Origin of the sequence: Bacillus sp. TH19, assembly GCF_016651075.1 — a bacterium.
GTDB lineage: Bacteria > Bacillota > Bacilli > Bacillales > Bacillaceae_G > Bacillus_A > Bacillus_A mycoides.
Map to the genome: position 1 here is coordinate 173,014 of NZ_JAEKEO010000010.1, position 115,343 is coordinate 288,356.

Annotated in this window: 92 protein-coding genes, 16 tRNA genes, 3 rRNA genes and 3 pseudogenes (2 of these 114 only partly in view); 91 read left to right on the plus strand and 23 right to left on the minus strand. The window is 35.9% G+C overall.

Annotated features, from left to right (window positions below):
- The 7 genes from JFU54_RS18635 to JFU54_RS18665 all read left to right on the plus strand — a co-directional run.
- On the plus strand, positions 1 to 1,119 hold the 3' portion of the coding sequence (locus JFU54_RS18635) for a nucleotide sugar dehydrogenase (protein ID WP_002140284.1). It extends 126 nt beyond the left edge of the window; 1,119 of the gene's 1,245 nt are visible here — the last part of the coding sequence; its start codon lies beyond the left edge, outside the window; its stop codon occupies positions 1,117 to 1,119.
- The gene (locus JFU54_RS18640) at positions 1,116 to 2,081 is read left to right on the plus strand and encodes an NAD-dependent epimerase/dehydratase family protein (RefSeq protein ID WP_201065804.1); all 966 of its coding nucleotides are present in this window, start codon (positions 1,116 to 1,118) and stop codon (positions 2,079 to 2,081) included. The genes JFU54_RS18635 and JFU54_RS18640 overlap by 4 nt, the downstream gene beginning before the upstream one ends.
- Positions 2,074 to 3,618: a glycosyltransferase family 2 protein gene (locus JFU54_RS18645; RefSeq protein ID WP_201067290.1), complete on the plus strand. Its 1,545-nt coding sequence runs from the start codon at positions 2,074 to 2,076 to the stop codon at positions 3,616 to 3,618. Before JFU54_RS18640 ends, JFU54_RS18645 begins: the two co-directional genes overlap by 8 nt.
- Positions 3,590 to 3,808 carry a hypothetical protein gene (locus tag JFU54_RS18650; protein WP_201065806.1) on the plus strand — a complete coding sequence of 73 codons (219 nt, stop codon included), beginning with the start codon at positions 3,590 to 3,592 and terminating at the stop codon, positions 3,806 to 3,808. Before JFU54_RS18645 ends, JFU54_RS18650 begins: the two co-directional genes overlap by 29 nt.
- Before the next feature lie 152 nt (positions 3,809 to 3,960).
- Entirely contained in the window at positions 3,961 to 6,210 is a 2,250-nt protein-coding gene (gene pflB / locus JFU54_RS18655) for a formate C-acetyltransferase (RefSeq protein ID WP_002029623.1), read from the plus strand.
- Positions 6,211 to 6,279: 69 nt separating this feature from the next.
- The gene (pflA, locus tag JFU54_RS18660) at positions 6,280 to 7,011 is read left to right on the plus strand and encodes a pyruvate formate-lyase-activating protein (RefSeq protein ID WP_201065812.1); all 732 of its coding nucleotides are present in this window, start codon (positions 6,280 to 6,282) and stop codon (positions 7,009 to 7,011) included.
- A 411-nt stretch (positions 7,012 to 7,422) separates the two neighbouring features.
- Positions 7,423 to 8,589 carry a diglucosyl diacylglycerol synthase gene (locus JFU54_RS18665; protein ID WP_088038355.1) on the plus strand — a complete coding sequence of 389 codons (1,167 nt, stop codon included), beginning with the start codon at positions 7,423 to 7,425 and terminating at the stop codon, positions 8,587 to 8,589.
- 451 nt (positions 8,590 to 9,040) lie between these two features.
- Here JFU54_RS18665 and JFU54_RS18670 read toward each other — a convergent pair whose 3' ends face one another.
- The 4 genes from JFU54_RS18670 to JFU54_RS18685 all read right to left on the minus strand — a co-directional run bounded on the left by JFU54_RS18670 (position 9,041) and on the right by JFU54_RS18685 (position 12,252).
- The gene (locus JFU54_RS18670) at positions 9,041 to 9,160 is read right to left on the minus strand and encodes a YfhE family protein (protein ID WP_002029627.1); all 120 of its coding nucleotides are present in this window, start codon (positions 9,158 to 9,160) and stop codon (positions 9,041 to 9,043) included.
- Between the two features lie 110 nt (positions 9,161 to 9,270).
- Positions 9,271 to 9,828 (minus strand): GNAT family N-acetyltransferase, encoded by a 558-nt coding sequence (locus tag JFU54_RS18675; protein WP_002091129.1) that lies wholly within the window; start codon positions 9,826 to 9,828, stop codon positions 9,271 to 9,273.
- Between the two features lie 240 nt (positions 9,829 to 10,068).
- Positions 10,069 to 11,199 (minus strand): amidohydrolase, encoded by a 1,131-nt coding sequence (locus JFU54_RS18680; RefSeq protein WP_002010318.1) that lies wholly within the window; start codon positions 11,197 to 11,199, stop codon positions 10,069 to 10,071.
- A 147-nt stretch (positions 11,200 to 11,346) separates the two neighbouring features.
- On the minus strand, positions 11,347 to 12,252 hold the full coding sequence (locus JFU54_RS18685; RefSeq protein WP_088031336.1) for a TIGR01777 family oxidoreductase: 906 nt from the start codon (positions 12,250 to 12,252) through the stop codon (positions 11,347 to 11,349).
- A gap of 81 nt (positions 12,253 to 12,333) precedes the next feature.
- Here JFU54_RS18685 and recX point away from each other — a divergent pair, with 81 nt between their 5' ends.
- On the plus strand, positions 12,334 to 13,146 hold the full coding sequence (recX, locus tag JFU54_RS18690; RefSeq protein WP_002029629.1) for a recombination regulator RecX: 813 nt from the start codon (positions 12,334 to 12,336) through the stop codon (positions 13,144 to 13,146).
- 9 nt (positions 13,147 to 13,155) lie between these two features.
- A complete protein-coding gene (locus JFU54_RS18695; RefSeq protein WP_002029631.1) occupies positions 13,156 to 13,473 on the plus strand; it encodes a YfhH family protein in 318 nt (105 codons plus the stop codon).
- Positions 13,474 to 13,537: 64 nt separating this feature from the next.
- Here JFU54_RS18695 and JFU54_RS18700 read toward each other — a convergent pair whose 3' ends face one another.
- The gene (locus JFU54_RS18700) at positions 13,538 to 13,690 is read right to left on the minus strand and encodes a YpzG family protein (RefSeq protein WP_002010325.1); all 153 of its coding nucleotides are present in this window, start codon (positions 13,688 to 13,690) and stop codon (positions 13,538 to 13,540) included.
- 32 nt (positions 13,691 to 13,722) lie between these two features.
- Positions 13,723 to 13,881 (minus strand): small, acid-soluble spore protein K, encoded by a 159-nt coding sequence (locus tag JFU54_RS18705; protein ID WP_002010326.1) that lies wholly within the window; start codon positions 13,879 to 13,881, stop codon positions 13,723 to 13,725.
- 122 nt (positions 13,882 to 14,003) lie between these two features.
- On the opposite strand from JFU54_RS18705, the gene JFU54_RS18710 reads away from it, so the two are divergent.
- On the plus strand, positions 14,004 to 14,270 hold the full coding sequence (locus JFU54_RS18710; protein WP_002010328.1) for a YfhJ family protein: 267 nt from the start codon (positions 14,004 to 14,006) through the stop codon (positions 14,268 to 14,270).
- A gap of 24 nt (positions 14,271 to 14,294) precedes the next feature.
- Here the strand turns inward: JFU54_RS18710 and JFU54_RS18715 are convergent, their stop codons facing one another.
- Positions 14,295 to 15,275 (minus strand): metal-dependent hydrolase, encoded by a 981-nt coding sequence (locus JFU54_RS18715; RefSeq protein WP_098636265.1) that lies wholly within the window; start codon positions 15,273 to 15,275, stop codon positions 14,295 to 14,297.
- A gap of 149 nt (positions 15,276 to 15,424) precedes the next feature.
- On the opposite strand from JFU54_RS18715, the gene mutY reads away from it, so the two are divergent.
- On the plus strand, positions 15,425 to 16,522 hold the full coding sequence (gene mutY, locus JFU54_RS18720; protein ID WP_002091125.1) for an A/G-specific adenine glycosylase: 1,098 nt from the start codon (positions 15,425 to 15,427) through the stop codon (positions 16,520 to 16,522).
- A gap of 240 nt (positions 16,523 to 16,762) precedes the next feature.
- Here the strand turns inward: mutY and JFU54_RS18725 are convergent, their stop codons facing one another.
- Positions 16,763 to 16,939 carry a hypothetical protein gene (locus JFU54_RS18725; RefSeq protein ID WP_201065814.1) on the minus strand — a complete coding sequence of 59 codons (177 nt, stop codon included), beginning with the start codon at positions 16,937 to 16,939 and terminating at the stop codon, positions 16,763 to 16,765.
- A 125-nt stretch (positions 16,940 to 17,064) separates the two neighbouring features.
- Here JFU54_RS18725 and JFU54_RS18730 point away from each other — a divergent pair, with 125 nt between their 5' ends.
- The 4 genes from JFU54_RS18730 (at position 17,065) to JFU54_RS18745 (ending at position 20,453) form a co-directional block, all read left to right on the plus strand.
- Positions 17,065 to 17,346, plus strand: a complete 282-nt coding sequence (locus JFU54_RS18730; protein ID WP_002125062.1) for a gamma-type small acid-soluble spore protein — start codon at positions 17,065 to 17,067, stop codon at positions 17,344 to 17,346.
- Positions 17,347 to 17,533: 187 nt separating this feature from the next.
- Positions 17,534 to 17,788, plus strand: a complete 255-nt coding sequence (locus JFU54_RS18735; protein WP_098636266.1) for a YgaB family protein — start codon at positions 17,534 to 17,536, stop codon at positions 17,786 to 17,788.
- Between the two features lie 319 nt (positions 17,789 to 18,107).
- Positions 18,108 to 18,638 (plus strand): nucleoside tri-diphosphate phosphatase, encoded by a 531-nt coding sequence (ntdP, locus tag JFU54_RS18740; protein ID WP_000506630.1) that lies wholly within the window; start codon positions 18,108 to 18,110, stop codon positions 18,636 to 18,638.
- Between the two features lie 54 nt (positions 18,639 to 18,692).
- Positions 18,693 to 20,453: an ABC transporter ATP-binding protein gene (locus JFU54_RS18745; RefSeq protein WP_002091119.1), complete on the plus strand. Its 1,761-nt coding sequence runs from the start codon at positions 18,693 to 18,695 to the stop codon at positions 20,451 to 20,453.
- A 13-nt stretch (positions 20,454 to 20,466) separates the two neighbouring features.
- Here JFU54_RS18745 and JFU54_RS18750 read toward each other — a convergent pair whose 3' ends face one another.
- The 3 genes from JFU54_RS18750 to hemL form a co-directional block, all read right to left on the minus strand.
- The gene (locus JFU54_RS18750) at positions 20,467 to 21,555 is read right to left on the minus strand and encodes an aromatic acid exporter family protein (RefSeq protein ID WP_002063696.1); all 1,089 of its coding nucleotides are present in this window, start codon (positions 21,553 to 21,555) and stop codon (positions 20,467 to 20,469) included.
- A 269-nt stretch (positions 21,556 to 21,824) separates the two neighbouring features.
- On the minus strand, positions 21,825 to 26,261 hold the full coding sequence (locus JFU54_RS18755; protein WP_201065816.1) for a glutamate synthase-related protein: 4,437 nt from the start codon (positions 26,259 to 26,261) through the stop codon (positions 21,825 to 21,827).
- Between the two features lie 203 nt (positions 26,262 to 26,464).
- A complete protein-coding gene (gene hemL, locus JFU54_RS18760) occupies positions 26,465 to 27,763 on the minus strand; it encodes a glutamate-1-semialdehyde-2,1-aminomutase (RefSeq protein WP_002010346.1) in 1,299 nt (432 codons plus the stop codon).
- A gap of 127 nt (positions 27,764 to 27,890) precedes the next feature.
- On the opposite strand from hemL, the gene JFU54_RS18765 reads away from it, so the two are divergent.
- From JFU54_RS18765 to perR, 6 genes are all read left to right on the plus strand, one after another.
- Positions 27,891 to 28,904 carry an ABC transporter ATP-binding protein gene (locus JFU54_RS18765; protein WP_002010347.1) on the plus strand — a complete coding sequence of 338 codons (1,014 nt, stop codon included), beginning with the start codon at positions 27,891 to 27,893 and terminating at the stop codon, positions 28,902 to 28,904.
- Positions 28,897 to 29,688 carry an ABC transporter permease gene (locus JFU54_RS18770; protein WP_002140292.1) on the plus strand — a complete coding sequence of 264 codons (792 nt, stop codon included), beginning with the start codon at positions 28,897 to 28,899 and terminating at the stop codon, positions 29,686 to 29,688. Before JFU54_RS18765 ends, JFU54_RS18770 begins: the two co-directional genes overlap by 8 nt.
- 4 nt (positions 29,689 to 29,692) lie before the next feature.
- Complete coding sequence (locus JFU54_RS18775; RefSeq protein ID WP_002091114.1) at positions 29,693 to 30,478, plus strand: ABC transporter permease; 786 nt, start codon at positions 29,693 to 29,695, stop codon at positions 30,476 to 30,478.
- A gap of 72 nt (positions 30,479 to 30,550) precedes the next feature.
- The gene (locus JFU54_RS18780) at positions 30,551 to 30,955 is read left to right on the plus strand and encodes a potassium channel family protein (RefSeq protein ID WP_201065823.1); all 405 of its coding nucleotides are present in this window, start codon (positions 30,551 to 30,553) and stop codon (positions 30,953 to 30,955) included.
- Positions 30,956 to 30,999: 44 nt separating this feature from the next.
- A complete protein-coding gene (gene bcp, locus JFU54_RS18785; RefSeq protein ID WP_201065825.1) occupies positions 31,000 to 31,455 on the plus strand; it encodes a thioredoxin-dependent thiol peroxidase in 456 nt (151 codons plus the stop codon).
- A 301-nt stretch (positions 31,456 to 31,756) separates the two neighbouring features.
- Positions 31,757 to 32,185: a peroxide-responsive transcriptional repressor PerR gene (gene perR / locus JFU54_RS18790; RefSeq protein ID WP_165762387.1), complete on the plus strand. Its 429-nt coding sequence runs from the start codon at positions 31,757 to 31,759 to the stop codon at positions 32,183 to 32,185.
- A gap of 86 nt (positions 32,186 to 32,271) precedes the next feature.
- On the opposite strand, the gene JFU54_RS18795 is transcribed toward perR, so the two are convergent.
- The gene (locus tag JFU54_RS18795; protein ID WP_201065827.1) at positions 32,272 to 32,628 is read right to left on the minus strand and encodes a YgzB family protein; all 357 of its coding nucleotides are present in this window, start codon (positions 32,626 to 32,628) and stop codon (positions 32,272 to 32,274) included.
- Positions 32,629 to 33,075: 447 nt separating this feature from the next.
- On the opposite strand from JFU54_RS18795, the gene JFU54_RS18800 reads away from it, so the two are divergent.
- The 18 genes from JFU54_RS18800 to JFU54_RS18885 all read left to right on the plus strand — a co-directional run bounded on the left by JFU54_RS18800 (position 33,076) and on the right by JFU54_RS18885 (position 39,286).
- Positions 33,076 to 34,627: ribosomal RNA gene (locus JFU54_RS18800) — 16S ribosomal RNA — on the plus strand.
- 146 nt (positions 34,628 to 34,773) lie between these two features.
- A 23S ribosomal RNA gene (locus JFU54_RS18805) occupies positions 34,774 to 37,695 on the plus strand.
- 100 nt (positions 37,696 to 37,795) lie between these two features.
- Positions 37,796 to 37,911, plus strand: a 5S ribosomal RNA gene (gene rrf, locus JFU54_RS18810).
- Together the 16S, 23S and 5S rRNA genes with 15 tRNA genes alongside form the textbook arrangement of a ribosomal RNA operon.
- Before the next feature lie 8 nt (positions 37,912 to 37,919).
- Positions 37,920 to 37,994: transfer RNA gene (locus JFU54_RS18815), tRNA-Asn, on the plus strand.
- Positions 37,995 to 37,996: 2 nt separating this feature from the next.
- Positions 37,997 to 38,088 (plus strand) — tRNA-Ser (locus JFU54_RS18820).
- 19 nt (positions 38,089 to 38,107) lie between these two features.
- Positions 38,108 to 38,182 (plus strand) — tRNA-Glu (locus JFU54_RS18825).
- Between the two features lie 5 nt (positions 38,183 to 38,187).
- Positions 38,188 to 38,263: transfer RNA gene (locus JFU54_RS18830), tRNA-Val, on the plus strand.
- Between the two features lie 24 nt (positions 38,264 to 38,287).
- A tRNA-Met gene (locus JFU54_RS18835) sits at positions 38,288 to 38,364 on the plus strand.
- Between the two features lie 3 nt (positions 38,365 to 38,367).
- Positions 38,368 to 38,443: transfer RNA gene (locus tag JFU54_RS18840), tRNA-Asp, on the plus strand.
- A 9-nt stretch (positions 38,444 to 38,452) separates the two neighbouring features.
- A tRNA-Phe gene (locus JFU54_RS18845) sits at positions 38,453 to 38,528 on the plus strand.
- A 14-nt stretch (positions 38,529 to 38,542) separates the two neighbouring features.
- Positions 38,543 to 38,618 (plus strand) — tRNA-Thr (locus tag JFU54_RS18850).
- Between the two features lie 10 nt (positions 38,619 to 38,628).
- Positions 38,629 to 38,712 (plus strand) — tRNA-Tyr (locus tag JFU54_RS18855).
- An 8-nt stretch (positions 38,713 to 38,720) separates the two neighbouring features.
- Positions 38,721 to 38,794 (plus strand) — tRNA-Trp (locus JFU54_RS18860).
- 19 nt (positions 38,795 to 38,813) lie between these two features.
- Positions 38,814 to 38,889, plus strand: a tRNA-His gene (locus JFU54_RS18865).
- A gap of 66 nt (positions 38,890 to 38,955) precedes the next feature.
- Positions 38,956 to 39,030 (plus strand) — tRNA-Gln (locus JFU54_RS18870).
- 5 nt (positions 39,031 to 39,035) lie between these two features.
- A tRNA-Gly gene (locus tag JFU54_RS18875) sits at positions 39,036 to 39,110 on the plus strand.
- 14 nt (positions 39,111 to 39,124) lie between these two features.
- Positions 39,125 to 39,195: transfer RNA gene (locus JFU54_RS18880), tRNA-Cys, on the plus strand.
- Positions 39,196 to 39,204: 9 nt separating this feature from the next.
- Positions 39,205 to 39,286: transfer RNA gene (locus JFU54_RS18885), tRNA-Leu, on the plus strand.
- A gap of 209 nt (positions 39,287 to 39,495) precedes the next feature.
- Here the strand turns inward: JFU54_RS18885 and JFU54_RS18890 are convergent.
- Positions 39,496 to 39,816 carry a DUF3884 family protein gene (locus tag JFU54_RS18890; protein ID WP_201065829.1) on the minus strand — a complete coding sequence of 107 codons (321 nt, stop codon included), beginning with the start codon at positions 39,814 to 39,816 and terminating at the stop codon, positions 39,496 to 39,498.
- Between the two features lie 660 nt (positions 39,817 to 40,476).
- On the opposite strand from JFU54_RS18890, the gene JFU54_RS18895 reads away from it, so the two are divergent.
- From JFU54_RS18895 to JFU54_RS18980, 19 genes and pseudogenes are all read left to right on the plus strand, one after another.
- Positions 40,477 to 41,196 carry a YebC/PmpR family DNA-binding transcriptional regulator gene (locus JFU54_RS18895; RefSeq protein WP_002113875.1) on the plus strand — a complete coding sequence of 240 codons (720 nt, stop codon included), beginning with the start codon at positions 40,477 to 40,479 and terminating at the stop codon, positions 41,194 to 41,196.
- Between the two features lie 150 nt (positions 41,197 to 41,346).
- On the plus strand, positions 41,347 to 41,808 hold the full coding sequence (locus JFU54_RS18900) for an NUDIX hydrolase (RefSeq protein WP_002010362.1): 462 nt from the start codon (positions 41,347 to 41,349) through the stop codon (positions 41,806 to 41,808).
- 529 nt (positions 41,809 to 42,337) lie between these two features.
- On the plus strand, positions 42,338 to 43,114 hold the full coding sequence (locus tag JFU54_RS18905) for a transglycosylase domain-containing protein (protein ID WP_002029649.1): 777 nt from the start codon (positions 42,338 to 42,340) through the stop codon (positions 43,112 to 43,114).
- Positions 43,115 to 43,300: 186 nt separating this feature from the next.
- Positions 43,301 to 43,954 carry a DsbA family protein gene (locus JFU54_RS18910; RefSeq protein ID WP_002091101.1) on the plus strand — a complete coding sequence of 218 codons (654 nt, stop codon included), beginning with the start codon at positions 43,301 to 43,303 and terminating at the stop codon, positions 43,952 to 43,954.
- 115 nt (positions 43,955 to 44,069) lie between these two features.
- Positions 44,070 to 44,143, plus strand: a tRNA-Gly gene (locus tag JFU54_RS18915).
- A gap of 200 nt (positions 44,144 to 44,343) precedes the next feature.
- The gene (gene queG / locus JFU54_RS18920; protein ID WP_201065836.1) at positions 44,344 to 45,486 is read left to right on the plus strand and encodes a tRNA epoxyqueuosine(34) reductase QueG; all 1,143 of its coding nucleotides are present in this window, start codon (positions 44,344 to 44,346) and stop codon (positions 45,484 to 45,486) included.
- A gap of 44 nt (positions 45,487 to 45,530) precedes the next feature.
- Positions 45,531 to 46,418 (plus strand): amidase domain-containing protein, encoded by an 888-nt coding sequence (locus tag JFU54_RS18925; protein ID WP_002029655.1) that lies wholly within the window; start codon positions 45,531 to 45,533, stop codon positions 46,416 to 46,418.
- A 58-nt stretch (positions 46,419 to 46,476) separates the two neighbouring features.
- Positions 46,477 to 46,965 carry a tRNA (uridine(34)/cytosine(34)/5-carboxymethylaminomethyluridine(34)-2'-O)-methyltransferase TrmL gene (gene trmL / locus JFU54_RS18930; protein ID WP_002029656.1) on the plus strand — a complete coding sequence of 163 codons (489 nt, stop codon included), beginning with the start codon at positions 46,477 to 46,479 and terminating at the stop codon, positions 46,963 to 46,965.
- 123 nt (positions 46,966 to 47,088) lie between these two features.
- Positions 47,089 to 49,158 (plus strand): sensor domain-containing protein, encoded by a 2,070-nt coding sequence (locus tag JFU54_RS18935; RefSeq protein ID WP_201065838.1) that lies wholly within the window; start codon positions 47,089 to 47,091, stop codon positions 49,156 to 49,158.
- Between the two features lie 403 nt (positions 49,159 to 49,561).
- Positions 49,562 to 51,457, plus strand: coding sequence for a PrkA family serine protein kinase (locus JFU54_RS18940; RefSeq protein ID WP_002029658.1), 1,896 nt, complete (start codon positions 49,562 to 49,564; stop codon positions 51,455 to 51,457).
- A 448-nt stretch (positions 51,458 to 51,905) separates the two neighbouring features.
- Positions 51,906 to 53,081: a sporulation protein YhbH gene (gene yhbH, locus JFU54_RS18945; RefSeq protein WP_002029660.1), complete on the plus strand. Its 1,176-nt coding sequence runs from the start codon at positions 51,906 to 51,908 to the stop codon at positions 53,079 to 53,081.
- Positions 53,082 to 53,208: 127 nt separating this feature from the next.
- On the plus strand, positions 53,209 to 55,920 hold the full coding sequence (locus JFU54_RS18950) for a leucine-rich repeat domain-containing protein (RefSeq protein ID WP_201065840.1): 2,712 nt from the start codon (positions 53,209 to 53,211) through the stop codon (positions 55,918 to 55,920).
- 303 nt (positions 55,921 to 56,223) lie between these two features.
- Positions 56,224 to 59,121: a collagenase ColA gene (gene colA, locus JFU54_RS18955; RefSeq protein ID WP_201065848.1), complete on the plus strand. Its 2,898-nt coding sequence runs from the start codon at positions 56,224 to 56,226 to the stop codon at positions 59,119 to 59,121.
- Between the two features lie 246 nt (positions 59,122 to 59,367).
- On the plus strand, positions 59,368 to 59,916 hold the full coding sequence (locus JFU54_RS18960) for an NfeD family protein (RefSeq protein ID WP_002134284.1): 549 nt from the start codon (positions 59,368 to 59,370) through the stop codon (positions 59,914 to 59,916).
- A gap of 12 nt (positions 59,917 to 59,928) precedes the next feature.
- The gene (locus JFU54_RS18965; protein ID WP_201065850.1) at positions 59,929 to 61,503 is read left to right on the plus strand and encodes a flotillin lipid rafts scaffold protein FloT; all 1,575 of its coding nucleotides are present in this window, start codon (positions 59,929 to 59,931) and stop codon (positions 61,501 to 61,503) included.
- 262 nt (positions 61,504 to 61,765) lie between these two features.
- Positions 61,766 to 62,803: pseudogene (locus JFU54_RS30380) on the plus strand (HAMP domain-containing protein); the annotation flags it as partial.
- A 120-nt stretch (positions 62,804 to 62,923) separates the two neighbouring features.
- Positions 62,924 to 63,745, plus strand: a complete 822-nt coding sequence (locus tag JFU54_RS30385; protein WP_374100996.1) for a methyl-accepting chemotaxis protein — start codon at positions 62,924 to 62,926, stop codon at positions 63,743 to 63,745.
- A gap of 306 nt (positions 63,746 to 64,051) precedes the next feature.
- Entirely contained in the window at positions 64,052 to 65,662 is a 1,611-nt protein-coding gene (locus tag JFU54_RS18975) for an ATP-binding protein (RefSeq protein WP_201065854.1), read from the plus strand.
- Positions 65,662 to 66,354, plus strand: coding sequence for a response regulator (locus JFU54_RS18980; protein WP_201065856.1), 693 nt, complete (start codon positions 65,662 to 65,664; stop codon positions 66,352 to 66,354). Before JFU54_RS18975 ends, JFU54_RS18980 begins: the two co-directional genes overlap by 1 nt.
- Positions 66,355 to 66,423: 69 nt before the next feature.
- Here the strand turns inward: JFU54_RS18980 and JFU54_RS18985 are convergent, their stop codons facing one another.
- Positions 66,424 to 67,728: a CitMHS family transporter gene (locus JFU54_RS18985; protein ID WP_113937858.1), complete on the minus strand. Its 1,305-nt coding sequence runs from the start codon at positions 67,726 to 67,728 to the stop codon at positions 66,424 to 66,426.
- Between the two features lie 256 nt (positions 67,729 to 67,984).
- Here JFU54_RS18985 and JFU54_RS18990 point away from each other — a divergent pair, with 256 nt between their 5' ends.
- The 20 genes and pseudogenes from JFU54_RS18990 (at position 67,985) to JFU54_RS19080 (ending at position 88,501) form a co-directional block, all read left to right on the plus strand.
- A complete protein-coding gene (locus JFU54_RS18990) occupies positions 67,985 to 68,239 on the plus strand; it encodes a hypothetical protein (RefSeq protein ID WP_201065858.1) in 255 nt (84 codons plus the stop codon).
- 136 nt (positions 68,240 to 68,375) lie between these two features.
- Complete coding sequence (locus JFU54_RS18995; RefSeq protein WP_201065860.1) at positions 68,376 to 68,879, plus strand: nitrous oxide reductase accessory protein NosL; 504 nt, start codon at positions 68,376 to 68,378, stop codon at positions 68,877 to 68,879.
- A 289-nt stretch (positions 68,880 to 69,168) separates the two neighbouring features.
- On the plus strand, positions 69,169 to 70,041 hold the full coding sequence (locus tag JFU54_RS19000; RefSeq protein WP_002029673.1) for an ankyrin repeat domain-containing protein: 873 nt from the start codon (positions 69,169 to 69,171) through the stop codon (positions 70,039 to 70,041).
- Between the two features lie 170 nt (positions 70,042 to 70,211).
- Positions 70,212 to 70,892: pseudogene (locus JFU54_RS19005) on the plus strand (GNAT family N-acetyltransferase).
- Positions 70,893 to 71,199: 307 nt separating this feature from the next.
- The gene (locus JFU54_RS19010) at positions 71,200 to 71,766 is read left to right on the plus strand and encodes a glycerol-3-phosphate responsive antiterminator (protein WP_002169199.1); all 567 of its coding nucleotides are present in this window, start codon (positions 71,200 to 71,202) and stop codon (positions 71,764 to 71,766) included.
- Positions 71,763 to 72,860: an ABC transporter ATP-binding protein gene (locus JFU54_RS19015; RefSeq protein ID WP_113708913.1), complete on the plus strand. Its 1,098-nt coding sequence runs from the start codon at positions 71,763 to 71,765 to the stop codon at positions 72,858 to 72,860. The genes JFU54_RS19010 and JFU54_RS19015 overlap by 4 nt, the downstream gene beginning before the upstream one ends.
- Positions 72,860 to 73,792 carry a carbohydrate ABC transporter permease gene (locus JFU54_RS19020; RefSeq protein WP_000573576.1) on the plus strand — a complete coding sequence of 311 codons (933 nt, stop codon included), beginning with the start codon at positions 72,860 to 72,862 and terminating at the stop codon, positions 73,790 to 73,792. Before JFU54_RS19015 ends, JFU54_RS19020 begins: the two co-directional genes overlap by 1 nt.
- Complete coding sequence (locus tag JFU54_RS19025; protein ID WP_002125118.1) at positions 73,789 to 74,610, plus strand: carbohydrate ABC transporter permease; 822 nt, start codon at positions 73,789 to 73,791, stop codon at positions 74,608 to 74,610. The genes JFU54_RS19020 and JFU54_RS19025 overlap by 4 nt, the downstream gene beginning before the upstream one ends.
- A gap of 27 nt (positions 74,611 to 74,637) precedes the next feature.
- On the plus strand, positions 74,638 to 76,014 hold the full coding sequence (locus tag JFU54_RS19030; RefSeq protein ID WP_002029681.1) for an ABC transporter substrate-binding protein: 1,377 nt from the start codon (positions 74,638 to 74,640) through the stop codon (positions 76,012 to 76,014).
- 419 nt (positions 76,015 to 76,433) lie between these two features.
- Positions 76,434 to 77,138, plus strand: coding sequence for a metallophosphoesterase family protein (locus JFU54_RS19035; RefSeq protein ID WP_016093375.1), 705 nt, complete (start codon positions 76,434 to 76,436; stop codon positions 77,136 to 77,138).
- 212 nt (positions 77,139 to 77,350) lie between these two features.
- On the plus strand, positions 77,351 to 78,022 hold the full coding sequence (locus JFU54_RS19040) for a response regulator transcription factor (RefSeq protein WP_002091066.1): 672 nt from the start codon (positions 77,351 to 77,353) through the stop codon (positions 78,020 to 78,022).
- Between the two features lie 11 nt (positions 78,023 to 78,033).
- Positions 78,034 to 79,272: a sensor histidine kinase gene (locus tag JFU54_RS19045; protein WP_201065863.1), complete on the plus strand. Its 1,239-nt coding sequence runs from the start codon at positions 78,034 to 78,036 to the stop codon at positions 79,270 to 79,272.
- Positions 79,273 to 79,505: 233 nt separating this feature from the next.
- On the plus strand, positions 79,506 to 80,327 hold the full coding sequence (locus JFU54_RS19050; protein WP_033708233.1) for a hypothetical protein: 822 nt from the start codon (positions 79,506 to 79,508) through the stop codon (positions 80,325 to 80,327).
- Positions 80,328 to 80,370: 43 nt separating this feature from the next.
- Positions 80,371 to 81,099 carry a C39 family peptidase gene (locus JFU54_RS19055; protein WP_033730989.1) on the plus strand — a complete coding sequence of 243 codons (729 nt, stop codon included), beginning with the start codon at positions 80,371 to 80,373 and terminating at the stop codon, positions 81,097 to 81,099.
- 436 nt (positions 81,100 to 81,535) lie between these two features.
- A pseudogene (locus JFU54_RS30485) lies at positions 81,536 to 82,438 on the plus strand (HAMP domain-containing protein); the annotation flags it as partial.
- 120 nt (positions 82,439 to 82,558) lie between these two features.
- Complete coding sequence (locus JFU54_RS30490; protein WP_434088031.1) at positions 82,559 to 83,377, plus strand: methyl-accepting chemotaxis protein; 819 nt, start codon at positions 82,559 to 82,561, stop codon at positions 83,375 to 83,377.
- Between the two features lie 78 nt (positions 83,378 to 83,455).
- Complete coding sequence (locus tag JFU54_RS19065) at positions 83,456 to 85,060, plus strand: sensor histidine kinase (protein WP_201065871.1); 1,605 nt, start codon at positions 83,456 to 83,458, stop codon at positions 85,058 to 85,060.
- Between the two features lie 2 nt (positions 85,061 to 85,062).
- The gene (locus JFU54_RS19070) at positions 85,063 to 85,770 is read left to right on the plus strand and encodes a response regulator (protein ID WP_002063727.1); all 708 of its coding nucleotides are present in this window, start codon (positions 85,063 to 85,065) and stop codon (positions 85,768 to 85,770) included.
- A 122-nt stretch (positions 85,771 to 85,892) separates the two neighbouring features.
- The gene (locus JFU54_RS19075; protein ID WP_002167073.1) at positions 85,893 to 87,239 is read left to right on the plus strand and encodes a 2-hydroxycarboxylate transporter family protein; all 1,347 of its coding nucleotides are present in this window, start codon (positions 85,893 to 85,895) and stop codon (positions 87,237 to 87,239) included.
- A 59-nt stretch (positions 87,240 to 87,298) separates the two neighbouring features.
- Complete coding sequence (locus JFU54_RS19080; RefSeq protein WP_002167074.1) at positions 87,299 to 88,501, plus strand: NAD(P)-dependent malic enzyme; 1,203 nt, start codon at positions 87,299 to 87,301, stop codon at positions 88,499 to 88,501.
- Between the two features lie 293 nt (positions 88,502 to 88,794).
- Here JFU54_RS19080 and JFU54_RS19085 read toward each other — a convergent pair whose 3' ends face one another.
- Positions 88,795 to 89,319, minus strand: a complete 525-nt coding sequence (locus tag JFU54_RS19085) for a DUF4871 domain-containing protein (RefSeq protein WP_002167075.1) — start codon at positions 89,317 to 89,319, stop codon at positions 88,795 to 88,797.
- 266 nt (positions 89,320 to 89,585) lie between these two features.
- Positions 89,586 to 90,512: a DMT family transporter gene (locus tag JFU54_RS19090; RefSeq protein ID WP_002091048.1), complete on the minus strand. Its 927-nt coding sequence runs from the start codon at positions 90,510 to 90,512 to the stop codon at positions 89,586 to 89,588.
- Between the two features lie 120 nt (positions 90,513 to 90,632).
- On the opposite strand from JFU54_RS19090, the gene pdxR reads away from it, so the two are divergent.
- On the plus strand, positions 90,633 to 92,033 hold the full coding sequence (gene pdxR, locus JFU54_RS19095) for a MocR-like pyridoxine biosynthesis transcription factor PdxR (RefSeq protein WP_002167076.1): 1,401 nt from the start codon (positions 90,633 to 90,635) through the stop codon (positions 92,031 to 92,033).
- Between the two features lie 34 nt (positions 92,034 to 92,067).
- Here the strand turns inward: pdxR and JFU54_RS19100 are convergent, their stop codons facing one another.
- From JFU54_RS19100 to JFU54_RS19110, 3 genes are all read right to left on the minus strand, one after another.
- Positions 92,068 to 92,580 (minus strand): GNAT family N-acetyltransferase, encoded by a 513-nt coding sequence (locus JFU54_RS19100; protein ID WP_002029700.1) that lies wholly within the window; start codon positions 92,578 to 92,580, stop codon positions 92,068 to 92,070.
- 143 nt (positions 92,581 to 92,723) lie between these two features.
- Positions 92,724 to 94,187, minus strand: a complete 1,464-nt coding sequence (locus tag JFU54_RS19105; RefSeq protein WP_201065873.1) for a HAMP domain-containing sensor histidine kinase — start codon at positions 94,185 to 94,187, stop codon at positions 92,724 to 92,726.
- A gap of 77 nt (positions 94,188 to 94,264) precedes the next feature.
- Positions 94,265 to 94,936, minus strand: coding sequence for a response regulator transcription factor (locus JFU54_RS19110; protein ID WP_002010439.1), 672 nt, complete (start codon positions 94,934 to 94,936; stop codon positions 94,265 to 94,267).
- Positions 94,937 to 95,269: 333 nt separating this feature from the next.
- On the opposite strand from JFU54_RS19110, the gene JFU54_RS30090 reads away from it, so the two are divergent.
- Positions 95,270 to 95,392 carry a hypothetical protein gene (locus JFU54_RS30090; protein ID WP_002010441.1) on the plus strand — a complete coding sequence of 41 codons (123 nt, stop codon included), beginning with the start codon at positions 95,270 to 95,272 and terminating at the stop codon, positions 95,390 to 95,392.
- Positions 95,393 to 95,754: 362 nt separating this feature from the next.
- Here the strand turns inward: JFU54_RS30090 and JFU54_RS19115 are convergent, their stop codons facing one another.
- Entirely contained in the window at positions 95,755 to 96,261 is a 507-nt protein-coding gene (locus JFU54_RS19115; protein ID WP_002010444.1) for a GNAT family N-acetyltransferase, read from the minus strand.
- 500 nt (positions 96,262 to 96,761) lie between these two features.
- Positions 96,762 to 97,568, minus strand: a complete 807-nt coding sequence (gene fdhD / locus JFU54_RS19120) for a formate dehydrogenase accessory sulfurtransferase FdhD (RefSeq protein ID WP_002125147.1) — start codon at positions 97,566 to 97,568, stop codon at positions 96,762 to 96,764.
- Positions 97,569 to 97,863: 295 nt separating this feature from the next.
- Between fdhD and fdhF the strand changes: the two genes are divergently transcribed.
- The 8 genes from fdhF to JFU54_RS19160 all read left to right on the plus strand — a co-directional run bounded on the left by fdhF (position 97,864) and on the right by JFU54_RS19160 (position 109,986).
- Positions 97,864 to 100,806 (plus strand): formate dehydrogenase subunit alpha, encoded by a 2,943-nt coding sequence (gene fdhF, locus JFU54_RS19125; protein ID WP_201065875.1) that lies wholly within the window; start codon positions 97,864 to 97,866, stop codon positions 100,804 to 100,806.
- A 12-nt stretch (positions 100,807 to 100,818) separates the two neighbouring features.
- Positions 100,819 to 101,301, plus strand: coding sequence for a helical membrane plugin domain-containing protein (locus tag JFU54_RS19130; RefSeq protein ID WP_002010449.1), 483 nt, complete (start codon positions 100,819 to 100,821; stop codon positions 101,299 to 101,301).
- Between the two features lie 154 nt (positions 101,302 to 101,455).
- Positions 101,456 to 103,327, plus strand: coding sequence for a glycerophosphoryl diester phosphodiesterase membrane domain-containing protein (locus JFU54_RS19135; protein ID WP_002167077.1), 1,872 nt, complete (start codon positions 101,456 to 101,458; stop codon positions 103,325 to 103,327).
- Between the two features lie 369 nt (positions 103,328 to 103,696).
- On the plus strand, positions 103,697 to 104,830 hold the full coding sequence (gene ald, locus JFU54_RS19140) for an alanine dehydrogenase (protein WP_002010453.1): 1,134 nt from the start codon (positions 103,697 to 103,699) through the stop codon (positions 104,828 to 104,830).
- A gap of 103 nt (positions 104,831 to 104,933) precedes the next feature.
- Entirely contained in the window at positions 104,934 to 106,349 is a 1,416-nt protein-coding gene (locus JFU54_RS19145) for an amino acid permease (RefSeq protein WP_002063741.1), read from the plus strand.
- Positions 106,350 to 106,472: 123 nt separating this feature from the next.
- Positions 106,473 to 107,024 carry a class I SAM-dependent methyltransferase gene (locus tag JFU54_RS19150; protein WP_201065878.1) on the plus strand — a complete coding sequence of 184 codons (552 nt, stop codon included), beginning with the start codon at positions 106,473 to 106,475 and terminating at the stop codon, positions 107,022 to 107,024.
- Between the two features lie 209 nt (positions 107,025 to 107,233).
- Positions 107,234 to 107,611 (plus strand): ArsR/SmtB family transcription factor, encoded by a 378-nt coding sequence (locus JFU54_RS19155; RefSeq protein ID WP_002010461.1) that lies wholly within the window; start codon positions 107,234 to 107,236, stop codon positions 107,609 to 107,611.
- A gap of 20 nt (positions 107,612 to 107,631) precedes the next feature.
- Positions 107,632 to 109,986, plus strand: a complete 2,355-nt coding sequence (locus tag JFU54_RS19160; protein WP_201065880.1) for a heavy metal translocating P-type ATPase — start codon at positions 107,632 to 107,634, stop codon at positions 109,984 to 109,986.
- Between the two features lie 224 nt (positions 109,987 to 110,210).
- Here the strand turns inward: JFU54_RS19160 and JFU54_RS19165 are convergent, their stop codons facing one another.
- Positions 110,211 to 111,674 (minus strand): nicotinate phosphoribosyltransferase, encoded by a 1,464-nt coding sequence (locus JFU54_RS19165; RefSeq protein WP_002010465.1) that lies wholly within the window; start codon positions 111,672 to 111,674, stop codon positions 110,211 to 110,213.
- Positions 111,675 to 111,873: 199 nt separating this feature from the next.
- On the opposite strand from JFU54_RS19165, the gene JFU54_RS19170 reads away from it, so the two are divergent.
- The 3 genes from JFU54_RS19170 (at position 111,874) to JFU54_RS19180 (ending at position 115,144) form a co-directional block, all read left to right on the plus strand.
- Positions 111,874 to 113,133, plus strand: coding sequence for a tetratricopeptide repeat protein (locus tag JFU54_RS19170; protein ID WP_002010467.1), 1,260 nt, complete (start codon positions 111,874 to 111,876; stop codon positions 113,131 to 113,133).
- Between the two features lie 14 nt (positions 113,134 to 113,147).
- A complete protein-coding gene (locus JFU54_RS19175; RefSeq protein ID WP_000733136.1) occupies positions 113,148 to 113,276 on the plus strand; it encodes an NprX family peptide pheromone in 129 nt (42 codons plus the stop codon).
- 167 nt (positions 113,277 to 113,443) lie between these two features.
- Complete coding sequence (locus JFU54_RS19180) at positions 113,444 to 115,144, plus strand: M4 family metallopeptidase (protein WP_201065882.1); 1,701 nt, start codon at positions 113,444 to 113,446, stop codon at positions 115,142 to 115,144.
- Positions 115,145 to 115,207: 63 nt separating this feature from the next.
- Here JFU54_RS19180 and JFU54_RS19185 read toward each other — a convergent pair whose 3' ends face one another.
- Positions 115,208 to 115,343 carry the 3' end of a TVP38/TMEM64 family protein gene (locus JFU54_RS19185; protein ID WP_201065884.1) on the minus strand. 413 nt of this gene lie beyond the right edge of the window, so only the last 136 of its 549 coding nucleotides appear in the window; its start codon lies beyond the right edge, outside the window — the gene reads right to left on this strand; the stop codon is at positions 115,208 to 115,210.

Consider the following 115,343-nt stretch of genomic DNA (forward strand, 5'->3'; position numbering starts at 1 on the left):
ATAATTAAAGGAGAAAGTTATATTCCTGATGTTTCTTCTAACGTATTACAAAATTTATTGAACGAGAGAAAATTAATAGTAAATACACCAGATAAAGGTTTTGCGGAGTTCCAAAATAGTGAGTATGTTATTGTGACTGTGCCTACGCCAATTAATGAGAATAAAGAACCCGATTTAAGTGCACTCGTTTCAGCCTCCCATTATATACAACAACACCTTCAAGAAGGACAAACCTTCATTTTTGAAAGCTCCACATATCCAGGTACACTGGAGGAAGTTATCATTCCTATTATTTCTCAAACAGGTAAAAAGGTAGGAGAAGATTATTATATTGGGTATTCTCCAGAGCGAATTGATCCAGCGAATAGCCAGTATTCAGTTGAAACAATTCCAAAAGTTATTAGTGGACAAACCGAGCAGTGTAAACAAAAAGTACAGGATTTGTATAGCACTATATTTGATGTAGTTGTTCCAGTTAGTTCTCCGAAAGTAGCGGAGATGTGTAAGCTATTTGAAAACATTCAGCGCTTAGTTAATATTTCATTAGTAAATGAGTTAAATATACTTTGTGAAAGTTTGAATATTAATTTTTATGAGGTGCTTGAAGCGGCATCTACAAAACCGTTTGGATTTACTCCGTATTGGCCAGGACCAGGAATAGGAGGACACTGTATTCCGGTAGATCCTTTATATTTTCAATGGAGAATAAGAAAGGCTGGAGCAATTAGTCAATTAATTGAGGCAGCACATGTAATTAATGAAGAAATGCCAGCGAAAATAATCGGGAAAGTAAAAGGTGTGGTGCAATCACCCGCAACGGTTTTAATAGTAGGGATTGCATATAAGAAAGATGTAAATGATTTGAGAGAATCACCGGCGTTGCCAATTATTCAATTATTAATAAAAGAAGGATACAAGATAGAATATCATGATCCGTATATTTCTACAGCGAAAATTGGAGATACACTATATCAATCTGTTCCATTAGATGAACAAAGAATTAAACAAGCAAATTGTATTTTAATTGTAACGGATCACTCTAGCATCGATTGGAATCTTTTTAAAGGGATTGAGCGATTAATAGATACACGTGGAATCGTAAAGAAGGTGAGTGTATGAGTGAAAAATGTTTAATTACAGGTGGAGCAGGATTTATTGGTTCGCATTTAGCTGAAGAGTTGGTGAAAAGAGGTTATGAAGTTACTATTGTGGATAACTTCTATAAAGGAAAAAATAAATATCATAATGAGTTAATGAAAGAGCTCCGGGTTATTCCAATAAGCGTTTTAGATAAAAATTCAATTTATGAATTAGTGAATCAACATGATGTGGTGTTTCATTTAGCTGCAATTTTGGGAGTCAAAACTACAATGGAAAAAAGTGTAGAGCTTATTGAAACAAATTTCGATGGAACGAGAAATATTTTACAAGCAGCGTTAAAAGGGAAGAAGAAAGTAGTATTTGCATCTACTTCTGAAGTATATGGAAAGGGAGAGCCGCCATTCTCTGAAGAAGGAGATCGTTTATACGGTGCAACTTCCAAAATACGTTGGAGTTATGCAATTTGTAAAACGTTAGAGGAAACATTATGTTTAGGGTACGCATTAGAAGGTTTACCTGTAACGATTGTTCGTTATTTTAATATTTATGGTCCAAGAGCGAAAGATGGTCCGTACGCAGGAGTAATTCCACGATTTATTCGTGCGGCTTTGCAAGGTGACGATATTCTCGTGTATGGAGATGGAAAGCAGACACGCTGCTTTACGTATGTAAGTGATGCGGTCGAGGCAACAATTCGTGCAATGGATGAGAAGGTAAATGGTGAAATTATTAATATAGGTTCTGAGAATGAAAAAAATATAAGGATAGTAGCGGAAGATATAAAAAAATTAACGAAGTCTATTTCCAAAATTGTGCACGTTCCATTTGAGGAAGTATATCCACATGGATTTGAAGAGATTCCAAATAGAAGACCAGACGTAACGAAATTAAGAGAACTCGTTCAGTTTCAAGCGAAAGTAACGTGGGAACAAGGATTGAAAGAAACTATTAAATGGTTTCGTGAAGAAAACAATGGCTAAGTCGTTATCAGTTATTATTCCCGTATGTAATGAAGTGGATACGATTTCAGATGTGGTTCAATCGGTAAAACCATTGAATCCAGTAGAGATTATTGTAGTAGCAAATGGTTGTAATGATGGTACAGAAGCGATTGCTGAGAGCTTAGGATGTACAGTAATCCAGCATAAAGAGTCACTTGGTAACGACGTTGGACGCGCAGTTGGTGCAAAACATGCGATAGGTGATGTATTACTGTTTGTAGATGGAGATTTTGCTATTCAAACTTCAAAATTACAATTATTCCTTAATCCGATTTTACATGATCAGGCGGACATCGTTTTAAATAATTTGGACGCATTATTTTTAAAGAAACAAAAACCGCACTCCGTGACAGTATGGCGCCAGATATTAAATGCAATGTTAGAGCGTGAAGAATTAAAAATTGATTCTTTATTATCTGTACCTCATGCGCTGACGAAGGAATTTGTGCAAAGTATTGGAGACGAATGTTTTGTTAATCCTATTGTGGCTCATCTACGCCTAGCACAAAGTAAATGGAGAATTAGTCGTCATTGTGCAATTGACGTTATTACGCCAAATAAATTTCGTCCATTCGAGCATGCTGCATATGGCACGGATCTTTCTCAATCTGAAAAACGAATGATAGGTGATCATATAGAAGCTGTAGCAGAGCGGATATTAGGCAGCGATGGGCGCGGAGGATATTATGATGGAAATAGGAAAAGAGAGAGTGTCTATCATACTCTAAATTTTGAAGATTTTTATCAAGGATGGGGCGTTACATCTAATTTGTATAAAGGAGAGCAATTATCGGTAATTATTCCTGTACAAAATGAAGAGAAAACAATTGGAAACGTTATAGAAGAGCTTCGCAAAATTGAACCTTTTGAAATCATCGTTGTTGTAAATGGTTCGTCCGATAAAACGGCAACAATTGCAAAAGACAAGGGAGCAACAACAATTGTGTATAAAGAAGCACTTGGAAACGATGTGGGGCGTTCGCTTGGAACTTATTTTGCAAAAGGAGAAATTGTTTTATTTATAGACGGTGATTTTGTTATTCCAGCTAGTGAGCTATATCCCTTTGCAAAAGCTATTGCAGATGGAACGGATGTCGCATTAAATGATTTAAATCATTATTTAGATTTGAGAGTACCACTTCATCTTGTAACAGCATTTAAATATGCATTAAATTTAGCTTGTGATAGAAAAGATCTAGGAGTAGGCTCTCTTATTGCTGTACCTAATGCGTTTAGTCGTACTTGTTTGAAGGAAATAGGGTATAAATCATTATTGTCACCTTGTGTAGCACAAGTTAAAGCTGTACTTTCAGGTTTTGAAATCGCTTGTGTAAGTCGTGTCGATGTTGATAAGATGAACCGTATTCGTCCCAGTGAACATTTCGCAAAAATAGGTCATCCTCCAGCTGTCCTTCGAATTATTGGTGATCATATAGAAGGATTAGAGCAATTAATTGCATTAACAAACAGTCGTGGTGGATTTTACGATGGAAATAGAAAAAGAGATGTTTTATAGTGGTAACAAAAAAAGTGTACAACGTATGTACACTTTTTTGCTCTGTTATAAAAACTATAACAGATTAGGAGATAAGAGTATTACAGCTCTACAATGGGTATCGTTCTTATATTACAAAATAGGACTCGTATATAAGAATACCAAAAAAATACAATTAAAGAAAGGGTTAATTCTAAAGAGTTTTATGTGAGGTTAACACTATGTATGTAGTAGTTTGCTCAACATTTCACAAACATGTCACAACTATTTCGTCCACTTCCGAAAAAAAGTAGTATTCTAAGTGTGTAAGCTGTTATATAAAAAAACGTAGTCCTGTACTAATCAAAAATGGAGGAGATTAGGATGACTCAAGTATTAGAAAATGTAAAAAGCGCGTGGGAAAACTTTAAAGGTGAAAAATGGAAAGCAGAGATTGATGTTCGCGATTTCATTTTAAATAATGTAAACGTTTACGAGGGAGAAGACTCTTTCTTAGCGGAAGCAACTGAAGCAACGAAACAACTTTGGGATCAAGTAATGGATTTAACAACAAAGGAACGTGAAAACGGTGGCGTTCTTGATATGGATACAAAAATTGTTTCTTCTATTACATCACATGAACCAGGATATTTAAATAAAGATATTGAAAAAGTGGTCGGTTTCCAAACTGATAAACCATTTAAACGTTCTTTACAACCATATGGTGGTATTCGTATGGCAGAACAAGCTTGTGAAGCGTATGGATATGAAATGGATAAAGAACTTAGCAAGATTTTCAGAGACTGGCGTAAAACTCATAATCAAGGTGTATTTGATGCATACACACCAGAAATGAAAGCGGCTCGTAAATCAGGTGTTATTACGGGTCTTCCAGATGCGTATGGACGTGGACGTATTATCGGTGACTATCGCCGCGTAGCGCTATATGGTATAGATCATTTAATTGAAGCGAAAAAAGCGGATTATAATTTAACTGGCGGTGTAATGAGCGAAGATACAATGCGTTTACGTGAAGAATTATCTGAGCAAATGCGTGCACTTCAAGAGTTAAAACAGATGGCTGCTTCTCATGGATTCGATATTTCTAAGCCAGCTACAAATGCACAAGAGGCCTTCCAATGGTTATACTTTGCTTATCTTGCAGCAATTAAAGAGCAAAACGGGGCAGCAATGAGCCTTGGACGTACCTCTACATTCTTAGATGTTTACATTGAAAGAGATTTAGCAAATGGTACTTTAACAGAAGAAAAAGCACAAGAAATTGTTGACCATTTCATTATGAAATTACGTCTTGTGAAATTTGCAAGAACACCTGATTATAATGAACTATTCTCTGGAGATCCAACTTGGGTAACTGAATCTATCGGTGGTATGGCGTTAGACGGTCGTCCGTTAGTAACAAAAAACTCATTCCGTTTCTTGCATACATTAGATAATTTAGGACCAGCACCAGAACCAAACTTAACAGTTCTTTGGTCTAAACAATTACCAGAGAACTTTAAAAACTACTGTGCAAAAATGTCTATTAAAACATCAGCAATTCAATACGAAAATGATGACATTATGCGTGCTGACTACGGTGATGACTACGGTATTGCTTGTTGTGTATCAGCAATGAGAATTGGTAAACAAATGCAGTTCTTCGGAGCACGTGCAAACTTAGCGAAAGCATTACTATATGCGGTTAACGGTGGTAAAGATGAAAAGTCAAAAGCACAAGTTGGTCCTGAATACGCACCAATTACTTCTGAAGTATTAGATTATGAAGAAGTTATGCGTAAATTCGATATGACAATGGAATGGTTAGCTGGTCTATACTTAAATACATTAAATGTAATTCACTATATGCACGATAAATATAGCTATGAACGTATTGAAATGGCACTTCACGATACAAATGTTCTTCGTACAATGGCAACAGGTATCGCTGGATTATCTGTAGTAGCAGACTCTTTAAGTGCAATTAAATATGCACAAGTAAAACCAATTCGTGATGAAAATGGTATTGCAGTTGATTTCGAAATTGAGGGAGATTTCCCTAAATACGGTAACAATGATGATCGTGTAGATGAAATCGCAGTAAATCTTGTGAAAACATTTATGAACAAGATTCGCAAACATAAAACATACCGTAATTCTGTTCATACAATGTCAATCTTAACAATCACATCTAACGTTGTATACGGTAAGAAAACTGGTAACACTCCAGATGGACGTCGTACTGGAGAACCATTTGCACCGGGCGCAAACCCAATGCATGGCCGTGATACAAAAGGTGCATTAGCATCATTATTATCTGTAGCTAAATTACCATATGAAGATGCACAAGATGGTATTTCAAATACATTCTCTATTATTCCAAAAGCACTTGGTAAAGAAGATGATGTACAAGTACGCAACTTAGTATCTATGCTTGATGGATATGCAATAAAAGAAGGACACCACTTAAATATTAACGTATTTAACCGTGAAACATTAATGGATGCAATGGAGCATCCTGAAAAATATCCACAATTAACAATTCGTGTATCTGGTTACGCTGTTAACTTTATTAAATTAACTCGTGAACAACAAATTGATGTAATAAACCGTACAATGCATGAAAGCATGTAAGTGAAAAAAGTGTCCCTCTGCTTTTAATATATAGCGGAGGGAGGCTGTTTCAATAAAGGAGGAAGTAACATGGTAAAAGGAAGAATACATTCTGTAGAGTCTTGTGGTACTGTTGATGGCCCAGGGATTCGTTATGTCATATTTACACAAGGGTGTTTATTACGTTGTCAATATTGTCATAATGTTGATACATGGGAAATCGGTAAAGGTAAAGAAATAACAGTTGAAGAAGTGATGCAGGATGTGACATGTTACCTTCCATTTATTGAAGCTTCTGGAGGCGGTATAACAGTTAGCGGTGGAGAGCCACTATTACAGCTAGACTTCTTAACCCAGTTGTTTAAAAAGTGCAAAGAAGCTGGTATCCATACAACAATCGATTCTTCTGGCGGTTGTTATTCTGAAGAACCAGAATTCCAAAATAAGCTAGATATTTTAATGGAGTATACAGATTTAGTTTTATTGGATTTGAAGCATATTGATTCAAAGAAACATCGTAAATTAACAGGGAAACCAAATGAACACATTTTACAATTTGCTCGTTATTTATCGGATATAAAGAAACCAATTTGGGTAAGACATGTATTGGTTCCCGGTGTTACCGATGGTGAAGAGGATTTGCAAAAATTATCAAACTTTATTCAAAGTCTATCTAATGTTAAGAAAGTGGAAGTGCTACCATATCATAAGCTCGGTGTTTATAAATGGGAGGCACTTGGACATAAGTATCCACTTGCGGATGTGAATCCACCGACAGAAGAAAATGTTGAACATGCAAAACATATTTTACAAGCAGTCTAACCTAAACATTTGGTTAGGCTTTTTGTTTCTTCATAATAAAATCTAGAGTATATATTTAGAAAAGAGTATACTGAAAAGGGAATATCCATATTTTTGTAAAGAATAAGCGGAGAAATTTACATAATTGTAAAGGGAAATCAAAATAGTAAAAAGAATTAAGAAGTAAAAGAGTGAGTATTATGGAATATAGAACATTTGTAAGTTATTGCGAAAGCTCTTATAGGAAAGTATAATGTAAAGATATGAGCACAGATAGGATTAAGGGGTCAATCTTATATGCTTTGCATATCCACGACAGATACATAGCTAACAGGAAAGTATTAGAATCCGAGTATGTAGTTTTTAAGGAAAATGTTTTTCCTATTGTCGTATATGCAATATGGAGAAACAAAAAGCTAGGAGTGGATTTGTTTGATAAAAAACCCCAAGGTTTTAATATTAACTGCACATTACGGTAACGGTCATGTGCAAGTGGCAAAAACATTAGAACAAACATTTCGCCAAAAAGGAATCGAAGATGTAATTGTATGCGACTTGTTTGGAGAATCACATCCAGTTATAACCGATATTACAAAATATTTATATTTAAAAAGCTATACGGTAGGAAAAGAATTATATCGTTTGTTTTATTATGGTGTAGAGAAAATTTATGATAAAAAAATAGCATCTTGGTATGCGAATTTTGGGAGAAAGCGTTTGAAGACGCTATTACAGGTGGAGAAACCGGATATTGTTATTAATACCTTTCCAATCATCGCTGTACCAGAATTGAAAAAGCAAATAGGTATTTCTATTCCTGTTTATAACGTATTAACGGATTTTTGCGTGCATAAAATATGGATCCATCGAGAAGTAGATCGTTATTTTGTAGCAACCGATCATGTGAAAAAAGTGATGGTTGATATCGGTGTACCTGCAGAACAAATTGTTGAAACAGGGATTCCGATTCGTAGCAGTTTTGAGCTAAAGATAAATCCAGCAATTATATATAATAAATATCAGTTATGTAAGGATAAAAAGATGTTACTAATTGTAGCAGGTGCTCATGGTGTGCTAGGGAGTGTAAAAGAGCTATGCCAGTCATTTATGTCAGTACCAAACTTACAAGTAGTTGTCGTTTGTGGGAAAAACGAAGCTTTAAAGCAGGATTTAATGGAACTACAGGAACAAAGTTCTGATGCTTTAAAAGTATTTGGTTATGTTGAAAACATTGATGAATTGTTCCGTGTTACTTCTTGTATGATTACGAAGCCAGGTGGTATTACATTAAGCGAAGCAGCAGCATTACAAGTACCCGTCATTTTATATAAACCTGTCCCAGGACAAGAGAATGAAAATGCGTTGTATTTTGAAAAAAAAGGGGCTGCAGTTGTAATTCGTGATGATAGTGAAGTTTTTGCAAAAACAGAGGCGTTATTAAAAGATGATATGAAGCTTCTTCAGATGAAAGAAGCAATGAAAAGTATTTATCGTCCTGAGCCAGCTGGTCATATTGTGGATACAATTTTGGCAGAAAATCATGCAGAGCCGAATCATATACCTATTAAATCACCAGTTCTTGCCGAATCTTTTACTTAATATGAAACCCTCTTTTAAGCATTTAAAGAGGGTTTTTTTTATTGTTGTAAAAAAATAAACGTGAATTATTAACTTATCCCGCAAAAGCCCGATTGGTGAGGGCTAATAATCAGTGGGGATAAACAAAACTCCGACTGATTAAAGTTTCACTTTATCCACAAGGGATTACGCCTTCATTAGACAGTAAAATCGGAATATTAACAGCTATATCCACATAATCCACAATTTTTAGAAAATTATCCACAATTCTCACGTTACGAATTCATTTAAATAAATGAATTCGTAAAATACTTTTGTAATTTATGCACAATTCTACGTTTTTTGTGGATAAGGTTGTCCACAAAAAAAGGTTCCTTATAAATAAGGAACCTTTTTTACTAATTCATTGGAAAATCTTATGTAATGAAACTGAATAATTAGGGGGGAAACCTTCTAATTATTCAGTTTCACTTTAAATACTTTTTGAGCGATAGCCCGCTGCACGATCTGCTTTTCGAAATTCTCGCTGATAGAGAACTTCTTGTGTACTAGATAATGTGTTTTTTGCTTTATCACGTTTCCTTTTATCCATTACAAATCACCTCGTGTCCTAAAGTCACTATCTATCGTTTCCAAAGACATGGGGTGATATACATATATGTCAAACTAGTAATGATTAATTATCATTTCTGAATTTTTAGATTACGCTTCTTTTAATTGGTGTGCTTCTTGGAATGTTGTATCTCGCATTGTTGCAAGTGTATACTGATCTTTTGGAATTTCATATAAATTATATACTTCTTCATGCGCGTTAATTTCATCATAAACGGCTTTTCTTGTTTCGTTTGCTAGATTTACATATTGTAGTTTTTCGGCAGCTTTAATAGACCGAATATTTATTTTACGAATACGCATAAAAATCGTTTCAATATCTAATTCATAGAAAAGTTCGCTAAAAAATGAATCTTTCGCCAATTTATTATATCCTTTACCATGATATGGTTTGCCAAGCCAAGTTCCGAGGAATCCAGCTTTTTCTTGCACATCAAATAAAGTAATTGTGCCGATGGGGTTACCCCATTCATCTAAAATTGTGCGTGAGATTAATTCTCCACGCTCTTCGGCTTCGATTGTTTGTTTCGTTAAAAATAAATATTCTTCATAAGAATAGGCCTTTTGACGCACAAAAGGGAAGACAGCAGGATCCACCATTAATTCGTATAGAACGTGGCTGTCGTGTAAGTCGCGTTTTTTCAACACACTAACTCCTCCTCACACGAGGGTAGCATGACGAAAAAGCACCCACCCTCGAAATTTTTATATCAATCTTTAAAAAATTTCGGGGTGGGAATCGAACCCACTAGAACCAGTTTCTAACGCTGGTGGCGCACCATTTGCCTTCCCCATTCATCAATTTGAAAATGATAATCACGACACAAATTGATTATGGTTTCATTCAGTTTATAATCGTATAATACTGTATCTAGTCAAAAAAATAAACTAGTTTTTTTTATTTTTTTTGTAAATTATTTTTCCGTCAATCATAGTGAGTACAGGCTTGGCTAAATAATGGAAAGGATGATGTGTCCATAACACGAGGTCAGCATCTTTTCCAACATCAATGCTTCCAATTCTATCCTCCAAACGTAAATTTCGAGCTGGGAAAATAGTGATTCCTTCCAACGCTGTTTTCTCATCTAATCCTTCTCTTACTGCAATGGCAGCGCAAACATTTAAATATTGAATGGGTGTATAAGGGTGGTCGGTTGTAATAGAAACTTCTACTCCATTTTTCGATAAAATATGATAAGTATCCCACGTTTTGTTTTTAAGTTCGATTTTCGAACGTCGCGTAAGAGTAGGTCCAACTGAAACTTTTAAATTGTGTTTCGAAAGCTCTTCAACAATAAAGTGCCCTTCTGTACAATGTTCAATACGTAAATCAAGATTGAATTCTGTCGCAAAGCGTAAGGCTGAAGTGATATCATCTGCGCGGTGAGCGTGGATACGTACCGGTATTTCTCGGCGGAGTGCTTTTAAAATAGGTAGCATTCGAAAATCAGCTTCATGCCCGTAGTGTTGTGCGTCATAGAATGATTCACGAAGTAACCCCATAATTCCCATACGTGTTATTGATTCTTTTGTGCCGTTGCTATGGAACTTTTTAGGATTTTCTCCAAAGGCAATTTTTAAACCAGCAGGTTCCTGAATAATCATATGATCAATACAAGTTCCAGCAGTTTTTATTACGCAAGTAGTACCGCCGATAATGTTTTGGCTTCCGGGCATCACGTGAACAGTCGTAACACCATTTTGTACAGCGTCTTGAAATGCAATATCAAAAGGATGAATCCCGTCTAAAGAACGGATATGTGGTGTTGAAACTTCGGATGTTTCATTTGCATCATTACCAGCCCAACCAGTACCTTCATCGTAGAGGCCAAGGTGAGTATGAACATCAATAAATCCAGGCAAGAGATGAAGAGCTCGTGCATCTATAACGGTCATATCCTGAGTAGTATCAATATGAGGTTTGACCGCGGCAATGCGTTCTCCTATAACGAGTACATCTCCTTGAAACTTTTGGGATGTAATAGGATATACAATGGCTTGTTTGAGCAATATTTTCATAGAGACCTCATTTCCGTCACCTTGTAATGTGTAGAATAGGTTTAGACAAAGTAACTGAAAGGTTTTTCGTGTAGTAATGCTCCGGTGTTTAAAAAGTAAGAAGTCTTGGAAGAGATAGACTACCCGTAAAACTGTATTTTAAAAGTACTACATTGTATGCAAGAGGATATTTTGTAATGCATGGTTAACTGTTGGAAATGTGTATTGATATCCATGTTTAATAGCTTTATTGGGTAATACATGTTGCCCTTCTAATACAAGTATACTCATCTCACCGAGTAAAGCGCGAAGTACAAATGAAGGAACAGGTAGCCAATGAGGTCGCCTAGTTATAGTGGCAATAATTTCACCGAACTCTTTCATCCGTATTGGCGTTGGCGCTGTAATATTAAAAGGTCCGTCAATTTCTTTTTTGTGAATGATGAAATCAATCATGCGAACGACATCGTCTATATGAATCCATGATAACCATTGGTTTCCAGATCCAAGTGTACCGCCGATATATAATTGATAGGGGAGTAGCATTTTTGGAAGAGCTCCTCCATCTGCGCCCAATACGACTCCAAATCTTGTGTAGACAGTTCTTATTCCAATGGAGCGGGCTTTAGATGCTTCTTGCTCCCACAAATATACTGTGTTTGCTAAAAAGTCATCTCCTGGAGTCTCTTGCTGTTCTGTAAAAGATTCGGTTTCAGATGTCCCATAGTATCCAATGGCACTTGCATTAATAAATGTGTGTGGCTTTGTTTCAAGGGTTTGTAATTGTTTAATGAGTCCTTTTGTTGTTTGAATTCTACTGTTTAAAATTGATTCTTTTTGTTTTTTTGTCCATCTACTATTAATAGATTCTCCAGCTAGATTAATAACTACATCGATAGATGAGAGAGGGAAGGTCTGTAAATCCGGTGTCCACTGTACGTATTGAAGGTTAGTGTGTGAAGTTTCAGTAATTTTTTTTCGAGTAAGAATGTAAACAGTAAATCCCTTTTGAATAAAAAAACTAGAAAGGGATTTGCCTATAAAGCCAGAGCCACCAGAAATTGCGATTTTCACAATTATTTCCTCCTCATTATATATATTCTTGAAAAGAAAAAACGTTCCTTGACTATGTTAAAATAATAGAGAGGTGAGAGTATGACTGTCATTACAAAAATAGAAGTGCAAAAACGATCGAAAGAACGATTTAATATTTATATTGATAAAGGTCAAGGCGAAGAGTACGGGTTTAGTGTGAATCAATCAATCTTAATGAAACATGGGTTACAAAAAGGCTTAGAAATTGATGAAGTAGCGTTAGGGAATATTTTGTACAATGAAGAGGTACAAAAAGCATATTTACAAGCGATTTCCTATTTATCCTATCAAATGAGAACAAAACAAGAAATAGAAGATTTCTTACGAAAAAAAGAAGTGGGACAGGCCATCATCTCTGAAGTCGTTTCGAAATTATTACATGATCGATATATTAATGATAAAGAGTACGCTATTTCATACGTGCGAACGCAAAGTAATGTGAATCAAAAAGGTCCAACTGTTATTAGGAGAGGGCTATTAAGTAAAGGTGTTCAGGATTTAATCATTACACATAGTTTACAAGAGTATCCAAAGGAGAAGCAAATGGAGAATGCTTTGTTTCTTATAGAAAAGAAGAAAAAATCTTATCAAAAGCATTCATTTTTACAAATGAAGCTAAAGTTAGATGAAATGCTTGTTCGTAAAGGATATTCTAGAGATGTGATTCAAATTTGCTTGGAAGAATTGAAAGACGAAAAAGATGACGAACAGCAACAAGAAGCGTTACACTATCATGGGAATAAATATTATGAGAAATATAAGAAGTATGATGGTTGGACATTCGAAAATAAGGTGAAGCAAGCGTTATATCGAAAAGGATTCTCTATTGATGAGATAGATATATTTTTACAAATGAAACGTGAAGAGGGATGAGGAAATAAGATGGGTACGCCAAAACGCTACAGTGAAATGACACCACATGAGTTAAGGGAAGAAATTGGGGTTTTGAAGGAGCAAGCAGTAAAGGCTGAGCAACTTGGAATTGTAAATGAATTCGATGTATTAATGAGAAAAATGGCTATGGCTCGTGCTTATATGATAGATATAAATAAATTCCATATTGGTGAGACATATGAATTAGTAGAAGAACCTGGTGTGGTATTTAAAATTACGTATTTCAATGGGGTATTTGCTTGGGGATATAAGCAAAATGATAATGAAGAGATTGGAATACCAATTTCCTTGCTGCAGGAAAAATAAAAACCAGAGAGTGAATATCTCTCTGGTTTTCATCTTTGGTAGGCGTTAAAGGAGATAGGAGATTCTAAAATTGGCGTTTTTTACATTCGTTTGCCAGTATAATGAGAGACTGGGTTTGTTGCGTCTGTCCATTAACTTGCGCTTTCGCATGTTTTGGACGAGTCCACGTATGGTTAAATAATTCAGAACGACGATCTAAATGGTCACGGTAGCTCATCTTTATCACCTCGTGTAGGAATTTAATTTGTACTACTCTTCCTGCTGATTTGCAGCACGCATACGCTCTTGTGGGTGCGTGTTAATTGTGCCGTTAGGTCGTTTCGAAGCGAAGCGTGATTTCGCTTTCGGTTGACCGTCGATTTTGCTGTTGTTTTTTGACTCAGACCAAAATTCGGCTTGTCTACCCATTAAGAACGCCCCCTCACTATCAGTCGATACCCCTTTAAGAAGTATCACTTATAGAATGTGCAAAATAGAAGAAACTATCCTTTAGAAATTAAGGGAATAAATAGGTAAAAGGAGAATAGAACATGAATGATATTTATGAAACATTAACGAAAGAATTATTAGATAAAAATGACAACCTTTCTTACGCCCAAGCTCGTGCATGGGTTGAATTACTGTGGGAAGACTTCCGAACAACTTATGCTAAATCAGGTCGTTACCAAGGTGAGGAAATGACTGAACAAGTGGTACGAACATGGGTTAATAATCATGGAGGGCGCCTTCATGAAATGCGTACAAATAATCCGAAGTATAGCCATTTAATCAATCAAGAAGATCATTTGAAACATTAAAAAAAGCGACGTAGGTCGCTTTTTTTAATGTGGAAGCAATTCCAGTTTCTTTCGAAGTTTCTCTTCGCTGAAAATCCATCCTGTATATGAACTAATAATATTTAAATTTTGATCGAGCTGAACGATTGCGACGAATGGATAATAATCTTTACTTCGATACCGCAAATCAATAAATCGAACTTCATAATAGTTATCATAATCGAAAATATCCCAGCGATATACAGGCGAGAAAGATAAGAAAGCAGATATATTTTCATCTCGCACAGCGGCTTGCATAATGGCGGTATTCGGGAACGGCACGCGATTAAATTTATCGTATACAAGGATGTTACCGCGGTGCCATCTTGCTACGTAGTAATATTCAGTTGTAACGACGGCTAAATGATAATGATAAAATTTGTAAGAAGGAGAAATAATTACTTTCTCTACATTTTTGAAACGTTTGTATACTACACTTTTAATATTTCGATGCATCATAATGCGGCCAATGTAGTAAACAAACATTAATATATACGCTGCTAAAGCAGTATAGCCTTTATGTGCTCCGACAAGCATACAGGCGATAGCAAGTATATGGATAAAGAAAATGACAGTATCAAACGTATTAATTATGCCGAGCGCTACCCATTTTTTTGTGAAGGGCCTTAATGCCTGTGTACCATAGGCATTGAAAATATCCACAAAGACATGAAGAAAGACGGCAATAAATGACCAAAGTAGTAGATGCAGATAGGGAGCGTCTGAAAAGAAGGCGAAAGAGATGCCACTTATAAGGAGTGACCAAAGGATCACTGCAGGGATGGAATGAGTAATCCCGCGATGATTTCTTATATATTTAGCGTTATTACGCAATTTTAAAACTGTATCGATGTCAGGAATATTGGAACCGGCAATTGTTGCAAGCATCACTGCTTGTGGCCCAATATCACTTTGTGCTATAGCTGGATCTAATGTTGCCAAACTGCCTAGAGTAACGCCCATAACAAGGTGAGTGGCTGTGTCCATAGAAATCCACCTCCGTTTTTTATTAATGTAACTCTTTTTATTCGATACCTCAAGTCCTTTGCCTTCTATTTCCTATGTCATCTTACTTAAATTTTTTCCTAAAATCTTTATAATAGTACGTATATGCAAAAAAATGAGGGGGATCAAGTTTGACACTTGAAATATTAAATGAGTTTAACATAGAACAGTTTCAAAATGATTTAATTGGTTGGTTTGAAAAAGAACAACGTGATTTACCGTGGCGAAAAAATAAAGATCCATACCGTGTTTGGGTTTCAGAAATTATGTTACAGCAAACAAGGGTAGAGGCTGTAAAACCATATTACGCAAATTTTATGGGGAAGTTTCCTACGCTTGAAGCGCTAGCAACTGCCGATGATGAAGAAGTATTAAAAGCATGGGAAGGCTTAGGTTATTATTCTAGAGCACGAAATTTACATGCTGCAGTAAAAGAGGTAAAAGAAGTATACGGCGGGACAGTACCGAGCGATGTAAAGAAAATTGAAAAATTAAAAGGAGTGGGACCATATACAAAAGGTGCCATTTTAAGTATTGCATATGGCATACCAGAGCCAGCGGTTGATGGAAATGTTATGCGCGTATTATCTCGTATTTTATCAGTGTGGGATGATATTGCAAAACCGAAAACGAGAAAAGTTTTTGAAGAGATTGTGCGTGAAATTATTTCTATAGAAAATCCATCTTATTTTAACCAAGGTTTGATGGAATTAGGGGCATTAATTTGTATACCGAAAAATCCATCTTGTTTACTTTGTCCTGTACGTGAACATTGCAGAGGGTATGCTGAAGGTGTTCAAAAAGAACTACCAGTGAAGAGTAAAGCGAAAGCACCTACAATGGTACCGCTCGTTGCGGGAGTACTTCAAACTGAAGATGGCCGTTACGTAATTAATAAACGCCCAAGTACGGGATTACTGGCTAATATGTGGGAGTTCCCGAATATTGAACTAAGTGAAGGTATTCGTAATCAAAAACAACAGCTTACGGATTATATGAAGGAGAGCTTTGATCTCTCTGTTTCTATTGATGAATACGCGATGAATGTACAACATACTTTTACACATCGTACTTGGGATATCTTCATATTTTACGGAAAAGTAACAGGTAATATTGTCGAAACGGATACATTAAAGTTTGTATCGAAAGAAGCGTTTGAACAGTTACCTTTCTCGAAATCACATCGTACAATTTACGAAAAGTGTGTTGAGAAAATTACAATGCAGTAAAGTGAAACTTTAATCAGTGGGGGTTTTCTTCATCCCCCACTGATTATTAGCCCTCACCAATCGGGCTTTTATGGGCAGCAAGGCCCCAACCTAACTTCTTTGCTTTCGCTGCATTTTGAGGTGGGGTCTTACTGCCCGGCAAATAGCGGGATAAATAATAAAAAACGTGTTCCAGAACTTTGGAACACGTTTTTTTATATTGAAAATAAATTTGTATTTTGAGGTTGAAAATCCACGCGTTTATAATCGGCCCCGTGACTCGATTTCTTTCACAACTTCTTTATAAATCGTTTGTCCCTCTACATTTAGATAAGGCATAATTTGCTGAAATGAATGATGAAAATAAGCTAATTCATCCTCTTTCCATTCATTTTTGGAAATCATAGTTAGCTCAGTCATATCACGTCCAGTATACATATTCCCACCTCCATCATATGTAGTTTGAATGAGTGATAAGAGATATATACGTGAATTTTCAAAAAGAAAATTAGGGATAACTTCTAAGTGAATTGGTTACATTATTGATTGTGGAGGTGAGAAAGATGAGTAAAAAACAACAAGGTTATAATAAGGCAACTTCTGGTGCTAGCATTCAAAGTACAAATGCTAGCTATGGTACAGAGTTTGCAACTGAAACGAATGTACAAGCAGTAAAACAAGCGAACGCACAATCAGAGGCACAGAAAGCACAAGCTTCTGCTGCTCAAAGTGCAAATGCTAGTTATGGTACAGAGTTTGCAACTGAAACAGATGTGCATGCAGTGAAAAAACAAAATGCACAATCAGCTGCAAAACAATCACAATCTTCTAGTTCAAACGAGTAATGAAAGAAAAACACTTCTCCAATTCGAGAGAAGTGTTTTCTTTGTGTGCGTGTCACTGTAATGAAAATAAAGGGAACGACATAACTTCTAATAAGTCAACAAATGTAGTCAAAGGAGAAAGAAGTTCACGATTAGAAATATGTAATAGGAATTATAAATGGCGAATGAATCAAAAAGGGGGTAAGTGATGAACGATTTTGATAAGTTGGTAGGAGAGCAGTTGGAAACGATGGATGAGCTTTTAAAGTTACAATCACATTTAGAGAAGTATCAGCAAATTGAAATGAGTGGAAGGGATACGTGCGATAAAAAAGAATTGCATTTTATCCGTCAAGAAATATACAGAACAGAAATAGCATTAAAACTTTTACATGAAAAATTTGAACAGCAAACGAATAATGTGATTCAATCTTTTGAAATCGAAAAAATAATTTCAAATTAAGGGTGAGATATGTTGTTGATTTTAGGTGAAAAGTCCTTTCTTAAACAGAGGTGAGGGGGCTTTTCTTTTTGTTATATCTTCGTTTAATCTTCTAAAATACGTATTGCTAATTCATAGGAAATGTTCCTTCGTTAAAAGGGTTAGTGATGTGGTATTCAATAATACAAACTTCATTATATTCCTCATGAAAACAAGTGTCCTATCGCTTTAGTTTTAAAATTTTGACAAAAAAGTTATAATAGAAAAAAAGTGAATGCAGTTCAAGGGGTAGTTAAGACAACTTAAGAAAAGCATTTGCGGTTGAAAGAAGGGAGCATATATGGGATTTCCCAAAGAAGGAGAAAAGGTACAAATACATAGTTATAAACATAATGGCTCCATTCATAGAATGTGGGAAGAGACAACAATTTTAAAAGGGACGCAGAGCCTTGTGATCGGAGCAAATGATCGTACAGTAGTTACAGAATCAGATGGTCGAACATGGGTTACTCGCGAACCTGCGATTTGTTACTTCCATGCTAATTATTGGTTTAATGTAATTGGAATGCTGAGAGAAGAAGGAGTATATTATTATTGTAATTTAAGTTCTCCTTTTGCATATGACTCTGAAGCATTAAAGTATATTGATTACGACTTAGACATTAAAGTGTATCCAGATATGACATATACACTTTTGGATGAAGATGAGTATGAAAAGCATAGTCAAATCATGCAGTATCCACCTGTTATCGATACAATTTTAAAACGAAATGTAGCACATTTAACACAGTGGATTCATCAAAGAAAAGGTCCATTCGCACCGGATTTCGTAGATATGTGGTACGAAAGATATTTAATGTACAGAAATTAAAACAAACCTGCAGGGAATTTCCCGGCAGGTTTGTCCTATTAGAGGGGGGATTATGTGCAAGGTATAAAAAGATATTTACAATTTGTTAAACCATATCGATGGCTTATTGCTATTACAATTATTATTGGTCTTGTGAAGTTCGGTATCCCGCTTATTATGCCATGGTTATTAAAGTATATTATTGATGATGTTATTCAAGGCACGGGATCGCTTCAAGAAAAAACGTCTCAATTAATAACCGCAATTGGGATTGCTTTTTTTATTTTTGCAGTAGTAAGACCGCCGATAGAATATTATCGTCAATATTTCGCGCAGCGCATTGCCAATACAATACTATACGATTTACGAAAATACATTTTTGGGCACTTGCAAAAATTGAGCTTACGTTATTATTCGAACACAAAAACAGGGGAGCTTATTTCACGTGTAATCCATGATGTAGAACAAACGAAGGACTTTGTAATTACTGGTCTTATGAATGTCTGGTTAGATACTGCAACAATTGTTATTGCCATTATCGTTATGTTTTCTATGAATATAAAATTAACCTTTGTTGCTTTATTAATCTTACCTATTTATGTAGTTGCAGTGAAATATTTTTTCGGGCGCCTTCGAAAATTGACGAAAGAGCGCTCGCAAGCGTTAGCAACTATGCAAGGGTATTTACATGAACGTATTCAAGGGATGCAAGTGACACGTAGTTTTGCATTAGAAGAGTATGAAAGAGGACAGTTTGAAAAGAGAAATAATGAATTTTTAACGAAAGCACTAACTCATACGAGTTGGACAGCGAGAACGTTTTCGGTAGTGAATACGTTAACGGATTTAGGGCCGTTACTTGTTATTGGTTTTGCGGCATATGAGGTAATTCAAGGGTCGTTAACACTGGGTACGATGGTTGCTTTTGTTGGATATATGGATAGTTTATATAGTCCGCTTCGTCGCCTTGTTAATTCATCTACAACATTAACACAGTCTTTCGCCTCGATGGATCGAGTGTTTGAATTGTTGGATGAAAAATACGATATTGTTAATGTGCCAAATGCGGTGCAAACGAAAAGGCTAGATGGGGAAGTTATATTTGATAATGTTTCTTTTCGTTATAATGCGGATGAAAAAGAAATATTGCATAATCTGTCATTAACTATGCGCCCGGGAGAGAAGGTTGCGCTTGTAGGGGCAAGCGGAGGAGGAAAGTCATCTCTTGCTAGTTTAATTCCGCGTTTTTACGATGTTTCTGAAGGTGCAGTTTATATAGACGGGATAGATGTAAGAAAGTATAATATGAGAAATTTACGTAGTCATATTGGAATTGTGCTACAAGATAATTTATTATTTAGCGATACAATCGGGGCTAATATTTTATATGGCAATCCGAAAGCTACAGAGGCGGAAGTGATTTCAGCTGCCAAAGCTGCACAAATTCATAATTTTATTACAGAGTTGCCAGAGGGCTATGATACTGTCGTTGGGGAACGTGGTGTGAAATTATCTGGTGGACAAAGACAGCGTGTAGCAATCGCACGGGTTTTTCTAAAGAATCCGTCTTTACTTATATTAGATGAAGCAACTTCCGCTTTAGATTTAGAAAATGAACGATATATTCAAGAGGCACTGCAAACGTTAGCTGCAGATCGGACAACAATTATTATTGCACATCGATTAGCGACGATTACGCATGTTGATACAATTATTTATGTTGAAGATGGTGAAATAAAAGAAAAGGGTTCTCATGAAGAGTTAATGAAAAAGAGGGGATTTTATTACAATCTATATCAACTTCAGCATATAACAGAAACAGCTCCTTTAGCGTAAAAGGAGCTGTTTTTTATTCGTCTTCTTTTTTATCTTCGATTTGGAGTTCGCTTTCTGGTTTATGGTATGTGTAGAAGCTATCCACAAGTAAATCTAAATGCTCTACTTCCTCACTGTAGTTAATAATTGAAGAAATAAGAGGGAAGAGGTGTAACCATATTTTATATGCTTCCTCATCGTCTTTATTTTGATAATCCATAAAGATATCAATCAATTCTTGTTTACCGGTTTCAACTTCATCAAGCATCTCAACGGATTGTTGTTTCTTTGCTTTACCAATAAATTTTAATAACACTTGTTCGTGATAATGCGTTAATGAATCAAGTTCGTTTTGAATAGATTCCTGAAACTCTTCTGGCATATAGCGCAGTTCATTTTCGGTGCGATGTAATGATTTTAACGTGCTTAAAGCGCGGCTTGTTGTCGCTAACATTTGTCTGAATAAAACGAGCTTACGAATTTTCGCGAATTGTATTTTTTTCGTATAGCTTCTTTCTTCTTTATACAGCAAATAGTAATGATTTAGTTTAATCATTTTTTCTTTCATGCGATCAATATCGGTTTTTAGCGTTGTAAAATCAGAAGCTTGCCTACTGTTCATACGAATCCATTTAACAATTTCCTCTGTATTATCAACGATGCGATGGTAAAGTTTTGTTTCATATTTTGGCGGCATAAATACTAAATTTACAAGCGAAGCCGCAATAATTCCAATCATAATCGTCGCGAATCGAAGTAAGGCAAAATTAAAGAAATCTTCGCCTTGATACTCCATAATGGCGATAACTGTTACTAAAGCGAGTGATATTGTTTTTTCTAAGCGTAATTGTAAAGTAAGAGCAATTACTAATATACACGTTAATCCAATAATAAAAGGATTATGTCCAAAAGCAGTAGCAAATACGATAGCGAATACAGCACCAATTACGTTTGCTTGAATTTGCTCAAGAGCAGTTAAATACGAGCGGTATACAGACGGTTGAACAGCAAAGATAGCTGAGATTCCCGCAAATACAGGACTCGGTAATTGAAGTAAAATACAAGCAAATAAAGCTAATGTAATGGCAATACCCGTTTTTAAAATGCGAGCACCAAGTTTCATACCCTTATTGATATCCTTTCTCTTGTCATAATGAATGTACAACATGATACTATACATTCATTACAATATGTTAGCAAGTGATATTTTAGTGACGTTAAAAAGTTTAATAAATAAATTACAATCAATTTATAATTTCTCCAAATTCTCTTTAAACATCTATTCTTTAATAAAAAAACCTGCTGAATTTCAGCAGGTTTCAAATTGTTATTCTAGATTACTATGCGATGCTCGCTTCGTCAATTTTTTTATGAAAATAAATATTGTACATATCATTCAGTTGAAATAGATGGATCCGCCTGTTCTTTTTTCGGGATAATTTCATAGAAGTGAAGCTGGATATCATCTAATAATGGTGTTAACAAAGCGACTTCTTCATATTGTTCGTGCTCATTTAATACACGAATGTAGTCTAATAATAATTCATTCACATCTTGCAAACCATTTTTACTAATTGGCTGCAATGTTACATTTGCACCTTTAGCAATTCTTCTTTTTAAAGCGTGCTCTGTTAAACCTAAGTTTGGCTCATGATGTAAATAAACAACACCACCAGTCATGCCGGCACAAATCCATGGACCAGGATCTCCTAAAACAAGAGCGCGACCATTTGTCATATATTCAAAAGCAAATCCTTTTATATTAGAATATACTCCGATATTTCCTTGTTCTTTTTCGCGGAGTGGTTTTGTAATTCTGCCTCCAATTATCATATCTGCTCCAGAAAGGCGAATGCCAGCACGAGCATCAGCGTTACCTTGCACGTATAATGCACCTTTTTGAGCACCGTATCCAAATCCTTTTCCGACAGAACCGTTATAATATGTTCCATCTGTTCCTTTTGCTTTAGTTATATAAATGCCACCGCCAAATGAAGTTTTTCCAATTCCATCTTGCGCGCCACCATTTACGTGTATAAATAAGTTCTCGCTATTGTACGCGCCTAATCCGTTTCCAGGAACAGATCCGTTTGTATACTTTAATGTAAGTGGTTCAAGATGAGTGTTTTCATATAATTTGCTACGAATACGATAACAGGATTCTAGACCGCCCATTACGCGTTGCTCTACGCCGACGCTTACTAATTCTTTTGACTGGAGAGAATTTGTTGTTTCAAATTGTTTTTCTTGTACAGATGCCATTATTTTCACAGATGAATCTTCTATCGTTTGTATTAAATTACGTAAGTCTAATAAGTCCTTGCCTCGAGTTTGTTCTAATAAATCCGATCGTCCGATAATATCTTGTAAGTTTGTGTAACCGAGCTGCCCTGTTAAACGTTTCAATTCTGTACCGAAAGTAGTGAATAAGCTTAATAGCCCTGTAACTGCGCTTTCTAATTCACGTGGAACGAAACGGCGCAGTCCATGTTCTTTCGCTTGAGCTTCAGATTCAATTTGTGTTGCAATTCCGACGTGGCACGTATCAAGATGACAACCACGGCAAGTTGTACAGCCAATTGCAATCATTGATAATGTGCCAAATCCGATCCGGTTTGCTCCGAGGAGCATGATTTTTAAGGCGTCATTTACACTTCGAATACCGCCATCTGCCCAAATCTCTACTTTATGTCTCATATTTGCTTCTAGTAACGCATTGTGAGCAGCTTTAACACCAATCTCTACAGGAAGACCAACATGTTGCAATGCGTGAATACGCGCAGCACCTGTTCCGCCATCAAATCCACTAATGTTAATAAAGTCAGCGCCAGCTTTTGCGATACCGACAGCAATTGTTCCGATGTTAGGAACGACAGGAACTTTTACAGCTACTTTTGCAAGATGATTAGCCGTTTTAATTTCTGTAATCATTTGAGCCAAGTCTTCAATTGAATAAATATCATGGTTGTTAGAAGGTGAAATTAAATCCGAACCAATTGTAGCATTACGTGCTTCCGCAATTTTGGCAGTCACTTTTGAACCAGGCAAATGTCCACCTTCACCAGGCTTTGCTCCTTGACCTATTTTAATTTCAATTAAATTTGATGAATTTAGTAGTTCAGCGTTTACTCCAAATCGGCCAGATGCAACTTGTTGTCCGCGTGTATGTGGGTACTTACCAATCATATCTTTAATTTCGCCGCCTTCACCGTTCAAACTAATCATATTTAGCTGATCGGCAGCTTCTGCATACGCGCGAAAGGCAATTTCATTTTGAGAACCAAATGACATAGAACTAATAATAAATGGTAAATCATGATTGTGAATGCCGATGGACACTTCTTCAGTCGGAACTACATGCTGTGCTTGTTTTGTTTGAACAAGGTGCCTAATTGCGATGGGAGTGTTTTCTTCTAATTCACTTAACTTGTCGCGGTAATCATCATAAGAGTTTCCTTTTGCAACATCACCAATTGCTTTCCAAATCCGCGGGAATATATGAAATGATTTTCGCATTCTAACTTTTGGATTGTTAAAATCCTCAGCTCGAATTTTTGCATCTTCAGCAAGTGATTCAAGTGAAAAAGCTAAATTATTTGAACCGCAGAAGTTTGTAATTTGTAATATATTTGCGATTTCCTCATGTAATCCAATAGAGGAGAAGAGGCGACCGTAACCGCGTAATTCATGAATTCCAATCGTTGAAATTACTTTCTCTAGTCCTTTATTAAGTGCGGTATACAAATTAGTAATTGGTACTTTTGTTTCATCATTTACCGTTGCGAACAATAAATATGGATTAATACCATCTGCCCCTAATCCGTATAGCGTGACGATATCGTGTAAGGAGCGAAGGGCACCGGAACGTATAACGAGAGAGCATTTCCGGCGTAATTTATTTTCAGTTAATGCTTGATGTACTTTAGCAGTAACTAAATGTGGGTCAATCCATAACAGTTCATTTTGATGAGATTTAGCATCATCTAATAATAGTAGGGAAGCACCATTTTTAACGGCTGCTATCGCTTCGAAACTAATTCGATTTAATGCGATTTGTAGAGTTTCTGATGGACTAAATGTAATAGAAATTGTAGAGACAGAGCTATGAGTAATGAATAGCTGTATAAGTTGTTCGTACGTAATCGTGTGTAAGTCTGCCGCGATAGATTGAGCTAAATGCCCTTCTAAAATAATGGGTGAAAGCATCTCGATTACAAATGGTTGTTTAGAGTTATCTAATAAACCCGGACGCTCTCCGAGTACAGTACGTGTGGAGAAGTGTTCAACTTCTCGATCGCGATCGATTGCTGGATTTGTAACAACGGCTACACTTTCCTTAATGAAATCAGCAATATTTCGTCTATCTGTATCAAGTGCGGCAAGTGGTGAGTCATGCCCAAGTGACCGAATTGGTTCGACGCCTTTTGTCGCCATTTGTTCAAGGAGCTGAATATGTTCTCGATCCCAGCCAAAAGCGACGTATTGATTCGTTTCAACTTGAACCGAATCACATAATCCCTCAGTTTCTTTCGTTTCAGGGATAGATAAGTTTACATGATAATTGGTAACATCGATTCGTTTCTTAAAACGGTTATATACTTCAATTTGATAATTGTCGTATTCATAGAGAACGAGCTCATCTTGTTGATTCCATTTTAATCCAACTTTTTCTCCAGGAGCGAGTGGTTTCGGCTCTGCTACATATTCAGTTGGTGATACAACTCCAGGTTCAGAAGAGAAAATATAGGAGCTCTCTGTCTCTACTTTCCAAACTGGGCGTAATCCAAGGGAATCGACACTGAAAACAGCTTCATCTTTATAACGTGAAATAATACCAGCTGGACCTTGTGCGAAATGCCCCCAAGCCTCACGTATATAAGTGTATAAGTTTTGTAAGTTTGTTTCGTAAAGTTTTATTTCATTAATAATTGGTGGAAATAATATATCCATTGCTTCAAATAAACTGTAGTTATACTGAACGAGAAGGGTTTCTAAGGTGCGGTTTAAATCTTGGGAATCACTGCCCCCGGCAGTAAGTGGTACATTAATCATTTCAGCTTGATCGCGTAATTTTGCAATCGTGTTAATTTCGCCATTATGTCCGAGAATGCTAAATGGTTGTACACGAAAAAAATTAGATAACGTATTAGTAGAATAGCGATTATGTCCTAGTGTCATAGTTGAAGCGATAAGTGGGTGTTGTAAATCATTGTAATAAGCAACGAGTGTATCGCCAGCACCGAGAACTTTATATACAACATGTTCATGACTTAATGAGGCAACATGAATTGCTTCATTTTCTTCGATTTTTATTGTTACAGAAAATAATGTTTGTTCAATATTTTTAACTTCACTTTCGGCGATAAGGGCAATTTGCCAAAATAAAGGTTCTTCTTGTTTACCAAGAGGACCGAGTGCATCTGAGTTTATTACATCATCATTTTCGAGAACAATTGTAAAGCTTTCATTGTTTAGTTGCGTACGAATGTAATCTTTTAACTCAGCAATGTTTTCTTTTTTGTTTAGAAAAAAATGTCCAACGATAAAGTGGGGATGATCCACAATCGTTGGATTATATCCGCTACTTTTCAGTTTTTCGTTCCAAAGTGCTTTTGGCATGTCGATATGAATTCCGATACCATCTCCTTCGCCATTAATGAAACCAGCTCTATGATTCATTTTGACTAGCGATTGTATACAAAGATCGATGTTTTCTTTTGTAGGAATTCTTCGTTTTTCCATAACGGAAACGATTCCACACGCATCGTGTTCTGCATTTTTATAATTCCGAAATAAAGACGGTGTCCATTTATTTTTTTTGTTGAGCATCCGTCAATCCCCCCTCTGGAAAATGAATTTTGAATAATCTTACTATTTAAGGCGTGAACTGCCTTGTATACATGGATAGTAAGGATATAAAAGAATATAAAACAGATAATTATGAATAATTATACTATTAATGAGGGATTTATGAAATAGAAAAAAGGAAAAAAGAAAGATGGGCTTTCTTTTTTCCTTTTGTAATGAAGAGATTATTTATTGTTCGCTAGGGTAGAAAATGCTCTGCCAACAGCTTCAATTGTATATTCAATATCTTCTTTTGTATGTTCTGTCGTTAAGAACCATGCTTCATATTTAGAAGGTGCTAAATTAATACCTTCTTGAAGCATCAGCTTGAAGAATCTACCGAACATTTCACCATCTGTATTTTTGGCTGCATCGTAATCTTCAATTGTATTTGTTGTGAAGTATACAGTTAATGCACCCTTTAGACGGTTTACTGTAATATCGATGTTATGTTTTGTAGCTTGATCTAAAATTCCTTTTTCAAGCATTGCGCCAAGTGCATCTAATTTCTCGTATACGCCTTCTTGTTGAAGTACTTCTAGACAGGCAATCCCTGATGCCATAGAAGCAGGGTTCCCAGCCATTGTACCAGCTTGGTATGCAGGGCCGAGCGGTGCAACTTGTTCCATAATTTCTTTCTTACCACCGTAAGCACCAATTGGAAGTCCGCCGCCGATAACTTTACCAAGTGCTGTTAAATCTGGGGTTACGCCAAGTAAGTCTTGAGCGCCGCCATACATAAAGCGGAAAGCAGTAATAACTTCATCATAAATTACTAGTGCACCAGCTTCGTGAACAAGTTCATTAACTTTTTCAAGGAAGCCAGGTTTTGGCTCAACAATACCGAAGTTTCCAACGATTGGCTCTACAAGGATAGCTGCTACTTCATGTCCCCATTTATCTAACGCTTCTTTTAAAGTTTCTACATTATTAAATGGAACAGTAATAACTTCTTGAGCGATACTTTGTGGCACACCCGCTGAATCAGGAATTCCAAGAGTAGAAGGACCAGAGCCAGCTGCTACAAGTACTAAATCGGAATGACCGTGGTAACAACCAGCGAATTTCATAATTTTTGTGCGGCCAGTGTAAGCACGGGCAACACGAATGGTTGTCATAACGGATTCTGTACCAGAGTTCACGAAGCGAACTTTATCTAAAGCGGGCATTGCTTCTTTTAACATTTTTGCGAATTTTACTTCTAATGCTGTTGGAGTACCGTATAGTACACCGTTTTCAGCCGCTGTTTTAATTGCTTCTGTTACGTGTGGGTGAGCATGCCCAGTAATAATAGGGCCATACGCTGCTAAATAGTCGATATATTTATTTCCATCTACATCCCAGAAATAAGCACCTTTTCCGCGTTCCATTGCAACAGGAGAACCGCCTCCAACTGCTTTAAAAGAACGGGAAGGACTATTAACACCACCAACGATATGTTCTAAAGCTTCTTTATGTAACGCTTCTGATTTTGTGAAATTCACTACAATTCATCTCCTTACAAAAATCTATGTATTATTCTAACATGTTTTTTGAAAAGACGTATTGTTTGTGATAGAAGGAGCAGTTGGGTAAACTATTCGTTGTGACATTTAGGAAGGGGGTCCGATTATGAAATCGGTAATTGAGGTACAAGGGTTACGTAAAGAGTTTACAGCCTATTCAAGTCGTCCGGGATTAAAGGGTGCATTTCGCGATTTATTAAATCGTAATTATAAAATAGTACCAGCAGTAAATGATGTTTCTTTTACTGTAAAGCAAGGTGAAATGGTTGGTTATATTGGTGAGAATGGTGCTGGTAAATCAACGACGATTAAAATGCTTACAGGGATTTTGACTCCGACATCAGGACAAATTACAGTGAATGGAATGAATCCACACAAACAGAGAGAAGAATTTGTAAGAACAATCGGCGTTGTGTTTGGTCAGCGTTCCCAGCTTTGGTGGGATATTGCTGTACAAGAATCATTTCGTTTATTGAAGAAAGTGTACGGTGTATCAGACGCTCAGTATAAGGAACATATGGAACATGTTATTGAAACGTTAGATATCGGTCCTTTGTTAGATAAACCGGTACGGAAATTATCTCTTGGTCAAAGAATGCGTTGTGAATTGGCAGCGGCGTTAATTCATAATCCGCCGTTATTATTTTTAGATGAGCCAACAATTGGACTAGATGTTCTTGTGAAATTGAAAATACGAGAATTCTTAAAAGAGATGAATGAACGTTATAAAACAACAATTTTATTAACGACACATGATATTACTGATATTGAAGCTTTATGTGAACGCGTCATCATGCTTGATGAAGGGAATATTATGTATGACGGATCTTTAGATAATCTTCGTACGCAGTGGGGAGTAGAGAAGGAAATACATTTTCAGTTTGTTGCCCCAGTTTCATACCAGGAGTTATCAATGGTTATGCCAGATAGCCATGTTGTTTGGTTAAAAGCGAAAGAAGAAAACGCATGGGTTGCAAAAATACCGAATGAAGAAGTTATCATTTCTATGTTGATTTCTAAAGTAGTACAAGCCTTTCAAATTAAAGATTTGAAAATTAACGAAGTGTCTACAGAGGAAATTATTCGTAACATTTATGAAGAAGGTATTATGCATGGGTAAGTATATTGAAATGATTCGGATTCGCTTTTTAATGATGCTTGCTTATCGTACAAATTATTACAGCGGGATTTTAATTTATACGATTAACATTGGTGCGTATTATTTTTTATGGCAAGCAATTTATAGCGGGAAAGAGAATATTGAAAGTTTATCTATTTCGCAAATGACTACGTATATTGCGATCGCATGGATGGCACGCGCTTTTTATTTCAATAATATAGATAGAGAAATTGCGATGGAAATTCAAGAAGGACGTGTGGCGGTAGAGCTAATTCGTCCATATAACTATTTAGGTATGAAAGTTATGCAAGGGCTTGGAGAAGGGATATTTCGTTTTGCTTTCTTTTCAATTCCGGGTATGGTTATTGTTACGTTATTATTTTCATTACAAATTACAACAAATTTTCAAACGTGGTTATATTTCTTCTTATCTTTAATATTTAGTTTTATCATTAATACACAAATAAATTTAATGACAGGAATGCTTACATTCTTCTTATTTAATAATAGTGGAATTATGTATGCGAAACGTGTTGTTATCGATTTATTTTCTGGTTTATTATTACCGATTAGTTTTTATCCGTTATGGGCCCAAAAAGCAATGGTGTTTTTACCGTTTCAAGCAATTAGTTATATTCCGAGTATGATTTTCTCTGAAGGTATACAAGGAAATAAGTTATATGAAGCTTTATTATTTCAAGTGATTTGGGCAATTATACTTATTATTCCAATTGTACTGATGTGGAAAACGGCGAGAAAACGTCTAATCGTACAAGGGGGATGACGAGATGATATATATAAAATTATTTTTGCAATATGCAAGTCAATATATAAAAACAAAATTGGAGTATCGTGGCGATTTTATCGTCGGATTACTTTCAGATTTATCACTACAAGCTGTTAATTTAATCTTCATTCTCGTTGTGTTTGGGCATACCCAAGCACTAAAAGGGTGGAGCCGAGAAGAAGTAATCTTTATTTATGGTTTCTTTTTAGTACCGTTTGCCATTTTTTCGGCTTTCTTTAATATATGGGATTTTAATGATCGTTACATTATTAAAGGAGAAATGGATCGTATATTAACGAGACCGATTCATAGTTTATTTCAAATTATATTAGAAAGAATGGAACTTGAATCTTTAATTGGAGCCATTACGGGGATTATTGTGATGGGTTATGCAGCAATGGAGCTGCAATTATCTTTTTACTGGTATGATTTCTTCTTATTCCTACTTATGGTAGGGGGAGGGGCACTTGTGTACGGCGGGATATTTGTTACGCTTGCAAGTCTTGGCTTTTGGTCGGATGCGAAAAGTTCCATTATGCCGCTTATGTATAACATAGGGAATTATGGACGCTATCCTGTTGATATTTATAACCGTGTTATTGGCTTTGTTTTAACGTTTGTTTTACCGTTTGCATTTGTTGGGGTATATCCAGCAGCATACTTTTTAAGAAAAACAGAGTGGAATAGCTATGCTTTCGCAACTCCAATTGTTGGTGTTATCTGTTTTACTATTGCAATTACCCTCTGGAATCAAGGGGTTAAACGATATCGTGGTGCAGGAAATTAATTATAGAAGCTTGTTCGTTTCTAAGGGATAAATCAGCTACAGTCCTCATACATATAAAACGAGGTGGAGGACATGTTATGGGGATTTATTCTATTAATTGCAGCAATCGCTATTTTGAGAAGTGTCCAATTATTATGGAGTTCATGTTCAAATTCCAATCGTTTCTTTTCGCTGTACAATTTAGCTACGTTGTTTTTGATTTATACAACGGTACTGATTGCGTTTGGATTAAGTTATGTTGTGCTAGAGGAAATGGGTTTTGCAGTTTTGAAAGAAGATGGGGATAGGTTAAGTGCTCATTCCTTTCAGCTCGTTGAAATATGTTTATATTTTAGCGCGGTTACTTTATTGTCCGTTGGATATGGTGATATAGCTCCGATTGGAATCGGAAGATGGATTGCAATTGGAGAAGCGCTAATTGGATATACATTACCGTTTGCCTTTGTGATGAGATCTGTAATAGACAATGAAAAATAAGGTCGCATTTGATATAGTAAAAGAAAAGAGAAGGAGTGATAACAATGATTACAGTAGGAGAAATGGCACCAGAATTTACATTGGAAGGAAGTAACGGAGAACAAATTCGCTTAGCTGACTTTCGCGGTAAAAATGTAGTTTTATATTTTTACCCGAAAGATATGACTCCAGGGTGTACAACCGAAGCATGTGATTTTCGTGATGCATATGGATTATTCCAAGAGAAGGACACGGTCATCCTTGGCGTAAGTCCTGATTCGGTGAACAGACATATGAAATTCATCGAGAAGCATGAGCTTCCATTTGTACTTTTAGTAGATGAAGATCATAAAGTAGCAGAATTGTACGATGTTTGGAAGTTGAAAAAGAACTTTGGAAAAGAGTACATGGGAATCGAGCGTTCTACATTCCTTATTAATAAAGACGGTGAGCTTGTAAATGAGTGGCGTAAAGTGAAAGTGAAAGGGCATATTGAGGATGTTCTTTCTTATATAAAATAAATCTATATTAATGAGGAGAAAAAATACATATGTAAGGCATGCGTCTATACATATTTTCTTGCGATACATAAAGTGAAAGTGTAGGGCATACCTCCTCAGATGATAGTATTCCAAGTGCGATTATGTCGCACTTTTTTCTATGTAAATGTATAGGAAATACGGGAAGTTACATAAGAATAAGGCTATATACAAAAATAAACCACATACTTATAGTAGAAATATTGACGATTTATAAGAAAAGGAGTACACTCTTTATAAGAATTATAAAATAATAATCCGTATAGAATCGGGGTGCATGACGGTGGTCAAAGAAGAATTAAAAGAAGCGCTAGAAATGCTGAAAAATACGGGTGTACGCATTACTCCACAGCGTCATGCTATTTTAGAGTACCTTGTGGAATCTATGACGCACCCAACAGCGGATGACATTTATAAAGCATTAGAAGGTAAGTTTCCAAATATGAGTGTTGCAACTGTCTATAATAACTTACGTGTGTTTAAAGAAGTTGGACTTGTAAAGGAATTAACTTATGGGGACGCTTCAAGTAGATTTGATTATGTTACAAGTCAACATTATCATGTGATTTGCGAAAAATGTGGTAAGATTGTTGATTTTCCTTATGGAGGTTTGGAACAGCTTGAAGAGGAAGCTGCGAAAACGACAGGATTCATTATTAATAGTCATCGCTTAGAAATTTATGGCGTTTGTCCAGAGTGTCATAAGGCGTAATATATAATAAAGAAAGAGAGTGACTTAATCGTCACTCTCTTTCTTTATTATATAGGGATGAAAAAATACTAAAGTGAAAGTACGTGTTATCCTTTATAGCTTTTTTTATTGTACTTCTCATTAAATTCTTTTCCTTCTAAACTCGGATCCAGTGTTAAAGGTTGATTGCAATGCATACATGCGTCGACACGACCGAGCATTTTTGTTGGTTTATCGCACCTTGGACAAATAATTTGTATCGTTTTTGTAGATAACATACCAATCCAAAAGTAAACAACAGTGCTAGCGATGACAGCTAAAAAACCAACCATCATAAAGGTTGTCATAATAATGATGTTTTCGCGAAAAAAGACACCTAAGTATGCAATGAAGAGGCCGATAAATACTAAACTCAATGCAAAGGTTCGGATTTTATTAATTTTGTTCGAATATTTAATACCCATTCCCACCACACTCCTATAGGAATAATATAACACACAATTTAGAATATTTTACGAAAACGAAGGTGATGATTAAATTTATCACTTATTAAAGAACAGTAGTGCTTTCTTTTAAGATGCAATACAGAAAGAGATTAGGTGGAAGGAGCATGTCTATAAAAGAGGAGTAGTAATTTTTTTCTATAGTTAATTTAGTTTTTTAACGGGATGTGAAATTTTTTCGGAAAAAGTATTGACCCTATATATACTGCGTGATATATTAATAAACGTCGCTGATGCGGAAACGCAGTAAACGACAAAAAAGAAATTTGAAAAACTTAGTTGACATCGAAAAACGAAGATGTTAACATAAGGAAGTCGCAATTGAGCGGCGAAGTAGTTCTTTGAAAACTGAACGAAACAAACAACGTAAACGTCAATTTTTATTTTTAGATGCTAGACAAACTAACTTTATTGGAGAGTTTGATCCTGGCTCAGGATGAACGCTGGCGGCGTGCCTAATACATGCAAGTCGAGCGAATGGATTAAGAGCTTGCTCTTATGAAGTTAGCGGCGGACGGGTGAGTAACACGTGGGTAACCTACCCATAAGACTGGGATAACTCCGGGAAACCGGGGCTAATACCGGATAATATTTTGAACTGCATAGTTCGAAATTGAAAGGCGGCTTCGGCTGTCACTTATGGATGGACCCGCGTCGCATTAGCTAGTTGGTGAGGTAACGGCTCACCAAGGCGACGATGCGTAGCCGACCTGAGAGGGTGATCGGCCACACTGGGACTGAGACACGGCCCAGACTCCTACGGGAGGCAGCAGTAGGGAATCTTCCGCAATGGACGAAAGTCTGACGGAGCAACGCCGCGTGAGTGATGAAGGCTTTCGGGTCGTAAAACTCTGTTGTTAGGGAAGAACAAGTGCTAGTTGAATAAGCTGGCACCTTGACGGTACCTAACCAGAAAGCCACGGCTAACTACGTGCCAGCAGCCGCGGTAATACGTAGGTGGCAAGCGTTATCCGGAATTATTGGGCGTAAAGCGCGCGCAGGTGGTTTCTTAAGTCTGATGTGAAAGCCCACGGCTCAACCGTGGAGGGTCATTGGAAACTGGGAGACTTGAGTGCAGAAGAGGAAAGTGGAATTCCATGTGTAGCGGTGAAATGCGTAGAGATATGGAGGAACACCAGTGGCGAAGGCGACTTTCTGGTCTGTAACTGACACTGAGGCGCGAAAGCGTGGGGAGCAAACAGGATTAGATACCCTGGTAGTCCACGCCGTAAACGATGAGTGCTAAGTGTTAGAGGGTTTCCGCCCTTTAGTGCTGAAGTTAACGCATTAAGCACTCCGCCTGGGGAGTACGGCCGCAAGGCTGAAACTCAAAGGAATTGACGGGGGCCCGCACAAGCGGTGGAGCATGTGGTTTAATTCGAAGCAACGCGAAGAACCTTACCAGGTCTTGACATCCTCTGAAAACTCTAGAGATAGAGCTTCTCCTTCGGGAGCAGAGTGACAGGTGGTGCATGGTTGTCGTCAGCTCGTGTCGTGAGATGTTGGGTTAAGTCCCGCAACGAGCGCAACCCTTGATCTTAGTTGCCATCATTAAGTTGGGCACTCTAAGGTGACTGCCGGTGACAAACCGGAGGAAGGTGGGGATGACGTCAAATCATCATGCCCCTTATGACCTGGGCTACACACGTGCTACAATGGACGGTACAAAGAGCTGCAAGACCGCGAGGTGGAGCTAATCTCATAAAACCGTTCTCAGTTCGGATTGTAGGCTGCAACTCGCCTACATGAAGCTGGAATCGCTAGTAATCGCGGATCAGCATGCCGCGGTGAATACGTTCCCGGGCCTTGTACACACCGCCCGTCACACCACGAGAGTTTGTAACACCCGAAGTCGGTGGGGTAACCTTTATGGAGCCAGCCGCCTAAGGTGGGACAGATGATTGGGGTGAAGTCGTAACAAGGTAGCCGTATCGGAAGGTGCGGCTGGATCACCTCCTTTCTATGGAGAATTGATGAACGCAGTTCATCAATAAACGTTGACTTGTTTTGTTTCGTTCAGTTTTGAGAGAACTATCTCTCAAGTTTAAATGTATGTTCTTTGAAAACTAGATAACAGTGTAGCTCATATTTTTTTAATTTTAGTTTGGTTAAGTTAGAAAGGGCGCACGGTGGATGCCTTGACACTAGGAGTCGATGAAGGACGGGACTAACGCCGATATGCTTCGGGGAGCTGTAAGTAAGCTTTGATCCGAAGATTTCCGAATGGGGAAACCCACTATACGTAATGGTATGGTATCCTTACCTGAATACATAGGGTATGGAAGACAGACCCAGGGAACTGAAACATCTAAGTACCTGGAGGAAGAGAAAGCAAATGCGATTTCCTGAGTAGCGGCGAGCGAAACGGAATCTAGCCCAAACCAAGAGGCTTGCCTCTTGGGGTTGTAGGACATTCTATACGGAGTTACAAAGGAACGAGGTAGACGAAGCGACCTGGAAAGGTCCGTCACAGAGGGTAATAACCCCGTAGTCGAAACTTCGTTCTCTCTTGAATGTATCCTGAGTACGGCGGAACACGTGAAATTCCGTCGGAATCTGGGAGGACCATCTCCCAAGGCTAAATACTCCCTAGTGATCGATAGTGAACCAGTACCGTGAGGGAAAGGTGAAAAGCACCCCGGAAGGGGAGTGAAAGAGATCCTGAAACCGTGTGCCTACAAATAGTCAGAGCCCGTTAATGGGTGATGGCGTGCCTTTTGTAGAATGAACCGGCGAGTTACGATCCCGTGCGAGGTTAAGCTGAAGAGGCGGAGCCGCAGCGAAAGCGAGTCTGAATAGGGCGTTTAGTACGTGGTCGTAGACCCGAAACCAGGTGATCTACCCATGTCCAGGGTGAAGTTCAGGTAACACTGAATGGAGGCCCGAACCCACGCACGTTGAAAAGTGCGGGGATGAGGTGTGGGTAGCGGAGAAATTCCAATCGAACCTGGAGATAGCTGGTTCTCCCCGAAATAGCTTTAGGGCTAGCCTTAAGTGTAAGAGTCTTGGAGGTAGAGCACTGATTGAACTAGGGGTCCTCATCGGATTACCGAATTCAGTCAAACTCCGAATGCCAATGACTTATCCTTAGGAGTCAGACTGCGAGTGATAAGATCCGTAGTCAAGAGGGAAACAGCCCAGATCGCCAGCTAAGGTCCCAAAGTGTGTATTAAGTGGAAAAGGATGTGGAGTTGCTTAGACAACTAGGATGTTGGCTCAGAAGCAGCCACCATTTAAAGAGTGCGTAATAGCTCACTAGTCGAGTGACTCTGCGCCGAAAATGTACCGGGGCTAAATACACCACCGAAGCTGCGAATTGATACCAATGGTATCAGTGGTAGGGGAGCGTTCTAAGTGCAGTGAAGTCAGACCGGAAGGACTGGTGGAGCGCTTAGAAGTGAGAATGCCGGTATGAGTAGCGAAAGACGGGTGAGAATCCCGTCCACCGAATGCCTAAGGTTTCCTGAGGAAGGCTCGTCCGCTCAGGGTTAGTCAGGACCTAAGCCGAGGCCGACAGGCGTAGGCGATGGACAACAGGTTGATATTCCTGTACCACCTCTTTATCGTTTGAGCAATGGAGGGACGCAGAAGGATAGAAGAAGCGTGCGATTGGTTGTGCACGTCCAAGCAGTTAGGCTGATAAGTAGGCAAATCCGCTTATCGTGAAGGCTGAGCTGTGATGGGGAAGCTCCTTATGGAGCGAAGTCTTTGATTCCCCGCTGCCAAGAAAAGCTTCTAGCGAGATAAAAGGTGCCTGTACCGCAAACCGACACAGGTAGGCGAGGAGAGAATCCTAAGGTGTGCGAGAGAACTCTGGTTAAGGAACTCGGCAAAATGACCCCGTAACTTCGGGAGAAGGGGTGCTTTCTTAACGGAAAGCCGCAGTGAATAGGCCCAAGCGACTGTTTAGCAAAAACACAGGTCTCTGCGAAGCCGTAAGGCGAAGTATAGGGGCTGACACCTGCCCGGTGCTGGAAGGTTAAGGAGAGGGGTTAGCGTAAGCGAAGCTCTGAACTGAAGCCCCAGTAAACGGCGGCCGTAACTATAACGGTCCTAAGGTAGCGAAATTCCTTGTCGGGTAAGTTCCGACCCGCACGAAAGGTGTAACGATTTGGGCACTGTCTCAACCAGAGACTCGGTGAAATTATAGTACCTGTGAAGATGCAGGTTACCCGCGACAGGACGGAAAGACCCCGTGGAGCTTTACTGTAGCCTGATATTGAATTTTGGTACAGTTTGTACAGGATAGGCGGGAGCCATTGAAACCGGAGCGCTAGCTTCGGTGGAGGCGCTGGTGGGATACCGCCCTGACTGTATTGAAATTCTAACCTACGGGTCTTATCGACCCGGGAGACAGTGTCAGGTGGGCAGTTTGACTGGGGCGGTCGCCTCCTAAAGTGTAACGGAGGCGCCCAAAGGTTCCCTCAGAATGGTTGGAAATCATTCGTAGAGTGCAAAGGCATAAGGGAGCTTGACTGCGAGACCTACAAGTCGAGCAGGGACGAAAGTCGGGCTTAGTGATCCGGTGGTTCCGCATGGAAGGGCCATCGCTCAACGGATAAAAGCTACCCCGGGGATAACAGGCTTATCTCCCCCAAGAGTCCACATCGACGGGGAGGTTTGGCACCTCGATGTCGGCTCATCGCATCCTGGGGCTGTAGTCGGTCCCAAGGGTTGGGCTGTTCGCCCATTAAAGCGGTACGCGAGCTGGGTTCAGAACGTCGTGAGACAGTTCGGTCCCTATCCGTCGTGGGCGCAGGAAATTTGAGAGGAGCTGTCCTTAGTACGAGAGGACCGGGATGGACGCACCGCTGGTGTACCAGTTGTTCTGCCAAGGGCATAGCTGGGTAGCTATGTGCGGAAGGGATAAGTGCTGAAAGCATCTAAGCATGAAGCCCCCCTCAAGATGAGATTTCCCATAGCGTAAGCTAGTAAGATCCCTGAAAGATGATCAGGTTGATAGGTTCGAGGTGGAAGCATGGTGACATGTGGAGCTGACGAATACTAATAGATCGAGGACTTAACCATATAATATGAAGCAACGTTATCTAGTTTTGAGAGAATATAAAAAACTTATTGACTTTCAGAGTGAATAAGTTATAATAATGATTGTCTCAAAAGAATAATGTCTGGTAATGATGGCAGAGAGGTCACACCCGTTCCCATACCGAACACGGAAGTTAAGCTCTCTAGCGCCGATGGTAGTTGGGACCTTGTCCCTGTGAGAGTAGGACGTTGCCAGGCAATATTATTCCGCAGTAGCTCAGCGGTAGAGCTATCGGCTGTTAACCGATCGGTCGTAGGTTCGATTCCTACCTGCGGAGCCATTGGAGAGCTGTCCGAGTTGGCCGAAGGAGCACGATTGGAAATCGTGTATACGTCACAAGCGTATCAAGGGTTCGAATCCCTTGCTCTCCGCCATAAGGAATTTATAATATTTGGCCCGTTGGTCAAGTGGTTAAGACACCGCCCTTTCACGGCGGTAACACGGGTTCGAATCCCGTACGGGTCACCACTTTTGGAGGATTAGCTCAGCTGGGAGAGCACCTGCCTTACAAGCAGGGGGTCGGCGGTTCGATCCCGTCATCCTCCACCATATAAATTATATGAATAATATTGTCGCGGGGTGGAGCAGTACGGTAGCTCGTCGGGCTCATAACCCGAAGGTCGCAGGTTCAAATCCTGTCCCCGCAACCAAATGGTCCCGTGGTGTAGTGGTTAACATGCCTGCCTGTCACGCAGGAGATCGCCGGTTCGACCCCGGTCGGGACCGCCATTTTAATAAGGCTCGGTAGCTCAGTCGGTAGAGCAGAGGACTGAAAATCCTCGTGTCGGCGGTTCGATTCCGTCCCGAGCCACCATTTTAATAAAATATGCCGGCTTAGCTCAATTGGTAGAGCAACTGACTTGTAATCAGTAGGTTGGGGGTTCAAGTCCTCTAGCCGGCACCATGTAAGTTTCGGAGGGGTAGCGAAGTGGCTAAACGCGGCGGACTGTAAATCCGCTCCTTCGGGTTCGGCAGTTCGAATCTGCCCCCCTCCACCATTTTACATAGGGGCATAGTTTAAAGGTAGAACTGAGGTCTCCAAAACCTCCAGTGTGGGTTCAATTCCTACTGCCCCTGCCAAATATATAAACACAACATGGCGGTTGTGGCGAAGTGGTTAACGCACCGGATTGTGGCTCCGGCATTCGTGGGTTCAATTCCCATCAGTCGCCCCATTTTTATTTTTTAAAAAATTACAAATAAATTAATGGATACTTACATATAATTAAGTAAAACTTCGGTGGGCTATAGCCAAGCGGTAAGGCAACGGACTTTGACTCCGTCATGCGCTGGTTCGAATCCAGCTAGCCCAGCCATTTTTGCGGAAGTAGTTCAGTGGTAGAATACAACCTTGCCAAGGTTGGGGTCGCGGGTTCGAATCCCGTCTTCCGCTCCATTTTAACTTCATATGGCGGCATAGCCAAGTGGTAAGGCAGAGGTCTGCAAAACCTTTACCACCGGTTCAAATCCGGTTGCCGCCTTTCTTTTATGCCGATGTGGCGGAATTGGCAGACGCGCACGACTCAAAATCGTGTTCCTTCGGGAGTGTCGGTTCGACCCCGACCATCGGTATCACGAACGGCGTAACATCAAGGCTCTACACTAATTGTGTAGAGTTTTTTTGTGTTTTTTTCACACTACAAAATAAGCACTAATAGTGCGTTGGGGTAGTGTGCGGTGAGTAAGTGACGAACTTTAGATACAGTTGGAAAAAACTATGAAGTATTAAAAGGATAAAATTTCAGTAGAATATTACATATACAAGAATTTTTTCGAGCACTCTAGAGAGAATCTCTCCACCCTGGTGACATGAAGTTAAATCCGATACCACCAGTTGAAATTACGAAATTATCAGCTGGTAATTTCGTAATTTTGAAAAACTTCTTTTCAAACTCTTCTCTGTTGTACTTGTACATAGTTGAGTGACACGACCATATTTGTGTTGAAGTACTCAACCAGTCCCCTAATTCCTTTAATTTAGGGAACGAATCAAAGTGAATTGGACCATCCAATTTTATGAATCTCACTTGATAGATAGTTGAGTTTAACTTCTCTCCTATTCCTTTAAAACCATGTGATTTTTTCTCATTTGAATGTGTCATAATTCTCCCCCTATCTTTCCTTCAAATTTTTTCCTATTTTAATTATACAGCAATAGAAAGTAATTAAGGAAATATTATGGGATTAGTAGAGGAATGAAAAGGAATAACTTTAGTTTGATAATGAATAGTTCATAACATACTACATAACAAATCTTTAAAAGGACATGGCAACTTTGCCCTGTTTCTTATTGTTTAGCGAGAAATAATAAAATAAATCATCACAGTAATAAATGAAATATGATAAATTTAATCAAGGGAGAGAAATGAAAGTAAAAGGTGTCAGTTATTTAATATGATTCCATTTTGGCTCCGTTTCATTTTAATTTATCATGTTTAAAGAAGCTCAAAATTTTTAAAATGCTTTAAAATAAAGGATTTTAAGGGTAGCACTCTATATAAATGTCACCTAAAAAGACCCTAACAGAAATGTTAGGTTTTTTTTGTTAAATTATGCTATGTGATTCTAAAATTCGTAATAAACTTAGGAATTCATGTATAATATAACTTGTCGAAAGAACAAAATGATAGTGATTTATATTATGTCTGTAATATGAATCAAAAATGAACTTTTTATATTTCTTTTAAAAATGTGTTGAATACACATTATATTTCATATTAATATTTTTATGTAGATTTAAAATGGGAAAGAGAGTGGAAAGTATGGGCCGTAAATGGAACAATATTAAAGAAAAAAAAGCATCAAAAGATGCAAATACAAGCCGTATATACGCGAAATTTGGACGTGAAATTTATGTGGCAGCAAAACAAGGCGAGCCAGATCCAGAATCAAACCAAACGTTAAGAGTTGTATTAGAACGTGCGAAAACATACAACGTGCCAAGAACAATTATTGACCGTGCGATTGAAAAGGCAAAAGGCGGTTCAGAAGAAAACTATGACGAGCTTCGTTATGAAGGCTTTGGACCAAACGGATCTATGGTAATTGTAGATACACTGACAAATAACGTAAACCGTACTGCAGCAGATGTACGAGCTGCATTTAGCAAAAACAGTGGTAACATGGGTGTAAACGGTTCTGTCGCTTACATGTTTGATGCGACAGCTGTTATCGGTCTTGAAGGTAAAACATCAGATGAAGTTCTTGAAATCTTAATGGAAGCAGATGTAGATGCACGTGACATTCTAGAAGAAGAAGATTCTGTTATCGTTTATGCTGAACCTGATCAGTTCCATTCAGTACAATCTGCACTTAAAGGTGCTGGTGTTGAAGAATTTACAGTTGCAGAATTAACAATGCTTGCACAAAGTGATGTAGAACTTCCTGAAGATGCTCAAGTGCAATTTGAAAAAATGGTTGATGCATTAGAAGATTTAGAAGATGTACAGCAAGTTTACCACAACGTAGACTTAGGGGAATAATATAAGATAGAAGACCCTTTCCTTTAACGGATAGGGTCTTTTTTTATGGAGTTAATTAAGGTGGTAAAGTATTAAAGGTATTTTGTAGCTGCTAGGGAATATGGTTATAGGTTTGTATTTTAAATAATCATATTTCTAGGAGGTATTTCTGTGGAGCATAAAACACCAAAGCATATTGTTGCCGTAGCAGGTTATTTAACAAATGAAAAGAATGAGGTGCTTTTAACGAAAGTGCACTGGCGAGCAGATACGTGGGAAATGCCTGGAGGACAGGTAGAAGAAGGGGAAGCGCTCGATCAAGCTGTTTGCAGAGAAATAATGGAGGAAACAGGATTAACTGTGAAGCCTATCGGAGTTACAGGGATTTATTATAATGCTTCTATGCATATTGTAGCTGTTGTTTTTAAAGTAGCATATGTTAGTGGTGAAATAAAAATTCAATCTGAAGAAATACAAGAGGCTAAATTTGTTGCTTTAAACGAAGAGAACATTGATGAGTATATAACGCGTCCTCATATGAAATCAAGGACACTTGATGCGATGAAAGCAATGCATTTCATTCCATACGAAACATGGGAAGTTCAGCCATATAATCTTATAGGAAGGTTGTAAAGTTTTGGTTAGTTATTTGAGGACAGCTCAAATTGCTAACCTTTTCTTTATGTATACTGTTTCAGAAAAAGGTCACAATAATAAAGTGTAGGCTAATAATTAGTGGAGGAAGCAGGACTACCACCTAATTTCCTAGCTTTAGCCAAGTTTTGAGGGAGAATTCTTACTGCACACAAATAGCGAGATAATCCGAAAGCTAGTATTGATTTATAGAACGTTTGTTCTGTATAATGGTGATATATCGTATATAATTAGATTGCTAGATGTTTAAAAGCATAAATGTATAAACTGATATAATAAAAGAATAAAGTGAAATTAAGGAGAGTCCTACTTCCTATAAATAGTGTGATAAATAAATGTATATTCAATATTTCATATGAATAGTAGATAAAAAGGGACTGTGATACAATACATTTTTACACCTTACAATGTTGTAAGGTAGGTGTAAGAGAAATCGATGGGATATTCTTTTATAACAAGGTATTCTTAAATTAAGAGTTATATGCTGTGTGGAAAAGAGGTGTTCGAGATGAAAGAACGAGTATTATCTAGAGTGAACTATCATCAAAAAGTTGCATTAAATCCATTAACTAAATTTCTTTATAAAGCCATTATATTATTATTATTGTTAAGTTTTGCATTATTATTCGTTGGAAATGTAATGATTGAGCGAAGTGATATTAGTAAATTACATGTACCTGCTAATTTAGAGGTGCCAGAATCATTAACACACGCATTTATTGCGACGGAAGATAAAAGATTTTATCATCATAACGGTTTAGACTATATAGCGATTATCAGGGCGTCTATTGAGAATATAAAAGCTGGTGGTGTTGTGCAAGGAGGAAGCACGATTACACAGCAGTTATCTAAAAATGCTTTCTTATCTAATGAACGTACATTTTCCCGTAAGTGGAAAGAAATTTTTTATACGAAAAAGATTGAACGTACATTCACAAAGGATGAGATATTAAAATTGTATGTAAGTAATATTTACTACGGAGAAGGCGCATGGGGGATTGAAAAAGCAGCAAACCTTTACTTCGGTAAAAAAGTGGATCAATTAACACTGGCTGAAAGTGCAATGATGGCTGCTATAGTAAAAGCACCGGCTTATTACTCACCTGCACAAAATTATGATAAAGCAGTTGAGAGACGGAATGTAGTTTTAAGGCTAATGGAGAAAGAAGGGTATATAAATCATGATGAATATGTGCAAGCAGTTAGTGAGAAATTAGTAATTCGCCATGATATAAAAACAGAGCAATCCATGTTAAAAAATGCCCGTGAAAAAGCAGTAAGTTAAAAGAAGTTCCTACATAGGAGCTTCTTTTTTTAATAATTTGTGACAAAAGGCGACACAATATTGTCACAAACGTTGTATTTTTGTAATTTATGTGAGCGTGTTCATTGCGTGACCTATGTAAGTATTGATATTATGTGTATTGTGTACAATGATGTATACAGAATATGAAATTAAAGAGGAATGTATATGAAATCATCAAACAAACTCATGGCTCTTGGTATAGTTTTTTCTATCGCAGTATTGATTGTAATCGGGACGATTGTGTATAGCATCATAAATGACAAGAAAGATAAAGGGAATGAGATGTTTGCTTATTCTACGCAACAATCTTTAGGAAAAGATGATGCTCCAGTTAAGGTAGTTGAATTTGGAGACTTTAAATGTCCAGCTTGTCGTACTTGGGATGTAACAGTATTACCACGATTAAAAGAAGAGTATATTGATAAAGGTAAAGTGCAGTTATATTTTATTAACTTCCCGTTTATCGGAAAAGACTCTGATTTAGGTGCAGCTGCCGGTGAAGCAATTTATAAACAAGATCAAGATTCATTCTGGATTTTCTATGATGAGATTTATCAAAATCAAAAGAAAGATACGGAAGAATGGATTACAGAAGAATTACTTCTTAATATTGTGAAAGAAAAGCTTCCGAAAATTAATGTAGAACAGTTTAAAAAAGATTTACACAGTAAAGAAATGAAAGACAAAGTACGTAAAGATTCAGATCGTGCTCAAAAATTAAAAGTTCAAGGTGCTCCTTCAGTATATATAAATGGGAATCTTGCAAACCCTGATTTCGATAGTATGAAGAAGGCGATTGATAAAGAATTGAAAAAGTGATGAGGTATCTCATCACTTTTTCGACTTTTTTCGATAAATTTCTTGCTTCGATTTTTTTTACATGCTATACTACTTTACATAAGTTATTTCAATATCTTATATTTTTTTCATATTTGCGGGTGTAGTTTAGTGGTAAAACAAGAGCCTTCCAAGCTCTGGTCGAGAGTTCGATTCTCTTCACCCGCTCCAAATTTTATTTAATGTTTTTCTAATAAATTGTGATCAACGCAGTGTTTCGTTTCTAAGATAAACGAAGCATTGCGTTTTTTAATGTTTGAAAATCATAATTGTATGCGAAAATAGAAGTGAAGAATATTATTCCAAAAGTGAATTGATAACCAGTATAGTCGTTACATAAGGGATGGATTCATCGGTGGAGGCGATTGAAAATGGACTTTGAACAATTAAAGCAAGATGTAATTGCGTATAGTAAAACGATTGGTATAGATAAAATAGGTTTTGCCAGTGCTTCACCATTTGAGGAATTAAAGCAGCGCCTAATCCAGCAACAACAATTGAATTATCAGTCTGGATTCGAAGAGCCTGATATAGAGAAGAGAACGAATCCACAGCTATTGCTACCTGGTGCGAGATCAATTATTGCGATTGCTTTAGCATACCCTTCAAAATTAAAAAATGCACCATTAAGTAAACGAGGGGAACGACGTGGGATTTTTTGCCGTGCTTCTTGGGGCCAAGATTATCACCTTGTTCTACGAGATCGTTTGCAAAAGTTAGAGGCATATTTAATCGAAAAGCTGCCGGATATAGAAGTGAAATCAATGGTTGATACAGGGGAGCTAAGTGATCGAGCTGTTTCAGAGCGTGCCGGTATTGGATGGAGTGGTAAGAACTGCGCTATTATTACGCCGGAATTTGGTTCGTATGTATACTTAGGAGAAATGATTACGAATGTTCCATTCCCTCCTGATCGGCCAATAGAAGATCAATGTGGAAGTTGTACGAAATGTATTGATATTTGTCCTACAGGTGCTTTAGTACAAGGCGGGCAGTTGGACTCGAAGAAATGTATTGCATTTTTAACACAGACAAAAGGGTTTCTGCCTGAAGAATATCGCGATAAAATAGGAAACCGTATATATGGATGTGATACGTGTCAGACTGTTTGTCCGAAAAATAAAGGAATGGATTTTCATAACCATCCTGAAATGGAGCCTGACCTTGAGTTAGTTAAACCGTTATTAACACCACTTTTAACAATTAGTAATCGTGATTTTAAAGAGAAGTATGGAATTATGTCTGGTTCATGGAGAGGTAAAAAACCATTGCAACGAAATGCTATTTTAGCACTTGCGCATTTTAAAGAAACAGCAGCAATTCCTGATTTAATCGGTGTTATGAAAGATGATCCAAGACCAGTCCTTCGGGGAACAGCAGCATGGGCACTTGGGAAAATTGGTGGAGATGGAGTAGGAGAAGCGATTGAAAAAGCGATGGAACGTGAGAAAGATGAAGAGGTTCTTCATGAAATGAATCGTGGACTTGAATTGTTAGCACAGAAAAAAGAGTAGATAATATCTCCCTTTTTCATATTGTAATATGGGAGGGAGACGAAATGGTTGTAAAAGCGAATATTGAAAAGCAAGTGCAACAGTTTTTAGCATATATAACAGAGAAACGAACAGATGTAGATGGTATTGCAGTAGATTTGTTACAAATGGTACAGAGAAAGAAACAATTGTTTCAAAAGCGTAGTGCACATATAGTGAAAGCAACTGCAGATATTTCTTTCGTTAGACAATTAAATAGTAATGAGCATCAAGAAATTGATTATCAAATACACTTGAAATATTTAATTAAGCATAAAGAATTATTTTATATCGAAGAGGAACAATTAAAACGACGAGTTTGTTTAAAAAATAGTTGTATAATAGATGATTATGCTCTCGAAGTGTCAGAAGAAATAGGAATAGGTGAAACGTTAGAACGGGAAGTCACGAAAGAAAAATACGGTTCATATCAATATAATCGTTTAGAGGCAGTGAAATATGCAGAGCGTTGGTGGGATGATCGCAATTCTGCATACCGTAATTTTCCGGATAATTGTACAAATTTCATTTCACAATGTCTGCATACTGGAGAAGTACCAATGAATGGACATCCTAACATTCGTAAAGGGTGGTGGCAAAGGGGAAACCAGTGGAGTTGGAGCTGGGCTGTAGCACACTCTTTTTATTGGTATTTGTCAGGTGCTACAACAGGGCTTCGAGCAGAAGCAGTAGAAAGGCCAGAAGACCTTATTCTTGGCGATGTAATTGCGTATGATTTTGAGGATGATGGTAGGTGGAATCATACGACAATTGTAGTAGCAAAAGACGCAGATGGTATGCCGCTTGTAAATGCACATTCAGCGAATAGCCGCAGGCGTTATTGGAACTATGAAGATTCTAGTAAATATACACCACAAATGAAATATAAATTCTTTCATATTATTAATGGGTAGAGATTTTTCGTTCAAGTGGTATAATACGTAGTAGATAAAAAATAGAGGTGAATATCGCGTGGGAGTACATGTTGTTTTATATCAACCAGAAATTCCAGCAAATACAGGAAATATTGCACGTACTTGTGCAGCAACTGGAACAGAATTACATTTGATTAGACCGCTTGGATTTTCAACGGATGACAAAATGTTAAAGCGTGCAGGATTAGATTATTGGCAGCACGTAAAAGTTACGTATTATGATTCAATCGAAGAATTTTATGAGAAAAATAAAGATGGTGAATTCTTTTATTTAACAAAGTATGGCGAGAAAGCTCATACAGCATTTAATTATAGCAAACGTGAGAAGGATTACTATTTCGTATTTGGAAGAGAAACAAATGGATTACCAGCTAATGTAATTGAAGAAAACTTCGATCATTGTTTACGTATTCCAATGACGGATAAAGTACGGTCATTAAATTTATCTAATACAGCAGCAATTTTAATTTATGAAGCGTTCCGTCAACAAAATTATCCAGGATTAGATTTAGAAATCGTGTATTAAAAGTCGCCATTTGGCGGCTTTTTTATTTTTTAAAAAATATGTAATCATACATTTTAAAAAAGGTACATATTCATATAGAATGAGATATATGAATAAAAATAGATAAGACGGGTTGAGATAAATATGAAGGAACAATATAATAATCAAAATACCTTTTTAAGTATGATAGATATGGATTTAGTAAGACAGGGATTGTTACATGCTATTCAAGATTTAGTGTTTATTGTGAAAGTTATTGATGATGAAACTTTTAAATATATTTATGTGAATAAAATAGGAATGAATCACGCCAGGCTAGGGAAAGAATGTTATGGGAAAACTTTTGCAGAAGTATTACCAGAAGATACGGCAAGGTTATTGCAAGGACACTATGCAAAAGTAATGAGAGAAGCGAGAGCAATTACATTTTGTGATGTAATTAGTTTGCCAACTGGTGATATACATTATGAATCTTCACTTAATCCAGTATGCGATGTAAATGGAACATGTCAGTTTATTATTTGTATTACTAGAGATATTACAGCACAGGTTAAGAAAAAAGTGGAAATAGAAGAAAAACAAATGTTATTTAAGTCATTACTAGAATATAATAATGATTCCATTATATCTGTAGATTCTATTGGAAGAATTACATATGCAAATCCAGCGACTTATGAAATTTTTGGGTATCGATATGAAGAGTTAAAGGACCAATTTATTTTTCAGTTTATAAATAAAGAATATGAAAAAACTTTTCAAATTATATTTAAAAATGCTTTACAGGGAAGAGCAAAACAAATTGTTGCAAAGAAATATATTCATAAAGAAGGATATGAACTTTATATTTCCGTGAGGACAATCCCCATTATTGTGAATAGTGAAATCGTCGGGGTGTACATTGTTACGAGGGATGTTACGAGGCAAGTATTAAATGAGATGAAAACAGAATATTCGGCTTACTTTGATCAGTTAACGGGGTTAATGAATAGAATATCATGTACAAATAAGCTAAATGAATTTTTAGCTGAGAATAAAGAATTCGCATTGGTTTTTATAGATTTGGATGAATTTCATCTTATTAATGATACATTTGGTCATAAAGAAGGGGATCAAGTCTTAAAAAAAGTTACTGAATGCTTACGAGACCTAAAAATAGAAGATATGCATTTATTTAGAGAACATGATGATCAATTTGTTATGTTAATAGAAAATATAACGAGAGAATACGTAGAGGAAGTTGCACAAACAATATTAAAGAAAATTAGTGGGCATTTTGTAATAGAAGAAGAGGATGTTTATTTGAGTGCATCAATTGGGATTGTAATGGCCCCAGAAGATGGAATGGATGAAAAAATGCTTTTCCAAAGAGTCGACGCAGCTTTGGAAAAAGCAAAGGAAAAAGGAAAAGGGTATTATCATTTTTATTGTAGTGGATTAGATTGTGAACGTGAACAAAGGTTTATAATAGAAAATCAGTTACATGGTGCTATAGAGAAAAATGAATTTTCCCTCTATTATCAACCTCAAATTAATATTGAAACGGGAAAGATGGCCAGTATGGAAGCCTTAATAAGGTGGGAGAATAAGGAGCTAGGTTTTGTCTCGCCAAATCAATTTATCCCACTTGCTGAAAGAACAGGGTTTATTATTAAACTTGATGAATGGGTAGTACATCAAGTTTGTGAACAGATACGTGAATGGTTAAATAAAGGATATGAGGTTGTACCAATCGCAGTTAATATTTCAGCTAGACATTTTCGTTCTATTACATTAATAGAGATGATTACACGTGCTTTAAATAAGTACAACGTTCCCCCTCATTTATTAGCAATAGAAGTTACAGAAGGGGCTCTTATACATAAAGATGTATCAAAAAGAGTGTTATTGCAGTTAAAAGAACAAAATTTAAAGATTCATTTAGATGACTTTGGAACGGGATATTCATCTTTAAGTTATTTAAAAACATATCCGATTGATACGTTAAAAATTGATCGTTCTTTTATGGAAGGTATATATAAAGATGAAAGAGATACGAATATTACGGCTGCAATTATTCATTTAGCACATACTCTAGGGTTAAATGTAATTGCAGAAGGAGTAGAAAAGGCGGAACAAATACAGTTCTTAAAGGAAAAGAATGTGAAAATCGTACAAGGTTATTTTTATAATCGCCCTTTATCGATATACGATGTGGAAAATATTTATTTTAAATAGTGTATAAAAAACAAGAAAAAAAGTGATGTGCTGAAAAGCACATCACTTTTTTTGTGTACCTGGTTTATCGTTATAACCAGATGTGAAAATAGCTGTAAGAAATGTGAGTGATACACCTAAAATTAATAATAACTTCATACTAATTTCCCCCTTACTTTTTCGGTTTACGAATCCTATTTGTGAATCGAAATGTATGTAAGGTTCCCAGAAGAAAAGAATTTATTTACAATGAATAGCAGCGTGAAAACTTTAATACCTTTATTATACAGAATTTTCTTTGAATTTTGGAGAGAATTTTATCGCGCTATTATATATTTCGTTTTGATTTAAAGAATGTTTAAGGACATCCTAGCATACCTTTTATAATAATCCGATTGAACAAGGAGATGGGGGAGGAGCTATAATGGATATTCTAAAGAAAATTGAACAATATCGGGAAGCAGAGGAACGTTTACAATGGGAAGGTACGTTTGCGGAGTATTTGGAGCTTGTGAAAGAAAGACCATGGGTGGCTCAAACAGCACACTCTCGCATTTACAATATGATAAAAGATGCTGGAATTGAAGAAGTTGATGGTAGAAGAAAATATAACTTCTTTAGTAATCAGCTATTTGGATTAGAGGATGCTTTAGAACGCCTTGTGGAAGAATATTTTCATCCATCTGCAAAACGATTAGATGTTAGGAAACGTATTTTGTTATTAATGGGGCCTGTTAGTGGGGGGAAATCAACATTAGTTACGATGTTGAAACGAGGATTAGAAACATATTCACGAACAGATCGTGGAGCGATTTTTGCAATAAAAGGATGCCCAATGCATGAAGATCCACTTCATTTAATTCCGCAACATTTACGGAATGATTTCTTTGATGAATATGGAGTAAGGATTGAAGGGAATTTATCACCATTAAATGTTATGCGTCTAGAGCAAGAATATGGGTCAAGAATTGAGGATGTAGTTGTAGAGCGTATTTTCTTCTCTGAAGATCGCCGTACAGGAATTGGTACATTTAGTCCTTCTGATCCAAAATCACAAGATATTGCCGATTTAACAGGTAGTCTAGACTTTTCTACAATTGCAGAATACGGTTCGGAATCAGATCCTCGTGCATATCGATTTGATGGAGAATTAAATAAGGCGAACCGCGGCATGATGGAATTCCAAGAGATGTTAAAATGTGATGAGAAATTTTTATGGCATTTACTATCGCTTACACAAGAAGGGAATTTTAAAGCAGGAAGATTTGCGCTTATTTCAGCAGATGAATTAATTGTAGCGCATACAAATGAAACAGAGTATCGTTCCTTCATAGCAAATAAGAAAAATGAAGCATTGCATTCACGAATTATTGTAATGCCGGTTCCATATAATTTACGGGTTAGTGAAGAAGAACATATTTATGAAAAAATGATTCGTGAAAGTGATGTGTCCAATGTTCATATTGCACCGCATACACTTCGCGTTGCAGCAATGTTCACTATTTTAACTCGTTTAAAAGATCCGAAGCGTCCAGATATTGATTTAATTAAAAAGATGCGTTTATATGATGGAGAAACGGTAGAAGGATATAATACGATTGATGTAGAGGAACTGCAACGCGAATATCAAGATGAAGGTATGAAGGGGATTGACCCTCGTTATGTCATTAACCGAATTTCTTCTACAATTATTCGAAAAGAGGTACCATCTATTAATGCACTAGATGTACTGAGATCGTTAAAAGACGGATTGGATCAGCACCCGTCAATTAGTAGTGAGGACCGAGAGCGCTATATGAATTTCATCTCATTAGCGAGAAAAGAATACGATGAAATTGCTAAGAAAGAAGTACAAAAAGCATTTGTTTATTCATACGAAGAATCAGCTAAGACACTTATGGATAATTACTTAGATAACGTCGAAGCATACTGCAATAAATCAAAATTACGTGATCCGTTAACTGGTGAAGAAATGAGCCCAGATGAAAAACTTATGCGTTCGATTGAAGAGCAAATTGGAATTTCAGAAAATGCTAAAAAGGCATTCCGTGAAGAAATTTTAATTCGCATTTCTGCTTATGCACGTAAAGGAAAACGCTTTGATTATAATTCACACGAACGTCTTCGTGAAGCGATTCAGAAAAAACTATTTGCCGATTTAAAAGATATAGTGAAAATTACAACATCAACGAAAACACCAGACGAAAATCAGCTTAAGAAAATCAATGATGTTGTTGCACGCTTAATTGATGAGCATGGCTATAATTCTTCATCTGCGAATGAATTGTTACGATATGTAGGTAGTTTGTTAAATCGATAGTTTGATAACAAAACGCTGTCTCTTATTCTTGGGACGGCGTTTTGTTATCTATTGATATTTGTAAAAAATGTCATAGCTTGTCCGAATATAATAAATTAAGATGCGATTTTATGAATTTCTTGTCAATTATTTTTACAATATGCATATGATAGAGTAACCAACCATTCATACAAAAAAGCCAACACAATACAATATGTTGCAAAACGAAAATGTGTGCAACAATGCATTGTGTTTCTTTCTTATCAACGGCTGAATGTTTCTTTCTATTATGTGAGTGGCAAAATTTTGTTTAGGATGCTCGGAGTATTGTATGAAAAACGCTATATATGTTTATGGGATGATTTTCGATGAACAGTTATTTTTCAAATATTCTAGTTACGCACACTAGAAAACAAAATTATAGATTGCTGTTCATAGGGGAAGACAATTACAGTAAGGAGGGAAAGGAATGAGCGAAGAAAACCAACCAAATTACACGATTTCACAGGAAAACTGGTCCCTCCATCGCAAAGGATATGACGACCAACAACGCCATCAAGAAAAAGTGCAGGAGGCAATCAAAAATAATTTACCAGACCTTGTAACAGAAGAAAGTATAGTTATGTCTAATGGCAAGGATGTTGTGAAAATACCCATTCGTTCTTTAGATGAATATAAGATTAGATACAATTATGATAAAAACAAACACGTTGGGCAAGGAAACGGTGACAGTAAAGTTGGTGATGTTGTTGCAAGAGATGGATCAGGTGGTCAAAAGCAGAAGGGACCAGGAAAAGGGCAAGGGGCAGGAGATGCAGCTGGAGAAGATTATTATGAAGCAGAAGTCTCAATTTTAGAATTGGAGCAAGCGTTTTTCAAAGAGTTAGAGCTGCCTAATTTAAAGAGAAAAGAAATAGATGAAAACCGGATTGAACATATTGAATTTAATGATATTAGAAAAACAGGATTATGGGGAAATATTGATAAGAAACGGACGATGATATCTGCATATAAACGAAATGCAATGCGTGGTAAAGCATCTTTCCATCCAATTCACCAAGAAGATTTAAAGTTCCGTACTTGGAATGAAGTGTTAAAGCCAGATTCAAAAGCTGTTGTATTAGCGATGATGGATACGAGTGGATCGATGGGAATATGGGAGAAGTATATGGCACGTAGCTTCTTTTTCTGGATGACAAGATTTTTACGCACAAAGTATGAAACCGTAGACATTGAGTTTATTGCTCACCATACGGAAGCGAAGGTCGTCACAGAAGAAGAGTTTTTCTCAAAAGGGGAAAGTGGCGGAACGATCTGTTCTTCTGTATACAAAAAAGCACTTGAGTTAATCGATAATAAATATTCACCAGACCGTTATAATATTTATCCATTCCATTTTTCAGACGGTGATAATTTAACTTCGGATAATGCTAGATGCGTAAAGCTTGTGGAAGAGTTGATGAAGAAGTGTAATATGTTTGGGTATGGGGAAGTGAATCAGTACAACCGCCACAGTACGCTTATGTCAGCATATAAAAATATTAAAGACGAGAATTTCAGATATTATATTTTAAAGCAAAAAGCAGATGTATTTCATGCGATGAAGAGCTTTTTTAAAGAAGAATCAGGAGAAAGAATGGCATAACCCCTTGTAAAGGGGTTATTTTTTGTAAACTTTTTATTTTTTTAGTTGACAATGATAATGAAAATCATTATCATTCATTCGAGAAATGATTATATTTTGATTTATATATTTTGGAGGAGATGTAAAGTTGGAAAGAAATAAAAGAAAACATATAAATGCGATGATTATCGCTGCGGCGTTATCGCTTCCATTTGCTACGTATTCAACGCCTGCTTTAGCAGCTGTAGTAATTGAGGCGAACAAAACTGGACATGCTTTAGAAGATGGTACATATGATGCTGTTATTAAAGCGTATAAAGATAAAACGAATGAAGAGTCTATGGCAGCTGTTTATATAAAAGATCCTAAATTAACAATTGAGAATGGGAAGAAAATTGTAACGGCAACGTTAAGTGATAGTGATTTCTTCGAATACTTGAAAACAGAGGATATTGATACTCCTGGTGTATTCCATGATGTAAAAGTCATATCAGAGGATAAAAAGAAAAATGGGACGAAGGTTATTCAATTTGAAGTTGGAGAATTAGGAAAAAGATATAATATGCAAATGCATATTTATATTCCGACGATGGCTTATGACAATAAGTATCAAGTACAGTTTGAAGTAAATGCATTAAATTTAGAGAACAATGTTCCAGAAGAACAAAAGGAAAATAAAGAGGATAAAGTGGATCAACAAGATGAAAGTGCAAATGTAATAGTTGATAAGAAATTACAACAGCATATTAATAAAAATAATTTAGAGAGAAAAAATATAAATGAACCTATAACGAAGGAAGATTTATTACAAATTAAAACATTATCCATATACTCAGGTGAGGGGATAAATGAAATAGCTGGTTTAGAATATATGACAAACTTAGAGAAGTTGACATTAAGAGAGTCTAATGTAACAGACATATCTGTTATCTCGGGATTGAGACATTTGAAATATTTAGATTTATCCTCTAATCCAATTGAAAGCATTCAACCCGTTTCTAAGCTAGAGAATCTTGACATGCTCTTTTTAAGAGATAACAAAATTACAGATCTTACACCGTTAAGTCAAATGAAAAAGATTAAAATATTAGATTTAATTGGTAATAATATAAAGGATCTTACACCATTATTTACAGTGTTATCGTTAGAAGAAGTATACTTAGCAAATAATCAAATTAGTAATCTTTTGGGTATTGAGAAGTTAAAGAATGTGAATCTATTATGGATAGGAAATAATAAAATTAGTGATGTTGAGCCTATTAGTAAAATGAGTAATCTTATTGAACTAGAAATTGCTGATAGTGAAATAAAAGATATATCATCATTATCTAAATTAGTAAAAATACAAGTATTGAATTTAGAAGAGAATTATATCTCTGATATATCGCCACTGAGTAATTTAACAAATTTACATGAGATAAATCTTGGAGCGAATGAAATTTCTGACATAAAGTCTGTTGAGGAATTGGGTAAGCGAACTTCAATAGATATTCAAAGACAAAAAATCTTTTTAGATGAAGCAAGCGTAGATGAAGAAATAAAAATTCCAGTATACAATTTTAAAGGAGAGCCACTTCAAAATATTAAATTGAAAAGTGAGGGGGCTACGCTGAGTAACGGATTTATAAAATGGAATAGTCCTGGAGAAAAAATATATGAATTTAAACTAGATACGAATCCTGCTGAAAGTAAAATAAGATTTAATGGGACGGTTATACAAAGTATAGTTGAAAAACAAACAGAAAGTAAAAATGTAATTCTTGATAAAAATTTACAACAACATATTAATAAAAAGAATTTTGGTAGAGAGAATCTAAATGCCCCTATAACAAAAGAAGATTTATTACAGATTAAAACATTAGAGATATTTAAAGAAAAAGGAAAAGAGATAAAAGATATAACAGGTTTAGAATACATGATGAACTTAGAAAAACTTACTTTAGAAGGAGTAGGTTTGAAGAATATTGAATTTATCTCAAACTTAGAAAAGTTGAACGATGTAAATGTATCTCATAATCAGATTGAAGATATAACACCACTATCTTCATTAAAAAGTTTACATTGGTTAAATCTTGCGGATAATCATATTAAAGATGTAATGGTTATTGGTTCTATGCTAGACTTATTTAGTTTAAAATTAGCCGGAAATGAGATTCGTGATGTAAGGCCGTTAATACAATTAGGTCAATGGTTTTCAATTGATGCCGGAAGACAAAAAATCATTTTAAATGAAGCGAGAGTAAATGAAGAAATTCAAGTTCCGGTATATGACTTAGAAGGAGAAACTATTGAGAATATTAAACTAACAAGTGAGGGTGGAGCGTTTAATAACGGAGTAATGAAATGGAGTACTCCAGGTGAAAAGGTATATAAATTTGATTTAGATTCGGATGAAACTAGTATAAGCTTTAATGGAACAGTTATCCAGAATATAGTTGAAAAAGAAGAAGTGACAGAACCAACAAAAGAAGTTGAAGAAGTAAAAGAGCCGGTAAAAGAAGTTGAAGAAATAAAAGAAGAAGTAAAAGAGCCGGTAAAAGAAGTTGAAGAAATAAAAGAAGAAGTAAAAGAGCCGATAAAAGAAGTTGAAGAAACAAAAGAAGAAGTAAAAGAATCAGCAACTGGATTGGATCAAGAGCCAAAAGGGAATAATCAAGTTGGTCCAGTAAAAGTGGTAGGACAAGAGAGTGCGAAAGAAAAAGATTCAAATAAACGACATGCTAATAAGCAAGAGGAAAATCAGAAGTCTTTAGCAGCAACTGGTGGTCAAGCTAACACACCGACCTTACTTTCTGGATTAGCACTTGTTCTTTCAGCATTAAGTATGTTTGTATTTAGAAAGAGATTATTTAAGAAATAAATAACGTTTTATCTTATTATTATACAAAATGATTATATAAGTTTTTGAGAAGACCTTATTATAGCAATTTCATGTTGAAATATGCTTATGATAAGGTCTTTTTGAATAGGGGAAGGATATTAATACGAGGATGTTTCGATTGCTTAAATAATGGAGCAACTGTAGCGGAAACTGTAAGTCCCTTTCGTTCACTATATGTTCAAAATGTATGAAGAAATAATATGAAATATTGCATTTTATATCATTTCATCCAGATAATATGTTAATTTCTTGAATGGAATATATAAATAGGAGGGCAATAATATGAACAAGCAATCAAAGATCAATAAAGTGTTGCTTAGTATTAGTACAATGGCGCTATCGCTCGGAGCAATTCAAACGAATGTATCAGCAGAAGAAAAGGTACCGTATAATGTATTGCATTCGAAACCAGTTGGAATTGAAAAACCAGTAGATGAGATCGGACACGCTTCTAAAGCCGAGGAAACATTATCATTTCAAGAACGTTTAAAAGTAGGAGATTTTTCACAGCGACCAGCATCTATTACGAAGAACTCGGCAGTAAAGCAAGCTAAAGAAAGCTATTCAATGGCTGATTTAAACAAAATGAATGATCAAGAATTAATTGAAACGTTAGGCAGTATTAAGTGGCACCAAATTACAGATTTATTCCAGTTTAATGAAGATGCAAAAGCCTTTTATAAAGATAACGGAAAAATGCAAGTAATTATAGACGAATTAGCTCATAGAGGTAGTACATTTACGAAAGATGATTCAAAAGGAATTCAAACGTTTACTGAAGTGTTACGTTCAGCTTTTTATCTTGCATTTTATAATAATGAATTAAGCGACTTAAATGAAAGAAGCTTCCAGGACAAATGTTTACCAGCGTTAAAAGCTATTGCGAAAAATCCCAACTTTAAGCTTGGAACAAATGAGCAAGATACAGTCGTATCTGCATACGGAAAATTAATTAGTAATGCATCAAGTGATGTTGAAACGGTGCAATACGCATCGAATATTTTAAAACAATATAATGATAATTTTAATGCATATGTAGACGATCGTATGAAAGGACAAGCTGTATACGATATGATGCAAGGCATTGATTATGATATACAGTCTTACTTAAATGAGGCTCGTAAAGAAGCGAATGAAACGATGTGGTTTGGAAAAGTAGATGGGTTTATTAATGAAATAAATCGTATTGCTCTTCTAAATGAAGTAACGCCAGAAAATAAATGGCTCGTTAATAATGGAATTTATTTTGCTAGTCGTTTAGGTAAGTTTCATAGTAATCCAAATAAAGGATTAGAGGTTGTTACACAGGCAATGCATATGTACCCGCGTTTAAGTGAGCCGTATTTTGTTGCAGTAGAACAAATTACAACAAACTATAATGGGAAAGATTATAGCGGGAATACGGTAGATTTAGAGAAGATACGTAAAGAAGGAAAAGAGCAATACTTACCAAAAACGTATACATTCGATGATGGATCTATTGTATTTAAAACTGGGGATAAAGTGTCAGAAGAAAAAATTAAGAGATTATATTGGGCTGCGAAGGAAGTAAAAGCGCAATATCACCGTGTGATCGGAAATGACAAAGCTTTAGAACAAGGTAATGCAGACGACGTATTAACGATAGTAATCTATAATACTCCAGACGAATACCAGTTAAATAGACAATTGTATGGATATGAAACAAACAACGGTGGAATTTATATTGAAGAGACAGGGACATTCTTTACATATGAGCGTACGCCAGAGCAAAGTATTTATAGTTTAGAAGAGTTATTCCGTCATGAGTTTACTCATTATCTTCAAGGGAGATATGAAGTTCCCGGTTTATTTGGAAGAGGAGATATGTATCAAAATGAAAGATTAACTTGGTTCCAAGAAGGGAATGCAGAATTTTTCGCAGGATCTACTCGTACAAATAACGTTGTACCAAGAAAGAGCATCATTAGTGGATTATCATCTGATCCTGCAAGCCGTTATACAGCAGAGCGTACACTATTTGCTAAATATGGTTCTTGGGATTTCTATAACTACTCGTTCGCATTGCAGTCTTACTTATATACGCATCAGTTTGAAACGTTTGATAAAATTCAAGATTTAATTCGTGCGAATGATGTGGGAAATTATGATACGTATCGTGAGACTTTAAGTAAAGATTCTAAGTTAAATAAAGAGTATCAAGAGTATATGCAGCAGTTAATTGATAATCAAGATAAGTACAATGTGCCGGAAGTAGCAGATGATTATTTAGCTGAACATGCACCAAAAGCACTAACAGAAGTGAAGAAAGAAATTAGTGAAACGTTGTCTATGAAAGATACAAAAATGACAAAGCATACATCTCAATTCTTTAATACATTTACATTAGAAGGCACGTTTACAGGTAGTGTAACAAAAGGTGAGTCAGAAGACTGGAAAGCAATGAGTAAAAGAGTAAATGAGGCTTTAGAACAATTGACGCAAAAAGAATGGAGTGGCTACAAAACGGTTACAGCATACTTCGTTAATTATCGTGTGAATAGTTCAAATGAATTTGAATATGATGTAGTCTTCCATGGTATCGCAAAAGATGACAGAGAAAATAAAGCTCCGACGGTTAATGTAAACGGACCTTATAATGGGTTTGTAAAAGAAGGAATTCAATTCAAAAGTGATGGATCAAAAGACGAAGATGGAAAAATCGTTTCTTATTTATGGGATTTTGGAGACGGCAGAACAAGTAAAGAAGTTAATCCAGTACATGCATATGAAAGAGAAGGAACTTATAAAGTAGCGTTAGTAGTAAAAGACGATAAAGGGAAAGAGAGTAGAAGCGAAACAACTGTTACAATTAAAGATGGAAGTGTAACAGAATCAGAACCAAATAATCGTCCAGAAGAAGCAAATCGTATTGGGTTAAACACTACTATAAAAGGTAGCCTTATCGGTGGGGATCACACCGATGTTTATACATTTAATGTCGCATCAGCGAAAGATATCGATATTTCTGTTTTAAATGAGTATGGAATCGGGATGACATGGGTACTTCACCATGAATCAGATATGCAAAATTACGCAGCTTACGGTCAAGCTAATGGAAATCATATAGAAGCAAAATTTAATGCAAAACCAGGTAAGTATTACTTGTATGTATATAAATATGATAATGGCGATGGAGCGTACGCATTATCAGTAAAATAAGTGCTTTTCCAATGTATGTTTAACTTTACTTTTTGTGGAAAATAGTATATTATATAGATATACAATATATCGGTTATTTACTAGGAGGAGCCTGTCACAATAGGTTTCTCCTGTTCTTTTTTAGAGGCCTGTCTTACAGGCTTTTCTTTAAAAGGTAAATAACTGAAAATTAAGAACGATAATCTTTGAAAGAGGTGGGGCATACATATAACAAAAAAGGGATTGTTTAAGAAAGGGGGATAAGAAATGGTCTTGTTTGGTTATCCACTTGAAACAATTTATTTATATGGATTTATTATTGCTACTATACTCACTGTTATTTATATTTTCTTTGGAGATATATTTGAATCAATATTTAGTTTTGGGGGCGGATCTGTATCCGTTGTTACTTTACTACTTAGTTTCTTCGCCATGTTATGTGGACTTAGTTATATAGGAGAATATTTATTTTCCTTTAATAGTACTATTATTTTTGCTGGTTCATTTGCTATATCTTTTATCGGTGTTTTCATAATGAAAATATTAATTTTAAAACCGATTGCAGAAGCAGAACAAAATACGGTGCAACGTATGGATGAATTCATTGGTCGCAAGGGAGAAGTCATTACGACAATTCCTACAGAAGGATTTGGAGAAGTGTTAATCTCTTCTCCATTTGGAAGTAATGCAATACCAGCGAAAACAATTGGAAAGAAAGATATTTCACAAGGAACCGAGGTCATTATTGAGGGAGTTCAAGATGGTGTTTTACTTGTACAGAACATCGCTTATTCTTTAAAAAAACCAAAATTATAAGGGGGAATTTACATGACGATTCCATTAATTATCGGTGGAGTTTTACTCGCAATTTTAATTCTACTTATTTTAGTATTCATTACGAAGTATCGAACAGTTGGCCCAGATGAAGCATTAATTGTGACAGGGAACTGGCTTGGTGGTGGAAAGAATGTTGTTATCACTGATGACGGAAAGAAGATTAAGATTATTCGCGGTGGCGGTACTTTCGTAGTTCCAATTATGCAAAGGGGAGAACCTCTTAGCTTACTAAACTACAAATTAGAAGTTGGTACACGTGATACGTATACGAAGCAAGGTGTACCGATTACAGTAAACGGTGTTTCTATTATTAAAGTAGGATCGACAATTGAAGAAGTTTCTACAGCGGCTGAACAATATTTAGGAAAAGAAACAGAAGAGTTGAAAATAGAAGCAAAAGAAGTTTTAGAAGGGCATTTACGTGCTATTTTATCTTCTATGACAGTAGAAGATGCGTATAGTAATAGAGAGCAATTCGCACAAAAGGTGCATGAAGTGGCTTCTACTGATTTGAAGAAGATGGGACTTCGCATCGTTTCCTTTACAATTAAAGAAATAATGGATAAAAACGGCTACTTAGATGCACTTGGTCAGCCGCAAATTGCAATGGTTAAGCGTGATGCAACAGTTGCAAATGCAGAGCGTGAAAAAGAAGCACGAATTGAAAAAGCTCGTGCTGAGAAAGAAGCAAAAGAAGCAGAATATCAACGTGATGCACAAATTGCTGAAGCTGAAAAGCATAAGGAATTAAAAGTACAATCTTATAAGAGAGACCAAGAACAAGCTCGCGCAGATGCAGATCTTTCTTATGAATTACAACAAGCGAAAGCGCAACAAGGTGTTACAGAAGAGCAAATGCGAGTTAAAATCATTGAGCGTGAAAAGCAAATTGAGTTAGAAGAAAAAGAGATTGCGCGTCGTGAAAAGCAATACGATGCAGAAGTAAAGAAAAAGGCAGATGCAGATCGCTATGCTGTTGAACAATCAGCCGAAGCGGAAAAAGTAAAACAAATGAAAAAAGCAGATGCGGATCAATATAAAATTGAAGCAGAAGCAAGAGCACGTGCAGAAGAAGTACGTGTAGAAGGTTTAGCAAAAGCAGAAATTGAAAAAGCGCAAGGTCAAGCGAAAGCGGAAGTACAAAAAGCGCAAGGTACAGCGGAAGCAGATGTTATTAGGTTAAAAGGTTTAGCAGAAGCAGAAGCGAAACAAAAAATTGCAGAAGCATTTGAATTATATGGGCAAGCCGCGATTATGGATATGGTTCTTAAAATGCTTCCGAGTTATGCGAAAGAAATTGCGAGTCCGCTTAGCAACATTGATAAAATTACAGTCGTTGATACAGGCGGTGGTGGAAAGAATAGCGGCGCCGGAAAAGTTGCAGGGTATGCGACAGATTTAATGGCAACAATGCAAGAAACTTTAAAAGCCTCTTCTGGTATTGATTTAAAAGAATTACTAGAAGGATTCGCTGGAAAAGGTGCCGTGCAGCAACTATCAAACGATAAACCTGTAGTATCAGTAGTAGAAGATGAGAAGAAAGAAATAAACAAAGATAAAGAATAGCAAGATGAAAAGAACCTCTAGTAAATGGGATACTAGAGGTTCTTTCGTGAAATGTAATATTTCGAATAATGTACATTTTTATATATTGTTTTAATTATTTAAATTCTATAGAATGAAAAAGGTATGTAACAATACTTTAAATGTAGAGAAAGATGAGGGAAAAGAGAAAGAGGGTCTCATCAATACATTTAAATCGTATGATTTGTATAAAGAGATTAAATGTAAAATGATTGCATTTAAAACGGTATGGAGGGGTAGGAATATGTTTCAAGGAAAATTAAGGAGTAGAAGCTTAAAAACAAAATTACTTGTATCATTTATTATTATTTTAATTCTTCCAAGTATTGTAATTGGTTGGACGTCTTATCAGCAGGCGAAGAAAAATTTTAATGAGACAATTTTGCAATCAGCAAAAGATAACGTGAAGGTTTTAAATAATGTAATTAATAAAGAGTTAGATAGTAAGAAAGTAGACGCAGCATATTTTACAAAATTATTCACTGGAGCGAGCTATCAAGCAGATCAGCTTCAAAACGTGCAAAATAAATTAGAAGAATATAATAAATTACATCCAGAAATGGAAGCAATCTATACTGGATCTAGTAATGGACAATTTATTCAATCACCGGTACTTCAAATGCCAGAAGGGTATAATCCTACAGAAAGAGATTGGTATAAAGAGGCAGTGAAAAAAAGTGGTGAAGTAATTATCACAGCTCCATATAAATCAAAAACGACAGGAAATATTGTTGTTACAATAGCAAAACAAAATGAAGATAAAAGTGGCGTTCTCGGTATTGATTTAATTATTAATGATATTGTAAATACTTCAAAAATGGTTAATATCGGTAAAGAAGGGTATGTTGCAATTTTTGATCAAGATAAAAATGTAGTAGCACATCCAGCGTTAAAGCCGGGGGAGAAGGTAGAAGAGAAACTTGAAAAAGAGCTGTACAAGCAGGAAATAGGTGATTTTAAATTCTCATTAGATGGTGAGGATCGTAATATTACCTTTAAAACAAATAAGCAAACTGGATGGAAAATAGCAGGAATTATGCCTTCAAAAGAAATAATTGAAGCGGCTGAACCTATTTTCTATAAAACATTAACTGTTATTGGTATCTCGTTAATAATTGGTGGAATTATAATTTACTTCATAATCGCTTCTATTATTAAACCGTTAAAGCAACTTGTTATATCAGCGAGGAAAATTAGCGAAGGTGACTTAACGGAATCAATTGCTGTTCGTTCGAGGGATGAAATTGGACAGTTAGGTGAAAGTTTTAATGAGATGGCGGCATCATTACATGATGTAATTTCAAATATTAATACTTCAGCTGGTCATGTAGCAGCTTCTTCGGAAGAATTAACGGCTAGTATGAAGCAAGCAAGTGAAGCGACGGAACAAATTACAAGGGCGATGGAACAAGTATCGAGTGGGGCAGAAATACAAACGCGGGAAGTTGAAGAAGGAGCGACTCTGTTAGAAGAAGTTACAGAAGGAATTCAGCGTGTTGCGGATAGCTCTTCATTAGTATCCACAGCCTCTATGTATACGAAGCAAAAAGCTGAAGATGGTGGAAAGTTAGTTGAACAAACTGTGAATCAAATGCAATTAATTCATGAGTCTGTGTCACGGTCAGACGAAGTCATTTCTTTATTAGATGATAAGTCGAAGCAAATTGGAGCTATTCTAGAAGTGATTCAACATATTGCACAGCAGACAAACTTATTAGCATTAAATGCTGCAATTGAGGCTGCAAGAGCTGGAGAGCAAGGAAGAGGTTTTGCAATTGTAGCAGATGAAGTACGTAAACTAGCGGAACAATCGGGACAGTCTTCTACGGAAATTGGAAAGTTAGTGAAAGAGATACAATTTGATATAAAAGAAACTGTAAGTTCTATGAATCAAGTTGGGACAGAGGTACAATCAGGGCTTGTAGTTGCAAATGAGGCGAAGCAAAGCTTTGTAGAAATATTGAAATCTACAAATGATACAGTTGTACAAATTGATAGTATGGTAGATGTAGCGAAGCGAATGACGATAGATACAAAACAAGTAAGTGCATCTATTAATGAAATTGCAGCAACGATTGAAGAAAATGCAGCAAGCGTTCAAAATATTGCTGGCTCCTCTGAAGAACAAGTAGCTTCAGTAGAAGAAATAAATTCAGCAGCAGTTCACTTATCGCGAATGGCTGAAGAATTACAAGAGATGATTGGTAAATTTAAAGTGTATTAACAAGCATTAAGAAACGAGGTAGTAATTTTACTTCGTTTCTTTTTTTATCCCGCTATTTGTGGGCAGTAAAACTCCCACCTCATAATTCGGCTGGAGCAAAGAAGTTAGGTGGGAGTCGGGCGGCCCGTAGATGCCCGATTGGTGAAGGCTAATAATCAGTGGGGGATGAACAAAACCCCCACTGATTAAAGTTTCACTTTATGAAGATAAAGATAAAGAAATATATAGTAACCGTGTTATGATAAAAGGTGATAATTAAAAAAAACTGTATTTTCTTTAAATTCTATCTTTAGCCATGTTAGGGGAATGATTTTGAAATTGAAGAAATTGAAACTACAACCGAGAATTACATTAACTATTAGTACACTTATTCTTGCTGTGCTTCTGTTAACGAGTTATTTATTTTACTACATATTATCTGAAACGGTAGAAGACCAAATCGGAAAAAGAGCGTTGCATGTTGCGAAAACAGTTGCTGCTATACCGGAAATCCAGGAAGCTTTTCAAAAAGAAAATCCAGCTTCTATTATTCAGCCAATTGCAGAAAAAATTCGAATCGAAACAGATGCTGACTTTATTGTAGTTGGAAATAAAGATGGTATTCGTTATGCACATCCTAAGCGAGATAAAATAGGCGAAGCTATGGTGGGCGGAGATAACAAAGGGGTTCTATTAGAAGGGAAATCTTACGTTTCGAAAGCAACGGGATCATTAGGGCCTTCATTACGTGGAAAAGTCCCAATTCGTAATCAGGATAATGAAATTATTGGTGTAGTATCTGTTGGTTTTTCCATGGATGATATTCATGGAGCGATAGAAGTGTATGGAAAGCGTGTGTTTTGGATTACAATAACAGGTCTGTTAATTGGGATAATTGGCTCTGTATATTTAGCTAAAAGTATTAAGCGGATGATGTTTGGAATGGAGCCAGAAGAAATTTCATCTTTATACGAGGAGCATAGTACAGTTATTCAATCTGTACGTGAAGGAATTGTAGTAATCGATAAAAATGGTATGGTTAGTTTAGTAAATCAAGCGGCATACGATATCCTTTCTTTAGATAAACAACAAAATATAATAGGGAAATTTATTTTAGATGTTATTCCTAATTCATCGATACTGGATGTACTTCAAACCGGAGAAGAACAATTTGATCGCCAATTAAATATAAAGGGGCAGGATGTTATTGCTAATCGTCTACCTATTAAAGTTAATCATAAAGTAACTGGTGTAGTATCCAGCTTGCGCTTGAAATCTGAGATGGATCAATTAACAGCGGAATTATCTCAAACACGGCAATATACAGAGGCATTACGGGCGCAAACACACGAATATAACAATTTATTGTATACGCTTTCAGGTCTTATTCAATTAGAGTCTTATGAAGATGCTTTAGAGCTTATTCATAAGGAAACGGCAGTATATCAAGAGTTCGTTCAATTTATTATGAAACGAATTCAAAATCCATGGTTAGGTGGAATTTTAATTGGATTTTATAATAGGGCGCGAGAGTTGAAGATTGATTTTATGTTAGATCGGGAAAGTAGTTTAGAAGAGTTAAGTCCGCATATTGAGAGTAATTACGTTGTTTCTATTTTAGGGAATTTGATTACGAATGCATTTGAAGCAATTGAAAGAAATCACGAGCATAATAAGAAAGTAAGAATGTTTGTAACAGACATTGGCAAAGAAATATTAATTGAAGTGGAAGATTCAGGACAAGGTGTTAATGATGAAATAATTACAAGCATATTCTATAAAGGTTTTTCGACGAAGGTGGGCGAAAAACGTGGATATGGATTAGCGAAAGTGAAAGAGTTAGTGGAAGATTTAAATGGAAGTATTGCGATTGAAAAAGGGGATTTAGGTGGTGCTTTATTTATCATTGCATTACCGAAAGAGAGAGGCGAATTGTAATGAATGAGGGGATTGAAGTATTGATTGTAGAAGATGATATTCGGATTGCGGAAATTCATCGTCGTTTTACTGAAAAAATTGAGGGGTTTAAAGTAATTGGAACAGCAACGACTGGGGAACAGGCGAAAGAATGGTTAGAGTTTGTAAAGCCACAACTCGTTTTATTAGATGTATATTTACCTGACATGCAAGGGACAGAACTCGTCACATATATTAGGCATAATTTGCATGATACAGATATTATTATGATCACAGCCGCATCAGAGACGGATGTAGTGCGGCATGCTTTACGAGGCGGGGTAACAGATTATATCGTAAAGCCACTTACATTTGATCGGTTTAAAACAAGTTTAGAAAGTTATCAAAAGAAGATTACGAAGTTAAAGAAAAATGCTCAATTATCTTCAGAACAGATTGAACATCTATGGTCCCAAAGAGGGGTGCAGGCAAATCCAATAGAATATGCGCCAAAAGGAATCGACCCTTTAACGTTAGCAAAAATAAAAAAGCATATGCTAACTATTAATGAAGAGGGAATTACTGCAGAGATACTAAGTTCAATGGTAGGTGTAAGCCGATCAACTGCTAGGCGCTATTTAGAGTATTTGATCTCTGGAAAGAAAGTGCATGCGGAGCTTATATATGGAAGTGTGGGAAGGCCAGAAAGAAGGTATTTCCACGTTTCTTCATAGGGGATTTTTACAACAATAAAAACAGTAGAGGATTATTACATTTCCTCTACTGTTTTTTCTAGTTTCATCTTATATTGGAATAATTCCAATTACAATTCCAGTAATCAACATAACCATTGTCGTTCCAACAGCCCAAAGTAAAGTGAATCGTTGGTGTTCACCAAAATCAACCTTGGCCATTCCGACTAATAAATAAGTGGAAGCAACGAGGGGACTCAGTAAGTGAACAGGTTGACCGAGTAACGAAGCACGTCCCATTTCTGCTGCACTAATTCCGTAAGCAGCGGCAGCTTTTGTTAAAATGGGTAGTACACCGAAGTAAAAAGCATCATTGGACATGAAAAATGTGAACGGCATACTAAGAAGAGCTGTAATAATTGGTAGTTGTGGTCCAAGAGCATCTGGTATAAGAGTCACTACACTTTGAGCCATTGCATCTACCATTTTTGTCCCTGATAGAATACCAGTGAAAATTCCAGCGGCAAATACGAGAGAAACAACAGCTAATACGTTTCCAGCGTGAGAAGCAATACGTTCTTTTTGTTGTTCCAAGCTTGGATAATTAATCATCACCGCAATAGCAAAAGCGACTGTAAATAACACAGGTAACGGCATAATTTCTAGTATGAGACAGACGAGTAGGGCAACAGTTAATAAAAAGTTAATCCATAGCAGTTTCGGGCGTTTATGTATTTCAGCTTCAACTGTCGCAGCTTGCTCATCCATTGTTTGCATGTGTTTTAAGTATTGTACATCCATAATTCCTAAACGTTTTCTTTCTTTTTTTCCAAGATAGTAGGCAACGAAAACTACCCAAATTGCACCAGCAATCATTCCTGGTATAAGTGGTGTGAAGAGCTCTGATGCATCAAGTCCAAGAGCACTCATAACCCGAGCAGTTGGTCCACCCCAAGGTGTAAGATTTGTCACACCTGCTCCTAACATAACAACCCCAGCTAATATAAGTGGATTCATTCCAAGACGTTTATATAGTGGATACATTGCGGAAACTGTAATCATATATGTTGTTGTTCCGTCCCCATCTAATGAAACGATAATAGTAAGAATAGCTGTACCAACAACAATTTTTAAAGGATCACCTTTTACAAATTTTAAAATTTTACTAATAACAGGATCAAATAAACCACTATCAATCATAATCCCAAAATATAAAATGGCGAACATAAGCATAATACCAGTAGGTGCTAGCTTTTGAATTCCTTCTAACATCATCGGGCCCATATTGGCATAAAAGCCACCAATTAATGCGAAAATAATTGGAACTAATATTAATGCTACTAGTGCAGACATACGTTTCGTCATAATCAAAAACATAAAGACAAATACCATTGTAAATCCGAGTAATGCTAACATGTAATCTCCCCCTCCAAAAAAATGATTACGCTTTCAAAATAAAATAAAAATTCAGATAAAAGGTTTTTTGTTTATAATAAAAGGTTCAATTGGAATGGTAAATAATTTGAAAAATAACATCATTAGAAGCATAATCTTTATTTTGATCATTTTGTTCACAGGGTAATTTTGAATTTTTAAAAAGATAAATGCCTTCGTACAAGAATGATAGAATAAGATGGAAATAGCGAAGCGTGAAGTAGGGAGTAGATTTTGAATGGAAACAAGAATAGAAGAAATTTATAGTTCGTGTAAAGGAAAAGTAGAGGAGATTTTTATTAATGAATCCTCTTACGTATATGAATGGGAAAAGTTAATGATGATCCGAAAAAATGACGGTGAGATTGAAGACATCGCAGTAGGGATCAGTGGAAATATAAGATTAGTAAATGTAGAAGTTGGACAGGAAATTGATGCGGATACATTATTAGTTAAGTTAGAAGATGATTTATTAATTACTGGTTGTGAATGATGAGAGATGTGTAGAAATAACTGCACATCTCTTTTTTGTTCCATATATTACAAAAAGAACATTGTTTTTTCACAAATCTCACACAACCTTTTGGTATTCTTTTCGTGGAGTATACGGTTTCTAGGGAGGAATATTGATGAGGGTAAAATATGTCGTACTTGTTATATGTTTATGTTTCATATTTACGATAGTAGGATGTGGGAAAAAAGAACTAACAGCTGTTGCGATTAATGAGAAAAATGATAAGTGTGACATTTGCCAAATTGGGGTAATCGATAATCAATTCGCAACCGAAATTATTTTAGAAAATGGAAAAGCATTAAAGTTTGATGATATTGGTTGCATGTATAAATGGATGGAGATCAATTCAGGTGAAAAGACGAAAGAAAAATTTGTTCGAGATTATGATTCGAAAGATTGGGTTTCGTTGGAAGATGCTACTTACGTATATGATAAAACAATAACGACACCGATGGCTTATAATGTCATTTCATTTAAAAATAAAAAAGATGCAGAGAGTTTTGTATCTAACTATAAGGGGAAAGTTCTTTCGTATAAAGAGCTATCAGAGCATAAATGGGAAATGAATAAAGAGATGATGGGGAAACCGAAAACAGGGAATCACGGTGGGCATCATTAATAATAGAAAAAGGCAACTATATAGTTGTCTTTTTCTATTATTACTCAGGTGCAAATATAGAAAAGGTGTAAAAATTTTAGAAGAACGGTTACAATGGAATATAGTAACCTAAAGCAATCATTTATGTACTTTTTAGAAATATATACAAATGCGGTAAAAACGTGCTAAACTAATTGCTTCATAATGTTAATGATGAGGCCATCAGGCGTATCATTCCAATAGGTTGAGAAACATAGTATAAGTTTAAGATAATCCGATTAAAGAAGGAATCTAAAGGGCTTATGGATAAATGTACTCAAGAAGAGTTATTGTATGTGATGGAGGAATGGTTAAGAAAACATTATCTTTCATAGGAGCTGTAGTTGTGAGAAAACAAAAAATTTTATTATGTATGTTATTAGGACTTTTAATGACGGTAGTGGCTTGCGATAAGCAAGAGGAGCCAGAATCAAAACCGGTTCATGTGAAAAACGAAAAGAAAAAAGAAAAGCATAAAGAACAGGAAGAATCTAAAGAAGAAAAAAGTATAAATTTAATGGACAAACAGTTGCTACTTTCTGCGACGCTTGGAGACACAGAAACAGCTATGAAGCTGATCCAAGATGGAGCGAATATCAATGTAGAAGGTGACAACGGAGAAACGCCTGTCCTTGCAGCGACGTATCAAAATCATGTAGAGACAGTTAAAGCATTAATTGATGCGGGTGCTGATATTGAAATTCAAGACGAAAAACAAAGTAATCCATTTCTTTATGCAAGTAGAGAAGGATATACGGATATTGTAAAAGTATTAATTAATGCAGGAGTTAATACGAAGGAAACGACTAAGTCAGGTGGAACAGCACTTATTTCTGCATCTGAGCGTGGCCATGTAGAGGTTGTTAAAGAATTATTAGAGCATACAGATATTGATGTGAATTATAAGAATGAACGTGGTGGAACAGCTTTATTAGAAGCAATTGTATTAGGAAATGGTAGTGAAAGTCATAAGAAAGTAATTCAAATGCTTATTGACCACGGGGCAGATGTAAATATGGCCAATAAGGAAAATATTACGCCGCTGCAATATGCTGAAAAAAGAGGTTTTAAAGATATTGCGAATATGTTGAGGATAGCTGGAGCGAATGAAGTAGTACAGCCGCAACCACAACTGGCAGAATAACAAGCTGAAGAAATAAAAAGCACGAGATAATCCCATTTAGATAGACAGAATGAAGAAGTCATTTTAGTATGATGGATTCAGTAATGTGTATTTAAATGGGATTTTTGTTTTGAAAAAATGGATGGATGCTATATCGAGAAGGCTACAAATAGTAGTTAAGGAGGGTATAAATGCGATTTTCAGAACTTGAGTTAATAGCAATTCAGGCAGAAGTTTTATTTGTTCATAATCAAGTAGGAAGAATAAAGTGTGTAAATGAAAATGGAAATCTGAAAGCACCACGTTTTTTTCTTAGCAGAACTCGTGAAGGGAATATAACGAGGTATCATTATAAACTGCATGGTGAAATGATAAGTAAGATTGAGAAATTAATTCGAGTATGCTCAAATCACATTGAGATAGCAAAGATTATTAAAGTATTAAATTAAGAGAGAACGGTGGAGAATATTTGGGTGGGTCCTGCTTTCATGTTTCCTAATAATTTACATAAGCCAACTAGAACAATACAAATAATAGAGAAGAATAAAGAGCTTTTGCGAGAAAATTTTTCTAATCTAATAGAACAGATGGAATGGAGGCGACCTTATTTTGCAATTGTAAAAAATGAAAAGGTAGTTTCTATATGTTGCAGTGCCAGAAGTACGCCCGTAGCTGCTGAGGCAAGTGTAGAAACTTTAGTGGAGTTTCAAGGGAATGGATATGGTGCTGATGTCGTTACAGCCTGGGCACTATCAATACAAGAGGAAAAGCGCATTCCGCTTTATAGTACTTCTTGGGATAACTTTGCTTCGCAAGCAGTGGCGAGAAAACTAAAACTCATTAACTATGGAATGAATTTACACATTGATTGAATTTTAAACATTGTTGTATTCTGTTGGGGTTTATTCGTATATCTAGATTATTGTAAAAGTAATATGGTGAATGTTAACATTCGATTAACATCTAATTAACAATTTATCAAAACTGACTTAATAAATGCGTAATATAGTAAAGGTAACAAAATAACTAGGGTAGAGAACATTTGAGAACACCCGCTTACATATAACGTGCCGCTTTCTTAAGTGTGCTCTATTCCCTAGAGTTCAAATAAGGAGAAAGGTGTTCTATGTAAGTAGGTGTTTTTAGTTTGGATAAAAATAGAAAAGCTAGGTGGAATAAATGTTTAAAGAACCTTATATTGCGATGATAAAGGATTGGGAAGGGTACAAAACATACAAAAAATTACCGAAAACAGTTTTTCTTATGACTGGTTCAATGCTGGAGTTACCAGAGCGTGTATATGAACTACAGAAACATGGACACGATGTATTTCTTCATTGTGATTTTATACAAGGCTTAAATACGAACACAGAGGAAGCACTTTTATATATTCAAGATGTTATCGGAGCACAAGGTATTATTTCGACAAAGGGATCGACAATTCGAAATGCCAATAAAATTGGATTGAAAACGATTCAACGCATTTTTATTGTTGATACTTTATCTCTTACAAAATCAATTGAAAATTGTAAAACGACTAAACCGAATGCAGTAGAGATTATGCCTGGCATTATGCCTTCTATTATTAAACAGCTAGCGGAGGAAATAAAATTCCCTATTATTGCAGGTGGGCTGATTCAAACGCGAGAGGATGCAGAAATCGCAATTCGTGCAGGAGCAAGTGCAATTTCAACGAGTCATTATGAAGTGTGGATACAAGAAGAAAAAAGGAGTGCAACCTTGTGATTGAATTGAAAAATGTTTCAAAGGTATATAAAAATGCGGAAGAGACAGCAGTTAAAGACGTATCAGTTCATATTAAAAGAGGAGAATTTTTTGTTTTAGTTGGACCTTCTGGATGTGGAAAAAGTACATTATTACGAATGCTGGCTGGTTTAGAAGAAATTTCTTCGGGAGATTTAATTATTAATGAACATGTTGCAAATGATTTAGAGCCGAAAGACCGTAATCTATCAATGGTATTTCAAAATTATGCATTATACCCACACCTAACTGTAGAAGAAAATATTTTATTTGGACTTAAGGTAAGGAAGGTACAAAAAGAAGAGCGACAAAAGCGATTAATGGAAGCTATTGAAATGGTAGGACTGAAAGAGTATGTGAAAATGAAACCGGGCCAATTATCAGGCGGGCAAAGACAGCGTGTTGCACTTGCTAGGGCCATCGTCAGTCAAGCACCGATTTGTTTAATGGATGAACCACTTTCGAATTTAGATGCGAAATTACGTGCACAGATGAGGATTGAAATTAGAGAAATTCAGCAACGATTAGGAATTACGATGATTTACGTTACTCACGATCAAATAGAAGCAATGACTATGGGAGATCGTATTATGGTTTTAAATAAAGGAAGTATACAACAAGTTGGAACACCGCTTGATATATATAACGAACCAGCAAACGAATTTGTTGCAAGTTTTATAGGTTCTCCTTCTATGAATATAAATGATGGGGAAGTGGATAAAGAAAAAGGCATATTACATATAGGGCAATTGCAAATCCCATTATCTATTGGACAGCTAAAGCAATTACCAGAAGGAACTATTCGAATAGGTATGCGTCCTGAGCATATTGCACTGTCTGAGGAAGGACAAGAAGTGACGCTGCAATCTGTAGAAGTATTAGGGAATGAATCTATATTAAACTTTGCGGTAAATGGAACAACTTGGAGTGCGAAAGTCATCGGACAGTTACTCCTGAACAAAGGTGACAAAGTAAAATTATTATTCTCGCAAGAAAAACTATGCTTCTTTCATCAAAATAAGAATGAACGATTAAAAGTGGTGGCTGAAGAAGAGTTGAAAGTGGTGGCGAAATAATGATTGAAGTAGGTAAGTTACCAGTTCAAACAACAGTGTCAAAAAAGAAGAGTTTATGGGGCAGAACGAAAGATTTAAGAATAGGATTATTGTTTTTGGCGCCATCTATTTTGTTATTTTCAATTTTTCTTTTCTATCCATTGTTTAGGACGATCTACTATAGCTTTTATTTAACAGATATACACGGAGAAGCTAATCTTTTCGTTGGCTTAGAAAATTATCAATATTTATTTTCGGATCCTGCTTTCTACAAAAGTATAAAGTCAACTTTATTATTTGTTTTATATACAGTTCCTACTAGCATTGTATTCGCCTTATTTCTTGCATTAATTGCAAATGAAAAAGTAAGAGGGATCGGGTTATTCCGAGTACTGTTTTCTTCAACGATGGGAATATCAGTAGCTGCTAGTGCAGTGATTTGGCTATTTTTATTTCATCCAAGTGTAGGGTTATTTAATAATATATTAGCCTCTATGAATCTTCCTGCAATCGCATGGTTAACGAGTCCAGAATGGGCACTGTTTTCTGTATCGGTTACAACGGTTTGGGTGAATACAGGATTTGCATTTTTAGTTATATTAGGTGGTTTACAAAATATTGATACGTCTTTATATGAGAGTGCATCTATAGATGGTGCTAGTTATTTATATAAGCTTCGCCGCGTTACATTACCGATGCTATCACCAACTTTATTTTTTATCGTGACAGTAACGTTAATTAGTGCATTCCAAAGCTTTGGACAAATTGATATTTTAACGCACGGTGGACCGAATGATGCAACGAATTTAATTGTGTACTCGATTTATAAAGAGGCATTTGTGAATCATCAATTTGGAACAGCAAGTGCACAAGCGATGGTATTATTTATTTTCATTTTTATTGCTACATTGATTCAATTTAAGTTTGCTGAGAGAAAGGTGCATTATAAATGATCGTTAAACAGTGGAAACAAAATTTCCTATTATACATGCTGCTCATTATTAGTGCAGTAATGGTGTTTTTTCCTGTACTGTATGCGTTTTTAATAAGCTTTATGACACCAGACGATATTCAAATGAGAAGGTTATTTCCAACTCAATTTACTTTTGATAATTTCATTAATATTTTTCAAAAAGTACCTCTTTTTACATACTTATATAACAGTTTAATTGTATCGACAGTTGTTATGCTTGGACAACTTATCGTATCCAGTTTAGCAGCTTATGCTTTTGTTTTTCTTCAGTTTAAAGGCAGAAACTTAATTTTCTTCTTGTTTATTTCAACAATGCTTATTCCGTGGGAAGCAACGATGGTACCGAACTTTTTAACGATTCAAAACTTCGGATGGATTAATAGTTTTGCTGGGATGACGGTGCCATTTTTTGCAACAGCTTTCGGTATTTTCTTACTACGTCAACATTTTATGACACTTCCGAATGAACTGAAAGAAGCTGCTTTTATTGAAGGGATTGGAAATGTAAGGTTTTTATTCAGTGTTGTAATTCCGTATTGTAAAACGAGTTTTATTACGCTTGGAGTATATAGCTTTTTAACAACGTGGAATATGTATTTGTGGCCGCTCTTAGTAACCACTGATGAAAAAGTAAGAACGGTTCAAATTGGTGTAAAGCAGCTTCAATCTCAAGAAGTTGCAACTGATTGGGGCAGTGTAATGGCCGGTGTTACGGTTATCGTCATTCCAACGTTGATTTTACTATTTTTAGGGCAAAAGCAATTACAAAAAGGATTAACAAAAGGTGCAATTAAATAAGCATACATAGGAAAAGGTGGGATTGAGATGAGTTTATTGAAAAAAAGTGCTGCTCTTTTAATGGCAGCCACAATGGCATTAACCGGCGCAGCTTGTTCAAATAGTAAAACAGAGGGGAAACCTGAAGCACAGGCAAAAGTAGCTCCAGTTGAAAAGAATGGTGATAAAACTGTAATTCGTTTCTGGCATGCAATGGGTGGAAAAACACAAGGTGTACTAGATGGGCTTGTTGCAGACTATAATAAGTCGCAGAATAAATACGAGATAAAGGCAGAGTTCCAAGGAACATACGAAGAGTCTTTAACGAAATTTAAAACGATGTCTGCAACGAAAGAAGCGCCAGCTCTTGTTCAATCGAGTGAAATTACAACGAAGTATATGATTGATAGCAAAAAGATTACGCCTATCGATAGCTGGATTAAAAAAGATAAGTACGATACATCAAAATTAGAAAAAGCAATTACGAACTATTATTCAGTTGATGAAAAAATGTATTCTATGCCGTTTAATTCATCTACACCAGTATTAATTTATAATAAGGATGCTTTCGCGAAGGCTGGATTAGATCCAGAGAAAGCTCCGCAAACATATGATGAGTTAAAAGAAGCGGCGAAAAAGTTAACGATTAAAGAAGGCGGAAATGTAAAGCAGTATGGATTTTCAATGCTGAATTATGGTTGGTTCTTTGAAGAGTTGTTAGCGACACAAGGTGCTTTATATGTAGACAACGAAAATGGCCGTAAAGATGCTGCAAAGAAAGCGGTATTTAACGGAAAAGAAGGTCAAAAAGTATTTGGGATGTTAGATGAATTAAATAAAGCTGGTGCACTTGGAAAGTATGGAGCAAGTTGGGATGATATTCGTGCTGCGTTCCAGTCTGGACAAGTTGCTATGTATTTAGATTCTTCAGCTGGTGTTCGTGATTTAATTGATGCATCTAAGTTTAATGTAGGCGTTTCGTATATTCCGTATCCAGAAGATTCGAAACAAAATGGTGTTGTTATTGGCGGTGCATCATTATGGATGACGAATATGGTTTCAGAAGAAACGCAGCAAGGTGCTTGGGACTTTATGAAATATTTAACGAAGCCAGATGTACAAGCAAAATGGCATACTGCAACAGGATATTTCTCAATTAATCCAGATGCATATAATGAGCCGTTAGTAAAAGAGCAGTATGAAAAGTATCCGCAGTTAAAAGTAACGGTAGAGCAATTACAAGCAACGAAGCAATCTCCAGCAACTCAAGGGGCATTAATTAGTGTATTCCCAGAATCAAGAGATGCAGTTGTAAAAGCATTAGAAGCAATGTATGACGGAAAGAATAGTAAAGAAGCTTTAGATGAAGCTGCAAAAGCAACAGATAGAGCAATTAGTATTTCAGCTCGTACGAGTCAAAAATAAGAGAAAGCCGCATCCTTTTTCAGGATGCGGCTTTCTTTATTGGGAGATAAGGGATCAAAGAAATGATGAAGTCTTATCTCGTTTATATGAGTAAAGGGTCTAGAATGAATTTTGTCTTTTTCATTATTTGTTTAACTCCATTGCAACTTGTTTCCCATTTACGAAAACCTCTGCCACCGCTACTACAACTTCCATCACTTTTTTCATATCTCATCTCTCCTTGTTTTTTGTTTCATTTCTTACTTTTAGTATAAGGAAATGCAGTAATTGCAACCATCGAATTGGATGACAAGAGACTTACATTGTTGTAAGGATAATAGTTTTATTTGTAATAAATGCTATTTCGGATTATGATTCAGAAATTTCTGTCGTTTTAATCTATAATTAGAAAGAGAATGGTTTAGAAAGAAGGGGAAGAAATGAAGAGAATACTTGTTATTAGTGATATTCATGGAGAAATAGAAAAGTTCGAACAGTTATTGGAAGAAGCTCAATACGATGCAAGACAGGATCAATTGATTTTATTAGGGGATTATGTAGATCGTGGTCCAAATGCGCGTGCAGTAATTGAAAAGGTAAAAGAGTTAAAAGAAGCGGGAGCCCTCGTTCTAAAGGGCAATCATGAAGATATGATGATCAAGGCGTTAACGACTGATGAGGAACGTTCATGGAACCATTGGGTAAAAAGGAATGGTGGAGATAAAACGTTATATAGCTATGGATTTGTAGAAGAAGACATTGCGGTTAATGAGGAAAACTTCCAAAAACCGATTTTACAATCTCATATATTAGAGGAACATGTAACGTTTATTCAAGAATTAGATCATTACATTGAAACAGAAGAGTATATCTTTGTACATGCTGGTGTTGAGCCGATGAACCGAGTTTCTGAATCTGAACCATATACATTAATGTGGATCCGTAATGAATTTCATAATGGATATAGCGGCGAAAAGGTTGTTGTATTTGGCCATACGGAAACAAAAATGCTTCATGGTAGTGAGAATTGCGGAGTGTATTTTGGTAGTAATCGTATTATTGGAATTGATGGTGGGGCTGTGTATGGTGGTCAGTTAAATTGTTTGGAGTTGCCAAGTAAAAAGGTATATGTAGTAAAAAATTGAAAGAGATAAGAGGAATCTTATTTCTTTCAATTTTTTATTAAGCAAAATTTAAGAAAGAGCCTTTATAATAAAGGTTCAAAATTTTATATCGAGCAAAACTTTAGAAGGAAATAGTTGAAAATGAAATTACATAATATGATTACATTATTTCGTTATGAAGAGAAGAGATGCAATAATAAAGAGAGTTGAAATAGATTGTGGAAGGTGAGAATATGCGCTTACTTGTAGTAGAAGATAATGCCTCGTTATTAGAGTCTATCGTACAAATTTTACGTGATGAATTTGAAGTGGATACGGCAATGAATGGGGAAGACGGCTTGTTTTTGGCGCTGCAAAACATTTATGATGCAATTTTGCTTGATGTGATGATGCCAGAAATGGACGGATTTGAAGTGATTCAAAAAATACGTGATGAAAAGATTGAAACGCCAGTCCTGTTTTTGACAGCGAGGGATTCTTTAGAAGATCGAGTGAAAGGATTGGACTTTGGTGGAGATGATTATATTGTTAAACCGTTTCAGGCCCCTGAATTAAAAGCGAGAATTCGTGCATTACTACGCAGAAGTGGTAGTTTAACAACACAGCAGACCATTCGCTATAAAGGGATTGAATTGTTCGGAAAAGATAAAGACATTCAAGTAGATGGACAAGGTATTAAGCTGACATTAAAACAATATGAGCTACTAGAGTATCTCATTCAAAATAGCGGGAAGATTTTAATGCGTGAACAAATTTTTGATCGTGTTTGGGGATTTGATTCTGATACGACAGTAGCAATTGTAGAAGTGTATGTACATCATTTACGTAAAAAATTAGAACCATTCGGTTATCAGAAAGATATTCAAACCGTTCGTGGTATTGGATATATATTAAAAGAACAATGAGAAAGGGAAGCATGTTTCAAAAGACACGTATTCGTCTAACTATATTGAATTCGTTAGTATTTATCCTATTAATAGGTGTATTAGGTAGTATTATTTATTCGTACACATACAAGCGTACTTATAATGAAGTGGATCAATCTATAAAAATGATAACTCAGTATAGAGAAAAATTTGATGTTAAAATGCCACCACCAAGAAAACGTATAGAGAATATCAAAATTCGAGACCCACGGATAACTATAATAACTTGGAATGGAAAAATAGTGGAGATAGAAGGCGATAACCATAAATTTCGCTCTAACTTTGAAGGGGATTTGGAAAAGTTTTCTCCAAAAAAGGTAGGGGATTTGCAAGATATTGAAGTGCAAGGACGATATTTTAGAACGTTTGCGTTTCAAGAAGATGGAAAAATAGTTCAAATTGTACGTGATACAACAGCTGAAGAAGAAATGCTAAATACTTTATTTTTAATTCTCATAATAGGTTGTAGCATAGGCAGTCTATGTGCAATAGGTATCGGTTTTTTCCTAGCTGGCAGGGCACTCATACCTATTCAAAATTCATGGGAGAAACAGCAGCAATTCGTTTCCGATGCATCACATGAATTAAGAACACCGCTTGCAGTTATTCAATCAAAAACGGATGTATTATTCCAGTCCCCATCCGCTACGATAGAAGAAAAAGCCGTGGATATCTCTACAATTTCAAAAGAATGTAGGCGGCTATCGAAACTCGTTAGCAATTTATTGTTGTTAGCACGTTCGGATTCTAATCAAATTGAGATGGATAAGAAAACATTTGAACTGGATAAGTTGTTAGAAGAAATTATAAATCCATATAAAGAAATTGCCTCTTATCAAGAAAAAGCGATGATATTAAAAGTAGAACGTGATATAACGTTTATGGGTGATAGAGAGAGAATCCATCAAATGATGGTCATATTGTTAGATAATGCGATGAAGTATACGAATGAAGATGGGCAGATTCAAATTGATTGCACACAAACGAGTAATTCAATTCGTATACGGGTGAAAGATAATGGGATAGGAGTTAAAGAAGAAGATATTCCAAATTTATTTGATCGTTTTTATCAAGGAGACAAAGCAAGAAGTATGTCAGAAGGAGCTGGGTTAGGTCTTTCAATCGCTAATTGGATTGTAGAAAAGCATTATGGAAAAATATCGGTAGAGAGCAAATGGGGAGAAGGAACTTGTTTTGAAGTGATTTTCCCAAAAAATCAAAGATTATAAGTGAGAAGACGACCTTGTTTTTACAAGGTCGTCTTTTTTAAGGGAAAGTTAAGGAATAACTTGTAGCATGTATTACATAATGGAAACTTGTGATGGAAAGAAAAGATGTAAGTTTTTTTGAATGAACTGGATAAATCATAAGGTTATTTCTAACAGAGATGAAGTTTATGTATAGTATAAAAAAAAATTATGGGAAAGCTGGAAAAAGAAAGCGTGAGAGGGAGGAAGAAGTCTTGAAAAAGAAAATGATGACGGTATTCACTATTGGAGTAATGAGTTTAAGTATATTAGGGGGTGCCTCCCCTTCTGGAATGACAAAAGGAAAGACAGATTACACGCAGCGTAGTAAAGAACAATTAAATGATGGGAAAATACATGCAATGCATACGGAAGAAAAAGCGGAAAAGTTAGGCATTGAAACGGATGGGAAAGAACAAATTACGTTAGAAAAAGAAATTCATGAGACGGAAGTAGGAAGAGAAGCTAATCAATTAGGTATCTCGGCAGAAGGGAAAGATGTTGGAATTCTTTCAGAAGAAATTTATGAAACAAAAGTGAGGAAAGAAGCGTTGAAACTAGGAATATCTATAGAGAATACGTCGATTGTAAGTTTAATTGATCAAATTAATAAGATTAAAATTAATAATGAAGCAGAAAAGCTTGGTGTTTCAACTGAAGGAAAAGAAATAGAAGAGATTGAGGAAGAAATCTACGGAACGAAAGTTAGAGAAGAAGCAGAAAAGCTAGGTATTGCTCAACAAGGAAAAGAGATGGAAGAGTTAGCACAAGAAGTGTACGAACAAAAAGTACAGGAAGAAGCAAAAAAATATCATATTGATTTATATGGCAAAGATATATATCAAGTATTAAGAGAAATAAATGAGCAAAAGGTAATAGAAATAGCAGATGAGCTAGGTATGGATAGAACGAATTTGAAGATTCAAGATTTAGCGGAGAAGATAAATCTTGAACAACCTGAAAAGGGAAAAGAGCTTAAGTTTGTTCCTATGGTTCAAACAGATGCTGATGCGTTTTATTCGTATTTAACGAATTAAAAAGGGCGTGAGAGTGATACGAAAATGGAAGTGGTATATATGTATGGCCTTACTATGTATAGGGGTATGGGGTGCATATACAAATGGAATTACAAAGTATGTGGAGAAAGTAAAGGGGGTACTATTTTCAAGTGTACAAAGTCAAAAACGAATAGAGTTTAGTAATAACGATGAAAAAGTCATGTTATCAAATGTGCCTTTAATTCAGCAATTACCAGAGTTAGATAGAGGCTGCGAAGTAACAAGTTTAGCGATGATGTTACAATACGCAGGTGTTTCTGTAGATAAGATGAAATTAGCAAATGAAATAAAAAAAGTTAATTTTATGGAAGATGGTGTACGTGGGAATCCGAATGAAGGATTTGTAGGGAATATTTATACCTTTTCTGAATCCGGATACGGTGTATATCACGGACCACTTTTTCAGTTAGCAAAAAAATATTTACCGAATAAAGCTGTGGACTTAACAGGGAAGAGTATAGAAGAAATTTATAAGAGTGTAAAAGCAGGGCACCCGGTAGTCATGATTACGAATGCAACATATGCTCCTTTAGATGAAGATGAATTTACTACATGGGAAACAAATAGTGGGGATGTTTCTATTACGTATAATGAACATTGTGTTGTACTTGTTGGGTACGATAAGGAATCTGTATATATTCGAGATCCCCTCGATGATAGCTTAGATGTAAAAGTGCCAAGAGGAAACTTTGAACAGGCATGGGTGCAGATGGGGAGTCAGGCAATTAGCTATGTAAATAACTCCAAATAAATTAGGAAGAAGAGCATGAACTATATAACTATAAGATGAAGGATAAAGATTTAAGGAATTGTAAGAGAAGTTTTGCAGATTTTTTTTTGAAGAGAAGCTGTTAAGAAATAAGAGAACTTTAGCTTATTATATATGCTAAAGTTCTCTTATTTTTTAGGATTAAAATGTTTAGGAGAAGTGGATATGTAAAAATGCATAATTGACGAAAAAATTACATGTTATCATTATATATTGTTTTATACATGTTGATTGTATAAAATTACACAAGTGTTCTATTACATAAAGGAGGCTTATTATGCAAAATATATTTAACTGGGTTAAAAGTATGAGTATCAAGAAAAAATTAATCATTTCATTTTTTATTATTTTAACTATACCAGGACTTATTATCGGTGGTGTTTCATATCAAACTGCCAAAACAAATTTTGAACATCAAATGACCGATAAAGCAAAGGAGAATATTTCAGTTTTAAATACTGTTATTTCTCAAAATATAGAAGAGAAATTTGTTGATGCGACGTACTTTTCAGACATCTTAACAGAGGATACATATCCAAATGGACAAGAAGAAATAGTAAGAACGAAGTTAGCACAATATATAAAGCTTCATCCAGAAGTAGAAGGTATTTATATTGGAACGCAGACGGGTAAGTTTATAAGAGAACCATTTATTCAAATGTCTGATGGCTATAACCCAACAGATAGATCATGGTATAAAGAAGCGCATGAAAATAAAGGAAAGGTAATTGTTACTGCACCGTATCAATCAGCATCTACAAAAAATATGGTAGTGACAATTGCTAAAGAAGTAAAAGATGGTAAAGGTGTTATAGGTATTAACTTGAATTTGGATAACATCCTCAAGGTTTCAAAAATGATTAATATTGGTGAAAAAGGCTATGCAGTTATTTTAGATCAAAATAAGCAAATTGTTAGTCATCCGTCTAGAAAGCCAGGTTCAAAGGTTACTGATCCTTGGATTAAACCAATTTATGAAGACAAACAAGGAAATGTATCTTATACAGAACAAGATGATAAAAAGAATTTAATCTTTACAACAAATGAGAAAACAGGATGGAAAATAGTTGGAGTTATGTTTGACGAAGAAATTATGCAAGCTGCCAGTCCAGTGTTTTATAAGACTTTGATTGTCATAGCTATCGCTATTGCATTTGGTAGTGTATTAATTTATTTCATTACAAATTCTATTACAAGGCCATTACGACAAATAGCTGAATCGGCACATAAAATTAGTAAGGGAGATTTAACAGAAAAAATTACAATCCATTCCAAGGATGATATAGGGAAACTAGGGAATGCATTTAATGAAATGTCTACGTCTTTACAAGATGTGATCACCCAAATTAGCTTTTCAGCAGAACATGTTGCAGCATCGGCAGAAGAGTTAACAGCGAGCGTACAGCAAGCGAATGATGCGACAGATCAAATTACAATTGCAATGGAACAAGTATCAGGTGGGGCTGAATCACAAAGCCAAGGTGTTGAAGAAGGCGCGGCTACATTACAACAAGTAAATACAGCAATTCAAGATGTAACTGGAAGCGCAGAGTCAATTTCTATTTCCTCATTACATGCGCGAGAAAGAGCTGAAGAGGGAGAAGATTTAGTTGAACAAACCGCAAAACAAATGCAGTCTATTTCTAGGTCGGTATCCGAGTCAGATGCTATTATTAAACTTCTTGATGAGAAATCAAAGCAGGTAGGAGCTATTTCTGAAGCAATTCAAAACATTGCTACTCAAACGAACTTATTAGCTTTAAATGCAGCTATTGAAGCGGCAAGAGCAGGGGAACAGGGCCGAGGCTTTGCTATTGTAGCAGATGAAGTAAGAAAGTTAGCAGAGCAATCAGGAGAGTCATCCGGAGAAATCGCGAATTTAATTACGGAAATTAAGGCTGATATTGAACATACTGTTAAGGCAATGGATAATGTGAGTGGGGAAGTTCAACAAGGCTTAGATGTTGTAACAAAAACGAAAGTAAGTTTTACAGAAATTTTAAGTTCTACTACTCATATTGTTTCTCAAGTTAATCAAATGGTAGAAACAACGAAGAGTATAGCTGGAGATGCAAACGAAGTAACAAATGCTATTGATGAAATTGCAGCGGCGGCAGAAGAAAATACAGCTAGTATGCAAAGTGTTGCAGCTTCAACAGAAGAACAAGTAAATTCGATGGAAGAAATTAGTTCGGCTTCGCAAAACTTAGCTGAGATGGCCGAAGAACTACAAGCAATGACTAGTAAATTTAAAGTATAATAACAGCAAATAAGTAAGGTGAAAATAATATCACCTTACTTATTTTTATATTCAGTAATTAGGGGAGTCATTAACGGGATGAAAAAAAGAAAAAGACTATGGAATTTATGGAAAACGATTACATTGTTAGTTTGTACGGTTGTAATTTTTTCTTTACTTGTTACAGATATATTAATTAGTCATAATGTAGAGCGGACAACGGAGGATAGCCAGGCAGAGAAAGCGAAAACAATTGCACATATTGTGGCGAATGATTCAGTTGTAATCAATGGTTTGATTGGGAAAGCAGATACTTCAGCAATCCAAACGTATACAAATAGGATATTAAAAAATACAGGTGTTCAATTTATTGTAGTTATGGATATGGATGGAATAAGAAAATCTCATCCAAATCCTCAAAAAATAGGTCATCATTTTATTGGGGGAGATGAAGGACCTGCATTGAAAGGGAAGGAACATGTATCGCTAGCAGAAGGAACTTTAGGTATTTCAATGCGAGTGTTTGTACCAATATTTTCTGAAACAGGTGAACAGCTTGGAGCAGTAGCTGTCGGTATTTCAGCAGATAATGTAAAAGAAAGAGTTAAGCAAAGTAGACATATTATTTATATTGGTGTCGGAGTTGGAGTATTAGTTGGGATTATAGGAGCAATATTGCTAGCTAGACATATAAAGAAAAGTTTATTTGGTCTTGAGCCGCATAGGATAGCAAAAATTCTTGAAGAAAGAAATACGATGTTGCTTTCGGTGAAAGAAGGTATTATTGCTGTAGATAAAGAAGCGAAAGTAACGTTAATTAATAATGAAGCAAAACGGCTATTTAAGAAAAGTGGACTTGAAGAAGACTTTATTGGTAAAGATGTTGAATTGTATATGCCGAATTCACGTATAAAAGAAGTGTTGCAAACAGGAGAGGTACAATTAAACGAAGAACAAAAAATTTATGGGATTACGATTGTTACGAATCGTGTTCCTTTATATGTAAAAGGAGAAATAGTTGGTGCGATTGCAACATTTCGTGATAAAACAGAAATCAGAAAATTGGCAGAAGAATTAACTGGTATTAGGCTATATGCGGAAGCATTACGGGCACAATCTCATGAATTTATGAATAAAATGCATGTCGTATTAGGGCTAACACATATGAAACAGTATGAAGAATTGCAGAAATATGTAAGTAGTATGGTATCAGAGCATCAATATGAAATTGGGGGGATTATGAAAAAAATTCAAAGCCCAGTATTTGCTGGTTTTTTATTAGGTAAACTTAGCTATGCTAGAGAGAAAAATATAAAGTTAATTATAAGTGAAGGCTCTTATTTACCAGAAATATATGATGAAAGTATGATTCATGAACTTATTACGATTGTCGGAAACTTAATTGATAATGCGTTAGATGCGGTAGCGAATTGTAAAAAGAAGCAAGTTGAAGTTGGTATACAGTATGGGGACACAGACACATTAACTATTACAGTACAAGATGCGGGGAAAGGTATACAAGAAGAGGAGATGGATGCATTATTTACAAAAGGTTATTCCACAAAGGGAGATAATCGCGGTTATGGTTTGTATCTTGTAAAAGAAAGTATAAAGCGAATAAATGGGGAAATTCATATTCATTCATTGGTAGGAGAAGGAACAACGATAACAATTGAAATACCTAATAGTAGGGATGAGAGGTAAAGATGATTAAAGTTTTAATTGTAGAAGATGATCCGATGGTGGCAATGTTAAATACACATTATTTAGAGCAAGTGGGAGGATTTGAACTTGTTCATGCAGTTAACTCAGTTAAAGAAGCGATAGAAGTATTAGAGAAGTCACGGGTAGACTTCATATTACTTGATATTTTTATGCCTGAGGAGACTGGATTTGAGCTGTTAATGTATATTCGAAATCAAGAAAAAGAAATTGATATTATGATGATTTCAGCTGTGCATGATATGGGAAGTATCAAAAAAGCATTACAATACGGGGTTGTAGATTATTTAATTAAACCCTTTACATTTGAACGATTTAAAGAGGCGTTAACTGTATATCGAGAAAAATTTACTTTCATGAAAGAACAACAAAAAATTAGTCAATCGGAATTAGATTCATTAATTTTGCAAAAAGAAAGAAGAGAGCCAACTGTCACTAAAGAGCTTCCGAAAGGATTAACAAAGCAAACATTGCAACTCATTTGGCAGAAAATCGCATCGCTTAATGGACAAGCATTTACAACTGATGAAATGGCGCAATTAGTAGGGGTTTCGAGAGTTTCTATTCGAAAGTATGTAATGTTTTTGACTGAAATCGGAGTATTAGAGAATGAAATGGTGTATCAAAATGTGGGAAGACCGGTGAGTAAATTAAGGTGTATTGACCGGAATAAAATAGACTTTTACGTATAAGCGACTTATTATAGGTCGCTTATACTTTTTTTAATTACAAAATCAATTACAAAACTTACAAAAACTATTTTTACTATTGAAAGCGTTTTAATATTGTTATTAAGAAAACAAGGGGGTGCCATATGGGAATTCAAAAGAATGTGGAAGCGGTATCATTTTCTGAAGGCAATGAATTGAAAAGTGAATCTTTCGCTTCTAAAATTATGAACGTTAAAATCGGTGTTATACCTTTACCGTTATACGTAGTATTGGCTGCTATTATTTATGGAGCATCTGTATATAATAAATTACCAGCAGATATGATTGGTGGTTTTGCAGTTATTATGATCATGGGTATTTTCTTAGGTGACATTGGGATGAGAATTCCAATATTAAAAAATATCGGTGGTCCAGCAATTCTCTCATTATTTATTCCATCGTTACTTGTATTTTTTAACTGGATGAATCCAGCTTCAATGGAAGCTGCGACCATGTTAATGAAAAAATCGAACTTTTTATATTTATATATTTCTTGTTTAGTAGTTGGAAGTATTTTAGGAATGAACCGTAAAGTATTAGTACAAGGTTTCGTTCGTATGTTTATTCCTTTAGTAGTAGGGACGTTAGCTTCTGTAGCAGTGGGCTTATTAGTCGGTTCACTATTTGGATTTGAAATGAAGCAGACATTTTTCTTTATCATCGTACCAATTGTGAGTGGTGGTATCGGAGAAGGGATTTTACCATTGTCGCTAGCTTATAGTGATATTTTAAATGAATCATCAGCAACGTTTGTATCACAGCTTATTCCGGCAGCTATTATTGGGAATATGTTTGCAATCGTGAGTGCAGGGTATATGAAGCGTTTAGGTGAGAAGAGACCTGAGCTTAGTGGTAACGGTGTATTAGTGAAAACAGATAATCAAGCAGAGTTATTAAAAGAACAAAATACAGAGAAGCCAATTGACTTCTCATTAATGGGAGCAGGTTTATTAATTGCGTGTACGTTCTTCATCTTTGGAGGATTTGCTTCTAAGTTCATCGGTATTCCAGGAGCAATCATTATGATTTTCTCAGCGGCACTTGTGAAATACTTTAAATTAATGCCAGCAAAAATGGAACAAGGAGCATTCCATTTATATAAATTTATTTCAAAGAATTTAACTTGGCCGCTAATGGTCGGTTTAGGATTGCTATATATTCCGTTAAAAGACGTAGCGGCAGTTCTTTCTGTAGGATATGTTGTTGTTTGTGCATCGGTTGTTCTTACAATGGTAGCGTCAGGTTTTCTTATAGGAAAAGTGATGAAAATGTATCCAGTTGAATCAGCGATTGTAACTGGATGTCATAGCGGTTTAGGTGGAACTGGAGATGTTGCTATTTTATCAGCTTCAAATCGTATGGAATTAATGCCGTTCGCACAAATTTCAACGCGTTTAGGTGGGGCTGCAATGGTCGTAACAGCGACAATTTTATTAAAAATGTTTTCATGATCAAACAAGCTAGCTATATTCATATAGCTAGCTTGTCAAATTAAGGGGAGATTATAAGTATGTTAGAAAAACAAATTAATGAAAGATCATTGTTATTGCATAAAGAGTTAGTAGGGAAAATTGAAATTACAAGTAAAGTAGAAGTGAATACAGCGGACGATTTAAGTTTGACTTATACACCGGGGGTAGCAGAGTCTTGTAAAGCAATTGCGGCAGATGAGGAAACAGCTTATGACTATACAGCACGTGGTAATATGGTTGCAGTTGTTTCAGATGGAACTGCAGTACTTGGTTTAGGGAATATTGGACCGAAAGCGGCTATGCCTGTTATGGAAGGGAAAAGTATTTTATTTAAGAAATTTGCGAATGTAGATGCTTTCCCGTTATGTTTAGGGACGACTGATGTGGATGAAATCGTTACCCTTGTTAAAAATTTAGAGCCTACATTTGCAGGAATTAATTTAGAAGATATTGCAGCACCACGTTGCTTTGAAATTGAAAGACGATTAAAAGAAGAAACGAATATTCCTGTATTTCATGATGATCAGCATGGGACGGCTATTGTCGTTTTAGCAGCCGTTATTAATGCATTAAAAGTTGTAAGTAAGCAAATGGATGATGTGAAAATTGTTATTAACGGTGCGGGTTCGGCAGGAATTGCAATTGGGAAATTATTATTAAAAGCTGGCGCAAAACATATTACGTTAGTTAGCTTAGAAGGTATTGTTTGTGAAGGTGAAACATGGATGAACGAAGCACAAATCGAAGTTTCAAAGAAGACAAATCGTGAATATGTGCGTGGAACATTAAAAGAAGCGATTCATCAGGCTGATATTTTCATTGGCGTATCTGCTCCTAACGTATTAACGAAAGAACTTGTACAGACGATGAATGAGAAAGCGATTGTGTTTGCAATGGCGAATCCAATTCCAGAAATATTCCCAGAAGATGCATTAGAAGCTGGAGCTGCTGTAGTTGGAACTGGTCGTTCTGATTATTCAAATCAAGTAAATAATGTATTAGCGTTCCCTGGTATATTCCGTGGTGCATTAGACGTACGCGCGACTGATATTACAGAAGAGATGAAATTAGCAGCAGCATATGGGATCGCTAACATAATTACGGACGAAGAGCGTAATGCGAATTATGTAATTCCAAATCCATTAGATAAAAGAGTTGTTCCAAGTGTTGCAGAAGTAGTAGCGAAAGCAGCCATTGATTCAGGTGTGGCACAAATTACGAAAATGCCAAGTTATAAATAGTCAAAAGCAGCGCCTTAAAAAGGCACTGCTTTTTTTGAGATAAGAAATCAAAATAATGAAGAAGTGTAAATTTATTCAAGCCCCTTTCATTATTTATTTAACTCCATTGCAACTTGTTTACCATTTATTAAAACCTCAGTTATTGCTACGATCACTTCTATCATTTTTTTCATCTCTCATCTCTCCTCGCGTCATTTCTTACTTTAAGTATAAGAGAAGAGAGATAATCCACCTATCGAAGTACGTGACGTAGAAATTACATTGTTGTAAGGAAGTGTTTCAGTTTTGTCACTTTATTCGGCATTGATTACAAATTGATCATAATATCTTTCATTCACATATATGTTTAATACCCATAATCCAGATGAAGGTAGTGACATTACGAGAGGGAGTTCCTTTACGGTTGTATCGACTGTATTTGAAGTAGTCCAAGTTTGTTTGGAGGTTTCTTTTTGAAAGAGTACTGGTGTTGGAGTTGTAGTTCCTTGTTTTAACGCAATAATAGATAGTTTTCCAGTTGGCATTTCAGGATCCAGGAAGAACCACATTATTTCATTTTGCTCATTTGCGATAATAGAGCTATCAGCCATTGCAATTTTTCTTTCAATGCCTTTTAACGGTATTTTTCCTTCTACGAATGATGGTGCTTCTTCCCAATTTACATCTTTTAAGACACTAAGGTGAAAAAAGGAAGGTGCGTTAATTTGAGAGGATGATGTTTCTAGTACTTCTTTTTTAGGTACATTTGAATCGGGTTGCATTTGCGCGCAGCCAGTAATGAGGAAGGAGAAAAGTAGCATAGTTCCGATTTTTTTCATGGTGCCACACTCCTAATTTTTATTGTTAGTGTAATTGTATTTGCTAGCAGGCGGGACAATTCCTTTAAATCATAAAAAGAGGTCGTAAGTTTTGTACGACCTCTTTTGACATTTTCTATCCCGCTATTTGCGGGCAGTAAGACTCCCACCTCGAAATTCGGCGAATGCGAGGAAGTTAGGTGGGAGTCGGGCTGCCCGTAAAAGCCCGATTGGTTCAACTAATAATCAGTGGGGGATGGAACCTCCCCACTGATTAAAGTTTCACTTTATATTTGTTCAGTTGAAAAGGTTGGTTCTCTCTCTTTTTGAGGCATTGTTAAGAAAATAACAGAAAGAACAATACATACTCCGCCTAATAATTGATATGCTCCAAAAGACTCATTAAGCCAAGCGATTGAAACGATGGCAGCTACAAGTGGTTCAATGCTAGATAAAATACTTGTTTCTGTTGCTGCTAAATATTTAAGACTACCGATATAAAGAAGGAAAGAAAGAGTGCCGCTTATAATGATAAGAATAAGCATAGAAAAAGTTTGAAGTGTGAAAGTTTGCGAAATCTGATTCCATCCAAAAGAACGATTACAAATAAGCAGTGCAATCCCTCCAATTGACATCCCCCAGCCAATTACTACAGTTGTTCCGCATTCTTTAATGAGAGAAGCTGGATGAAGGGTATAAAATGCAAATCCTATTGCCGTTAATAGTCCGAAAATAATGGCTGCTTTAGATAAAACAATATTTTCGATTGAGCCATTTGTAATAATAAAGTATGTTCCTGTTAGCGCAGTTATAATTGCGAGTATTTGCATAGAAGCAGGGAATTTTCTTTGCTCAAATGCAACATACATTGTAATAAGAACAGGGCCTAGAAATTGAAAGAGTGTTGCTGTGACCGCATTACTAATATGAACTGTTTCGATAAAAGCATACTGCGCACCAAGCATGCCAAGAATAGAGAAAATAATAAGCTGTATAGAATGTCTAGGGTGTTTCCAAATTTGAAATATGTTTTGTTTCTTTATTAGTAAGAAAGACAAAATAAATATTCCTGCAAGCAACAAGCGAATTGTTAAAAAATCAAGTGATGATACGTTCGTATGTTGAAATAGCCATTGAATCATCGGTCCAGATAATCCCCATAATGTGGCTCCTGTAATAATCATAATGAGTCCAATACGTCTACTTTTGTTCATTATCATGCATCTCCTCTCTAGTATTTGATTATTAATGCGTTACATGATAAAAGGAATTATATAGAACTTCTGATACTGTAAAAAGTATCAGTTATGTGTTTTTGAAAGGGGTCAGTTATTGTGTTAGAATTAACGCCTAATTTGAATGCAAATAGTAAGACGGCATTGTATGTACAATTGTATGAATATATAAAAAAAGAGATTAAAGATGGAACGATTTCGGCCCTTACGAAATTACCGGCTAAGAGGAAGCTGGCGACATATTTACAAGTGAGTAAAAATACAGTTGAAGCTGCTTATGAGCAACTTCTTGCCGAAGGATATATTGAGTCGATTTCTAGAAAAGGTTATTTTGTATGTGAAATCGAGCAAATGATTCATGTGGAAGGCAGCGAAGAGGTAATAGGAGAAGCACCTTTTCAAGATAAGGAGTATAAATTTGATTTCACTCAAACGGGTGTGGATACTAATACTTTTCCGTTTCATGTATATCGAAAAATTACGAACGAGGTATGGCAATTAGAGAATAAAGAATTACTTTTTCTTGGACATCCACAAGGTGAAGTGAGCTTGCGTGAAGAAATAGCGAGCTATATATATGAATCAAGAGGTGTGCGATGTTCGGCTAGTCAAATTGTAATCGGAGCTGGTACGCAAATATTAGTGAAGTTGTTATTTCAATTGTTAAAAGGAAGTGGTTATGCAGTTGAAAATCCAGGCTACCACCGAAAGATGGTTGTTTTCGAGCAGGGTGAACAAAATGTTCAAATGTTATCTTTAGATAAAGATGGTATTTGTATTTCAGAGTTAGAAAATAGTTCAGCTAATATTGTGTTTGTTACACCTTCTCATCAGTTTCCATATGGGATGATTATGCCGATTACGAGAAGGATGCAGCTCTTACAATGGTCAAAAAAAGATGAAGGAAGATATATTATTGAAGATGATTATGATAGTGAATTCCGTTATTCAGGAAAGCCGATTCCAGCGCTGCAAGGGTTAGATAGAGATGGGAAAGTAATTTATATGGGGACGCTGTCTAAAGCGCTATTGCCATCATTACGAATGAGTTATATGGTGTTGCCAAAACCGCTCATTAAGCAGTATCAGGAGCAATATTTATTTTACACACAAAGCGTTTCAAGAATGGATCAAGAGATCATTAGGAAATTTTTAAATGACGGGCATTGGGAAAAACATATTCATAAAATGCGTGTTGTGTACCGAAAGAAGAGAGACCGTCTTGTTTCGGTATTAGAAAAATATTTTTCTAATCGCATTGAAGTAATAGGGGAAGATTCCGGCCTACATATTTTATTAAAAGTGCATAATGGGATGGAAGAGAAAGAATTAATGGAAGCTGCAGCTGAAAGGAGTATTAAAGTGTATCCTGCTTCGATATATTATAAGGAAGGGACTTCTCCCAAAAGTACAGTATTGCTTGGATTTGCGACTTTATTAGAGGAAGAAATTGAAGAGGCCATTCAATTATTATATACAGCATGGTTTACAAGAAAGTAAAAAAACATCCTCATAAATGGAGGATGTTTTTTTATTATTTTTCTTCATCTAGGAAAAGAACCATATGCTCTTCATCCCAATATTGTCCGTTATATTTTAATGAACGTTCTTGCACGCCAAATGTTTTAAAGCCTAATGACTCATAAAGTTTTTTTGCACCATCGTTTCCGACAACAACATCAAGCATAACTTGCTCTACTTCTAAAGATTTAGCAAGCTCAAGACATTCTTTAATAAGTGCTTTTCCCGCTCCAAGTCCGCGTGCTTTTGGAGACACGTATACTGAACCGATTTTTGCTTTATGTTCTTGTTTTACATATGGTTTCGTTTCCAGTGTTGCAACTCCGATTAAAGTGCCATCTTTAAATGCACCTAGTGTATAGTTCTCATCTTGTGCTAATTTTTGGGCTTTATATTCAATAGCACACTCTTTATTAATAATATCTTCATAAGAAGAGCTGAAAGCTTCCGGATTTTGTTTTAATCCTTCTACTCGAAGTTCTAAGTAAATTTCTGCTTCGTCTTTTGTTAATACATGGATATCCAATTGTATCACCCTCCAAATCTTTGACAGTTATACCTATATTTTATATTGAAATAAGAATAATTTCAAAAGCTTAGCTTATAATAGTTGGTTTTATAAATAAAATAGCACCAGTAGTGTTGACTACTGGTGATTTTACGCATATATTATTCAAATGGTAATTCAATTATAAATTCTGTTCCGACTTCTACTTCGCTTTTAACTTCAATAGAACCATTATGAAGTTCTACAATTTCTTTTGCAACAGCCAGCCCGATACCTTTTCCACCTGTAGCTCGTGTTCTAGATTTATCGACACGATAAAAGCGATCGAAAATGTGTGGGATATCTTCTTCAGGAATACCTTCACCTTCATCTTGTATACTTATTGTAAAAGTATTCGCACTGGCTAGTACACGTATTGTTATAGAAGTGTTTTCTAGCGAATGTTGATAAGCATTATGCAATAAATTTAACATCACTTGTTCCATACGCCTTTCATCTATACAAACTTCTAAATCATTTTTACAGTATACATGAATTTGCATTTGTTTGTTCGTTAATGTTGTTTTTGTTTTTTCAACCATGCGTTCTAAAAATGGCCTCAGGAGCATTTTTTGTTTTTTAATAACGAATTGATGTTGCTCTAATTGTACGAGCATAAATAAATCTTGTACGAGATCAGTTACACTATCCGTTTCGTCTTCAATGATTTGTAAGTATTCTTCACGTTCTTCTTTCGTTAGAGAATCTCTTTTTGCTACCTTTGCATAACCTTTCATATAGGTTAATGGGGTTAGTAATTCATGCGCTACACTAGCGAGAAATTCGTTTCGTTCTTTTTTCATATACGTAAGTTCACTAGATAAATCTTCAATCGTTTTTGCTAAGCTTCCAAGTTCATCATTTCGTTTAATTCCTAATTGAATCGGCTTATTTAATTTCGACATTTTTTCTGTCGCCCGCTTCATTTTTATAAGCGGTTCTGTAATAACACGAGAAAAAACAAAGACAGAAATAGTAGTTAAAATAATTGTCAAAACACTAATGATAAGAAATTGATTCATGAGTTTAAGTAACATATTTTCTAAGAAAGATGTCTTTAATAACATATATAACTTACCTTGAAATTCTTGAATTTCCAGCGGGCTTACTGTTGAGATGAATTTTGATTTTTTCCAGTTTTTTTCAACGATTAATCCACCTTCTGGGATAGTCTCTGTTTTACAAGTAAGTTGTTTTTGCATTTCTTTCGTTACGGGTTCTGAGGTAGAAATAATTTTGCCGTTATTGTCTGTTATAATGATAGCTATATCAGAGTTAGCAATTAATTCTGATTCAACTAAGTGTTCAGCCGCAGTGTTGATATCAAACTCGGGGTACACAGCACGTTTAGGCCGTTTACTGTGTTCAGCGCTTTCTGTGAGTTTCTTTTCTTTAGAATATGCACCCCACTTCGCGCGGTTTTTAATCATTTTACTATAGCGATTTCCTTTCTCTAAAAGAGCAAGAGTTTCCTCTTCAATGCGTATGTTTGAAAGGTTCTTATAAAAAGATACGAAAGCGATTGTCTCAATACATAAAGCTAATATTAAAAAGTATGTCCCAACTTTAAGGGAAAGTTTGCTCATTTTCTCACCATACCTTATTTCATATAGAGTGAAACTTTAATCAGTGGGGTTTTATCCATCCCCACTGATTAAAGTAATTATTCACTTTTCCATTTATATCCGACTTTATAGACGGTTTCTAAGTAATCTTCAACTGGAAATTCTTTTTTGCGTAATTTATCACGGATATTACGAATATGTGAATCGATAGTTCTGTATTCGATGTCTGTTTGATATCCCCAAATTTTTTCAATTAAATCATCACGGCTGTAAGCACGGTTTGTATTTTGTAAAAAGAGTCCAAGTAACGAGAATTCAATAGGAGTTAGTGAGATTCTTTCACCATAAACGGTAACAGTATGTTTCGTTTTATCCCACTCAATACCATTGAAGCTAACAAATCCGTCTTTCTTCGTACGGCGTAATATGGCCTCAATTCGTGCAACTAATACATGCTCATCAAATGGTTTTGTAATATAGTCATCTGCTCCCATGGTCAGGCCTTTGACCATATCATAATTTTGGTTGCGAGCTGTTAGCATAATAATTGGAACGTTGGAAATTTGACGGATTTGATAGCAAGTATCCCACCCATCCATATTCGGCATCATAACATCTAATAAAATAATATCGAAGTCCTTTTGTTCGATTAATTCTAGCGCCTCAAGGCCAGAAGTAGCTTTCATACAAAAATAGCCACGAGGGCTTAAGAACAGATCTAACAATCGTAACATACGTTCTTCATCGTCTACTAATAAAATTTTCACCATAATCTTGTGCACCCCAAACTATTCATTCTACTTGTATAGTTTACATGAAAATAATAAAAAACTCTTTTTATGTGATTGAATGGATGGCTGATTTTTTCAATCAGGGCAATTGACATAAAAAATGCACTAGTTTTGCACAACTATTTTTTATAATAGAAAACGTAGCGACACAAATACCCTATGTTGCGACATAACGTCATGTCATTTTATTTATAAAATGACAATTCCATTCTATTGTGTATGTGAGATAGAGAGGGTTTTCGTATTCACCTCGCATCGGATAAGAAAAATTTCCTATCTCACACTTTTTTTAATATAAAGGGGATTGTACACATGAGTAAAAAAGTAGAACTTTTACAAAAAGAAAAGCAAGATCGTAATGCGATTGTAATGTGTGTTGCGGTATCTATGCTTATTATGATAAGTTGTGTAAATAAATTTTTCGGGATTTTATAATAGAAAAAAAGCTTATTGCTTCTTAAGAAGCAATAAGCTTTTTTAATGTGTTCTATATAATAAACCAAGGTAGAATTGCCAGTCCAGAAGTTACAATTGCTGTAGCAAATATTAAAAAGATAGCTTGTTTGTTTTGTTTCATGTTACATTCTCCTCCACATATCAATTGCATGCTATACGTTCATTTAATAATTAGCGGGAGACGGATCCTCCTCGCTGAGTGAAGTTTCACTTTATATTTTTAGTATAACGAATGGAAAGGATTGGAACGATCGATAAAGGTGACATGAAGATTACATTGTTGTAATGAAAAAAGCATCTTAATTAATAAGAAGATGCTTTTGAAAAATTATATTTAAATGTTAATTATTTAAGAATAAAACCATATGCTCTTCGTCCCAATATTGGCCATTATGTTTTAAGGACCGTTCTTGCACACCGTAAGTTTGGAAGCCGAGGGACTCATATAATTTTTTTGCAGCAGTGTTATCAGCGACAACATCAAGCATAAGCTGTTCTACATGTAATTTATCGGCATTTTCAATAATCGCTTTAATTAAAGCTCGTCCTGCACCGAGGCCACGCGCTTTTGGAGAAACAAAAACGGAGCCGATTTTTGCCTTATGCTCTTGCTTAATAAATGGCTTTGTTTCTAGAGTAGCAATACCGATTAAATCATTATCTTTGAAGACACCTAGAGTATACTTATCCGGATTGCTTAATCGCTTTGCCATAGCAGCGACAGGGTTTTCCTGTTTAAGAACATCTTCATAAGAAGAGCTAAAAGCCTCAGGGTTTTTCATTAAACCTTCCATACACACTTTCAAATAAATTTCTGCATCCTCTGTTGTTAATAAGCGAATTTCCATAGTTGTAACCTCCTAGATTGATTCAAATTTAATTCATTAACTTTGTAAGATTAAGTTTAGTTAAATGTATTCTGTGACTATTCTTTCTTAATTTGTAAAAGAATGAAAAGATTATGCTACTATGTTTTCATTTTATTTATCCCGCTATTTGCGGGCAGTAAAACTCCTACCTCAAAATTCGGCTGGAGCAAAGAAGTTAGGTGGGAGTCGGGCTGCCCGTAAAAGCCCGATTGGTGAAGGCTAATAATCAGTGGGGGATGAACACCCCCACTGATTATAGTTTCACTTTATGTAATGAAATTATATATTAACTTTATTAACTATTCAAGGTTTTAATATGTTACATTTTTATAACTAAAATTCCCGCTTTGTAAAGGAGTCATTTTTATCCAACTATTCGTGGGAGTCGGATTGCCCGTAAAAGCCCGATTGGTTGGGCTAATAATCAGTGAGGAGGGAAAAACCCTCCACTGATTAAATTTTCACTTTCTTTTACGTATTCAATCGTTTATTTTGTAGCCATCGATTCGTTCCGGATGTGTATAAATATTGCAAGATCCATTTCGAATAAATCCTACTACGGTAATACCTAAATCGTGGGCGAGTTGCAGAGCTAGTTTAGTTGGAGCTGATTTAGATAGAACAATTTCGCAACCTATTTTTGAAACCTTTAACAAAATTTCAGATGAGATGCGTCCGCTAAACGCAATGATTTTCCCTTGAACAGAGATATTGTTTCGTAAACAATGACCGTATATTTTATCTAGCGCATTATGTCTTCCGATATCCATTCTTGATAAAAGAATGTTATTTCGATCACATAAAGCGGTATTATGCACACCACCCGTTTGGCGAAATGTAGTTGAAGATTGTTGTAAGGAAGTCATTAGGTGAAAACATTCTTCCGGAGTAATAGTTATATGTATATCATGTAACTTTTTTGCTTTTGCTGCATCGTTGACGAAAACAAAGCCTTGTCTACTTTTCCCGCAACAAGAAGTTACGTACCGTTTATTATATAAAGTTTGATAGAGCGGATTAATTTTTGATGATTTTACATGGACAATTCCGTTTTCTTTTTGGATCCATAATTCTTCAATATCTTTATAAGAAGAAATAATTCCTTCAGAAATTAAAAAACCGGTTACCATATCTTCAATGTAATTAGGAGTGCATACAACTGTTACGTATTCTTCGCTATTTAATTTAATTGTAATAGGAGATTCCGTAACAACCTCATCGGTTTGTTTTGAAAATGTACCAGATTGATAACGTACAATTGTATATGTTTCTTGAATAGGCCCCATATTAAATTCCCCTTTATATGTATTTTTCTCCATATTTATCATAAAACATCGAAAAAACAAAAGCATCTACTAACAAGAAGATGGCAGATTATTTTGGTTATTATTGTATATGTACGATATAATAGATTTGTAGAATAGCGACATTTTCAAGCTTTCGTAGTTATACCTTATAACATCTAGAATCGACTTCCAAAGGAAAGTATTTCAACAGGGCGCTTCAAAAATATGTACAACACAATTATGAAAACGGATTCATAATTGTGTTGTACAGTTAGTTGTAAGGAGAGGGAAAACTATGACAGAACAGACAGTCCGTGTAACCGTTGATGGTAAAGAATTTTTCGTATCAGGTGAAAAGACGATACTCCAATTGTTTAACGAAAGTAATTTAGAACATCCTCAAATTTGTCATGTACCAGAGGTAGATCCTATTCAAACTTGTGATACATGTATTGTAGAAGTGAATGGAAGTTTACTACGTGCCTGTTCGACGAAGTTGGAAGATGGCATGCATATTGAGAGGCAATCGGAACGTGCAAAGGAAGCACAAACTGAAGCGATGGATCGAATATTAGAGAATCATTTATTGTATTGTACAGTATGTGATAACAATAATGGTAACTGTAAAGTCCATAATACAGTACATATGATGGAGATTGAAGAACAGAAATATCCATATGAACCGAAAGTAAGTGCATGCGAAGTGGATACGTCGCATCCATTCTATCGATACGATCCAAATCAATGTATTGCTTGTGGGCAGTGTGTAGAAGTATGCCAAAATTTACAAGTAAATGAAACTTTATCGATTGATTGGAGTTTAGACCGTCCACGTGTTATTTGGGACAATGGTGTGAGTATAAATGACTCGTCTTGTGTTAGCTGTGGGCAATGTGTAACAGTTTGTCCTTGTAATGCATTAATGGAAAAAACGATGCTAGGAGAAGCTGGATTTATGACTGGTTTAAAACCAGATGTGCTTAATCCAATGATTGATTTTGTAAAAGATGTAGAGCCTGGATATAGCAGTATTTTAGCAGTTTCAGAAGTAGAGTCCGCGATGCGTAAGACGAAAATTAATAAGACAAAAACAGTTTGTACATTTTGTGGTGTAGGTTGTTCATTTGAAGTATGGACGAAAGATCGTCAAATTTTAAAAGTGCAACCTGTTTCAGATGCACCGGTTAATGGTATTTCCACATGTGTAAAAGGAAAATTCGGATGGGACTTTGTGAACAGTGAAGAGCGTATTACAAAGCCGTTAATTCGCCAAGGGGATATGTTTGTTGAGGCTTCATGGGAAGAGGCTCTTGAAGTTGTTACATCTAATATGCAACATATTAAATCAGAGTATGGTAGCGATGCGTTTGGGTTTATTTCTTCTTCGAAAGTAACAAATGAAGAAAACTATCTTATGCAAAAACTAGCTCGTCAAATATATGGAACAAATAATGTAGATAACTGCTCCCGTTATTGCCAATCTCCAGCAACAGACGGTTTATTTAAAACTGTCGGTATGGGCGGAGATGCTGGAACAGTGAAAGATATTGCTGAGGCAGGTCTTGTTATTATTGTTGGGGCAAATCCAACAGAAGGACATCCTGTACTTGCAACTAGAGTGAAGCGTGCTCATAAATTACATGAACAAAAACTAATTGTCGCAGACCTTCGTAAACATGAAATGGCGGAGCGTGCTGATATATTTGTTCACCCGAGTCAAGGGACGGATTATGTATGGCTTGCTGGGATAACGAAATACATTATCGATCAAGATTGGCACGATAAAAAGTTCATAGCTGAAAATGTAAAGAATTTTGATGAATATAGCAAAATGCTAGAAAAATATACGCTTGATTATACTGAGGGAATTACAGGGATTTCTAAAGCTCAGTTAAAAGAAATGGCTCGTATGGTATATGAAGCAGATGGTACTTGTGTACTTTGGGGAATGGGTGTAACTCAAAATACAGGAGGAAGTACAACGTCAGCAGCAATTTCAAATTTACTTCTCGTTACAGGTAACTACCGTCGTCCTGGTGCCGGTGCGTATCCGTTACGCGGGCATAATAACGTACAAGGTGCTTGTGATATGGCGACATTACCGAACTGGCTTCCGGGTTACCAAGCTGTTTCAGATGATGTGCATCGTGCGAAATTTGAAAAAGCATACGGTACTACCATTCCGAAAGAACCGGGATTAAATAATATCGCAATGTTACTTGCGGCCGAAGAAGGAAAACTGCGTGGTATGTATGTTATGGGAGAAGAAATGGCTTTAGTAGATTCAAATGCCAACCATGTACAACATATTTTAGCGAATTTAGACTTCCTTGTTGTTCAAGATATGTTCTTATCGAAAACAGCTCGTTTCGCCGATGTTATTTTACCAGCAGCACCAAGCTTAGAAAAAGAAGGAACGTTTACGAATACAGAGCGCCGTATTCAAAGATTATACGAAGTATTGAAACCGCTTGGTGATTCAAAACCAGATTGGTGGATTTTACAAAAAGTAGCTCGTGCACTGGGCGGAGACTGGAATTATGGAAGTCCAAGTGAAATTATGGACGAAATTGCATCGCTTGCACCGTTATACTCTCAAGCGACGTACGACCGTCTAGAAGGCTGGAATAGTTTATGTTGGGGTAGCCATGATGGTAGTGATACACCATTATTATATGTAGATGGATTTAACTTCCCAGACAAACTAGCACGTTTATCACTAGATGAATGGGTTCCGCCAGTTATAGCACCAGATGAGTATGATTTACTATTAAATAATGGCCGTATGCTAGAGCATTTCCATGAAGGGAATATGACGAATAAGTCGGCTGGTATTTTATCTAAAGTGTCTGAAGTATTTGTTGAAATTTCACCTGAACTTGCTAAAGAACGCAATGTGAAAGATGGTGGTCTTGTAGAGTTAGCATCACCATTTGGAAAAATCAAAGTACAAGCGCTTGTTACAGATCGTGTAACTGGAAATGAGTTATATTTGCCGATGCATGCGACAGTAAATGAAGAGGCAATCAATATTTTAACAGGAACAGCAACAGACATTTATACGTGTACACCAGCTTATAAACAAACAATGGTGAAACTGCGCGTATTACGTGAAAAAGGAAATCGTCCGTTACCATCTTCAAACCCGAGAGATAAAAAACGTCATCCGCAAAATGGTGTTGAAATCGAGCGAAAGTGGCAAAGAAAACAATACGTATCACTTGTGGACCAGAATTAGGGGGCGGAGATAATGGCAAAAGAGATTACTTTAATTAAAAAGAAGATTGTAACAGAAGAAGAAAAAAAACAGCAAGTAACAGATGAGTTGTTAAATGATCTAGCTGAAAATAGAGAAGCAGTAGAAGAGACGATGCAGCTATTAGCGCAGTTGCAAAAAGCTGGAATTTTAGATGCAGCAATTAGTTTACTTGCTGCAAAAGAAGATGTTTCCAAAATAGCTGTTGAACAATTGAATCGTGAACCAGTAAAAAACGCATTAAACAATATGATGGGGGCAGGAGAGGCATTATCTTCAGTGGACCCAGAAATAACGAAACAAATAACATCTAGTTTAGTCACTGGATTACAATTTGCAACGGATGAGCTGAAAAACGGAAAGAAAACAAAAGTGATGGATTTCTTTAAAGTGTTAAAAGATCCAGATATCAATAGAGCAATTACATTCGGTTTTAGCTTCTTGAAAGCATTTGGTCAAGGGTTAGAGAAAAAATAGAGTAAATGAAAAAGTGATGGCAAGTAGCCATCACTTTTTCATTGTATGTATAAGAGTGTTCATGTTAAGCGGAATATATTATTATTAAAAAGATGGGTTGGAAATGGAAATGTGGAATCCATCTCAAATATCGTTTTAGAATGTGGAGGAATATATGCAACACCGTAAAAGACTATCTATACCAGGGGTAATGGGACATTCCTTTCAAACAGTTAGATTTGCTTTTTGGAATGTATTAACCTTTCAACTTGCTTATAAATTATTAGCAGCGATTGTATTTGTCCCGCTATTTGGGATCATTTTTAATAAGTTATTGTATTTTGGTGGTTATGCAAATGCGACGAATGATGAATTATTAGCGTTTTTAAAGACACCATACGGCATTTTGGCAATCGTAATTTTATCATTGTTAGCACTGTTTCTTATCTTTACGGAATTTGCGGTGCTTATTATCATTTCGTACTTCGCTCATAAAAGACAAAAGGTGAAATTACGTCCGATTTTATATAAAACCGTAACGTATTTACCTACTCTTTTCACATATTGCTTACCAGGATTTATTTTATATGCTGTCGTATTGTTACCTCTTTTAAATCTTGGATATGAAACGGCATTAATTCCGCAAATTCAAATTCCTAACTTTATTACAGGAGAACTGTTTAAGACAACGATGGGACAAGTTGGTTATTACACGTTCTTTGCTGTAGTTGCGTATTTGAACCTTCGCTGGATTTTTGTTCTACCTATTGTTGTTTTAGAGCAAAAGCCGTTTCGCACAGCAGCACGTAAAAGTGCAACGTTAGTAAAAGAAAGTTTTTTTAAAGTACTATTCTTTTTAGTAGGATTTTTTATTTCAATAGGGATTGTGTACGGTGTATTTTTTGGAATGTATTTATTGTGTCTATGGGGCATGTATGAATTTACAAATCCACAGGGAACATTTGCATTATTAGCAGAATCAACAATGTCTGTATTTTTAACGAGTACATTGTATTTATTTAGTTTTATCGTGACGCCATTTTATATTATGGCAATAACACGATTGTATTTACAAAAGGTTCCGGTTGAAGATGTTTTATTAGAAGAAGGATTAGATTATTCGAAAACAAAAGCAGATAAATGTTTCTTCCAAAAACATCGTTGGAAATTTATTGGTGTATATATTGTAGGAATTATTACTGCCGGAATGGTCGTTGCCTTCATTGTAACGTTTATTTCAAATTCATATAAAGAACCAATTATTATGGCTCATCGTGGTTATATTTCAAAAGGTGTAGAGAATACGAAAGAAGCTCTGCAGGGGGCTATTGATGCCAAAGCAGACTACGCTGAAATTGATGTACTGCAAACAAAAGACGGTGAACTAGCAGTTATACATGATTTGAAGCTAAAACGTCTTGCGAATGCTAATGTTCACGTGTCAGATTTAACGATGGAGGAGTTAAGACAGCTTACCCTTAGTCAAGATGGGTTTTCAGGACAAATAAGTACACTTGATGAGATCATTAAGCTGGCAAAAGGAAAAATCAAACTTAATATTGAAGTGAAGCTTCATGGTGGCGAAAAAGATTTCGTAAACAAAGTATTAAAAGCGATTAAAGATAATGAATTTGAGAAGCAATGTGTCATTCAAACGTTACACTATCCGCTTATTAAAGAGTTTAAACGTGCAAATCCAAATATAAAAGTAGGATATATACTGTATGCGAGTAGAGCTAACTTAAAGAATGTGAAGGCTGATTTTTATGTAGCAGAAGAATACATGTTAAATAAGAAATTAGTAAAAGAAGCAAGGAAGTTAAACAAGCCAATTTACGTATGGACAGTAAATGATATGGAAAGTTTAAAGGCATATTATAAGTTAAACGTGGATGGTATCATTACCGATTACCCTGAAGAAGCACGTGAAACAATTAAGATGTTAAAAGAGCAAGAAGATCGTGAAAGTGATATGTTTGATAAAATTACTGAAACGACAGAAGATTTATTTTCGAAGTTATTTATGATTTACTCAGCTGCTGGCTAAATGCCAGTAGCTGTTTTTTTGTGAAAAGAATATATTTCTAAAGTATTGAACAAAGTAATAAGTGTATATGTATACGTCATTGCTTAGTTTTTTTACATTGTTAAATTATTGTCAAATAATAAATAATTACTATGCATTTTGAATGGATATAATAAAAATAGAGTAATAGATGATGGAGTGGTACGAAGAACCCAATAAAATCAATGTTTTATATATTTACACTATTCTAAATATATAAACTTTAAAAAAATAGTATGTTAGCGTTTTCATAACTTTTAAGTTATGCTAGAATAAGGACATAAGTTATTAATTATTTAAAAAAGAAAAAAGAATTCCTTTTTTCTGTTAATTATAAGGGGGCATTTCATTATGCGTATTGGGGTACCAGCAGAAATTAAAAACAACGAAAACCGTGTGGCAATGACACCAGCAGGTGTTGTACATTTAGTTCGTAACAATCACGAAGTATTCATTCAAAAGGACGCAGGTGTAGGATCTGGTTTCACAGATGCTCAGTATGTTGAAGCGGGAGCGAAAATTGTTGATACGGCTGAAGAAGCTTGGAACATGGAAATGGTTATGAAAGTTAAGGAACCAGTTGAAAGCGAATACAAACACTTCAGCGAAGGTTTAATCTTATTCACATACTTACACTTAGCTCCAGAACCAGAATTAACAAAAGCGTTAATTGAAAAGAAAGTTGTTGCTATCGCATATGAAACAGTACAATTAGAAAACCGTTCATTACCATTACTTGCACCTATGAGTGAAGTAGCTGGTCGTATGGCTGCACAAATCGGTGCGCAATTCCTTGAGAAAAACAAAGGCGGTAAAGGTATCTTACTTGCAGGTGTTCCAGGAGTTAAACGTGGTAAAGTAACAATTATCGGTGGTGGACAAGCTGGTACAAATGCTGCTAAAATTGCAGTTGGACTAGGTGCGGATGTAACAATCATCGACTTAAGTGCAGAACGTCTTCGTCAATTAGATGACATTTTCGGAAACCAAGTAAAAACTTTAATGTCTAACCCGTACAACATTGCAGAAGCTGTAAAAGAATCTGATCTTGTAATCGGTGCAGTATTAATCCCAGGTGCAAAAGCGCCAAAACTTGTAACAGAAGAAATGATTAAATCAATGGAACAAGGTTCTGTTGTTGTAGATATCGCGATTGACCAAGGTGGTATTTTCGAAACAACTGACCGTATTACAACTCATGATAACCCAACTTATGAAAAACACGGCGTTGTTCATTATGCAGTTGCAAATATGCCAGGTGCGGTTCCACGTACATCAACTCTTGCATTAACAAACGTAACAGTACCATATGCAGTACAAATTGCTAACAAAGGCTACAAAGAAGCTTGCCTAGGCAATACTGCATTATTAAAAGGTATTAATACATTAGAAGGCTACGTAACATTCGAAGCAGTTGCAGAAGCTCACGGTGTAGAGTACAAAGGTGCTAAAGAATTATTAGAAGCAGAAACAGTATCTTGCTAATAGAAGCATTATACAAAACAAAATCGAACAATATATAAAACAACATGATAAGAGCTAAGAGATAATACCTCTTAGCTCTTCTTGGTAAAAGGGGGCATTCATCGTGGCCAACCTATTTAAAAAGAAATCCGTTACGCAATTGTTAGGGGAAAGTAAAAGTAAAACTTTGACGAAAACGCTAGGGGCATTTGACCTAACAATGCTAGGGATTGGTGCGATAATTGGTACAGGAGTTCTAGTATTAACGGGATTAGTAGCAGCAAGAGATGCTGGTCCAGCAGTTATTTTTTCATTCATGATTGCAGCAATTGTTTGTGGATTTGCAGCTTTATGTTATGCAGAGGTTGCATCTGCACTTCCTGTTTCAGGTAGTGTGTACACATATTCATATGCAACAATTGGTGAGTTTGTTGCCCATTTAATGGGATGGACATTGCTATCCGTATATGTCGTAACGACTGCCGCGGTAGCTGGCGGATGGACAGGTTATTTCAATAATTTAGTGAGTGGATTGGGACTTGAAATTCCAAAAGCGTTGTTAACGATTCCATCGCAAGGTGGTATGGTGAACTTACCCGCAGTTATCGTTACGTTGGTGATAACTTGGTTATTATCACGAGGTACAAAAGAAAGTAAGCGTGTGAATAACATAATGGTATTAATTAAAATTGGTATTGTTGTTTTATTCATTGCAGTTGGTGTATTCTACGTGAAACCAGAAAACTGGATACCATTTGCACCGTACGGCTTAAGTGGAGTCTTTGCCGGAGGAGCAGCAGTATTCTTCGCTTTCTTAGGATTTGATGCATTAGCAACTTCTGCTGAAGAAGTGAAAAATCCACAACGTGATTTACCGATTGGTATTATTGCTTCATTAGTCATTTGTACAATCATTTATGTTGTAGTTTGTCTCGTTATGACAGGTATGGTTTCTTATAAGGAATTAGATGTACCTGAAGCGATGGCCTATGTATTAGAAGTTGTAGGACAAGATAAAGTGGCTGGTGTAATCGCTATTGGAGCTGTAATTGGTATTATGGCTGTAATTTTCGCATACATCTACGCTACGACACGTGTATTCTTCGCTATGAGCCGTGACGGTTTATTGCCAAAATCTTTTGCGAAAATTAACAAGAAGACAGAAGCACCAACATTTTCAGTTTGGTTAACAGGAATTGGTAGTGCTTTAATTGCCGGATTTATCGATTTAAAAGAATTGTCGAATTTAGCGAATATTGGAGCGTTATTAACATTTGCGATGGTTGGTGTAACTGTCATCATTCTTCGTAAAACGCATCCGAAATTACAACGTGGATTTATGGTACCACTTGTACCAATCTTACCGATTATTTCAGTTGCAAGCTGTCTATTCTTAATGGTAAATCTACCGTTAAAAACATGGATATACTTCGGTGTTTGGTTAGCAATCGGAGTGGTTGTATACTTTGTTTATTCGAAAAAACATAGTCATTTAAAAGACGATGGAAGTTCGCAAGATAGTTTAGAAAAAGCTAATTAAAGGGATATAAAGTTAGTAAGCCTTGTGCGTCTAGGGAGCGCGCAAGGTTTTTTTGTGCAAATAAAGGGGACCTATGTTATTTTGTCGAATTTTTATGTCGGAATATGAAAATGGGGTGGAAAGATGGAGAGGAAAGTTGTCGTTGGAGCAGAGGGGTATAATAATAACCCAGGTTGGTTACATACAAATGGGGATGAATTAAATTTATTAAGAAGAGAAACGTGGATTAATAAATTTCAGACTAATTCTTTATCAGTAATTTTGGCTGAGCACGTATGGGAACATTTATCGTATGAAGAAGGTATAGAAGCAGCTAAAATATGCTATGAGTTTTTAGAAGATAGTGGATATATTCGCTGCGCAGTGCCGGATGCATTTTTCCCAAATGAAGAGTATCAGCGTGGTGTGCAAGTGGGAGGACCTGGCCCATTAGATCATCCAGCTGCAAGCCATAAAATTGTACATAACTACAAAACGATTATATCTATGTTTGAAGCAGCAGGTTTTCAAGTAAAGCTTTTAGAATACTGTGATGAGAATGGCCAGTTTCATTATAGTGATTGGGAAGAGAACGGTGGATTTATTTATCGATCGAAACGTTTTGATCATAGAAATCAAGATGGTAAATTAGGATTTGCTTCGTTAATTGTGGATGCAGTAAAAGTTAATAAATAAGAAGGGATGCACGGTAGTTTTCGTGCATCCTTTTTGTATGAAGAGCATGATAGATGCGGAGAATATTTATATGTTTATTTTGAAATGTGAACGAAATGTTTTAAAAAATGTATGAGAATTCATTGACACATATGAATGAACGCTCATATAATAAAGGTATAAGACATATGAATAGTTGTTCATATGTTCAAATGAAGAGGTGAGCTGTGATGGCTGAAAATAAAGTAGAAACGCAACAGGAAGCATGTTCTCAAACGGTAATTCACGAGGAAATCGTGGATCAAGTAAAACAAACAATTCCGACTGATGAAAGTTTAAGTAAAGTAGCAGAATTATTTAAAGTATTAGGTGACCGTACACGTACGAGAATATTACATGCATTATTTGAAGCTGAAATGTGTGTTTGTGATTTAGCTTATTTATTAGGAATGACGCAATCTTCAATCTCACATCAGCTTCGTGTATTAAAGCAAGCAAAGCTTGTAAAGAACCGTAAAGAAGGAAAGGTAGTTTATTACTCATTAGCTGATCAACACGTAATTCATATCTTCGAGCAAGCGTTTGAACACGTAAACGAGGAAGAATAAAAAAGCGAGGAGGGAGAACGATGGCAGAAGCATTAGTGAAAAAGAAACTTATGCTAGAAGGTTTAGATTGTGCAAATTGTGCAATAAAAATTGAAAAAGGTGTTGGGAATATAGAAGGGGTAACATCTTGTTCCGTAAACTTTGCAACAAAAACGATGCTTTTAGAAACACCGCAAAATAAAGAAAATCAAGTTGTTACGGAAGCGAAGCAACTTGTTACAAAATTAGAGCCACATATTAAAGTGCAAGAAGAGCAAAAAACAAAATCAGTAAAAGAAGTATTTGTATTAGAAGGCTTAGACTGTGCAAATTGTGCAATGAAGATTGAAAATAAGGTAAAGGAAATGCCAACAATTTCAGAAGCGACTGTTGATTTCGTATCAAAGAAATTACGAGTAGAAGTTGCAAATAAACGAGAACTTGAATCGACTGTACAAAATATAAAAAATGTTGTTCAAAAATTAGAGCCTGATGTAAAAGTTGTTCGTGAAGAGGAAAAAGGACACGACCATGATCATGGTGATGGAAATGTGAAAAAGATGATAGGAAGATTAGTAGTCGGTGGAATTTTGACAGGAATTGCTGCGTTAGCCGGATTACCGCAAATGATAACAATTCCATTATTCGTCCTTGCTTATTTATTAATAGGTGGAGATATCGTTTGGAGAGCGGTAAGAAACATAACTCGCGGCCAAGTGTTCGATGAAAACTTTTTAATGGCAATTGCAACTTTAGGAGCTTTCGCGATTCAACAATATCCAGAAGCGGTAGCAGTTATGCTATTTTACCAAGTAGGGGAACTGTTCCAAAGTATTGCAGTAAATCGTTCTCGAAAATCAATTACGTCATTAATGGATATTCGTCCTGACTATGCGAATGTGAAAGTTGGAAACGAAACGAAACAAGTATCACCAGAAGATGTGCAAATTGGTGAGTATATTATCGTAAAACCAGGTGAAAAAGTACCGTTAGACGGGAAAGTAGTTGAGGGAACATCAATGATGGATACTTCAGCGTTAACAGGTGAGTCTGTACCGAGGGAAGTAGAAGTTGGTAATGACGTATTAAGTGGTTTTGTAAACCAAAATGGTGTATTAATTGTCGAAGTTACAAAAGAGTTCGGTGAATCCACTGTATCGAAAATTTTAGACTTAGTACAAAATGCAAGTAGCAAAAAAGCGCCAACAGAAAACTTTATTACAAAGTTTGCACGTTATTATACTCCTGTTGTAGTTATAACAGCAGCAATAATGGCATTTATTCCACCACTTATTTTAGAGGGTGCTACATTCTCCGATTGGATTTATAGAGCTTTAGTGTTCTTAGTAATCTCTTGTCCATGTGCGCTCGTTGTATCGATTCCTCTTGGATTCTTTGGCGGTATTGGTGGGGCATCTAAAAGTGGTATTTTAGTAAAAGGAAGTAACTATTTAGAAGCATTGAATGATGTGAAATATATCGTTTTTGATAAAACAGGAACATTAACAAAAGGTGTCTTTAAAGTTACGAAGATGGAGCCTAGTGAAGGTATCACAGCTGAAGAGCTATTAGAATATGCAGCATTTGCAGAAGTATATTCAAATCATCCGATTGCACAATCTATTCGAAATGCATATGGAAAATCAATCGATGAAAATGCTATTGAAGACTATAGTGAAATTTCTGGTCATGGTACGGTTGTAAAAGTACAAGGAAAAGAAATTTTCGCAGGTAATGCTAAATTAATGAGCAAAGAAAACATTACATTTAAGCAACCAAATACAGTAGGTACACTAGTTCATGTTGCTGTAGATGGTAAATATGCAGGTTATATTGTTATCTCTGATGAGGTAAAAGAGGATTCAAAACAAGCAATTCAAAAGTTAAAAGAACTAGGTATTAAGAAGACAGTCATGTTAACTGGTGATGCAAAATCAGTCGGGGAAGCTGTTGGTAAAGAATTAGGTTTAGATGAAGTTCATGCCGAATTATTACCACACCAAAAAGTAGAAGAAATCGAAAAGATTGATGCAGCAAAACGCGGTAAAGAAAAGATTGCATTCGTCGGTGATGGTATTAATGATACGCCAGTACTAGCAAGGGCAGACGTTGGTATTGCGATGGGCGGCTTAGGGTCAGATGCAGCAATTGAAGCTGCTGACATCGTTATTATGACTGATGAGCCTTCAAAAATTGTGACAGCAGTAAAAATTGCAAAACGTACACGTAGCATCGTATGGCAAAATATTATATTTGCATTAGGGGTAAAAGGGTTAGTGTTATTACTCGGCGCCTTTGGTATTGCAACAATGTGGGAAGCAGTCTTCTCAGATGTTGGTGTGACGTTACTTGCAGTATTAAATGCAATGCGTGTACTACGAGTAAAAGATTTATAAAAAAGAGGACGCAATTGCGTCCTCTTTTTTATTGGTTATTTTGTTGAAATTGACTCAAGAAAATAATATCAAATATTATTTTGTTTTTTAATAATTTAATATATAAATTTACAAAAATATAATATTTTTCTTATTATTTTAATATATTTTTTACAAATATCCATATAGTATTGAAAAATGGAGAAGTGGGGGAGGGACAAAACCCCACTGATTAAAGCTTCACTTTATTTTTGTATGTTTTTTTCAACCTGTTCTCGAACAGTTTGAATATAATTCATTTTATGATCCCAACATTCTTGGCTTAAATCGACAGGGTACTCTTCAGGGTTTAAAGTTCGCATATACTCTTCCCAAAATAGTGAGAGGCTGCGTTCATTATACTTTTGAATATCTAATATATTAGGTAATTCATACGCTCTTTTACCGTTAATGAAAATATCTTGATGCAGTTCGCGTGCTTCAAAGCTTGTTACGAATTTACTTATATATGTATGAACTGGATGAAACATTTTTAAACGCTCTTCTTTTCCGGGTTCTTCTGACTCTAAAGCAATATAATCGCCCTCTGCATGATCGTTAACACGGTTAATAATACGATAAATTCGTTTAAGTCCTGGGGTTGTAATTTTTTCAGGATTAGATGAAATCTTAATCGTATCATTTAATTTTCCGTCAGTATCTTCAATAGCGACTAGTTTATAAACAGCCCCTAATGCTGGCTGCTCAAAGGATGTAATCAGCTTTGTACCAACACCCCATACATCAATTTTTGCCCCTTGAGATTTCAAGTGCATAATCGTATATTCATCTAAATCGCTAGAAGCGATAATTTTTGTGTTTGTAAATCCAGCTGCATCAAGTTGTTTTCGGGCCTCCTTTGATAAATATGCCATATCACCACTATCAAGGCGAATGCCATAAAAATCGATACGATCTCCGAACTCTTTTGCAACACGAATCGCATTTGGAACACCAGATTTTAATGTGTCGTATGTATCGACAAGAAATACACATTTTTTATGTGTTTCAGCATATTTTTTAAATGCAACATATTCATCGCGATATGCTTGAACGAAAGAATGGGCATGTGTGCCAGCTACAGGGATGCCGAATCGTTTCCCAGCGCGAACGTTACTTGTAGATGAAAAACCACCAATAAAGGCAGCTCGTGTTCCCCAAAGGGCAGCATCAAACTCATGAGCGCGTCTTGTACCGAACTCTAAAAGCTCATCATTATTTGCAGCGTGCTTCATACGTGCAGCTTTTGTAGCAATTAATGTTTGGTAATTTACAATATTTAAGAGGGCAGTTTCAATTATTTGTGCCTCGCCAAGCGGTGCATCAACACGTAATAATGGTTCGTTATTAAAAACAACTTCGCCTTCTTGCATACTACGAATCGTGCCAGTAAATTTCATGTTTTGTAAATAATGAAGGAAGTCTTCTTCAAATTGCAGCTCTGCTAAATAAGCGATGTCACTTTCGGTAAAGCTGAAATTTTCTATGTACTCTACAATTTTTTCAAGACCAGCAAAAACAGCATAGCCGTTTTCGAATGGAAGCTTTCGAAAGTATAGATCAAAAACAGAACGGCGAGTATGAATACCATCTTTCCAATATGTATAAGCCATGTTGATTTGATATAAATCTGTATGTAAGGCGTAACTATCGTCTTTATAATGATTCATTGCGAAAACACCTCCGTAATTTGGTTATAGTATACCAATTTTTCCCCTTTCGTAGCAAAGAAGTAATAGGGGATTGAAGTCAAGAGAGAAAAAAATGAAATAATGCATATTTTTTAGAAAATTTACATTTATCAATTTATATTTCTCTAGATTTTATGTATTATTAGAGTAGTGGGGGTAATGAGAATGGAGGAGGACAATGCAACAAACATTAGAAAAAATAGGCAAGCAAGTTTTTTATAAACGGCTACAGCAAAAAATGACACAAGAAGAATTATGTCAGGGCATTTGTTCTGTCTCATACTTAAGTAAGATCGAAAATGGAAAGATTGAAGCATCAGAAGAAATTCTACAATTGCTCTGCACAAGACTAGAAATTGCTGTGACGGATTTGAGAGATGTAGAAGAAGATGTGAAAGTGAAGTTGGACGAGTGGTTGAATGCATTAGTTCATTTGGACAAGCAACAAGTAGAGCGCATATACGAAGAGTTGCAAGGTGAAATGAAGCATGTGTTGGATTTTGAAATTATAAATTATTATAAACTGCTGTATACACGTTATTTAATGATGAAGCGGGATCTCCCTGCTGTTGAAGAAGAATTGGACGGATTGAAGAAAGTGTATAAGAAATACTCGCCTTTTCAGAAGATGTTATATACGTATAATAAGGCATTATTATATTCTGTGCAGTACAAATATACGCAGGCATTAGAATATCTGTTAAAGACGGAATCGATGGCGAAAGAGTTAGGATATTATGAAACAGGAATATATTATAATTTGGCATTGACATATAGTCAGATGGAAATAGACCATATGACATTATATTTTGCTAATGTGGCATTAGAAGGTTTTAAAAGTGAATATAAATTTAGAAATATAATTAATTGTAAGTTTTTAATTGCGTTTAGTTATACTAGAAAAAAACAATATAATGAAGCTATGGAAATCTATAATCATATCATAAGAGAAGCAACTTCTTTTGCTGATAAAGATAATATTCTTTCTATTGCTTTAAATAATATTGGTTATCTGTACTACCGACAAAAAAATTATGCCAAGGCGAAAGAGTATTATATAGAATGCTTAAAGTATAAAAAAGAAGAGGATATGAATTATATTGATGCCATGTATGAGCTCTCATTACAGTGTATTCAATTAGGAGAACTTGAGGAAGCGGCTGAATGGATTGAAAAAGGTATCCTTGCTGCAAGGAAAGATGATAGATACAAAGGGATGTTATATTTATTGTTAAATTTAAGATATAAATATTTTGAAGAAAGAGACCTCTATAAAAAATTTCTAGAAACAGAAGTAGTTCCTTTCTTTAAAACAGAGGAAAATATAAAAGATTTAAAGAAAGTATACTTAGAACTAGCTGAATACTTAGAAGAATGCTCAGATTTTAAAGAAAGTAATCGCTATTATAAATTAGCGATTACTTTATTAGAAGAGTAAAGAGGAGGGATAGTATGAAAAAGTTAATTGCAGGAACATTTGTGGTTATGGCAATTGCAGCTGTAGTATTGGATATTCAGTATGCTTGGAAGCCGGATACTCTAGGGCAAGAAGCTAAAACAGTTGAACAAATTAATTTATAAAAAAAACCCTTTCCCAACGGAAAGGGTTTTTTTTCAATATTTGTTCCTCAAAATTCTACAACACTTGAGAAAGAAATTAATTGAATTTTTAGTATATTAATAGTGGAAACATAATGATAATATGAAACTACTCTTTTTCAAAAATTTTTTATTAGGGGGAATGTTAGATGAAAAAGAAGAGTTTAGCGTTAGTGTTAGCGGCAGGAATGGCAGTTACTACGTTCGGAGGGACAGGCTCTGCATTTGCGGATTCTAAAAATGTACTCTCTACTAAGAAGTACAATGAGACGGTACAGTCACCGGAGTTTATTTCTGGTGATCTAACTGGAGCGACTGGTAAGAAAGCGGAATCTGTTGTGTTTGATTACTTAAACGCGGCAAAAGGTGATTATAAGCTAGGGGAAAAGAGTGCGCAAGATTCTTTCAAAGTAAAACAAGTGAAAAAAGATGCTGTAACTGATTCAACAGTAGTACGTATGCAACAAGTTTACGAGGGAGTACCTGTATGGGGGTCTACTCAAGTAGCTCACGTAAGTAAAGATGGTTCTTTAAAGGTATTGTCTGGAACAGTTGCGCCTGATTTAGACAAAAAGGAAAAGTTAAAAAACAAAAATAAGATTGAAGGCGCAAAAGCAATTGAAATCGCGCAGCAAGATTTAGGAGTAACACCTAAATATGAGGTAGAACCAAAAGCGGACTTATATGTATATCAAAACGGTGAAGAAACGACATATGCATACGTTGTAAATCTAAACTTCTTAGATCCAAGCCCAGGAAATTACTACTATTTCATTGAGGCGGAAAGCGGTAAAGTATTAAATAAGTTTAATACAATTGATCATGTAACAAATGATGATAAGTCTCCTGTTAAACAAGATGCTCCTAAACAGGATGTGAAAGCGGTTATAAAGCCTGTAACAGGAACGAATAAAGTAGGAACTGGTAAAGGTGTATTAGGAGATACGAAATCGCTTAATACAACGTTATCTGGATCATCTTACTACTTGCAAGATAATACGCGCGGAGCAACAATTTTCACATATGATGCGAAAAATCGTTCGACGTTACCAGGAACATTATGGGCAGATGCAGATAATGTTTTCAATGCAGCGTATGATGCAGCAGCAGTAGATGCTCATTACTATGCAGGTAAAACATATGATTACTATAAAGATACATTTAACCGAAATTCTATTAATGATGCAGGAGCACCATTAAAATCAACTGTTCATTACGGAAGTAAGTATAATAATGCATTCTGGAACGGTTCACAAATGGTATACGGAGATGGTGATGGTGTAACATTCACTTCATTATCTGGTGGTATTGACGTAATTGGTCACGAATTAACGCATGCAGTTACGGAAAATAGCTCGAATTTAATTTATCAAAATGAATCAGGAGCATTAAATGAAGCAATTTCTGATATTTTTGGTACTTTAGTAGAATTCTATGATAACCGTAACCCAGATTGGGAGATTGGTGAAGATATTTATACACCTGGTAAGGCGGGAGATGCACTTCGTTCTATGAGTGATCCAGCGAAATATGGTGACCCAGACCATTATTCTAAGCGTTACACTGGTTCAAGTGATAACGGTGGCGTTCATACAAACAGTGGTATTATTAACAAACAAGCTTATTTATTAGCAAATGGTGGTACGCATTCTGGTGTAACTGTAACTGGTATCGGTAAAGATAAATTAGGTGCGATTTACTACCGTGCAAATACACAGTATTTCACGCAATCTACTACATTTAGTCAAGCTCGTGCTGGTGCAGTACAAGCTGCAGCTGATTTATATGGTGCTAGCTCTGCAGAAGTAACAGCAGTTAAGCAATCATTTAGTGCTGTTGGTGTAAACTAAGGCTTTAAGGGATAGTTATTAATAAAATACCTCGAACATAAAGAAGGAGCATAGGCTCCTTCTTTATTTTTTTCTCCATTTTTTCCACAAATAAAATAATCCAACACAACCCGCGATTGTTATAATCCACTTCGCTTCATTTGTTCCGTTTATGACATGATATGCAGAATATACTTCAATCAATAAGGCCGGTATTTTC

Bases quoted from the DNA above. Each gene is read 5' to 3' on its own strand.
- JFU54_RS18640 (WP_201065804.1), top strand. From the start codon at position 1,116: ATGAGTGAAAAATGTTTAATTACAGGTGGAGCAGGATTTATTGGTTCG.
- JFU54_RS18645 (WP_201067290.1), top strand. From the start codon at position 2,074: ATGGCTAAGTCGTTATCAGTTATTATTCCCGTATGTAATGAAGTGGAT.
- JFU54_RS18650 (WP_201065806.1), top strand. From the start codon at position 3,590: ATGGAAATAGAAAAAGAGATGTTTTATAGTGGTAACAAAAAAAGTGTA.
- pflB (WP_002029623.1), top strand. From the start codon at position 3,961: ATGACTCAAGTATTAGAAAATGTAAAAAGCGCGTGGGAAAACTTTAAA.
- pflA (WP_201065812.1), top strand. From the start codon at position 6,280: ATGGTAAAAGGAAGAATACATTCTGTAGAGTCTTGTGGTACTGTTGAT.
- JFU54_RS18670 (WP_002029627.1), bottom strand. From the start codon at position 9,160: ATGGATAAAAGGAAACGTGATAAAGCAAAAAACACATTATCTAGTACA.
- JFU54_RS18680 (WP_002010318.1), bottom strand. From the start codon at position 11,199: ATGAAAATATTGCTCAAACAAGCCATTGTATATCCTATTACATCCCAA.
- recX (WP_002029629.1), top strand. From the start codon at position 12,334: ATGACTGTCATTACAAAAATAGAAGTGCAAAAACGATCGAAAGAACGA.
- JFU54_RS18695 (WP_002029631.1), top strand. From the start codon at position 13,156: ATGGGTACGCCAAAACGCTACAGTGAAATGACACCACATGAGTTAAGG.
- JFU54_RS18700 (WP_002010325.1), bottom strand. From the start codon at position 13,690: ATGAGCTACCGTGACCATTTAGATCGTCGTTCTGAATTATTTAACCAT.
- JFU54_RS18705 (WP_002010326.1), bottom strand. From the start codon at position 13,881: ATGGGTAGACAAGCCGAATTTTGGTCTGAGTCAAAAAACAACAGCAAA.
- JFU54_RS18710 (WP_002010328.1), top strand. From the start codon at position 14,004: ATGAATGATATTTATGAAACATTAACGAAAGAATTATTAGATAAAAAT.
- JFU54_RS18715 (WP_098636265.1), bottom strand. From the start codon at position 15,275: ATGGACACAGCCACTCACCTTGTTATGGGCGTTACTCTAGGCAGTTTG.
- JFU54_RS18725 (WP_201065814.1), bottom strand. From the start codon at position 16,939: ATGTATACTGGACGTGATATGACTGAGCTAACTATGATTTCCAAAAAT.
- JFU54_RS18730 (WP_002125062.1), top strand. From the start codon at position 17,065: ATGAGTAAAAAACAACAAGGTTATAATAAGGCAACTTCTGGTGCTAGC.
- JFU54_RS18735 (WP_098636266.1), top strand. From the start codon at position 17,534: ATGAACGATTTTGATAAGTTGGTAGGAGAGCAGTTGGAAACGATGGAT.
- ntdP (WP_000506630.1), top strand. From the start codon at position 18,108: ATGGGATTTCCCAAAGAAGGAGAAAAGGTACAAATACATAGTTATAAA.
- JFU54_RS18750 (WP_002063696.1), bottom strand. From the start codon at position 21,555: ATGAAACTTGGTGCTCGCATTTTAAAAACGGGTATTGCCATTACATTA.
- JFU54_RS18755 (WP_201065816.1), bottom strand. From the start codon at position 26,261: ATGCTCAACAAAAAAAATAAATGGACACCGTCTTTATTTCGGAATTAT.
- JFU54_RS18765 (WP_002010347.1), top strand. From the start codon at position 27,891: ATGAAATCGGTAATTGAGGTACAAGGGTTACGTAAAGAGTTTACAGCC.
- JFU54_RS18770 (WP_002140292.1), top strand. From the start codon at position 28,897: ATGGGTAAGTATATTGAAATGATTCGGATTCGCTTTTTAATGATGCTT.
- JFU54_RS18775 (WP_002091114.1), top strand. From the start codon at position 29,693: ATGATATATATAAAATTATTTTTGCAATATGCAAGTCAATATATAAAA.
- JFU54_RS18780 (WP_201065823.1), top strand. From the start codon at position 30,551: ATGTTATGGGGATTTATTCTATTAATTGCAGCAATCGCTATTTTGAGA.
- bcp (WP_201065825.1), top strand. From the start codon at position 31,000: ATGATTACAGTAGGAGAAATGGCACCAGAATTTACATTGGAAGGAAGT.
- JFU54_RS18795 (WP_201065827.1), bottom strand. From the start codon at position 32,628: ATGGGTATTAAATATTCGAACAAAATTAATAAAATCCGAACCTTTGCA.
- JFU54_RS18890 (WP_201065829.1), bottom strand. From the start codon at position 39,816: ATGACACATTCAAATGAGAAAAAATCACATGGTTTTAAAGGAATAGGA.
- JFU54_RS18895 (WP_002113875.1), top strand. From the start codon at position 40,477: ATGGGCCGTAAATGGAACAATATTAAAGAAAAAAAAGCATCAAAAGAT.
- JFU54_RS18905 (WP_002029649.1), top strand. From the start codon at position 42,338: ATGAAAGAACGAGTATTATCTAGAGTGAACTATCATCAAAAAGTTGCA.
- JFU54_RS18910 (WP_002091101.1), top strand. From the start codon at position 43,301: ATGAAATCATCAAACAAACTCATGGCTCTTGGTATAGTTTTTTCTATC.
- queG (WP_201065836.1), top strand. From the start codon at position 44,344: ATGGACTTTGAACAATTAAAGCAAGATGTAATTGCGTATAGTAAAACG.
- JFU54_RS18925 (WP_002029655.1), top strand. From the start codon at position 45,531: ATGGTTGTAAAAGCGAATATTGAAAAGCAAGTGCAACAGTTTTTAGCA.
- JFU54_RS18935 (WP_201065838.1), top strand. From the start codon at position 47,089: ATGAAGGAACAATATAATAATCAAAATACCTTTTTAAGTATGATAGAT.
- JFU54_RS18940 (WP_002029658.1), top strand. From the start codon at position 49,562: ATGGATATTCTAAAGAAAATTGAACAATATCGGGAAGCAGAGGAACGT.
- yhbH (WP_002029660.1), top strand. From the start codon at position 51,906: ATGAGCGAAGAAAACCAACCAAATTACACGATTTCACAGGAAAACTGG.
- colA (WP_201065848.1), top strand. From the start codon at position 56,224: ATGAACAAGCAATCAAAGATCAATAAAGTGTTGCTTAGTATTAGTACA.
- JFU54_RS18960 (WP_002134284.1), top strand. From the start codon at position 59,368: ATGGTCTTGTTTGGTTATCCACTTGAAACAATTTATTTATATGGATTT.
- JFU54_RS18965 (WP_201065850.1), top strand. From the start codon at position 59,929: ATGACGATTCCATTAATTATCGGTGGAGTTTTACTCGCAATTTTAATT.
- JFU54_RS30385 (WP_374100996.1), top strand. From the start codon at position 62,924: ATGGAACAAGTATCGAGTGGGGCAGAAATACAAACGCGGGAAGTTGAA.
- JFU54_RS18975 (WP_201065854.1), top strand. From the start codon at position 64,052: ATGATTTTGAAATTGAAGAAATTGAAACTACAACCGAGAATTACATTA.
- JFU54_RS18980 (WP_201065856.1), top strand. From the start codon at position 65,662: ATGAATGAGGGGATTGAAGTATTGATTGTAGAAGATGATATTCGGATT.
- JFU54_RS18985 (WP_113937858.1), bottom strand. From the start codon at position 67,728: ATGTTAGCATTACTCGGATTTACAATGGTATTTGTCTTTATGTTTTTG.
- JFU54_RS18990 (WP_201065858.1), top strand. From the start codon at position 67,985: ATGGAAACAAGAATAGAAGAAATTTATAGTTCGTGTAAAGGAAAAGTA.
- JFU54_RS18995 (WP_201065860.1), top strand. From the start codon at position 68,376: ATGAGGGTAAAATATGTCGTACTTGTTATATGTTTATGTTTCATATTT.
- JFU54_RS19000 (WP_002029673.1), top strand. From the start codon at position 69,169: ATGTACTCAAGAAGAGTTATTGTATGTGATGGAGGAATGGTTAAGAAA.
- JFU54_RS19010 (WP_002169199.1), top strand. From the start codon at position 71,200: ATGTTTAAAGAACCTTATATTGCGATGATAAAGGATTGGGAAGGGTAC.
- JFU54_RS19020 (WP_000573576.1), top strand. From the start codon at position 72,860: ATGATTGAAGTAGGTAAGTTACCAGTTCAAACAACAGTGTCAAAAAAG.
- JFU54_RS19025 (WP_002125118.1), top strand. From the start codon at position 73,789: ATGATCGTTAAACAGTGGAAACAAAATTTCCTATTATACATGCTGCTC.
- JFU54_RS19030 (WP_002029681.1), top strand. From the start codon at position 74,638: ATGAGTTTATTGAAAAAAAGTGCTGCTCTTTTAATGGCAGCCACAATG.
- JFU54_RS19035 (WP_016093375.1), top strand. From the start codon at position 76,434: ATGAAGAGAATACTTGTTATTAGTGATATTCATGGAGAAATAGAAAAG.
- JFU54_RS19040 (WP_002091066.1), top strand. From the start codon at position 77,351: ATGCGCTTACTTGTAGTAGAAGATAATGCCTCGTTATTAGAGTCTATC.
- JFU54_RS19045 (WP_201065863.1), top strand. From the start codon at position 78,034: ATGTTTCAAAAGACACGTATTCGTCTAACTATATTGAATTCGTTAGTA.
- JFU54_RS19055 (WP_033730989.1), top strand. From the start codon at position 80,371: ATGGCCTTACTATGTATAGGGGTATGGGGTGCATATACAAATGGAATT.
- JFU54_RS30490 (WP_434088031.1), top strand. From the start codon at position 82,559: ATGGAACAAGTATCAGGTGGGGCTGAATCACAAAGCCAAGGTGTTGAA.
- JFU54_RS19065 (WP_201065871.1), top strand. From the start codon at position 83,456: ATGAAAAAAAGAAAAAGACTATGGAATTTATGGAAAACGATTACATTG.
- JFU54_RS19070 (WP_002063727.1), top strand. From the start codon at position 85,063: ATGATTAAAGTTTTAATTGTAGAAGATGATCCGATGGTGGCAATGTTA.
- JFU54_RS19075 (WP_002167073.1), top strand. From the start codon at position 85,893: ATGGGAATTCAAAAGAATGTGGAAGCGGTATCATTTTCTGAAGGCAAT.
- JFU54_RS19080 (WP_002167074.1), top strand. From the start codon at position 87,299: ATGTTAGAAAAACAAATTAATGAAAGATCATTGTTATTGCATAAAGAG.
- JFU54_RS19085 (WP_002167075.1), bottom strand. From the start codon at position 89,319: ATGAAAAAAATCGGAACTATGCTACTTTTCTCCTTCCTCATTACTGGC.
- JFU54_RS19090 (WP_002091048.1), bottom strand. From the start codon at position 90,512: ATGAACAAAAGTAGACGTATTGGACTCATTATGATTATTACAGGAGCC.
- JFU54_RS19105 (WP_201065873.1), bottom strand. From the start codon at position 94,187: ATGAGCAAACTTTCCCTTAAAGTTGGGACATACTTTTTAATATTAGCT.
- JFU54_RS19110 (WP_002010439.1), bottom strand. From the start codon at position 94,936: ATGGTGAAAATTTTATTAGTAGACGATGAAGAACGTATGTTACGATTG.
- JFU54_RS30090 (WP_002010441.1), top strand. From the start codon at position 95,270: ATGAGTAAAAAAGTAGAACTTTTACAAAAAGAAAAGCAAGATCGTAAT.
- JFU54_RS19115 (WP_002010444.1), bottom strand. From the start codon at position 96,261: ATGGAAATTCGCTTATTAACAACAGAGGATGCAGAAATTTATTTGAAA.
- fdhD (WP_002125147.1), bottom strand. From the start codon at position 97,568: ATGGGGCCTATTCAAGAAACATATACAATTGTACGTTATCAATCTGGT.
- fdhF (WP_201065875.1), top strand. From the start codon at position 97,864: ATGACAGAACAGACAGTCCGTGTAACCGTTGATGGTAAAGAATTTTTC.
- JFU54_RS19130 (WP_002010449.1), top strand. From the start codon at position 100,819: ATGGCAAAAGAGATTACTTTAATTAAAAAGAAGATTGTAACAGAAGAA.
- JFU54_RS19135 (WP_002167077.1), top strand. From the start codon at position 101,456: ATGCAACACCGTAAAAGACTATCTATACCAGGGGTAATGGGACATTCC.
- ald (WP_002010453.1), top strand. From the start codon at position 103,697: ATGCGTATTGGGGTACCAGCAGAAATTAAAAACAACGAAAACCGTGTG.
- JFU54_RS19150 (WP_201065878.1), top strand. From the start codon at position 106,473: ATGGAGAGGAAAGTTGTCGTTGGAGCAGAGGGGTATAATAATAACCCA.
- JFU54_RS19155 (WP_002010461.1), top strand. From the start codon at position 107,234: ATGGCTGAAAATAAAGTAGAAACGCAACAGGAAGCATGTTCTCAAACG.
- JFU54_RS19160 (WP_201065880.1), top strand. From the start codon at position 107,632: ATGGCAGAAGCATTAGTGAAAAAGAAACTTATGCTAGAAGGTTTAGAT.
- JFU54_RS19165 (WP_002010465.1), bottom strand. From the start codon at position 111,674: ATGAATCATTATAAAGACGATAGTTACGCCTTACATACAGATTTATAT.
- JFU54_RS19170 (WP_002010467.1), top strand. From the start codon at position 111,874: ATGCAACAAACATTAGAAAAAATAGGCAAGCAAGTTTTTTATAAACGG.
- JFU54_RS19175 (WP_000733136.1), top strand. From the start codon at position 113,148: ATGAAAAAGTTAATTGCAGGAACATTTGTGGTTATGGCAATTGCAGCT.
- JFU54_RS19180 (WP_201065882.1), top strand. From the start codon at position 113,444: ATGAAAAAGAAGAGTTTAGCGTTAGTGTTAGCGGCAGGAATGGCAGTT.